At 63.4% G+C, this 113336-nt stretch carries 114 protein-coding genes and 1 tRNA gene (2 of these 115 cut by a window edge); 57 read left to right on the top strand and 58 right to left on the bottom strand.

Annotated features, from left to right (window positions below):
• The 6 genes from CATRI_RS04000 to CATRI_RS03975 all read left to right on the top strand — a co-directional run.
• Window positions 1-592 carry the 3' portion of a ribose-phosphate diphosphokinase gene (locus CATRI_RS04000; protein ID WP_290219970.1) on the top strand. 386 nt of this gene lie to the left of the window's left edge, so the window shows 592 of its 978 coding nt (coding positions 387-978); the start codon falls outside the window, past its left edge; its stop codon occupies window positions 590-592.
• 2 nt (window positions 593-594) lie between these two features.
• Window positions 595-1212 carry a DNA alkylation repair protein gene (locus CATRI_RS03995; RefSeq protein WP_353959741.1) on the top strand — a complete coding sequence of 206 codons (618 nt, stop codon included), beginning with the start codon at window positions 595-597 and terminating at the stop codon, window positions 1210-1212.
• 5 nt (window positions 1213-1217) lie between these two features.
• Entirely contained in the window at window positions 1218-1598 is a 381-nt protein-coding gene (locus CATRI_RS03990) for a hypothetical protein (protein WP_290219967.1), read from the top strand.
• A 171-nt stretch (window positions 1599-1769) separates the two neighbouring features.
• Window positions 1770-2414 carry a 50S ribosomal protein L25/general stress protein Ctc gene (locus CATRI_RS03985; RefSeq protein WP_290219965.1) on the top strand — a complete coding sequence of 215 codons (645 nt, stop codon included), beginning with the start codon at window positions 1770-1772 and terminating at the stop codon, window positions 2412-2414.
• A 73-nt stretch (window positions 2415-2487) separates the two neighbouring features.
• On the top strand, window positions 2488-3033 hold the full coding sequence (gene pth, locus CATRI_RS03980; RefSeq protein WP_290219963.1) for an aminoacyl-tRNA hydrolase: 546 nt from the start codon (window positions 2488-2490) through the stop codon (window positions 3031-3033).
• Between the two features lie 9 nt (window positions 3034-3042).
• A complete protein-coding gene (locus CATRI_RS03975) occupies window positions 3043-3870 on the top strand; it encodes a fumarylacetoacetate hydrolase family protein (RefSeq protein WP_290219962.1) in 828 nt (275 codons plus the stop codon).
• A gap of 2 nt (window positions 3871-3872) precedes the next feature.
• Here CATRI_RS03975 and CATRI_RS03970 read toward each other — a convergent pair whose 3' ends face one another.
• From CATRI_RS03970 to CATRI_RS03960, 3 genes are read right to left on the bottom strand one after another with little or no spacing between them, the layout of a single operon-like run.
• Window positions 3873-4043, bottom strand: coding sequence for a hypothetical protein (locus CATRI_RS03970; protein WP_290219960.1), 171 nt, complete (start codon window positions 4041-4043; stop codon window positions 3873-3875).
• 14 nt (window positions 4044-4057) lie between these two features.
• Window positions 4058-5515, bottom strand: coding sequence for a glyceraldehyde-3-phosphate dehydrogenase (locus tag CATRI_RS03965; RefSeq protein ID WP_290219958.1), 1458 nt, complete (start codon window positions 5513-5515; stop codon window positions 4058-4060).
• Between the two features lie 40 nt (window positions 5516-5555).
• A complete protein-coding gene (locus CATRI_RS03960) occupies window positions 5556-6530 on the bottom strand; it encodes a nitronate monooxygenase (protein ID WP_290219956.1) in 975 nt (324 codons plus the stop codon).
• Window positions 6531-6629: 99 nt separating this feature from the next.
• Here CATRI_RS03960 and pth (CATRI_RS03955) point away from each other — a divergent pair, with 99 nt between their 5' ends.
• Genes pth (CATRI_RS03955) through CATRI_RS03945 form a run of 3 tightly spaced genes read left to right on the top strand, consistent with a single transcriptional unit; the run spans window position 6630 to window position 8026 of the window.
• Window positions 6630-7184, top strand: coding sequence for an aminoacyl-tRNA hydrolase (gene pth, locus CATRI_RS03955; protein WP_290220941.1), 555 nt, complete (start codon window positions 6630-6632; stop codon window positions 7182-7184).
• Window positions 7185-7236: 52 nt separating this feature from the next.
• Window positions 7237-7506 (top strand): helix-turn-helix transcriptional regulator, encoded by a 270-nt coding sequence (locus CATRI_RS03950; RefSeq protein ID WP_290219954.1) that lies wholly within the window; start codon window positions 7237-7239, stop codon window positions 7504-7506.
• Between the two features lie 10 nt (window positions 7507-7516).
• Window positions 7517-8026, top strand: a complete 510-nt coding sequence (locus CATRI_RS03945) for a hypothetical protein (RefSeq protein WP_290219952.1) — start codon at window positions 7517-7519, stop codon at window positions 8024-8026.
• 110 nt (window positions 8027-8136) lie between these two features.
• Here the strand turns inward: CATRI_RS03945 and CATRI_RS03940 are convergent, their stop codons facing one another.
• Window positions 8137-8682 carry an NADPH-dependent FMN reductase gene (locus CATRI_RS03940; RefSeq protein ID WP_290219950.1) on the bottom strand — a complete coding sequence of 182 codons (546 nt, stop codon included), beginning with the start codon at window positions 8680-8682 and terminating at the stop codon, window positions 8137-8139.
• 41 nt (window positions 8683-8723) lie between these two features.
• Here CATRI_RS03940 and CATRI_RS03935 point away from each other — a divergent pair, with 41 nt between their 5' ends.
• Together CATRI_RS03935 and CATRI_RS03930 are read left to right on the top strand one after the other, a co-directional pair.
• The gene (locus CATRI_RS03935; protein ID WP_290219947.1) at window positions 8724-10358 is read left to right on the top strand and encodes a peptide chain release factor 3; all 1635 of its coding nucleotides are present in this window, start codon (window positions 8724-8726) and stop codon (window positions 10356-10358) included.
• A gap of 1 nt (window position 10359) precedes the next feature.
• Window positions 10360-10737 (top strand): hypothetical protein, encoded by a 378-nt coding sequence (locus CATRI_RS03930; RefSeq protein WP_290219945.1) that lies wholly within the window; start codon window positions 10360-10362, stop codon window positions 10735-10737.
• On the opposite strand, the gene CATRI_RS03925 is transcribed toward CATRI_RS03930, so the two are convergent.
• The 5 genes from CATRI_RS03925 to CATRI_RS03905 all read right to left on the bottom strand — a co-directional run bounded on the left by CATRI_RS03925 (window position 10693) and on the right by CATRI_RS03905 (window position 16785).
• Window positions 10693-11838 (bottom strand): Glu/Leu/Phe/Val family dehydrogenase, encoded by a 1146-nt coding sequence (locus CATRI_RS03925; protein ID WP_290220939.1) that lies wholly within the window; start codon window positions 11836-11838, stop codon window positions 10693-10695. The two genes, CATRI_RS03930 and CATRI_RS03925, sit on opposite strands and share 45 nt — an antisense overlap.
• Window positions 11839-11846: 8 nt before the next feature.
• Window positions 11847-13361: an L-piperidine-6-carboxylate dehydrogenase gene (gene amaB / locus CATRI_RS03920; protein WP_290219943.1), complete on the bottom strand. Its 1515-nt coding sequence runs from the start codon at window positions 13359-13361 to the stop codon at window positions 11847-11849.
• 23 nt (window positions 13362-13384) lie between these two features.
• A complete protein-coding gene (gene hglS / locus CATRI_RS03915) occupies window positions 13385-14758 on the bottom strand; it encodes a 2-oxoadipate dioxygenase/decarboxylase (protein ID WP_290219941.1) in 1374 nt (457 codons plus the stop codon).
• Window positions 14759-14771: 13 nt separating this feature from the next.
• Entirely contained in the window at window positions 14772-15962 is a 1191-nt protein-coding gene (locus tag CATRI_RS03910; RefSeq protein WP_290219939.1) for an NAD(P)/FAD-dependent oxidoreductase, read from the bottom strand.
• 127 nt (window positions 15963-16089) lie between these two features.
• Window positions 16090-16785, bottom strand: coding sequence for a GntR family transcriptional regulator (locus CATRI_RS03905; RefSeq protein ID WP_290219937.1), 696 nt, complete (start codon window positions 16783-16785; stop codon window positions 16090-16092).
• Between the two features lie 225 nt (window positions 16786-17010).
• Between CATRI_RS03905 and CATRI_RS03900 the strand changes: the two genes are divergently transcribed.
• A complete protein-coding gene (locus tag CATRI_RS03900; RefSeq protein WP_290219935.1) occupies window positions 17011-18540 on the top strand; it encodes an alanine/glycine:cation symporter family protein in 1530 nt (509 codons plus the stop codon).
• Entirely contained in the window at window positions 18537-21347 is a 2811-nt protein-coding gene (locus CATRI_RS03895) for an FAD-binding and (Fe-S)-binding domain-containing protein (RefSeq protein ID WP_290219933.1), read from the top strand. Before CATRI_RS03900 ends, CATRI_RS03895 begins: the two co-directional genes overlap by 4 nt.
• Here CATRI_RS03895 and CATRI_RS03890 read toward each other — a convergent pair.
• Window positions 21327-21923, bottom strand: a complete 597-nt coding sequence (locus tag CATRI_RS03890; RefSeq protein ID WP_290219931.1) for a hypothetical protein — start codon at window positions 21921-21923, stop codon at window positions 21327-21329. The genes CATRI_RS03895 and CATRI_RS03890 overlap by 21 nt on opposite strands.
• 252 nt (window positions 21924-22175) lie before the next feature.
• Between CATRI_RS03890 and CATRI_RS03885 the strand changes: the two genes are divergently transcribed.
• Window positions 22176-22466 carry a hypothetical protein gene (locus CATRI_RS03885; protein WP_290219929.1) on the top strand — a complete coding sequence of 97 codons (291 nt, stop codon included), beginning with the start codon at window positions 22176-22178 and terminating at the stop codon, window positions 22464-22466.
• A gap of 184 nt (window positions 22467-22650) precedes the next feature.
• Here the strand turns inward: CATRI_RS03885 and rraA are convergent, their stop codons facing one another.
• On the bottom strand, window positions 22651-23151 hold the full coding sequence (rraA, locus tag CATRI_RS03880; protein WP_290219927.1) for a ribonuclease E activity regulator RraA: 501 nt from the start codon (window positions 23149-23151) through the stop codon (window positions 22651-22653).
• A gap of 95 nt (window positions 23152-23246) precedes the next feature.
• On the bottom strand, window positions 23247-24542 hold the full coding sequence (gene aceA, locus CATRI_RS03875) for an isocitrate lyase (protein WP_290219925.1): 1296 nt from the start codon (window positions 24540-24542) through the stop codon (window positions 23247-23249).
• Between the two features lie 459 nt (window positions 24543-25001).
• On the opposite strand from aceA, the gene glcB reads away from it, so the two are divergent.
• Both glcB and CATRI_RS03865 read left to right on the top strand, forming a co-directional pair.
• A complete protein-coding gene (gene glcB, locus CATRI_RS03870; protein ID WP_290219923.1) occupies window positions 25002-27197 on the top strand; it encodes a malate synthase G in 2196 nt (731 codons plus the stop codon).
• 28 nt (window positions 27198-27225) lie between these two features.
• On the top strand, window positions 27226-28329 hold the full coding sequence (locus CATRI_RS03865; RefSeq protein WP_290219921.1) for a DUF6882 domain-containing protein: 1104 nt from the start codon (window positions 27226-27228) through the stop codon (window positions 28327-28329).
• On the opposite strand, the gene CATRI_RS03860 is transcribed toward CATRI_RS03865, so the two are convergent.
• Window positions 28322-29341 carry a 3-hydroxyisobutyryl-CoA hydrolase gene (locus CATRI_RS03860; protein ID WP_290219919.1) on the bottom strand — a complete coding sequence of 340 codons (1020 nt, stop codon included), beginning with the start codon at window positions 29339-29341 and terminating at the stop codon, window positions 28322-28324. The genes CATRI_RS03865 and CATRI_RS03860 overlap by 8 nt on opposite strands.
• A gap of 32 nt (window positions 29342-29373) precedes the next feature.
• Here CATRI_RS03860 and CATRI_RS03855 point away from each other — a divergent pair, with 32 nt between their 5' ends.
• Window positions 29374-30159, top strand: coding sequence for an HAD family hydrolase (locus CATRI_RS03855; protein WP_290219917.1), 786 nt, complete (start codon window positions 29374-29376; stop codon window positions 30157-30159).
• A 1-nt stretch (window position 30160) separates the two neighbouring features.
• Here CATRI_RS03855 and CATRI_RS03850 read toward each other — a convergent pair whose 3' ends face one another.
• The 4 genes from CATRI_RS03850 to CATRI_RS03835 are packed head-to-tail and all read right to left on the bottom strand — an operon-like array spanning window position 30161 to window position 33631.
• On the bottom strand, window positions 30161-30883 hold the full coding sequence (locus CATRI_RS03850) for a DUF1648 domain-containing protein (protein WP_290219915.1): 723 nt from the start codon (window positions 30881-30883) through the stop codon (window positions 30161-30163).
• A gap of 9 nt (window positions 30884-30892) precedes the next feature.
• Entirely contained in the window at window positions 30893-31768 is an 876-nt protein-coding gene (gene ppk2, locus CATRI_RS03845; protein ID WP_290219913.1) for a polyphosphate kinase 2, read from the bottom strand.
• A 44-nt stretch (window positions 31769-31812) separates the two neighbouring features.
• The gene (locus CATRI_RS03840) at window positions 31813-32136 is read right to left on the bottom strand and encodes a putative quinol monooxygenase (protein WP_290219911.1); all 324 of its coding nucleotides are present in this window, start codon (window positions 32134-32136) and stop codon (window positions 31813-31815) included.
• Between the two features lie 10 nt (window positions 32137-32146).
• Window positions 32147-33631 carry a PucR family transcriptional regulator gene (locus CATRI_RS03835; protein WP_290219909.1) on the bottom strand — a complete coding sequence of 495 codons (1485 nt, stop codon included), beginning with the start codon at window positions 33629-33631 and terminating at the stop codon, window positions 32147-32149.
• A gap of 114 nt (window positions 33632-33745) precedes the next feature.
• Between CATRI_RS03835 and gabT the strand changes: the two genes are divergently transcribed.
• The 3 genes from gabT to CATRI_RS03820 are packed head-to-tail and all read left to right on the top strand — an operon-like array spanning window position 33746 to window position 37789.
• Window positions 33746-35074 (top strand): 4-aminobutyrate--2-oxoglutarate transaminase, encoded by a 1329-nt coding sequence (gabT, locus tag CATRI_RS03830; protein WP_290219908.1) that lies wholly within the window; start codon window positions 33746-33748, stop codon window positions 35072-35074.
• Window positions 35067-36578 (top strand): NAD-dependent succinate-semialdehyde dehydrogenase, encoded by a 1512-nt coding sequence (locus CATRI_RS03825; RefSeq protein ID WP_290219906.1) that lies wholly within the window; start codon window positions 35067-35069, stop codon window positions 36576-36578. Before gabT ends, CATRI_RS03825 begins: the two co-directional genes overlap by 8 nt.
• Complete coding sequence (locus CATRI_RS03820; protein WP_290219904.1) at window positions 36575-37789, top strand: aromatic amino acid transport family protein; 1215 nt, start codon at window positions 36575-36577, stop codon at window positions 37787-37789. The genes CATRI_RS03825 and CATRI_RS03820 overlap by 4 nt, the downstream gene beginning before the upstream one ends.
• A gap of 42 nt (window positions 37790-37831) precedes the next feature.
• Here the strand turns inward: CATRI_RS03820 and CATRI_RS03815 are convergent, their stop codons facing one another.
• The 5 genes from CATRI_RS03815 to CATRI_RS03795 all read right to left on the bottom strand — a co-directional run bounded on the left by CATRI_RS03815 (window position 37832) and on the right by CATRI_RS03795 (window position 44688).
• Window positions 37832-39193, bottom strand: a complete 1362-nt coding sequence (locus tag CATRI_RS03815) for an HNH endonuclease signature motif containing protein (RefSeq protein WP_290219902.1) — start codon at window positions 39191-39193, stop codon at window positions 37832-37834.
• A 230-nt stretch (window positions 39194-39423) separates the two neighbouring features.
• Window positions 39424-40806, bottom strand: a complete 1383-nt coding sequence (locus tag CATRI_RS03810; protein ID WP_290219900.1) for an NAD-dependent succinate-semialdehyde dehydrogenase — start codon at window positions 40804-40806, stop codon at window positions 39424-39426.
• A gap of 26 nt (window positions 40807-40832) precedes the next feature.
• The gene (locus CATRI_RS03805; protein WP_290219898.1) at window positions 40833-42353 is read right to left on the bottom strand and encodes an APC family permease; all 1521 of its coding nucleotides are present in this window, start codon (window positions 42351-42353) and stop codon (window positions 40833-40835) included.
• Window positions 42350-43225 (bottom strand): universal stress protein, encoded by an 876-nt coding sequence (locus CATRI_RS03800; protein ID WP_290219897.1) that lies wholly within the window; start codon window positions 43223-43225, stop codon window positions 42350-42352. The genes CATRI_RS03805 and CATRI_RS03800 overlap by 4 nt, the downstream gene beginning before the upstream one ends.
• Window positions 43226-43230: 5 nt before the next feature.
• On the bottom strand, window positions 43231-44688 hold the full coding sequence (locus CATRI_RS03795) for a flavin monoamine oxidase family protein (RefSeq protein ID WP_353959740.1): 1458 nt from the start codon (window positions 44686-44688) through the stop codon (window positions 43231-43233).
• Window positions 44689-44846: 158 nt separating this feature from the next.
• Here CATRI_RS03795 and CATRI_RS03790 point away from each other — a divergent pair, with 158 nt between their 5' ends.
• The 6 genes from CATRI_RS03790 (at window position 44847) to CATRI_RS03765 (ending at window position 49145) form a co-directional block, all read left to right on the top strand.
• The gene (locus CATRI_RS03790; RefSeq protein ID WP_290219893.1) at window positions 44847-45518 is read left to right on the top strand and encodes a TetR/AcrR family transcriptional regulator; all 672 of its coding nucleotides are present in this window, start codon (window positions 44847-44849) and stop codon (window positions 45516-45518) included.
• A 64-nt stretch (window positions 45519-45582) separates the two neighbouring features.
• Entirely contained in the window at window positions 45583-46086 is a 504-nt protein-coding gene (locus CATRI_RS03785) for a methylated-DNA--[protein]-cysteine S-methyltransferase (protein WP_290219891.1), read from the top strand.
• Window positions 46087-46100: 14 nt separating this feature from the next.
• Window positions 46101-46574: an RNA polymerase sigma factor gene (locus CATRI_RS03780; protein ID WP_290219889.1), complete on the top strand. Its 474-nt coding sequence runs from the start codon at window positions 46101-46103 to the stop codon at window positions 46572-46574.
• Entirely contained in the window at window positions 46571-47179 is a 609-nt protein-coding gene (locus CATRI_RS03775; RefSeq protein WP_290219887.1) for a methylated-DNA--[protein]-cysteine S-methyltransferase, read from the top strand. Before CATRI_RS03780 ends, CATRI_RS03775 begins: the two co-directional genes overlap by 4 nt.
• Window positions 47160-47831 (top strand): alpha-ketoglutarate-dependent dioxygenase AlkB family protein, encoded by a 672-nt coding sequence (locus CATRI_RS03770; RefSeq protein ID WP_290219885.1) that lies wholly within the window; start codon window positions 47160-47162, stop codon window positions 47829-47831. The genes CATRI_RS03775 and CATRI_RS03770 overlap by 20 nt, the downstream gene beginning before the upstream one ends.
• 84 nt (window positions 47832-47915) lie before the next feature.
• On the top strand, window positions 47916-49145 hold the full coding sequence (locus CATRI_RS03765) for a TIGR04053 family radical SAM/SPASM domain-containing protein (protein ID WP_290219883.1): 1230 nt from the start codon (window positions 47916-47918) through the stop codon (window positions 49143-49145).
• 33 nt (window positions 49146-49178) lie between these two features.
• On the opposite strand, the gene CATRI_RS03760 is transcribed toward CATRI_RS03765, so the two are convergent.
• The 6 genes from CATRI_RS03760 to CATRI_RS03735 form a co-directional block, all read right to left on the bottom strand.
• The gene (locus CATRI_RS03760) at window positions 49179-49577 is read right to left on the bottom strand and encodes an META domain-containing protein (RefSeq protein WP_290219881.1); all 399 of its coding nucleotides are present in this window, start codon (window positions 49575-49577) and stop codon (window positions 49179-49181) included.
• 89 nt (window positions 49578-49666) lie between these two features.
• Window positions 49667-51478: an ABC-F family ATP-binding cassette domain-containing protein gene (locus CATRI_RS03755; protein ID WP_290219879.1), complete on the bottom strand. Its 1812-nt coding sequence runs from the start codon at window positions 51476-51478 to the stop codon at window positions 49667-49669.
• 22 nt (window positions 51479-51500) lie between these two features.
• Window positions 51501-52451 carry a 4-(cytidine 5'-diphospho)-2-C-methyl-D-erythritol kinase gene (locus CATRI_RS03750; RefSeq protein WP_290219877.1) on the bottom strand — a complete coding sequence of 317 codons (951 nt, stop codon included), beginning with the start codon at window positions 52449-52451 and terminating at the stop codon, window positions 51501-51503.
• A gap of 2 nt (window positions 52452-52453) precedes the next feature.
• Entirely contained in the window at window positions 52454-53320 is an 867-nt protein-coding gene (gene rsmA, locus CATRI_RS03745) for a 16S rRNA (adenine(1518)-N(6)/adenine(1519)-N(6))-dimethyltransferase RsmA (protein WP_290219876.1), read from the bottom strand.
• Window positions 53321-53351: 31 nt separating this feature from the next.
• Complete coding sequence (locus CATRI_RS03740; RefSeq protein WP_290219874.1) at window positions 53352-54482, bottom strand: resuscitation-promoting factor; 1131 nt, start codon at window positions 54480-54482, stop codon at window positions 53352-53354.
• Between the two features lie 142 nt (window positions 54483-54624).
• Window positions 54625-55458: a TatD family hydrolase gene (locus CATRI_RS03735; protein WP_290219871.1), complete on the bottom strand. Its 834-nt coding sequence runs from the start codon at window positions 55456-55458 to the stop codon at window positions 54625-54627.
• A 31-nt stretch (window positions 55459-55489) separates the two neighbouring features.
• Here CATRI_RS03735 and CATRI_RS03730 point away from each other — a divergent pair, with 31 nt between their 5' ends.
• Window positions 55490-56107 (top strand): cyclase family protein, encoded by a 618-nt coding sequence (locus tag CATRI_RS03730; RefSeq protein ID WP_290219869.1) that lies wholly within the window; start codon window positions 55490-55492, stop codon window positions 56105-56107.
• On the opposite strand, the gene CATRI_RS03725 is transcribed toward CATRI_RS03730, so the two are convergent.
• From CATRI_RS03725 to rsmI, 5 genes are all read right to left on the bottom strand, one after another.
• The gene (locus CATRI_RS03725; RefSeq protein WP_290219867.1) at window positions 56078-58144 is read right to left on the bottom strand and encodes a RecQ family ATP-dependent DNA helicase; all 2067 of its coding nucleotides are present in this window, start codon (window positions 58142-58144) and stop codon (window positions 56078-56080) included. The genes CATRI_RS03730 and CATRI_RS03725 overlap by 30 nt on opposite strands.
• A gap of 29 nt (window positions 58145-58173) precedes the next feature.
• On the bottom strand, window positions 58174-59376 hold the full coding sequence (locus tag CATRI_RS03720; protein WP_290219865.1) for an MFS transporter: 1203 nt from the start codon (window positions 59374-59376) through the stop codon (window positions 58174-58176).
• A 9-nt stretch (window positions 59377-59385) separates the two neighbouring features.
• Window positions 59386-61224 carry a methionine--tRNA ligase gene (metG, locus tag CATRI_RS03715; RefSeq protein WP_290219863.1) on the bottom strand — a complete coding sequence of 613 codons (1839 nt, stop codon included), beginning with the start codon at window positions 61222-61224 and terminating at the stop codon, window positions 59386-59388.
• 10 nt (window positions 61225-61234) lie between these two features.
• Window positions 61235-62995 (bottom strand): BCCT family transporter, encoded by a 1761-nt coding sequence (locus CATRI_RS03710; protein ID WP_290219862.1) that lies wholly within the window; start codon window positions 62993-62995, stop codon window positions 61235-61237.
• A gap of 175 nt (window positions 62996-63170) precedes the next feature.
• Window positions 63171-64013, bottom strand: a complete 843-nt coding sequence (rsmI, locus tag CATRI_RS03705) for a 16S rRNA (cytidine(1402)-2'-O)-methyltransferase (protein ID WP_290219859.1) — start codon at window positions 64011-64013, stop codon at window positions 63171-63173.
• A gap of 24 nt (window positions 64014-64037) precedes the next feature.
• Here rsmI and pmt point away from each other — a divergent pair, with 24 nt between their 5' ends.
• The gene (gene pmt, locus CATRI_RS03700; RefSeq protein WP_435384182.1) at window positions 64038-65591 is read left to right on the top strand and encodes a protein O-mannosyltransferase; all 1554 of its coding nucleotides are present in this window, start codon (window positions 64038-64040) and stop codon (window positions 65589-65591) included.
• On the opposite strand, the gene CATRI_RS03695 is transcribed toward pmt, so the two are convergent.
• Window positions 65588-66289 (bottom strand): zf-HC2 domain-containing protein, encoded by a 702-nt coding sequence (locus CATRI_RS03695; protein ID WP_290219858.1) that lies wholly within the window; start codon window positions 66287-66289, stop codon window positions 65588-65590. The genes pmt and CATRI_RS03695 overlap by 4 nt on opposite strands.
• On the bottom strand, window positions 66282-66689 hold the full coding sequence (locus CATRI_RS03690; protein WP_290219855.1) for a DoxX family protein: 408 nt from the start codon (window positions 66687-66689) through the stop codon (window positions 66282-66284). The genes CATRI_RS03695 and CATRI_RS03690 overlap by 8 nt, the downstream gene beginning before the upstream one ends.
• Before the next feature lie 95 nt (window positions 66690-66784).
• On the opposite strand from CATRI_RS03690, the gene CATRI_RS03685 reads away from it, so the two are divergent.
• A complete protein-coding gene (locus CATRI_RS03685; protein WP_290219853.1) occupies window positions 66785-67396 on the top strand; it encodes a DNA-3-methyladenine glycosylase I in 612 nt (203 codons plus the stop codon).
• Here the strand turns inward: CATRI_RS03685 and sepX are convergent.
• From sepX to CATRI_RS03665, 4 genes are all read right to left on the bottom strand, one after another.
• Window positions 67393-68433 (bottom strand): divisome protein SepX/GlpR, encoded by a 1041-nt coding sequence (sepX, locus tag CATRI_RS03680; RefSeq protein ID WP_290219851.1) that lies wholly within the window; start codon window positions 68431-68433, stop codon window positions 67393-67395. The two genes, CATRI_RS03685 and sepX, sit on opposite strands and share 4 nt — an antisense overlap.
• A gap of 106 nt (window positions 68434-68539) precedes the next feature.
• Complete coding sequence (locus tag CATRI_RS03675) at window positions 68540-69232, bottom strand: GNAT family N-acetyltransferase (protein WP_290219849.1); 693 nt, start codon at window positions 69230-69232, stop codon at window positions 68540-68542.
• Window positions 69232-70506 carry a molybdotransferase-like divisome protein Glp gene (gene glp / locus CATRI_RS03670; protein ID WP_290219847.1) on the bottom strand — a complete coding sequence of 425 codons (1275 nt, stop codon included), beginning with the start codon at window positions 70504-70506 and terminating at the stop codon, window positions 69232-69234. The genes CATRI_RS03675 and glp overlap by 1 nt, the downstream gene beginning before the upstream one ends.
• A gap of 16 nt (window positions 70507-70522) precedes the next feature.
• Window positions 70523-71476: a UTP--glucose-1-phosphate uridylyltransferase gene (locus CATRI_RS03665; RefSeq protein ID WP_290219844.1), complete on the bottom strand. Its 954-nt coding sequence runs from the start codon at window positions 71474-71476 to the stop codon at window positions 70523-70525.
• Between the two features lie 66 nt (window positions 71477-71542).
• Here CATRI_RS03665 and CATRI_RS03660 point away from each other — a divergent pair, with 66 nt between their 5' ends.
• From CATRI_RS03660 to mscL, 3 genes are read left to right on the top strand one after another with little or no spacing between them, the layout of a single operon-like run.
• The gene (locus CATRI_RS03660; RefSeq protein ID WP_290219842.1) at window positions 71543-72136 is read left to right on the top strand and encodes a 5-formyltetrahydrofolate cyclo-ligase; all 594 of its coding nucleotides are present in this window, start codon (window positions 71543-71545) and stop codon (window positions 72134-72136) included.
• A gap of 47 nt (window positions 72137-72183) precedes the next feature.
• Window positions 72184-72816 (top strand): SAF domain-containing protein, encoded by a 633-nt coding sequence (locus CATRI_RS03655; RefSeq protein ID WP_290219840.1) that lies wholly within the window; start codon window positions 72184-72186, stop codon window positions 72814-72816.
• A gap of 43 nt (window positions 72817-72859) precedes the next feature.
• Window positions 72860-73258, top strand: a complete 399-nt coding sequence (gene mscL, locus CATRI_RS03650) for a large conductance mechanosensitive channel protein MscL (RefSeq protein WP_290219838.1) — start codon at window positions 72860-72862, stop codon at window positions 73256-73258.
• Window positions 73259-73261: 3 nt separating this feature from the next.
• On the opposite strand, the gene CATRI_RS03645 is transcribed toward mscL, so the two are convergent.
• The 8 genes from CATRI_RS03645 to CATRI_RS03610 form a co-directional block, all read right to left on the bottom strand.
• Window positions 73262-73459 carry a hypothetical protein gene (locus tag CATRI_RS03645; protein WP_290219837.1) on the bottom strand — a complete coding sequence of 66 codons (198 nt, stop codon included), beginning with the start codon at window positions 73457-73459 and terminating at the stop codon, window positions 73262-73264.
• Window positions 73452-74033 carry a MogA/MoaB family molybdenum cofactor biosynthesis protein gene (locus tag CATRI_RS03640; protein WP_290219835.1) on the bottom strand — a complete coding sequence of 194 codons (582 nt, stop codon included), beginning with the start codon at window positions 74031-74033 and terminating at the stop codon, window positions 73452-73454. The genes CATRI_RS03645 and CATRI_RS03640 overlap by 8 nt, the downstream gene beginning before the upstream one ends.
• A 62-nt stretch (window positions 74034-74095) precedes the next feature.
• A complete protein-coding gene (locus tag CATRI_RS03635; RefSeq protein WP_290219833.1) occupies window positions 74096-75289 on the bottom strand; it encodes a S1C family serine protease in 1194 nt (397 codons plus the stop codon).
• A gap of 53 nt (window positions 75290-75342) precedes the next feature.
• Window positions 75343-76830, bottom strand: a complete 1488-nt coding sequence (locus CATRI_RS03630) for a sensor histidine kinase (protein WP_290219831.1) — start codon at window positions 76828-76830, stop codon at window positions 75343-75345.
• Window positions 76827-77522, bottom strand: coding sequence for a response regulator transcription factor (locus tag CATRI_RS03625; RefSeq protein WP_290219829.1), 696 nt, complete (start codon window positions 77520-77522; stop codon window positions 76827-76829). The genes CATRI_RS03630 and CATRI_RS03625 overlap by 4 nt, the downstream gene beginning before the upstream one ends.
• Before the next feature lie 99 nt (window positions 77523-77621).
• Window positions 77622-77795, bottom strand: coding sequence for a 50S ribosomal protein L32 (gene rpmF / locus CATRI_RS03620; RefSeq protein WP_047252599.1), 174 nt, complete (start codon window positions 77793-77795; stop codon window positions 77622-77624).
• A gap of 15 nt (window positions 77796-77810) precedes the next feature.
• Entirely contained in the window at window positions 77811-78077 is a 267-nt protein-coding gene (locus CATRI_RS03615) for a type B 50S ribosomal protein L31 (protein WP_047252598.1), read from the bottom strand.
• A gap of 136 nt (window positions 78078-78213) precedes the next feature.
• Window positions 78214-79098, bottom strand: a complete 885-nt coding sequence (locus tag CATRI_RS03610; protein WP_290219826.1) for a CPBP family intramembrane glutamic endopeptidase — start codon at window positions 79096-79098, stop codon at window positions 78214-78216.
• A gap of 111 nt (window positions 79099-79209) precedes the next feature.
• Here CATRI_RS03610 and CATRI_RS03605 point away from each other — a divergent pair, with 111 nt between their 5' ends.
• The 8 genes from CATRI_RS03605 (at window position 79210) to CATRI_RS03570 (ending at window position 83828) form a co-directional block, all read left to right on the top strand.
• Window positions 79210-80298, top strand: a complete 1089-nt coding sequence (locus CATRI_RS03605; protein WP_290219824.1) for a sensor histidine kinase — start codon at window positions 79210-79212, stop codon at window positions 80296-80298.
• Window positions 80295-80918, top strand: coding sequence for a response regulator (locus CATRI_RS03600; RefSeq protein WP_290219822.1), 624 nt, complete (start codon window positions 80295-80297; stop codon window positions 80916-80918). The genes CATRI_RS03605 and CATRI_RS03600 overlap by 4 nt, the downstream gene beginning before the upstream one ends.
• Window positions 80919-81087: 169 nt before the next feature.
• Window positions 81088-81324 (top strand): 50S ribosomal protein L28, encoded by a 237-nt coding sequence (rpmB, locus tag CATRI_RS03595; protein ID WP_047252595.1) that lies wholly within the window; start codon window positions 81088-81090, stop codon window positions 81322-81324.
• Window positions 81325-81327: 3 nt separating this feature from the next.
• Window positions 81328-81492 carry a 50S ribosomal protein L33 gene (gene rpmG / locus CATRI_RS03590; protein ID WP_006822996.1) on the top strand — a complete coding sequence of 55 codons (165 nt, stop codon included), beginning with the start codon at window positions 81328-81330 and terminating at the stop codon, window positions 81490-81492.
• A 3-nt stretch (window positions 81493-81495) separates the two neighbouring features.
• Window positions 81496-81801 carry a 30S ribosomal protein S14 gene (gene rpsN, locus CATRI_RS03585; RefSeq protein WP_290219812.1) on the top strand — a complete coding sequence of 102 codons (306 nt, stop codon included), beginning with the start codon at window positions 81496-81498 and terminating at the stop codon, window positions 81799-81801.
• 15 nt (window positions 81802-81816) lie between these two features.
• Entirely contained in the window at window positions 81817-82068 is a 252-nt protein-coding gene (gene rpsR / locus CATRI_RS03580; protein WP_047252593.1) for a 30S ribosomal protein S18, read from the top strand.
• Between the two features lie 173 nt (window positions 82069-82241).
• Window positions 82242-83078 (top strand): putative nucleotidyltransferase substrate binding domain-containing protein, encoded by an 837-nt coding sequence (locus tag CATRI_RS03575; protein ID WP_290219807.1) that lies wholly within the window; start codon window positions 82242-82244, stop codon window positions 83076-83078.
• A 69-nt stretch (window positions 83079-83147) separates the two neighbouring features.
• On the top strand, window positions 83148-83828 hold the full coding sequence (locus tag CATRI_RS03570) for a TetR/AcrR family transcriptional regulator (protein WP_290219805.1): 681 nt from the start codon (window positions 83148-83150) through the stop codon (window positions 83826-83828).
• Window positions 83829-83991: 163 nt separating this feature from the next.
• Here the strand turns inward: CATRI_RS03570 and purH are convergent, their stop codons facing one another.
• Genes purH through CATRI_RS03555 form a run of 3 tightly spaced genes read right to left on the bottom strand, consistent with a single transcriptional unit; the run spans window position 83992 to window position 87545 of the window.
• A complete protein-coding gene (purH, locus tag CATRI_RS03565) occupies window positions 83992-85563 on the bottom strand; it encodes a bifunctional phosphoribosylaminoimidazolecarboxamide formyltransferase/IMP cyclohydrolase (protein WP_290219803.1) in 1572 nt (523 codons plus the stop codon).
• Window positions 85556-86161 (bottom strand): phosphoribosylglycinamide formyltransferase, encoded by a 606-nt coding sequence (gene purN, locus CATRI_RS03560; RefSeq protein ID WP_290219801.1) that lies wholly within the window; start codon window positions 86159-86161, stop codon window positions 85556-85558. The genes purH and purN overlap by 8 nt, the downstream gene beginning before the upstream one ends.
• A 10-nt stretch (window positions 86162-86171) precedes the next feature.
• On the bottom strand, window positions 86172-87545 hold the full coding sequence (locus tag CATRI_RS03555) for a cell division protein PerM (RefSeq protein ID WP_290219800.1): 1374 nt from the start codon (window positions 87543-87545) through the stop codon (window positions 86172-86174).
• Between the two features lie 275 nt (window positions 87546-87820).
• Here CATRI_RS03555 and CATRI_RS03550 point away from each other — a divergent pair, with 275 nt between their 5' ends.
• The 5 genes from CATRI_RS03550 to CATRI_RS03530 all read left to right on the top strand — a co-directional run bounded on the left by CATRI_RS03550 (window position 87821) and on the right by CATRI_RS03530 (window position 93935).
• Window positions 87821-88552: a M23 family metallopeptidase gene (locus CATRI_RS03550; protein ID WP_290219797.1), complete on the top strand. Its 732-nt coding sequence runs from the start codon at window positions 87821-87823 to the stop codon at window positions 88550-88552.
• A 417-nt stretch (window positions 88553-88969) separates the two neighbouring features.
• Window positions 88970-89515, top strand: coding sequence for a PadR family transcriptional regulator (locus CATRI_RS03545; protein ID WP_290219795.1), 546 nt, complete (start codon window positions 88970-88972; stop codon window positions 89513-89515).
• 3 nt (window positions 89516-89518) lie between these two features.
• On the top strand, window positions 89519-90217 hold the full coding sequence (locus tag CATRI_RS03540) for an ABC transporter ATP-binding protein (RefSeq protein ID WP_221710151.1): 699 nt from the start codon (window positions 89519-89521) through the stop codon (window positions 90215-90217).
• Entirely contained in the window at window positions 90214-92883 is a 2670-nt protein-coding gene (locus tag CATRI_RS03535; RefSeq protein ID WP_290219790.1) for an ABC transporter permease, read from the top strand. The genes CATRI_RS03540 and CATRI_RS03535 overlap by 4 nt, the downstream gene beginning before the upstream one ends.
• A 266-nt stretch (window positions 92884-93149) precedes the next feature.
• Window positions 93150-93935, top strand: a complete 786-nt coding sequence (locus CATRI_RS03530) for a M23 family metallopeptidase (protein ID WP_290219788.1) — start codon at window positions 93150-93152, stop codon at window positions 93933-93935.
• Here the strand turns inward: CATRI_RS03530 and pcrA are convergent.
• Window positions 93932-96295, bottom strand: coding sequence for a DNA helicase PcrA (gene pcrA, locus CATRI_RS03525; protein WP_290219786.1), 2364 nt, complete (start codon window positions 96293-96295; stop codon window positions 93932-93934). The genes CATRI_RS03530 and pcrA overlap by 4 nt on opposite strands.
• A gap of 57 nt (window positions 96296-96352) precedes the next feature.
• Here pcrA and CATRI_RS03520 point away from each other — a divergent pair, with 57 nt between their 5' ends.
• Complete coding sequence (locus tag CATRI_RS03520) at window positions 96353-96661, top strand: chorismate mutase (RefSeq protein ID WP_290219784.1); 309 nt, start codon at window positions 96353-96355, stop codon at window positions 96659-96661.
• Between the two features lie 24 nt (window positions 96662-96685).
• Here CATRI_RS03520 and CATRI_RS03515 read toward each other — a convergent pair whose 3' ends face one another.
• Window positions 96686-96988, bottom strand: a complete 303-nt coding sequence (locus CATRI_RS03515; RefSeq protein WP_290219782.1) for an antibiotic biosynthesis monooxygenase family protein — start codon at window positions 96986-96988, stop codon at window positions 96686-96688.
• Window positions 96989-97091: 103 nt separating this feature from the next.
• Here CATRI_RS03515 and pgi point away from each other — a divergent pair, with 103 nt between their 5' ends.
• Window positions 97092-98729, top strand: a complete 1638-nt coding sequence (pgi, locus tag CATRI_RS03510) for a glucose-6-phosphate isomerase (protein WP_290219780.1) — start codon at window positions 97092-97094, stop codon at window positions 98727-98729.
• Window positions 98730-98891: 162 nt separating this feature from the next.
• Window positions 98892-100376 (top strand): glutamate-cysteine ligase family protein, encoded by a 1485-nt coding sequence (locus tag CATRI_RS03505; RefSeq protein ID WP_290219778.1) that lies wholly within the window; start codon window positions 98892-98894, stop codon window positions 100374-100376.
• Here the strand turns inward: CATRI_RS03505 and CATRI_RS03500 are convergent.
• Window positions 100373-100786, bottom strand: coding sequence for a YccF domain-containing protein (locus CATRI_RS03500; protein WP_290219776.1), 414 nt, complete (start codon window positions 100784-100786; stop codon window positions 100373-100375). The genes CATRI_RS03505 and CATRI_RS03500 overlap by 4 nt on opposite strands.
• Before the next feature lie 35 nt (window positions 100787-100821).
• On the opposite strand from CATRI_RS03500, the gene CATRI_RS03495 reads away from it, so the two are divergent.
• Together CATRI_RS03495 and CATRI_RS03490 are read left to right on the top strand one after the other, a co-directional pair.
• On the top strand, window positions 100822-101346 hold the full coding sequence (locus CATRI_RS03495; protein ID WP_290219775.1) for a DUF1707 SHOCT-like domain-containing protein: 525 nt from the start codon (window positions 100822-100824) through the stop codon (window positions 101344-101346).
• A gap of 37 nt (window positions 101347-101383) precedes the next feature.
• The gene (locus tag CATRI_RS03490) at window positions 101384-102037 is read left to right on the top strand and encodes a DedA family protein (RefSeq protein WP_290219773.1); all 654 of its coding nucleotides are present in this window, start codon (window positions 101384-101386) and stop codon (window positions 102035-102037) included.
• Here CATRI_RS03490 and CATRI_RS03485 read toward each other — a convergent pair.
• On the bottom strand, window positions 102000-102800 hold the full coding sequence (locus CATRI_RS03485) for a DNA-formamidopyrimidine glycosylase family protein (RefSeq protein ID WP_290219771.1): 801 nt from the start codon (window positions 102798-102800) through the stop codon (window positions 102000-102002). The genes CATRI_RS03490 and CATRI_RS03485 overlap by 38 nt on opposite strands.
• 169 nt (window positions 102801-102969) lie before the next feature.
• Window positions 102970-107547 carry an ATP-dependent helicase gene (locus CATRI_RS03480; RefSeq protein ID WP_290220936.1) on the bottom strand — a complete coding sequence of 1526 codons (4578 nt, stop codon included), beginning with the start codon at window positions 107545-107547 and terminating at the stop codon, window positions 102970-102972.
• A gap of 34 nt (window positions 107548-107581) precedes the next feature.
• Here CATRI_RS03480 and CATRI_RS03475 point away from each other — a divergent pair, with 34 nt between their 5' ends.
• From CATRI_RS03475 to CATRI_RS03460, 4 genes are read left to right on the top strand one after another with little or no spacing between them, the layout of a single operon-like run.
• A complete protein-coding gene (locus CATRI_RS03475; protein ID WP_290219769.1) occupies window positions 107582-108340 on the top strand; it encodes a 3'(2'),5'-bisphosphate nucleotidase CysQ in 759 nt (252 codons plus the stop codon).
• Window positions 108341-108372: 32 nt separating this feature from the next.
• Window positions 108373-109182, top strand: coding sequence for a thymidylate synthase (locus CATRI_RS03470; RefSeq protein ID WP_290219767.1), 810 nt, complete (start codon window positions 108373-108375; stop codon window positions 109180-109182).
• Entirely contained in the window at window positions 109182-109718 is a 537-nt protein-coding gene (locus CATRI_RS03465; protein WP_290219766.1) for a dihydrofolate reductase, read from the top strand. Before CATRI_RS03470 ends, CATRI_RS03465 begins: the two co-directional genes overlap by 1 nt.
• Window positions 109715-109975: a mycoredoxin gene (locus CATRI_RS03460; RefSeq protein ID WP_290219764.1), complete on the top strand. Its 261-nt coding sequence runs from the start codon at window positions 109715-109717 to the stop codon at window positions 109973-109975. The genes CATRI_RS03465 and CATRI_RS03460 overlap by 4 nt, the downstream gene beginning before the upstream one ends.
• Before the next feature lie 14 nt (window positions 109976-109989).
• Here CATRI_RS03460 and CATRI_RS03455 read toward each other — a convergent pair whose 3' ends face one another.
• Window positions 109990-110268 (bottom strand): cg0963 family protein, encoded by a 279-nt coding sequence (locus CATRI_RS03455; protein WP_290219762.1) that lies wholly within the window; start codon window positions 110266-110268, stop codon window positions 109990-109992.
• Window positions 110269-110387: 119 nt separating this feature from the next.
• On the opposite strand from CATRI_RS03455, the gene CATRI_RS03450 reads away from it, so the two are divergent.
• Window positions 110388-110460 (top strand) — tRNA-Arg (locus CATRI_RS03450).
• Between the two features lie 238 nt (window positions 110461-110698).
• Window positions 110699-110827, top strand: a complete 129-nt coding sequence (locus CATRI_RS03445) for a ClbS/DfsB family four-helix bundle protein (protein WP_353959734.1) — start codon at window positions 110699-110701, stop codon at window positions 110825-110827.
• 53 nt (window positions 110828-110880) lie between these two features.
• Here CATRI_RS03445 and CATRI_RS03440 read toward each other — a convergent pair whose 3' ends face one another.
• Window positions 110881-112119, bottom strand: a complete 1239-nt coding sequence (locus tag CATRI_RS03440; RefSeq protein ID WP_290218607.1) for an IS256 family transposase — start codon at window positions 112117-112119, stop codon at window positions 110881-110883.
• Between the two features lie 338 nt (window positions 112120-112457).
• On the opposite strand from CATRI_RS03440, the gene CATRI_RS03435 reads away from it, so the two are divergent.
• A complete protein-coding gene (locus CATRI_RS03435) occupies window positions 112458-113300 on the top strand; it encodes a DUF1906 domain-containing protein (protein ID WP_290220934.1) in 843 nt (280 codons plus the stop codon).
• A gap of 3 nt (window positions 113301-113303) precedes the next feature.
• Here the strand turns inward: CATRI_RS03435 and CATRI_RS03430 are convergent, their stop codons facing one another.
• Window positions 113304-113336 carry the 3' end of a hypothetical protein gene (locus tag CATRI_RS03430; RefSeq protein ID WP_290219760.1) on the bottom strand. 780 nt of this gene lie beyond the right edge of the window, so 33 of the gene's 813 nt are visible here — the last part of the coding sequence; its start codon lies beyond the right edge, outside the window; its stop codon occupies window positions 113304-113306.

Here is a 113336-nt window from a genome sequence, read left to right as displayed (position 1 = left end):
GGATCGCATCGTCTCCGTCGACCTGCACACCGATCAGATCCAGGGCTTCTTCGATGGCCCCGTCGATCACATGCACGCAATGCCGATCCTCACGGATTACATCAGCAGCAAGTACTCCCTGGATAACTTGTGCGTGGTCTCCCCCGATGCCGGCCGCGTCAAGGTCGCCGAAAAGTGGGCCAACACCCTAGGGGCTGCCCCGCTGGCGTTCGTTCACAAGACCCGCAGCGTCGACGTGGCCAACGAGGTCGTGTCCAACCGCGTCGTCGGTGATGTTGAGGGCAAGGACTGCATCCTCCTCGATGACATGATTGATACCGGCGGCACCATCGCCGGCGCCGTCCGCGTGCTCAAGGAGGCCGGCGCGAAGTCGGTCGTCATCGCCTGCACTCACGGCGTGTTCTCCGACCCGGCCCGCGAGCGCCTCTCCGAGTGCGGCGCGGAGGAAGTCATCACCACCGACACCCTCCCGCAGTCCACCGAAGGCTGGAAGAACCTCACCGTGCTGTCCATCGCCCCGTTGCTGGCCAAGACGATCCATGAGATCTTCGAAAACGGCTCCGTGACCACCCTCTTCGAGGGAGAAGCCTAGCCATTTCGCTTATCGACGCCGCCCTGCGCCCCCTCGCCGACTCCACACGTGCGGCCGCGATGTCGGCATACATGCGGGAACGCTTCGCGTTCCTCGGTGTGCCCGCGCCCGCCCGACGGGCGGCGGTGAAGGAGGTGCTACGGGGGCGTCGGCAAGCAGTTGACTGGGAGCTGGTCGATGACTGCTGGGCGCGGCCCGAGCGCGAATTCCAATACGTGGCGTGCGATCACCTCAAGCAGGTTCCCCTCGGGCCAGATGACGTCGAGCGCCTCAAGGGCCTGGTTACGACTAAATCTTGGTGGGACACCGTCGACGCTTTAGCCACCACGGTCGGGCGGGCGGCGACGGCGGACCAGATGCTGGAGTGGGCCCGCGACGAGGACTTCTGGGTCCGGCGCGCGGCGATCCAGCACCAACTGGGCCGGCGGGAGGCCACCGACACTGCACTGCTGGACGAGATCCTCACCGCGAACCTGGGCTCGCAGGAGTTCTTCATCAACAAATCCCTGGGCTGGGCCCTGCGCGATTATTCCAAGACCAACCCGGAATGGGTGCGCGGCTTCCTGGCCAGGCATGAGGTTTCGGCGCTCACGCGGAGGGAAGCGGCGAAGTACCTTTAGTAGGTATGCCGCGCATCTACTCCCCGCTGGATATCTACCTTGACACCGAAGCTGACCGGCAAGACGTGTTCACCATGGTCTTTACCTTCAGCTTCTCCGGGAACACGCCCCCACGGTCACTGCTGCTCAGCCGTGGGCCGATGGATCCGCCCGGCGAGGTGTGGATCCAACCCGATGACGAGGAGCACGGCTTCCGGGCGAAGAACGTCCAATGGGAAACGCGCGGGCTGCTGCTGACCATCACTTTGTCGGAAGAAGACCGCTTCTACTGGGACAACTCGCGCTCCATGACCATTGAGCTGTTTGAGACCCGAGTCGACGGCATCAACAGCTGCCTGACCTCTATCTTTGAGCCGCCAGTTTTGGAGCCTCCGACGCAGCCGTGATAAAGTAGCCGCGTCTCGGCGAGGGCCCACTTCTGGGCCGTTATCGACGCGATCATGTGGTCTTTCATAGGCCTGCGATGACTCGACGAGGACACGTACCTCAGACCAGAGTCGGTCGCGGGCCCTCGGGCAGCGGTCGGCCTCAAATACCACGAAGGAGCTTGAAGCCTCATGGCTCAGTACCCCACTTTGACCGCCGCCAACCGCGAAGAGTTCGGCAAGGGCTTCGCCCGTCGTCTCCGCCGCGCAGGCCAGATCCCCGGCGTCATCTACTCCGGCCACTCCGAAAACGTTCACTTCGCTGTGGACCGCCTGGAGTTCACCGCTGTTGTTCGTAACCATGGCTCCAACGCCATCGTCGAGTTCGACATCGATGGCGAGAAGCACCTCACCATGGTCAAGCACATCGACCAGAACGTGCTGACCTTCGACATCGACCACGTCGACATGCTGGCCATCAACCGTGACGAGCGCGTCGAGGTTGAGGTTCCGATCGTCGCCGAGGGCGAGGTCTTCGCCGGCGCCATGCTCATCCAGGAAGCCGACACCCTGCTCGTCGAGGCCGACGTTCTCTCCATTCCGGAAGAGCTCGTTGTCTCCGTCGAGGGCATCGAGGCTGGCAACGTCGTCACCGCTGGCGACATTGCTCTGCCGGAGGGCGTCACCCTGGCCAACGATCCCGAGATGCTCGTCTTCAACATCACCTTCGAAGAGGTTGCTGAAGTTCCCGAAGAGGGCGAAGAGGGCACCGAGGACGCTGTCGGCGAGGCCGGCAAGGACGAGGGCACCGAAGAGGGCTCCGAGAACGACAACTAGTTTCGGTTTGATTACCCCCGCTCAGGCGGGGGTTTTCCCGATTCTAGGGACCGGTTGTGGTTTGCTGTAGGGCGTGACTGATTCCCCGCTCCTCATCGTCGGCCTGGGCAACCCGGGCGCGCAATACGCCCCCACCCGCCACAATGTCGGCGTCATGCTTATCGACGAACTCACCTCCCGCACCTCCCCCATGCCCGCCACATTGGCGGTGCACAAGCGCACCAACACGGAGATCGCCGAGACGCGGCTGGGTGGGCGTCGCGTGATTCTCGCCCGAATGCGTTCCTTCATGAACGTCTCGGGCGGGCCGGTAAAGGCCCTAGCGAACTTTTTCAAGGTAGAGCCAGCCAACCTCGTCGTGGTGCACGATGAGTTGGAGTTGGATTTCGGCCAGGTACGTCTCAAGTTGGGCGGCGGGGATCACGGCCACAATGGGTTGAAGTCAGTATCGAAGTCGTTGGGCACCAAGGAGTACCAGCGCCTGGCCATTGGTATCGGCCGCCCGCCGGGGCGAATGGATCCCGCTAGCTTCGTCCTCAAGCCCTTTAGCAGCAAGGAGGCGGCCGAGCTGCCCTTCGTGCTCGGTGATGCTGCGGACGAATTGGAACGAAGCTTGTAGAAAGGTAACATGCGCCTCGCCACTCTTCGTTCCGATCACGGAACCTTCGCCGCCCGAATCGAGTCCCCCACATCGGCCGTCCCCATCGCCGACTATTCCGATGTGGGCTCGCTCCTCCAGGAGGCCGAGTGGCGGGAGATCGCTGGACGCGATGCCGCCCCGGTCACCTTCGCTGAACGGGACCTGGCCCCCGTCATCCCCCATCCCCGCAAGATCATCTGCGTCGGCGTTAACTACGCCGACCACATCAAGGAGATGGGCCGCGAAACCCCGCAGGTTCCCACCCTCTTTATCAAGTTCGCCGACGCCCTGACCGGGCCTTTCGACGATGTTCACGTCCCCGACTACGCCAGGAACGCCCTGGATTGGGAGGGTGAGCTGGCGGTCATCATCGGTCGGCGCGCCCGCCGAGTGGCGGCAGCCGACGCTGCAGACTACATCGCCGGATACGCCGTGATGGATGACTACACCATGCGGGACTACCAGTACCAGACCTTGCAGTGGCACCAGGGCAAATCCCTTGAAGGCTCCGCCGGGTTCGGCCCGTGGATGACCACGGCCGACGACTTCGACTTCGGAGACAACCGGCTCACCACTCACCTCAACGACGAGTTGATGCAGGACGCCCGAATCGACGACTTGGTGTTCGAGCCAGCTACGCTCATCGAGCACATCTCGCACATCTACCCGCTGGATCCCGGCGACGTCATCGTCACCGGCACCCCGGGCGGCGTGGGCCACGCCCGGGATCCGAAGCGCTATATCGGCGACGGCGACGTGGTCACGATCGCGATCGACGGGCTAGGCCGGATCGCCAACAAGACGGTGTTTGACTAGCGTCAGCGATCCAGGGGCGTAAACAGCCACCAGCGGTAGAGCTCCACGGTGTCGTCCCAGAGGTAGCGCACATAGTCCGGGAGCCACGTCATGGTCGACGACGCTCGGTCGGACGTACCGAAGTAGGTGTCAAACATGTCCCACAGCGTGGCGATGGTGTCTGGATCAGGCATAGCGTTCATTTCCTCTAGCTCAGCTCAGCCGCTTCGATGCGGCGGGGGTAGATCTGCGGGCGGGCTCCGGCGACCTCTTCGACGATGCGCACGACCTGATTGGAGTAGCCGAACTCGTTGTCGTACCAGACGTAAACCACGAGGTGCTTGCCGGAGGCGATGGTGGCCAGGCCGTCGACAATGCCCGCGTAGGTGGTGCCCACGAAGTCGGTGGAGACGACCTCCGGGGAGTGGATGTAGCTGATCTGCTGGCGCAGGTCGGAGTGCAGGGAGACCTTGCGCAGGAAGTTGTTCACCTCGTCGCGGTCTACTACCTTCTCCAGCGTCAGGTTGAGCACTGCCATGGAGACGTCCGGCGTGGGGACGCGGATGGCGTTGCCGGTGAGCTTGCCTTCGAACTCGGGCAGCGCCTTGGACACGGCCTTGGCGGCGCCGGTCTCGGTGATGACCATGTTGAGGGTCGCGGCGCGTCCGCGGCGGGTGCCCTTGTGGAAGTTGTCGATGAGGTTCTGGTCGTTGGTGAACGAGTGCACCGTCTCGACGTGCCCGTGCTCCACCCCGTAGCGATCATTGAGCACCTTGAGCACCGGCGTGATGCCGTTGGTGGTGCAAGAGGCGGCGGTGATGATCTTGTCTTCGTCGGTGATCTTGTCGTGGTTGATGCCGTAGACGACGTTGAGCAGGTCGCCCTTGCCCGGCGCGGTGAGCACGACGCGGCCCACGCCCTTGGACTCGAGGTGCTGAGACAGCCCTTCCCGATCGCGCCAGCGGCCCGTGTTGTCGACGACGATCGCGTTGTCGATACCGTAGGCCGTGTAGTCCACTTCGGCCGGCGAGTTGGAGTAGATGACCTGAATCTTGGTGCCGTTGGCCCAGATGACGTCGTTTTCCTCATCGACGGTGATGGTGCCGTCGAAAGCCCCGTGGACCGAGTCGCGGCGCAGGAGGGAGGCCCGCTTGACCAAGTCGTCGTCGCTGTTCTTGCGCACGACGATGGCACGGAGGCGGCAGCCGCCGTAGGTGGCTTCGCGGGAAATGAGGATGCGGGCCAGCAGGCGACCGATGCGGCCGAAGCCGTAGAGGACGACGTCAGTGGACTCGTTGCTGGATCGGGTACCCACAATCTCCGCGAGTTCCTCATCGAGGTAAGCGCGCAGGTCGGTGCCACCGGACTTGGCAAAACCGGTCGCCAGGCGTCCGATGTCGATGGACGCGGTGCCCAGATCCATGTCGGCGAGTTCGCGCAGAACCGGAATCGTCTGCGACAACGGCATCTCGTTGTCCGCGACGCGGCGGGCGTAGCGGTGCGCCTTGATGATGTCGATGTCGGTGGCCCCGACGAGCAGACGTCCGAAAATGGAAACGACGACGTCATGGTTGCGGTGGAGCTGGCCGATCAGCGGCAGCATCTCCTGGGCCAGGGCGATCTTTTCGTTCCAGTTGTTCTGTTCAGTTTGCGCGTTCGCGGTCACTGCGATCCTTCCAAGATGGGGCGGGTGTGCCCGTCCAACCTTAGTAAACTACCCCCTGCTGGGGGCACAATCGGCTCAGAATCTCGGCCACGGAACCCCCACTGAGCTTTGCGACGTCCGTTCCCACCAGGCAGTAGGCATTTCCCACCGGATCCGCCTTCCGCAGGCCCGAAACCAGGGGTGAAAGAAAGGGGTAGATCGCAGGCATATCTTCGTGTGTCCGAGAGAAATCGGTAGCCAATCCGCGCGCCACGCGGCCCGAGAACGCCCGGCTGGCCACGGACTGCCCGCCTGCGGCGAGCAGTTCCCGGTTCGCGGGTGAGGTGCCGGCTTCGTCGGCAAGCAAAAACGCCGAGCCACAGGACACCGCGACAACGTGTGGCAGCTGCAGAAGCTTATCGACGTCCCCCTTCTCCCGCACTCCGCCCGCCGCCACGATCGGCAGGTCGGTGCGCTCGGCCACCGTGCGGATGAGCTCCTCGAGGGACCTGCCGTCGGGTTCTTCCTCAACGGTCCAGGTCGAACGGTGTCCGCCAGCATCCGGCCCCTGCACGACCAGCGCATCCGCTCCCACCTCTGCCGCCGTGACAGCATCGTCGGGAGTGGTGACCGTGATCCAAGCCGCGATGTCCCGTTCACGCAGCGCGTCGATCTCCTCCGCCGTAAACGGCCCGAACGTCGAGGACACCACCACCGGCGGATGCTCCGCGGCGAGGATCGCGGTGAACTTGGCGTCCCAATCGTTGGAGTAGTCCACCTCCGGGAGGGGCTCGCCGGGGGCGAGCTCGGCGGCGACCCGGCGGACGTCGATAAGCGAATCAAAGGGCTCCTGCTTAGCGAACAGGTTCACCCCATAATCCCCCTCTACCTGCTCCATCCACTCAACGAGCGTGCTGGCAGGTCCGCCGCCGGGAGCGAGGAAACCCAGCGACCCGGCGCGCGCAGCAGCGCTAACTAAACGAGGACTGGACGGGCCGCCGGCCATGGGTGCGACGAGCACTGTGGGGATCTTCATGGCTACAGGCTATGTGAGACACTAGCTTCCGTGTTCAACCTCTTTCGCCGCTTCCGCCGCCCCGCCGCTGCTCCCCCAGTTGATCTCACTGCCGATTGGATCGTCGTGGGATTGGGAAACCCAGGGCCCAAATACGCTGCGACCCGGCACAACGTCGGTTACATGGCGCTCGACGACCTCCTCGCCCCCGGCGGCGATCTCCTCTCACCACTGCCCGGGACGCCCGCTGAGGTCGCTTCCTTGGAGATCGACGGCCACTCCGTCCTCGCCGTCCGCCCAACGACTTTCATGAACCTCTCCGGCGAAACCATCGCCCCCCTTGCCGAACATCTTGGTGTCGCGGCCGACCACATCATCGTCATCCACGACGAACTCGATCTCCCCGCCGGAAAAGTCCGCCTCAAGCTCGGCGGCAACGAAAACGGCCACAACGGCCTGAAATCCACCACCGAGCACCTGGGCACCCGCGATTACCTGCGCGTACGCATCGGCATCTCCCGCCCGCCCGCAGGAATGGCCGTCCCCGACTACGTGCTCGGCACCGTGGACAGCGGCCCCGAACTGGACTCCTCGATCGCCTCCGCCGCTGACGCAGTGCGGCTCATCATCACAGAAGGCGTGGCGAAAGCTCAGAATGTGATTCACTCGCGCTAACGAACTGTCGGTACTCTTGACAAACTGTTGGGTTTTTACAACACTTGATGGCATGAGCCCAATCAGACGAGGTGAAAAACTACCGATCCACAACCGAATCGGAGTGTTAAGGGCCGAACATGGCCTCAGTCGCGCGGAGCTCGCCAAGCGCATCGACGTCAACCGACAGACGATCGGAGCCCTGGAGCGAGGAGACCACTACCCTAGCCTCGACCTCGCGTTCCGTATCTGCGAAGAATTCGGCGTGCCGGTGGAGGCCGTCTTCTCCCGAACCCCGTTCACGCCCATGTCCGCGGAGATCTACCGCAGTTCGCACAGCTAAGGAAAATGCCATGACCACGACAACTCACCTCACCCCCGCCGAAGAGAAATTCCAACGGCGCGTCGATCAGCTTTCTGGCTCGCTGCCCGCGTGGCGGACTCCCCAACACCGTCAACTCCTCGTCCGAGGCCTCTGGGCGACGATTATCGCCATGGCCATCACTTCCCTCATCAGCTACTTCTGGTTTCCCATCGCCCTCGCCTGGGTACCACTCGGACTGTTGGGAATGGTCCTGTGGACCATGCTGCGCACGGTAATCGACTGCAAGGACACGGCTCCGCTCCGTTTCCTCGACGAGTTCGAAGCCGAAGAATTGCTCAAAGCCAGGTCCCGGGCGTTCAACTTCGTGTCGGGTGCGCTGCTCGCCATGGCGTTCGTCTTGATCTTCGGAGCGGCCTTCACCTTTGGCGACGGTCATCGCCTCGCCTACGCGGTCGGCGGCTTCGGCATCTTCACGTTCTTGGCTGGCGGCGTGATCCCGGCGGCTCGAATGGCTCGCCTCATGGACGACGAGGACTAACCGCGTACCAAGAGGGCAATTCGAGAACCCTCATTAATCGAGTAGCTTCTTCCGCCCACTCGATTAATGGGTCAAGTCAAATCGCAGTTTTGGGTGGACCACCCCCAGCCCTACTTAGCCAGCTGCGCAATCAACCCTTCGAGGTCCTCCAGCACTCGGGCTACTTCCCCGGCGCGGCGTTCCTGCGGCGCGAAGCCATTGTTGTCGACGTCGGCGAAGAGGGAGAGGGAGACTTGGTTGCGGACGTCGTACTGCTGGAAGTTGGCGACGATTTGGCGCCATTGTTCGACGGCGCGGACGCCACCGTCGGCTCCATAAGAGACGAAGGCGACGGGCTTGCCGCGCCATTCGGCTCCGAGGCTGTCGTAGGCATTTTTCATGGGGCCGGGGACGCCGTGGTTGTACTCCGGGGTGATGAAGACAAAGCCGTCGCAGGCGTCGACGGCCTGGGACCAAGCGGTGACGGCCGGGTCGTCGTACTGTTTGTTTGCTGCGCCGGGGACAGTCGCGGAGGTGAGGAGGGGGACGCCGAAGGCCTTGAGATCGAGGAGCTCGTAGGTGGCTGGGCGGGCGTCGGAAAGCTCTTTGACCCAGTGGCCGACGGATTCGCCGAAGCGGCCTTCGCGGATGGACCCTATGACAATGCCTATATTCATGGAGTTCATCGTATCGAGTTCACCGGCTACGCTGTTCAGTCATGAGCACCACCACTGCCGAGGCGTCACGCCGCCGCACCTTCGCCGTCATTGCCCACCCCGACGCTGGTAAGTCAACGTTGACGGAAGCGTTGGCGTTGCACGCGCACATTATTAATGAGGCGGGAGCCGTCCACGGCAAGGGCGGGCGCAAGTCGACTGTCTCTGACTGGATGGAGATGGAGAAGGATCGCGGCATTTCCATTGCGTCGTCGGCACTGCAGTTTGAGTATGCGCCCGAGGGACATGTGGGCGAGCCGTACATGATCAACCTGGTGGATACGCCTGGTCACGCGGACTTTTCGGAGGATACCTACCGGGTGCTCACGGCCGTCGATGCGGCCGTCATGCTTATTGATGCCGCGAAGGGTCTCGAGCCGCAGACCCTCAAGCTGTTTCGGGTGTGCAAGGCGCGCGGGTTACCGATTGTCACGGTGATTAACAAATGGGACCGGGCGGGCCGGGAGCCGCTGGAGTTGGTCGATGAGATCGTCCAGGAGATCGGTTTGCAGCCGACGCCGCTGTACTGGCCCGTCGGCATTGCCGGTGATTTCCGGGGCCTGGCTCGCGTCGGGGATGAGGGCGAGGTGGAGCAATATATCCACTTCATCCGCACCGCCGGCGGTTCCACGATCGCCCCGGAGGAGCTCTACTCCCCTGACGAGGCGTTGGAGAAGGAAGAGGAGTACTGGGAGACGGCGGTCGAGGAGACCGAGCTGCTCACGGCCGATGGCGCCGTGCATGACCAGGAGCTGTTCGAGCAGTGCATCACCTCGCCCCTCATTTTTGCTTCCGCGATGCTCAACTTCGGTGTCCACCAGATCCTAGATACGCTGTGCGCGATTGCGCCCGCTCCGCGGGAGCGGACGGGTGATGCGGCGGCGGTGGCGGCGTCGGCAAGCGCTATCGATGAGGTGCGCAAGGTCGACGATCCTTTCTCCGGCGTGGTGTTTAAGGTGCAGGCGGGCATGGATAAGAACCACCGCGACACCCTCGCTTTCATGCGCATTGTCTCCGGCGAATTCGATCGTGGCATGCAGGTCACGCACGCGCAGTCGGGGCGCAGCTTCTCAACGAAGTACGCACTGACGGTGTTCGGCCGCACCCGTGAGACGGTCGAGTCGGCCTTCCCCGGCGACATCGTTGGCCTGGTCAACGCCGGTTCCCTGGCCCCGGGCGACACCATTTTCGCTGGCCGGAAAGTGCAGTATCCGCCGATGCCGCAATTCGCTCCGGAGCATTTCCGGACGCTGCGGGCGAAGTCGCTGGGCAAGTACAAGCAGTTCCGCAAAGCGCTGGAGCAGCTCGATTCCGAGGGCGTGGTGCAGATCCTGCGCAATGATGCCCGCGGCGATGCGAACCCGGTCATGGCGGCCGTCGGTCCCATGCAGTTCGAAGTCATGCAGGCGCGGATGGAAAACGAGTACAACGTGGAAACCCTCGCCGAGCCGATCCCGTACACCGTTGCCCGCCGCACCGATGCGGCCTCCGCAGCGGAGCTCGGCCGCCAGCGCGGAGTGGAGATTTTCACCCGCACGGATGGCGAGCTCATCGCCCTGTTCGGCGACAAGTGGAAGCTCGCCTTCGTGGAGAAGGAGCACCCCGAGCTGACCATGGAACCGATGGTGGCGGACTAGCGTGGCCCTGTTTCGGCGTTCCACGCTTGTCGACGTCCCCGCGGACATCGACCGAATCCCCGTCCCGGGGATCACGGTGCACACTGCCGAAACAATGGTGGTGCTCACCGTTGCTTCGACCGCTTCCACCCTGCTTATCGACGCCGCCGCCTCCCGCCGCCCGGTAGCCCTCACCGGGGAGAACGTGGTGGTCAATCTCGTTCCGGTCAAAGACCGTCGGCTCGTTCCCGCCTTCGACCCGGACCTTGGCTGGATCATCCCGCTCACATCTGCGGTGGCAGAAGATCTCGCCCGGCAGGTCGCGGGCGGGCCGGGCGGCTACGAGATCGAGGGGCTAAACCTTGGCGTAGTTGTCGCCGACGGGGATTCCGCCGCGTAGCTCCATCGCCGCCCGAACCCGGCGCTGGGCCAGAGTGCGGGCAGCCTCGTGGGTGGTGGCCCCCGATTCGCTCGCTTCCGCCAGGACGTCGTGGGCGTTGGACCGCAACTTCTCCGACACCATGGTGAAGATCTGGTCCGTGGGTGGCCGGAACGGGGAGAAGCGGTGCTCCATGGCGAAGGCGGCGCTGACCACTCCCCCGGCGTTGGCGATGAAATCGGGGACCACGGTCACGCCCTGGTCGTGGAGGTAGCGCTGCGCCTCGGGGCTGGTCGGTAGGTTGGCGCCCTCGACGATCAATTGGGCCCGCATGTTCCGCGCCACGTCCACGTCGATGACGTCCTGTAGTGCCGCCGGGACGACGATCTCCGCGTCTGCCATCAGCTCCGCACCGGGGTCGATTCTTCTGCCATCGCAATGCTCGACCAGGTCGTCGCCAAACTCTTCCCGTAGACGGAGGAGCTCGGGGATGTCGAGGCCGCTGTCGTCGGCCACCGCGCCCCGGGCGGTGGAGATCGCCACCACCCGGTAGCCGAGGTCGTGCAGGCGCGCGGCCCCGGCATGGCCGACGGCCCCGAATCCCTGCACCGCGACCCGTGCCCCGGCCAGCCCCTGGAGGGCGGCCATCTCGTCAACAACTTCGGCGACGCCGTAGCCGGTGATCCCGAGCTTGTCGTAGGGCACGCCGTTGAGTTCATAGGGCGTTCCCACTGCGCTACCGCGACCGAGCTCGTCGTTGATGATCGCTGAGTCCCGCTCCGTCAGCCCCATGTCCAGGCCGAACACGTACTCCTCGGGGACCTCGTTGCGCAGGCGGCGCACGAAGGATCGCAGAATGGCTTCCTTGTGGGGCGAGTTCGGGTCAGCCTGGATTCCGGCCTTGGCTCCTCCGTAGAAGAGGTCGACGGCGGCCCACTTCCACGTCATTACCCGGGCGAGGCGGGCGATCTCTGGGACGGAGACAGTGGGTTGCATCCGAGTCCCGCCCTTGCCCATGCCCCGGGCGGTGTTGTCGATGACCAGCACGCCCTTCATCCCGAGCTTCGGGTCGCTGACCGCGACGATCTTCTCCGGACCCCACTGGTCCATGAGGCTGAACATATCTGCGGTCACAGGAATTTCACTCCCTGCGCCAGCGGCAGCTCACCGGAGTAGTTGATGGTGTTGGTGGCGCGACGCATGTAGGCCTTCCAGGAGTCGGAGCCGGATTCGCGGCCGCCGCCGGTCTCCTTCTCGCCGCCGAAGGCGCCGCCGATTTCCGCGCCCGAGGTGCCGATATTGACGTTGGCGATACCGCAGTCCGAACCCGACGCGGAGATAAACACCTCGGCTTCCGCCTGGTCGGTGGTGAAGATCGCCGAGGACAAGCCCTGGGGTACGGCGTTGTGGAGTTCGATGGCCTGGTCGAGGTCGGAGTACGTCATCACGTAGAGAATCGGGGCGAAGGTTTCCTCGCGGACGACCTCGGTCTGGGAGGGCATCCGGATGACGGTCGGCTCAACGTAGAAGGCTTCCGGCGCGTCATCCTCGAGGACGCGCTGGCCACCCACGAGCACCTCGCCCCCTTGCTCCACTGCCTTCGCGATGGAGTGCTGCATGCTATCAAATGAGGCCCGGTTGATCAGGGGCCCGACGAGGACTGACTCGTCGCGGGGATCGCCGATGGTCAGGGTGCGGTAGGCCTCGACGATGCGGGGCATCAGCTCATCAACAACCGTCTCATGGACAAACAACCGCCGCATCGTGGTGCATCGCTGCCCCGCCGTGCCCGCCGCGGCGAAGACGATGCCGCGCAAGGCCAGGTCCAGGTCGGCGCTGGGAGCGACGATGGCCGCGTTGTTTCCGCCGAGTTCGAGGAGGCAGCGGCCGAAGCGCTCAGCCACGCGAGGCCCGACCTCGCGGCCCATGCGGGTGGAACCGGTTGCCGAGACGAGCGCTACTCGCGGATCCTCGACCAGGACGTTGCCGACGTCGCGCCCGGCGACGACGAGTTGGTGGATGTCCGCCGGCGCCCCGGTGTCCGCCACTGCCCGGGCGAGAAGCTCGTGGGCGCCCATCGCGCTCAGCGCACACAGTTCGGAGGGCTTCCACACCACGGTGTCGCCGCACACGAGGGCAAGCGCAGTGTTCCAGGAGTAGACCGCGACCGGGAAGTTGAATGCGGAGATGATCCCGACCACGCCCATGGGGTGCCAGGTCTCCATGAGTCGGTGCCCCGGGCGCTCGGAGGGCATGGTCTTGCCATAGAGCATCCGCGACTGCCCGACGGCGAAGTCGCAGATATCGATCATTTCCTGGACTTCGCCCTCGGCCTCCGACATAGACTTCCCGGCTTCCGCCTGCACCAAAATGGCAAGGTCGCGCTTGTGCTCGGTGAGCAGTTCGCCCCATCGCTTGACGACGCCGCCGCGGACCGGCGCCGGCACGTCCCGCCAGATCCGGAACGCTTCCTGGGCCTGCTCGATCGCCGCGCTCGCCTGCTCCACGGAGGTTTCTTCCACGAGGATGAGGTTCTCGCCGGTGAGCGGCGAGCGGGTCTGGAGCCCGGTGCCTACTTCGGGGGATTCGACCCCACACGCCTTAAGGGCGGAAAGGACTTGGTCGCGCAGGTCAGAGTTAGTCATGGTGATCTCCTAGGTGTGATGGTTTAGACGAGTTGGTTACGAAGGTTGCGCAGTGACTGCTCTTGTTGCTGCTCATAGAGCTCATAAGGGTCCGCGATCCGGGTGCCGATGATCTCTGAGAGGGACTCCGGCCCGTAGCTGCTTCCCTGTTGTTCGTTGTCCCTGGTGCCCGCGTCGGTGAGGTTTGATTGGAAGATTCCTGCCGCGGAACGCGGGAGGAAGTCCTCGTAGACGATGGGGACGGCGCGGACGACGCGGGCGTCGATAAGCTCATCGAGGGAGCGGTGGTCGGCGGGCAGGGGGTCGCCGACCAGCTCGTAGGTGAAAAAGGCCAGGCCTTGGGTGCGTAGCTCCTCCTCGGTGCGCGGCAGATTTTCCCGCCACACGTCGACGGCGATGTCCACGCGCGTCGTGCCCTCCCCCGCTTCGGCGAGGCGACGATCGGTCTCCGCGAGCATCGCGTCGTAGAGGTCACGGCCTTTGCGGGTGAGCGCGATCCCGCGCTGCTCCACCTCGCCGAAGCGCACCCGCAGCGAGCCTTCGCCAACGCTGCCATCGGCGAAACGGAAGACGCGTTTTTCTTCGAGGGCGCGGAAAGAGGTCTGCCGGAGAAGGACGTCGGGGCCTTCCCACGCTGGCGGGCCCTGGACCTCATCGATCATCGTGATCCCCATGTCGCTCATGCGGCGATAGAGATCATCGATATCGAGGACCCGCGGGGTGAGGTGATTGATGTGGGTGGAGCTAATGCCCCCGATGTCGGCGGCGACCGCGGAGATTTTCTCCAGCTTGCGGTACCAGCCCTCGTCGACGGGATCGGTGGACAGCTCATAGGCTCCGGCGGCCAGCTCGACGAGTCGGTCGGCCTCGGTATCCTCCAGCCCGCCTTCCGCCGCAGCTTTGTCGGCCAGGGTTAGGAGTTCGTCGCTGAACAGGGTCCGGGCGGCGAGGAACTCTCGCAATTCCTGCTGAAGCTCCGCGTTGAAGAAACGGGGGTCGTCGACAGTGAGCATCGAAGTAAACACCCGGAAGGGGTTGCGGGCCAACTCCTCGGGATCGATGGGCCGAAACGCCGTGGACACGACGGGGACCGAGGAACTAGAAGCCTCCCGCAGATCGTAGAACCCGACCGGGACCATCCCGAAGGCGGCGAACACCCGCGCGGCCTGAGCCAACTCCTCCGGGGTGCCCACCCGAATCGCCCCGTGGCGTTCGGCCGTGACCCGGTCAATGGACCCGAGGCGCTCGGCAGATTCCCCGTGGGCGGCGACGAAGTCCTCGTTCACCGCAGTGGAGACCTCGACGAGGGTGTCATAGGCGGGGACTTCCGTGCCGTACATCTGGGACAGAGCGACGGCGAAGCGGCTTCTTAGCTCCCACGTGTCGATAAAACCCATGCTTTCTTCCTTCCTAAATAATGTTGACTTCACGCAGACCGGAGTCGGCGCAGTTGAAACGGTCGGCCGAGAACGGCTTCGGATCCATGAAGGACGACTTCCCCTCATATAGGTCCGCCACTAGCTCGCCTGCCGCGGGGGCTTGGAGGAAACCGTGGCCCGAGAACCCGGTGATGTAGAAGAACCCCGGAAGATCGCTGGCCTCGCCGATCAAGGCGTTATGGTCCGGGGTGTTTTCGTAGTAGCCGGACCACCCGGCCTCCAGGTCAGGGTTTTCCAGGGCGGGCGCGCAGATGGAGGCTGCGGCGTCGAACTCTTTGAGCCATTCGTAGGAGTACTCGCGGCAGAAAGCGCTCTTTTCCAGGTGGGAGATGCCCAGCAGGAGCCCGTTGTAGAAGTTGTGGAAGTACATGGTGGTGGACAGATCCAGGGTGAAGGGAATCTGTGGGTAGGGCGTGGGTTGCTGCCGGGTGAGGCCGATCATTCGGCGGACGGGTTCGACGGGCAGGTCGACGCCCACCATCTCGCCGATCGCCGCGCTCCAGGCCCCCGCCGCACAAATGACCGACGAGGTCCGGATCTGGCCCCGGTTGGTGATGACGGCGTCCAAGCTGTCACCGGTGCGTTGTATGTCGAGGACCTGGGTGCGATCAAGGATGGTCACGCCCAGCGCCAGGCACGCGCGGGTGTAGCCCTCGACGACCTTGGCGGGGGCGGCATACCCATCATTGGGTGTGAAGGATGCGCCGGTGAGAGCATTGGCGTTGAGGAATGGATTAATCTTTGCGGCTTCGCCGGGGCTGACCACGTGGGTCTCGGTGCCCAGGTTCGCCTGGGTCACCGCTGAGGATTCCAGCTGTTCTAGTTCTGCGCCGGTCCGCGCGAGGAAAAGGTACCCCACCCGGCTGAGTTCGATATCCACGCCGAAATCATCCTCGAAACGGTAGTAAGCCTCGAGTGATCGCTTCCCCAGCAGCACGTTGCTCGGGTCTGAAAAATTAGCCCTAATCCCGCCGAGCGGTTTCGCCGATGAGCCGCTGCCCAAGGTAGATTGTTCGATGACGACGATGTTTTTGATGCCTCGCGCCGCCAGCTGCCACGCGGTGCTCATGCCCATGACCCCGCCGCCGATGATGACGACGTCTGCGGAATCAGGTTGACGGGCGGTGTAGGTCAAGTCCAGAGGAACCATGATTTGTGCCAAGGTCTCCCTCCCTTCACTGGGTTCAAGAAAGGATTCGTATCTCACCGCTTAGCGGTTATCGATAACCATACGTGATGCGGGACACTTTGTCTCTAGCAATGTGAAAGATTGTAACTCCGGAAGGAGCCTAAGAAGCGACGGACGGCTTCGCGTAGGCCAGGTGACCGGCCATGATCTCCGTCGCGCGTTGCACATCACGGGACACAATGGCGTCAGCCAGATCCACATGCTCCTGCGCGGTTCGGCGCACCATTCCCGCCTCGCGCAAGTGCATGTAGAAGCCATTTATGCGGGACTGATCCCTCAGCCTCTCCACCATGTCCACCCACCGGTGATTCCCCAACAGGCGCACGACATACATGTGGAATTGATGGTCTGCTTCCAGGTACTCCGACATCGAGCCGCGCTCGTCTTCCCGGATAGCATCGACCGTGGCCTGGGCGAGATCGCGCAGGCGGGTAGCGGCGGCGCTAGAAAGCTGCATACCAGCCACCCGCCGCACTGCTTCCACCTCGATCAATCGGCGCAGCTCATAGACTTCCAGTCGGTCTTCCACGCTGAGCTCGACGACCCGAAATCCCCGGTTGCGCACCAACTCAAGCAGCCCCCGCTCCGACAGCGTCATCATGGCTTCCCGCACGGGACTGTTGGAAATCTCGAGGCTGCGGGCGAGGGCATTGGCGGAGTAGACCTCCCCCGGAGCCATGGCTCCGTCCAGGAGGGCGCGGCGAATGAGCATCTCAGCGGAATCTTTAAGGGTCATCTTCGACAGACGAATGTCCTCCATGCCACGCATGACACCCTCGCCAACGTCCACCTTCACCACTCCCCTATCCTGCCCAGCACTTTCTGGAGCTTTCCTGGGACTATACCGTGGGCGACGGGGCGCTCCCGCCAGGCCCGGAAAACTTTTCCCATAACCCTACCCTTAGCGGTTATATATAACCTACAATAGGATTCACATCACATACGGTTAGAACTTATGAGACCCCTCACGAGTATCCGCTAAAGATTGCACCCCGTTGGTGCACCGAAGGGAGCTATCCCCTTGAATACTGCCATCACCCTCGCCCAAGAAGGCGCCAAACAAGGAACCATCGACCAAACCCTGCAGAACATCTTCGGCCCCATTGTCGACGCCCTCGAGGCCTTCGTCTTCTTCGCCATCCCGATCGGGGATGCGAACGTCCCCATCGTTGTCATCTGGCTCCTCGCCGCCGGCGTGTTCCTCACCGTCTACCTGCGAGTACGCCCCTTCGGCGATGCCGTACAAACCGGCCGGGTAATCAAAGGGCAGCTGACCAGGCGCTCCGACCCAGGTGAGGTGTCGTCCTTCCAGGCGCTGGCCACGGAACTCTCGGGAACCATCGGCCTCGGCAATATCGCCGGTGTGGCCGTCGCCATCACCATCGGCGGGCCCGGTGCGGCATTGTGGATCATCATTGCCGGGCTGCTGGGCATGGCCGTCAAGCTCGCCGAGGCCACCCTGTCGCAAATGTTCCGCCGAGTAGATGACAACGGCAAGGTGTCTGGCGGCCCGATGTATTACCTCAAGGACGGACTCGCCTCCATCGGCCGGCCCAAGCTCGGTTCCGCTCTGGCCTTCGTCTACGCCTTCTGCTTCATGTTCGCCGCGCTCGGCGCCGGCAACATCTTCCAGTCCAACCAGCTAGCTGCCCACATCGTCGATACCACCGGCGGCGAGGCGAGCATCTTCGCCGGTCGCACGTGGATCATTGGTGTCGCACTCGCTGTAGTCACCGGCTTTGTCATCATCGGTGGCATCAAGTCCATCGCTAAATGGACCAGCCGCCTCGTGCCCTGCATGTCCGCCATCTACGCCGTCTCCGTCATCATCATCCTCGGCGTCAACGTGACAGCCATCCCCGACGCCTTCCGCCTCATCTTCACCGGTGCATTCAACCCGGAGGGCGTGGCCGGCGGCATCATCGGCGTGGCCATCATCGGCATCCAGCGAGCACTGTTCTCCAACGTGGCCGGCGTCGGTACGGCGGGTCTCGCGCACTCCGTGAGTAAGAACCGCCGCCCCACCGAAGAGGGCCTCGTCGCCGCCTGGGAGCCCTTCGTCGACTCTGTTGTCGTCTGTACGATGACTGCCTTGGCCATCATCGTCACCGGTCAGTACCTCAATACTGATGCCGACGGCGTCGTCCTCACCACCAACGCCTTTGCCACGGTGCATGAGTACTTCCCGCTCCTGCTGTCCGTCTGTATCGTCCTCTTCGCCTTCTCCACGATCCTCAGCTACTCCTACTACGGGCAAAAGGCTGCCGGTTACCTGTTCAAGGGCAACGCTAAGGCAGAGTGGGGCTACAACCTCCTCTACCTCGTCATGATCATCATCGGTTCTGCTGTCTCCCTCGATACCGTCGTTCGCTTCTCCGATGCGATGTTCTTCCTCGTCGCCATCCCCAACCTGCTCGGCATTTATCTCCTCGCCGGTCCGCTCAAGCGAGAGATCGAGGGCTACCGTGAAGATGCACGCTGCGGCCGCATCAAGATCGTCGAAAAGGAGGACCGAGCTCCCCTGCTCGGGGGGTCTTCGGCAACATCATGACACCACCGCTCCCCCGCCACCTGCGGCGCGACATGCCCACCCGCGCCGCGTACAGCTCCGACGCTTCGATCTACCGCCGCGTTCCCGCTGCCATCGCAGAGCCCGAGTCCGTCGAAGATATTCGGACGGCGGTGGCCTATGCCCAGGCGCGCGGCTGGCCGATCGTCGCCCGCGGGGGAGGGTCGTCGGTGGCGGGCAATGCCATTGGGGACGGGCTGATCATTGATACCTCACGGCACTTCAACCGGATTATTTCCATCGATCCGGAGGCACGCACCGCCACCGTGGAGCCAGGCGTCGTCTGCGACCAGCTTCGCGACGCCGCCGCAACATTCGGCCTCACCTACGGCCCGGACCCGTCCACGCATTCGCGCTGCACCATCGGTGGCATGGTGGCCAACAACGCCTGCGGCTCCCATTCGGTCGCCTACGGCACCTCTGCCGACAATCTCGTCTCCGTCACCCTCCTGCTTGCCGACGGCCGCGAAGTCCAGGTCACAGCCAAAGGCTGCGACGACCCAGCCATCGATGCGCAGTTGCGGGAGCTTGCTGGTGACAACCGTGACCTCATTGCCGCGGAACTGGGGCGCTTCCCCCGGCAGGTGTCCGGGTACGGCCTGCACTACCTCGCCACCGATATGGCGAAGGCCATCGCCGGAAGCGAAGGCACCCTCGGCATCATCACTCAGCTCACGGTCTCCTTGGTGGAAAAACCCCACCACACTGCCTTGGCGGTCCTGGCCTTTGGCACCGTGTTCGACGCCGCCGGCGCCGCCGTCCGAGCGCTCCTCCCCGGCGTCGCCACCGTGGAAGGAATGGGCGGCGACCTCCTTGCGGCGTTGCGCTCGAAGAACGGCCAAGAACACGCCGGTTCGATGCTGCCCGGCGGCGAAAAGGCAGGCGGTTGGTTGTTTTGCGAGACCTCCGGCGCCACCCTGGCAGAGGCGCTTGCCCTGGCCCAGACCGTCGCAGACGAATGCGCGCCGACCGGTTCCCTCATCGTCTCGGACCCTCAGCAGATGCGGGAACTCTGGTGGATCCGCGAGGCCTCCGCAGGCCTGGTCACCCGCCTACCCGACGGCGGCGAAGCGTGGCCCAGCTGGGAGGACTCTGCCGTTCCCCCGGAGCATTTGGCTGACTACTTGCGTGACTTGTACGCGCTCATGGCTCGCCACGGGCTCCGAGGCATCCCCTTCGGGCACTTCGGTGAGGGCTGCGTCCACGTCCGCATCAGCTTTGACTTCTCCACCGACGAAGGAGTCCGAGTCTTCCGCCAATTCATGGAGGACGCCGCCGTTCTGGTCACCTCCTACGGCGGATCACTCTCCGGAGAACACGGGGACGGTCGCGCCCGATCCGAACTTCTCGGCCACATGTACTCCCCCGAGATGCTGGCACTGTTTCAACAGTTCAAAGCCATCTTCGACCCCACTGGCGTGTTCAACCCCGGAGTGCTCGTCGCCCCGGAGGCCGTCACCCAAGGAATTCGCCTGGACCAGGGGCAGCGCTCCTTGGAGATCACCCCCATCCACGCCTTGAGCCACGACCAGGGCAGTCTCATCAACGCCGTTAACCGCTGCGTCGGGGTCTCCGCGTGCCGCTCGGCGAGTGACGCGATGTGCCCCACCTTCCAGCTCACCGGCGATGAACTGGACTCCACCCGAGGCCGAGCCCGCGTGCTGTCCGAAGTCTTCCGCGGCGAAAGCGTCGACGTCGACGATGCCGTCGAGGCCCTCGACCTCTGCCTTTCGTGCAAAGCGTGCGCCTCCGAATGCCCGGTCAATGTCGACATGGCCACGTACAAAGCAGAGCTGCTTCACCATCGCTACGACAAACGCCGCCGCCCCATGGCCCACTACGTCATGGGCTGGTTGCCCATCTCCGCCTTCCTCATGCAGAAGATTCCGGGAGCGGCCCGCCTGGTCAATGCTGTGTTCGGCGTACCTCGCCTCGCCCGCGCCATCGCCACCGTCGCCGGATTGGATGCGGGCCGACCCCTCATCCGCTTTGCGAATACTCCACTGCGCCGGTGGGCAAAGAAGCGAGCACAGACCAGCAATGGCTCCCGGGTGGTGCTGTGGCCGGACACCTTCAATTCTTCCCTTGACACTGGTGCCTCGACCGCTGCAGTTGAGGTGCTTGAACGCCTGGGATTCGACGTCATCATTCCGCCGGAGTTCGTCTGCTGCGGCCTCACCTGGCACTCCACCGGACAACTGACCACCGCCCGAAAGGTTCTGCGCCATTCCGCACAGGTCATGCGCCCCTACCTGGACGAGGGGTTGCCAGTCATTGGGCTGGAACCCTCCTGCACCGTCATGCTGCAGCGCGAAGCGACCGAACTCAGCGATGATGTCGACGTCGCCCGATTGTCAGCCGCGGTCATCCCCTTCGCGGACGTGATCGCCCCGAGGATCACTGAACTAGTCGAAGAGGGATTGCTCGAAGCGGGAGACCTTTCGGTACTCACTCAGGTCCACTGCCACGAAAGGTCCCTGGGCACTCCCGAGAACACCTCTGCGTTGCTTGACGCACTAGGGATCGACGAAGAACAAATCCAAACCGGCTGTTGCGGGCTGGCAGGAAACTGGGGATTTGAAAAAGGCCACGCGGAGATGTCCTTCCAGCTCGGCGAGCGGGAACTATTCCCACGCGTCCGCGTCACAGAGGGCCAAGTCCACGCCGACGGCTTCTCCTGCCGCACCCACATCGAGCAAGGAACAGGAACCCAGGCGAAGCACACAGCCGAGCTCGTGCGGGATGTCTTGGTGCGCGCGGGCATAGACTCATTTACCGGATCGGCTTAGAAAATCTGCCCGTCCATTCAGCGTCTTTCTATGGGCTAGAACACCCACAGTCGCAATGTCAGCGTAATTCTGTCTCCCATAGTCAGTTGAGCTGGCCAGCGGGAGGGTCATAGTATTTCTCACGTTCAGCACGCCAGTCGAGGTCACCGGTACCATGAAAACCTTGTGCGGCTGCTCTCTGGTCACTTCAAAAGTGACAAATACTTCTCGACCATCCTCACATCGCAGAGGGACATCCACCAGGTAACCTCTACCACCCTCCCTACTTTCAATTTCTGCTCGGCGATTAAGAGAGCAACCTTCAGGAATAACCATGTCGCTGCGCAAACCTCGTATCTCCTCATCCCATCCCAAATCTCGCACGGGCCATTCGTTAAGTTTTGGCACCGGCGCATTCGCATCCCTAGTGGTTTTCACATTAAAGCCCTCGTCGTGGCCGTGGTCCAGGTCTTTCACGACTTCTCTAGCAACGACTTCAGGAGGAGCATCTACGTCTAGCTGGGCGGTACGATACACGCAGCTTGAAATCGAAAGAGATGCGATCATCACCAGGCAGATTCTGATGGAAACCTTCATTTAAACCTCCTTGTGGGCCGTCAGACACTTGGCTAGGGCTACGAGGGTTTTGCACCCCACCGCAATACTTCCAGGGATTTTGTGTCATGCGATTCGGACGGAAATATGAAGTCCATATATTCCCGAGCGTATCTCGCCCGACCAACACTGGGGTGAAAGGCCAAGACTCCAAGCTGGGAACTGTTGCTTACACTAGTGGCCAGGACCTTACCCCGGAAGAATATGACTCCACTTCCGCTCGAAGGGACGCCAGTGACTCAAAATCGTATCCTGAAAGACGGGGAGAGCGCCCCCAAGCTCGTCGATGTCCCGTTCTACGGCATCCCGATTCCGGAGATCATCACCTTTGTCGCGGGGATTATCCTCGTTGTGGCAAACCCCAGTGAAGATTCCGAAAACAACACTCTGGGCACTGTTCTGGTAATCGGTGCGATGCTGGGGTTATCCTGTGCTCCCCGCTGTCGTTTACTCGGGTCACTAGTTTCGTCCCTGACCTCAATCTACCTGGCCATCGGTTCGGGGTGGACGCTGTATGGGCTCTAGGTGATGGACGGACCCAATATCGGCGGAGGAGCGCTCGTTGTCGCAACCATCGGAGTGCCACCGAGTTCTGCTTCTCACCTCATTAGGCGTCTGTTAGCACTGAGAAAAGTTCATTCCTGAGTCCTTGTCCATCCTGTTCACGCCGTCACACTCCGGGTAAACAAGCCCTCAAACTCTCCTGCGACTACTCCGCGGGTACCTCCGCCGGAGCCTCGGTGACCACGATGCCGTCCGCATCGGCATAGAGGATGTGGCCGGGGATGAAGTCGACGCCGCCGAACGAAACGGTAACGTTTTTGTCTCCGACCCCGTCCTTGGCGGATTTGCGGGGGTTGGTGCCCAGAGCCTTGGTGCCAAAGTTCATGGTGCCGATGACGGCTGAGTCGCGGATGGCTCCCAGGATCACGACACCGGCCCAGCCGTTGTCCACTCCTGCGGCGGCGATCATGTCGCCCATGAGGGCTGTGTGCACGGATTCCGAGCCATCGACGACGAGCACGCCGCCTTCACCAGGGCTGTTGAGGGTCTGCTTCACCAGACCGTTGTCCTGGAAGCACTTGATGGTGGTGATGGGCCCGCAGAAGTCGGTCACTCCGCCGAAGTCGCCGAATTGGGTGTCGCAGGAGCGGACGTCGTCTCCAATGATGTCAACAAGGTCGGCGGTGGGAATGAAGGTGATGGTCATGGTGGGTCTACCTTTCAGCATGAGTAAGGGAAAGCGGAAAGCGGCGTGCGCCGTGATTTCTCACGATGCACGCCGCTGTCATATCAAGCTAGTTCTTAGTGGAACTGGCCTTCCTCGGTGGAGCCCTTGAGGGCGGTGGTGGAGGATTCCGGGTCAACGGTGGTGGCGATGGTGTCGAAGTAGCCGGCACCGACCTCGCGCTGGTGCTTGACGGCGGTGAAGCCGCGCTCCTCGGCTGCCTGGAACTCGCGGTTCTGCAGGTCAACGAAGGCGGGCATGCCTTCGCGGGCGTAGCCGTAGGCCAGGTCGAACATACCGTAGTTGAGGGAGTGGAAGCCTGCGAGGGTGATGAACTGGAAGGTGAAGCCCATCTTGCCCAGTTCCTTCTGGAACTTGGCGATCTCGTCTGCATCAAGGTGTGCGGACCAGTTGAAGGACGGGGAGCAGTTGTAGGACAGCAGCTGGTCCGGGAACTCCTCGTGGACGCCGTCGGCGAAGCGCTTGGCCAGCTCGAGGTCCGGGGTGCCGGTCTCCATCCAGATCATGTCGGCGTAGGGAGCGTAGGACTTTGCGCGGGCGATGCAGGGCTCGAGGCCGTTCTGGATCTTGTAGAAGCCCTCGGCGGTGCGCTCACCGGTGATGAACGGGCGGTCGCGCTCGTCAACGTCGGAGGTGATGAGGGTGGCGGCCTCGGCGTCGGTGCGGGCGATGACGACGGTCGGGGTGTTGGCGACGTCGGCAGCCAGGCGAGCAGAGGTCAGGGTGCGGATGTGCTGCTGGGTCGGGATGAGGACCTTGCCGCCGAGGTGGCCACACTTCTTCTCCGAGGCGAGCTGGTCTTCCCAGTGGGTACCAGCGGCGCCAGCGGCAATCATGGCCTTCTGGAGCTCGTAGACGTTGAGGGCGCCACCGAAGCCGGCCTCGCCGTCGGCGACGATCGGAAGCAGCCAGTTGTCAACGGAGGTGTCGCCTTCGACGCGGGCGATTTCGTCGGCACGCAGGAGGGCGTTGTTGATGCGGCGGACAACGTTGGGGACGGAGTTGGCCGGGTAGAGGGACTGGTCGGGGTAGGTGTGGCCGGAGAGGTTGGCGTCACCTGCGACCTGCCAGCCGGAGAGGTAGACGGCCTGCAGGCCGGCGCGGGCCTGCTGGACGGCCATGTTGCCGGTGAGGGCACCGAGGGAGTTGATGTAGGAACCGTCACGCTTGGAGACCTTGTCCCAGAGGATTTCGGCGCCGCGACGTGCGAGGGTGTGCTCCTCGACGACGGTGCCCTGGAGCTTCTCCACCTGCTCTGCGGTGTAGTCGCGGGTGATGCCTTCCCAGCGGGGGTTCTCGTCCCAGTCCTTCTGGATCTCAGCTGCGGTACGTGCCTGGCCGGTAGTGGTCATGGAAGTGGACTCACTTTCCTGTGTTGAGAGCGCCGGAGCCTTATGTGCTGTCCGGCTTGGGATGGAGGATCCACCTGCGGTCGATGTCGTCCGTATTCGGTGGCGTGACTCACAGAGTGCTGCATTGAGTGCCCCGCGTCAACGACTTTCCGCGTCCAAATTGTGTGCGGGGGTAGCGGGGGTTTTTGCTAATGTTGCAAATCTCACACCTCGCGACGCTCCCATGTCCGGTTGCTTAAGTTTGTCCCGGCCTGCGGAAATGAAACCAAAAGAAAACTGCTGGTACGGGCCACAACCCCACAAAAAGCCACATGCGAAGGAAGTGAGACCCTAGACACAGCAGGGGTAGCAAATGGCTAAATTGGCGAAAGCATTTACGCCGTGACGGCAATCACTTAGTGTGGAGTCATCGCACAGACGCGATCCACCCGCATTTTCGTATTTCCCAAGGAGCGACAGATGACTCAGACCGAGCTGAAAGACACCACAGAGCGCATCGAGGTTGCCGGCCTGCAGGTGGACAAAGTTCTCCACGATTTCCTTACCGGTACCGTGCTTCCCGCCGTGGGCATCGACGCGGAAGAGTTCTTCACTGGTTTCGCCGAGATCGTCAAGGATTTCACCCCGCGCAACAAGGCACTGCTGGCTCGCCGCGATGAGCTGCAGGCCCAGCTCGATGAGCACTTCCGCGCCAACCCAGGTCAGCCCGATCCGGCCGAGCATGAGGCCTTCCTGCGTGAGATCGGCTACCTGGTCGACACCCCGGAGGAGGGAGAAATCCGCACCCGCGGCATCGACGATGAGATCGCTACTATGGCTGGGCCGCAGCTGGTCGTCCCGATTCTCAACGCTCGCTTCGCCCTCAACGCCGCTAATGCCCGCTGGGGCTCCCTGTACGACGCGCTGTATGGCACCAACGCCATCTCCGAAGAAGATGGGGCAGACAAGGGCAAGGGGTACAACCCGGTCCGCGGCCAGAAGGTCATCGCCTGGGGCCGGGATTTCCTGGATAAGGCCGTCCCGCTGGAGGGTGCTTCCCATGCTGACGTGGACCGCTACGCCGTCATTGATGGCTACCTTGCTGCTCACGTTGGCGACCAGGAACACCGCCTGCTGGATAAGGCCGCCTACCGTGGTTTCTCCGGCAACCTAGAGGATCCGGCTTCGATCCTGCTGCGCCACAACGGGCTGCACATCGAGATTCAGATCGATCCTTCCCACGTGGTCGGCAAGGATGACAAGGCCGGGGTCAAGGACATTGTTCTCGAGGCCGCCGTCTCCACCATCATGGACTTCGAGGATTCGGTCGCTGCCGTCGATGGAGCGGACAAGGTCGTCGGCTATCGGAACTGGTTCGGGCTCAACACCGGAGACTTGCAAGAGAAGGTGGCAAAGGGCGATAAGACGATCACCCGCGTTCTTAATCCCGACCGCGAGTTCATCGGACGCAACGGCACCGATATCCGCCTGCACGGTCGTTCCCTGCTTTTCGTCCGCAATGTCGGTCACCTCATGCAGAACCCCGCCGTTCTCGTTGAGGGGGAGGAGATCTTCGAGGGTCTGCTCGACGCCGTCGTCACCGTCGTCTGCGCCATCCCCGGCTTGGACGTCCGCAACCCGCTGCGTAACTCCCGCTCCGGCTCCATTTACATCGTCAAGCCAAAGCAGCACGGCCCCGAAGAGGTCACCTTCACCAACGATCTCTTCGCCCGCGTCGAGGACCTGCTGGGCCTGCCGCGCTACACCCTCAAGGTCGGCGTCATGGACGAGGAACGGCGCACCTCCGTCAACCTTGATGCCTGCATCATGGCCGTCGCCGATCGCCTGGCGTTCATCAACACCGGCTTCCTCGACCGCACCGGCGATGAGATCCACACCTCCATGCAGGCGGGTCCGATGGTCCGCAAAGCTGATATGCAAAAGGCCATCTGGAAGCAGTCCTACGAGGATTCCAACGTCGACGCGGGCCTGGCTCGCGGCTTGTCCGGCAAGTCGCAGATCGGCAAGGGCATGTGGGCGATGACCGAGCTCATGGGCGAAATGCTGGAGACCAAGATCGGCCAGCCGCGAGAAGGCGCCAACACCGCGTGGGTCCCCTCCCCGACCGGTGCCGTCCTCCACGCCACCCATTACCACGAGGTCGATGTCTTTGCGGTTCAGGAGGAGCTCAAGTCTGCTGGCCGCCGCGACACTTTCACCGGCCTGCTAACGGTCCCGGTCTCTCCCACCACCGATTGGTCCGCAGAGGAGATCAAGGAGGAGTTGGATAACAACTGCCAGTCAATCCTCGGCTACGTCGTCCGCTGGGTTGAACAGGGTGTCGGGTGTTCCAAGGTCCCGGATATCCACGATATTGATCTCATGGAGGACCGCGCCACCCTGCGCATCTCCTCCCAGCTGCTCTGTAACTGGCTGGTCCACGGGGTCGTCACCCAGGAGCAGATCGTCGAAGCTCTGGAGCGCATGGCAGTCGTCGTCGACCGGCAGAACGAGGGCGATCCGAACTACCTGCCGATGTCGCAGAACTACGACTACTCCATCGCGTTCCAGGCCGCCAAAGATCTCATCCTCAAGGGCACGCAGTCCCCCTCGGGCTACACCGAGCCGATCCTGCATGCCAAGCGCCGCGAGTTCAAACAGCGCGAAGGGATCTAAACCTCGGCGGGGCGATTAGTATTGCCTCATGGTCATGACAGCCCCCACCACCCTCGCCGATGTAGTCTCCGACGGTGCCCTGCTTCAGCCCAACATCGATGCCGCCTGGCGCGCGCAGTTTGGGCAGGTCACCGACGGAGTTGAGTTTTCCGGGTCGCAGGTTCGCCTGCACCGGCACTCCGGCGGGCCGGTGGACCTGGAGGCCATCCCGGTCGCAACCATCCAGGGCGAGGAATGGACGTGGATCTCTCCCCTCGGCGAGGAGCTCGGCATCCCGGAGCTCCACGGCACGGTGCCGGCCAGCGATCAACTCATCGCCGCTGCCCGCACGTTGCACGCCAACGTTCCGGTTCTCCTCGCCCCCACCTCCGCGGAGACGCACGTCGTCGCCGTCCGCTTCACCCCCACACTGGCCCCCGTCCTGCCGGCGCTGTCCCTCGGAGTGGCGGAGATGCCGGAGGGCACGGATGTCCGCCGCGCGTTGCGGGGGTTTGCCACTGCTTATGGCCTCGATGCCACTGAGGCAGACGATGCGGTCACCCTCTCCGATGGCACGACCGTCACGCTGGTCGATGGCCGCGTCACCGCCATCTCCGGCGGCATGTCTTTGGAGCAGGTCCGCGCCGATGCGCACTATTTGGCCGCCGAACACCAACTGCTTGTCGACGGCCGCTTCCCCGAAGGCTTGCACGTCGAGCCCAACATCGCGCACTCCACCGCCCTCATCAACGGGTCCATCCCGGCGCGCGCGGTCGTCGTCGCCACGGTCACCGATGACGTCTGGACCTGGGGGTGGGCCGATCCAAATCTCCCTCCGACCTCGGCGGCCAACCTGCGCCGCTTTGGTATCGACAATGGCATTCCCGAGCTCTTCCGCGCGCAGATGCCTGCGCCAGAAGCGCATCGCTTGGGGCTCGTGGACGCAATCAAGCCGATCCTGGGATGGTGGACTCACTCCATCGTCCGTCTCACTGACCACACCGTGGGGATCGTGCTTATCGACGCCCCCGAGCTCCATCTTCCCGCCCCCTCCGACGCCGCTGTCGCGGCGACGTTGCAGGCTCCCCTGCCTGAGGGGATCGATGCAGCGCGCGCCGAGGCTGCCTACCGGCAGCGACGCGGCCTTAGCTAAGCCGCTTCCGGTAGCTCTCCGCGGAATGGACGGGGGTGAACTGCGCGTCCTGAGTTTTGTCCACCAACACCGCGCGGACACCCTCGACGAAGTCCGGTTCCCGGCGGATGACCTCGCCGAGGACCTGCTCATTGTCCAGCCCATCGCGCAGGGTGGGGGCGGTGCGGTTGGCATCAAACAGCTCCGCCGCGGCGACGACTGCCGAGGGCGAAGCCTTGGCCATGAGACTCCGCACCAACTGGACGTAGTCGTGGTTGGGGTGGGAGGACAGGGCGGCGTCGATAAGCATCCACGAACCTTCGCCGAAGGTGGCATCGATGTCGGGGACCATCCGGGCGAGGGCGGATTCGCCCTTATGGGCGGCGGCATGTTGGGCAATGGCGACGTCGATACCCTCCTCGACCACTGCTTCCGCGAACGCGTCGGGGTTGTGCACGAAGTGAGTTGCCAGACCCAGGTACAACATGTCCGCCGGGGTGAGGCGGTAACCGGTGAGGCCGATGAACGCGCCGATGGCTGGGGAGGAATCCGGCCACGCATGCTGGGACGACCAGGAAATTCCAACGTCAGTGACGTAGCCGATCGCCATTTCCGGCATCGACGCCCAGGCGCGCTCGGTGATAATCCGGTGGGAACCGTGAGCGCTCACGCCGAAGCCACCGCCCATGACAATGCCGTCCATGACTGCGATATACGGCTTGGGGTACGTGCCGATGAGGTTGTTCATCGCGTACTCCCGTCGGAAGAACTCATCCACGGGGGCGTGCTCGCCCTGGAGGATGAGCTCGCGGGCGTGCCGCACGTCCCCGCCCGCGCAGAATGCCTTCGGCGAGCGGGAGGTGATGAGGACCTGGGAGACACGGTCGTCGTCACGCCAGCTTTCCAGAGCCTCCGCGATAATGTCGATCATCTCCGGATTGAGGCTATTGAGTGCCTTGGGGCGGTTGAGCTCCAGAACGCCGGTACTGTGGCGAATGGACGCAAGGACGGGAACATCGTTCTGTGTGGTCATAGTCACAAAGTACACGGATGGATGACATAGCAATGGAATATCAGTTGATCGCGCTGGACATGGACGGAACCCTGCTCGACGGCGACGGCCACATCCCCGACGGCTTCTGGCCCGTCCTCCGCGAGCTGAAAACCCGCGGCGTCGCCGTCGCCCCCGCGTCGGGACGCCAACTGGCCACCCTCCGGGACATGTTCGCCGGTGAGGACGATCCCGGCACCTACATCGCGGAAAACGGAACCTGCGTCTTCCACGACGGCCGCGTCGTCTCCACCACGGAGCTGGACGAGGCTCACGTGCATGCGATTGTCGACGCCGCCAGGGACTTCGACATCGTCGTCTGCACCCCCACCGTCGCCTACATCTCCCCGAACCTGTCCGCACCGTCGTTTACCGAGATCGTCAAGTATTACCACTCCCAGGAGGTCGTCGAGGACTTGCACGAAATCGTTGATCGAGGCGTGATCAAGGTGGCCGTGTATACCGACGCCGATGCCGAAACGGTTGCCTTCCCCGTGGTCCGCGATGCCGCCCCCGAGGCCAACGTCGTCGTCTCCGGGGCTCATTGGATCGACGTCATGCACCCCTCCGCCGGAAAAGGCCGAGCGCTGAGCGCCCTAGCCGACACTCTCGATATCCCCATCGCCCGCACCCTCGCGTTCGGCGACTACCTCAACGACTACGAACTCCTCGAAGCCGCCGGTACCGCCTACGCCATGGACAACGCCCACCCGGACATCAAAGCCCTCGCCGACCACATCGCCCCGCCCAACACCGAGGCCGGCGTGGTGACGGTGCTGGAGGGCATGCTGGGGCCCTAGACTATCCCGCCACCGACACCAGCACCGCAATGAGTATCCCCGGCAACAGCAATGCGGCCAGAACGACCCAGGCCATCGGCCGAGCGAAGTTGAGGGTCAAGTTCGTTCCACCGAGCTGGTCAATGAATACCCGCTCATCATTGCGGTTGAAGTAGATCACTCCCCCATAAAACTTCTCCTCCGTGGGAGGGTCAGGGTGCTCGTCATAGACCCGGCGATTGACTCGGCTGCCGGTCCACATCAGCCAGCCGGTCGCGAGGAAAATGGCGGCGAGGGTCCACCAGACGCTCAGCTGGAAATCTCCAAATAGCCCGAAAGATTGGTTCAGGGTGAGGGCAATGATGGCCGTGATGAGGAGCATAAAGATTGCCAGCGGCTTTTGCATCGCCGCCAACCTGCGGGACGCGACTTCCCGTTCGGCGGTACTGCGCCGCGGGTACTTGTCCTGGAGAACGGAGTTCGCTTGGGCGCGGATCATCGCGGCGCTGGCAACGCCCGACAATAAAATGATGGCCAGGGGCATTACCTGGATCCCGAGGTAAGCCGGGAGGCTTTTGTCGACGAACCCGTCGGCTTCGCCGCTGGCGTTGAAGTGGATCGGCATCGGGTCCGGCAGCGAATCGTAGGACAACCAGGCCGCCACGAAGGACACCGCTGCCATAACGAGTCCCAGGGCGTACAGGGCCCAAGGGATGGGGGCGATGTCTCGGGAGGCCGTGGTCATCGAGGCGTCCTACTTCTTTTTCTTCTTTTTCTTGTTCTTCACCCGCTCCGCTTCCAACTTGGAGGCCACATCAGGGACGTAGCGGAACTCCGCACGCGGGGGGCGCTCGTAGTTGTCGGAAGAACCCGGGCGCTCAGGGATCTCGGGCAGGGGGCGTTCGATCTTCTCATACGGGATCGTCGACAGCAGGTGGGAGATGACATTGATGCGCGAACGCTTCTTATCCTCCGACTCCACGGTGTACCAGGGCGCGGAGGGGATGTCGGTGTGGATGAACATCTCATCCTTCGCGCGGGAATAGTCCTCCCAGCGGGTGATGGACTGCAGGTCCATGGGCGACAGTTTCCAGCGGCGCAACGGATCTTCCAGGCGCGACTGGAATCGTGCGAGCTGCTCCTCATCAGAGACGGAGAACCAGTACTTGCGCAGCAAGATGCCGTCCTCCACGAGCAGGCGCTCGAAGATTGGGGCCTGGTGGAGGAAGCGACGATAGTCCTGTGAGGTGGTGAAACCCATGACGCGCTCAACTCCCGCGCGGTTGTACCAGGATCGGTCGAAAATGACGATCTCACCGGCCGTGGGCAGTTTCTCCACGTAGCGCTGGAAGTACCACTGACCCGACTCCCGAGAGCTCGGGGCCGGTAGGGCCTCGATACGCGCGGTGCGCGGGTTAAGGTACTGGGTGATGCGCTTGATCGCGGAACCTTTACCGGCAGCATCGCGGCCTTCCATGATGATGACCACGCGGGCTCCGGTCTCAACGACCCACTGCTGCATATCTACCAGCTCGGCCTGGAGTCGTTTCAACTCCTTTTCATAGGCCTGCTTGGACAGCTTGGAGGGTGTGACGTCGTGCTCGTCGGTGGATTTGTCCTTCTTTCCCATGTGTTTGACAGTACCTTGCAGCTGATCCCACCCGGGGCTGATTGTCACTTCACCTGGAATTCGGCCATCCGGTCCCATTCGGTCTTGCCCTCGATGAGGGTGTTGATGATCTCCGGGGTCTCGGCGAGCACTGTTGGGAACAGCTCCGTTGCGGCGCGGAAGTGCTCAGAGTTGACGTGGGCTTCGGCAGCGTCGTCGTGGAAGGCCTCGAGGAGGATGTACTCGCCGGGGTCATCGGTGTTGCGGGACCAGTCGAAGAAGATGCAGCCGGGCTCTTGGCGGGTGGCTTCGGTGAACTCGGCGACGACCTCACGGAAATTGTCGACGTACTCGGGCAGCGGGCGGAATTTCACATTGATAAGGATCATGGCAGCCATCCTAACGGCGCTTATGCCCTGCCAAGGACAGCACCAACAATTCCGCACATACCGCCGGATCGCTCAACACCACCTCCGCTACCCTCTCGACCGCCTCCAAGCGGGTACGCACGGTGTGGCGGTGGACGCCGAGGGTCTCGGCGGTCACGGCCACGCGGTTCCCGGAACGCAGATAGGCATCGAGGGTATCCACGAGGTGCCCGTTGTGCTCCGCGTCATGGTCGATGAGCTGCTGATAGGTCTCGGCGAAGCGGGTAGCCAAAGCGTCGTGGACGGCCGGATCATCCACCCAGCGCAGGGTTCGGGTTTCGGGACCGGCATGGTGGCCGATGCGCAGCGAGGCGGCTACCGCCGCGAGCTCTTCGACCGTGCGCATGCTCAGCTCCTGCCAGTGCACCGGGTTGCCCAGGGCCAGGCGCAAGTGCGAGGCCCCTACGCCAAACAGCGAGATAATCTCCGTGACCGAGCGCGAACCACGGAACAGAACCAAGGCGGTCGTCTCACCTAGGTGGAAAAGGAACATTTGGCGCCCGTCGTGCATGAGCCGCTGGTCGAGGCGGTTGAGGTCGCGACGAAATCGCTTCGGATCATCGCCGTCGACGACGACGGGGCGGACCCTGCCCGCGGAATCGCTCGCGATGGAGAAGACCCCGACCATCGCCTGTTGGCTTTGCTCCACTCCGAGCAGCAAGGACATGGCCAGGGTGTTGAGCTCGCTGGAGGCTTGCCGCAGCCCCGCAGGTCGCTGGAGGATGATGTCGGCCAAACCTGCGCAGTGTTTAATCAAGCTGCGTTCCTGGGCGCTGAACGGAGTAACAGACTGCGCAACCAACAGGTAGTAGCGCTCCCCTTCTCCGCTCATGCGATGGATGAGCACGTAATCATCGCCGCGGCGATACGCCGCGCTGCGCCCACCGTTGGATAGGGCGGCGTCGATAAGCGGGCTGAGGTCCGCCGTGTGGGCAATGATGCGACCATCATTGTCCGCAATGGCAATGGCGGCGTCGAGGCGTTCGGCGGTGGCGGCGACGAGTTCGCTGACGCCGGAGCCGATGGCAATGTCGTTGAGTACCTCCTGGGCATCGAGTAGTTGTTGTTGCGCACGCAGCCGGCGGCGCGCAAATTCCTCTTGCACCGTGGAGAGGATGGCGGCAAAAGGGGTGCCGCGGGGAACCTCGAAGATGCTGATGGCGTTGTTACGGGCGGCGTCGATAAGCGCAGGCGGGACGGTCGGGCTGATGAGGCCTGTACCGAATCCGATCGCGACGGCACCAGCGTCTTTGAGGCGGCGGACATAGGCATCATAGGAATCGGGGATGACCACACCGACGGTGAGGATGACCGATCCGGGCTGGACGAATTCGGCCGTATCGACCAGTTCACTCGGCTGGATAATGCGGAAACTGTCGACGCTGAGGTGCCATGACCGCAGGTCAAGGTCTTTTTGGCGGTAAAGCCAGGTCAAGGAAAGTCCAGTAGCCGCCACAGCTTGTCCATTCGGGATAGTTCACGCATAATTTTTCGCCCCATCGTACATGGTCAGGGTCTCACTGACACCGCATACTCAGGGCAATCACAAATCACTCTCCAGGAGGACACCATGCAGGACTTCACCTACCGGCTGCCGCAGAAGCGGGAACTGATCACGGAGCTGCCCGGCCCGATCAGCGCAGCCCTGGCACAGCGCTGCGAGGCCGCCGTCACCGGCGCAATCAAGCCCAGCCTCCCCGGCTACATCGTCGACGCCGACGGCGGTGTGCTTATCGACGCCGACGGTAACTCCTTCATCGACTTCGCCTCCGGCATCGCTGTGACCAGCGTCGGCGCCTCCAACTCCCGGGTCGTCGAGGCCGTCCGCGAGGCAGTCGGCCACTTCACCCACACTTCCTTCCCCATCTCCCCCTACGAGTCTTACGTAGCCGTGGCCGAGAAGCTCAACGAGATCACCCCCGGCACCCACGAGAAGAAGTCCGTGCTGTTCAACTCCGGCGCCGAGGCCGTGGAAAACGCCGTGAAGATCGCCCGCGCCTACACCGGCCGCCGCGCCGTCGTCGTCTTCGACAACGCCTACCACGGTCGCACCAACCTCACCATGGCCATGACCGCGAAGAACAAGCCCTACAAGAACGGTTTCGGCCCCTTCGCCAGCGATGTCATCCGTGTACCCATGTCCTACCCCCTGCGCGATCAGCTCTCCGGCGCCGACGCCGCCGCCGAGGCCATCCGCACCATTGAGCTCGAGGTCGGCGCTGAGAACCTGGCCTGCGTGGTAATCGAGCCGATCCAGGGCGAGGGCGGCTTCATCGTTCCCGCCGAGGGCTTCCTGCCTGCCATCAGCCAGTGGTGCACCGACAACAACGTCGTCTTCATCGCCGATGAGATCCAGGCCGGCATGTGCCGCACAGGTGCCTGGTTCGCCGTCGACCACGAGGGCGTCGTACCGGACCTCATCACCACCGCCAAGGGCATCGCCGCGGGCATGCCACTGTCCGCCGTCACCGGCCGCGCCGAGATCATGGATGCTCCCGTCGTCGGCGGCCTGGGCGGCACCTACACCGGCAACCCCGTCGCCTGCGCCGCAGCCCTCGCCTCCCTGGCAGAGATGGAAGAGCACGACCTCTCCGGACGCGCCCGCGAGATCGAGGCCATCATCCGGGAGGTCCTCGAGCCCCTGACCAGCGAAGGCACCGTCGCCGAGGTCCGTGGCCGCGGCGGCATGGTCGCCCTCGAGCTTATCGACGCCGCCGGCAAGCCCGCCGCCGCCCTCACCGCCGCCGTCGCCGCAGAACTGAAGTCCCAGGGCATCCTCATCCTCACCTGCGGCATGGACGGCAACGTCATCCGCCTCCTCCCCTCGCTGGTCATCAGCGAAGACCTCCTGCGTGAGGGCCTCGACGCCCTCGCCGCTTCGATCCGCGCCAATGCCTAAGCGAGACACCTACATGATCTACCCCGATTCCCTCCCCCAAGACCTGCCCACCGGCGTATGGCTTGGCCTGGATAACCGCCCGGCAGCCTCCGGCGAGACCTTCCCCGTCGAAGATCCCGCCACCGGCTCTGTCATCGCCGACGTCGCCAACGCGGACTCTGCCGAATGGAACACAGCCCTCGATGCCGCAGTCGCCGCCCAGGATGAGTGGGCCGCATGGGCCCCGCGCCGCCGCGCCGACGTGCTCTCCGCCATCTTCGCCGAAATCACCCGCCGCGCAGAAGATTTCGCCACCGTCATGACCTTGGAAATGGGCAAACCCCTCGCCGAGTCCCGCGGCGAGGTCGCCTACGGCGCCGAGTACTTCCGCTGGTTCGCTGAGGAGGCCGTCCGCCTCCCCGGCCGCGTCAACCAATCCCCCGGCGGCCTCGGCTACATGAGCGTCACCCGCACCCCCGTCGGCCCCGTCCTGGCGATCACTCCGTGGAACTTCCCGCTGGCCATGGCCACCCGCAAGATCGCCCCAGCCCTGGCTGCTGGCTGCCCCGTCTTGGTCAAGCCCGCCATGGAAACCCCCCTGACGTTGCTGCTGCTCGGACAGGTCTTCGCCGAAGTCTTCGCGCGTTTCGACGTCCCCGCCGGCCTCGTCTCCATCATCCCCACCACCCGCGCCGCCGAAATGTCCGCCGAGCTCATGGCCGACCCCCGTCTGCGCAAGGTCACCTTCACTGGCTCCACTCCGGTCGGCCGCCAACTGGTCCGCCAGTCCGCCGACAACCTGCTACACACCTCCATGGAGCTGGGCGGCAATGCTCCCTTCGTCGTCGCCGCCGATGCCGATCTGGACCAGGCCGTCGAGGGTGCCATCATGGCGAAAATGCGCAACGGCGGCGAAGCCTGCACCGCCGCCAACCGCATCTACGTCGACGCTTCCGTTGCGGCTGAGTTCACCGAGCGCTTCGCCGCCCGCATGGCCAGCTACCGCACCGGTCACGGCCTCGAAGAAGGTTCCACGCTCGGCCCCATCATCACCGCCAAACAACGAGATCGAATCGCCTCGCTTGTCGACGCCGCCGTCACCGACGGCGCCACCATCGTCACCGGTGGACACGCCGTCGACGGCCCCGGCTACTTCTTCGAACCCACCGTCCTCACCGACGTCCCGGCCGGCGCCGACATCCTCACCCAGGAAATCTTCGGCCCCGTCATCACCGTGACCACCTTCTCCGGGTTGGAAGAAGGCGTGCGCCTGGCTAACGACACCGAGTTCGGCCTCGCTGCTTATGCCTTCAGCGGTTCCTTCGAAGGCGCCGCTTACCTAGCCGCCAACCTCCAAGCCGGCATGGTCGGCATCAACCGCTTCGCCATTTCCGATCCCGGCGCCCCTTTCGGCGGCATCGGCCAATCCGGCTTCGGCCGCGAGGGTGGAGTGGAAGGCATCGAGGAGTACCTCGACGTCAAGTACATCGCCACCCCCAACATTGAGAAAGGCCCCGGGCTATGACCGCACCTTCCAATCCAATAGCTAAGGCCACGCACTCCGCTGGCCTGACCTTCTGGCAGGGCGTCGCCCTCATCTTCGGCACCAACATCGGTGCCGGTATCTTGAGCTTGCCGTACGCAGGCCGCAACGGAGGCTTCCTCGCCCTCATCGTCGCCCTGCTCATCGCCGGCACCTTGACGACGATCTCCATGCTCTACGTCGCCGAAGTCTCCCTCCGCACCCGCGAACCCTTCCAGCTTTCCGGACTCGCCGAGAAGTACCTAGGACAAGTGGGCCGCTGGCTCGTCTTTGCCGCCATCGTGGTCAACGGCGTCGGCGCCTTGATCGCCTACGCCGCCGGCTCGGGCATGCTGCTCAACAACATCTTCGGACTCAACCCCGTGATCGGCACCCTGATCTTCTACGCCATCGGCTCCCTCATCATGTGGAAGGGCCTGCACGCCACTGGCGTCGTCGAAGCCATCATCACCATCGGAATGGCCGCGATCATCATCGTGTTGGTCGGCTGGACCGTCCTCGGCCCTGGCATTAGCTTCACCAACCTGGCGGTGTTCCACCCATACTTCATCATCCCCATCATGAACCTGGCGGTGTTCACCTTCCTGGCTCAGTACGTCGTTCCCGAGCTGGCCCGCGGAATGGAGCACTCTCCGGAGACCCTCCCCCGTGCCATCATCGTCGGAATGCTCGCCACCGGCTTCACCCTCGCCCTGGTGCCGTTTGCGGCCCTCGGCCTCATGGGCACCTCCGTTACCGAAGTGGTCACCATCGCCTGGGGCGAACGACTCGGCCCGGTCGCTTACTACCTGGCCAATATCTTCGCGCTCGCCGCCATGTTGACCTCGTTCCTCGCCATTGGCTTCACGATGATGCGCAACGTCATGAACATGTTCCACTGGGAGGAATTCGGCTGGAAGCGCATCGCCGCCCTCGCCCTCACCGTCATTCCCCCAGTTGCGATCGTCTTCGCCGGGATGGGTGGCTTCGTCGCCGCACTGACCTACGCCGGTGGCTTCGCCGGAGCAGTCATGTCCGTCATCCCTGTCCTGCTCTTGCGCGTCTCCCGCAAGCATGGCGACCGCATCCCTGTTTGGACCGCCGGCTGGGTAGCCAACCCCGCGATCCAATGGACGATCATCGTCGTCTACGTCGCGGCCTTCATCTACTCAATCCTCTCCCTCACCGGCGTCGTCCCGGAGGGTTGGGCTTAAAAACGCATCGCTTTAGAAAAGGTCAGGCTGCGGCCTGGCCTTTTAGGTCTCCTTGCTATCGAGGGGGCGTCCCCACTCGGCGCAGTCAGAACGCTCACGGGGCGGTGGTGGCCCTTCCCGCTCGATCTGCTCTGTCTTCTGGGCTTGGGACTCCGAGCGGATCCTCGCCCTGCGCTTGGCTATCCGTTGGGACACCGTTTGCAGCCACCGCCGCTCACTAGCAGCTAACGGCCCATCCCCCTCGGATTCTGCCCAGGACCCGTCATCAAACAAGAAGTACTTCCGCCTCGTCAGCGGGTCCATCACGTAGGTCACCCGACGATCAGTCTTGACCGCATGGTGCTTGACACACAATGGGGCGAGGTTGGCTGCTGTGGTGGGCCCGCCATCGGCGTGATTGATCCGGTGATCCATCTGTGCTCGATGAGCAGGGGCATCACACCCACCGACTGCACACGTCCCATCAAGGCCGATGACGAGGGAGCGGATATTCGCGGGGGTGGCATACGCCGACGAGACTTTCTGAGCAATCGCATCGAGATCAATCTCCACATCAACCCGGTTAAGCAGATCTTCGGTCTGCTTTGCGGTGAGGTACCCGACCCCGGAGACCCATGCTGGAGCATTCGGGATATCGGATGCTCGGTAGATGTTGAGGGTGACATTCGTTGACCCCTCACCCCTCATCAAGGCCACGAAGGCGTCTGCCTGACTGATCCCATGGGCGATGGCGTGCTTGCGGATACGAAGGTCGATTTCTTGGGCGACGACCCCATCAAGATCAGCATGCAGGAAGCCCCGGCCGTCGTCGAAGGAGATCGAGACACTATCAACCGGTTGTGGGGCGGGATCCTCGGAGGAGATCGACTCATCGAGCATGGTGATGATCGCATTCAGTCGGTTTTTGATCTTGCCTGGGGTGGGCAGGATCTGATTCGTCCGAGTAGGCGTGAGGAATTCTGCTAGTTCGGTATCGATGAGGTCGAGGTGTTCGGTGATGGTGGTGTCTGCTTTACACAACACACCGTCAATCGTCTTCAAGCGGACAAGGTCGAGGTGGAAGTACTCCTCCTGAATCTCCTTCAACTTCGGCAGCTCGTTAAGCCGTTGGTGGGCGCTGATCGCGGACATGAGGTAGTGATCCCCACGCCCCAGAGAACGCCGTAGCTTAGCGAGGACGATGTCAATGTCCTCATCACCATTGGGGAGGACTGATTGCCAGAGTTTGTGGTCTTCTTGGCGTATCTGTGTTCCCCGCCGGGCTACTGGGTCATGAGGTGAGCTGACCGCGAAGTAGTGCTGGGGGCCGGCGGCTGCCTCTTTCAGGTGCGCCTCCACCATGGAAAAGCCAATCTCAAGCGTGAGTGGTAGCGCTTTGCCTGGGTAGAAAATGTCACTGCTCATGTTCACTCACCCCCTTGCCCCTTCGATTAGGTGTTCTAACTCCAATAGTAGAACACAGAATCGAAGTACGCAAGGGGTAGGGCAATGTTTTTGTCCAGGTGGCGCATGTTCAGTGCTGGCAGACTGGCCGCGTTGGCGCTAGTCAGAGGGCTGTGGTGTGCGCAGCTGCGCACACCACTTCACCTGGAAGTCGTAAGTATTAATCTCGCAACTCCCAGGTGATCTCCTCCCTACTTCTGGACGTAGTACAGCTGCTTGTTCACGAACTCATCCATGCCGAGTGGGCCGAGCTCGCGGCCGTAGCCGGAGCGTTTGACGCCACCGAAGGGCAGTTCGGCGCCTTCACCGGCGGGGGTGTTGACGTTGGCCATGCCTACTTCAAGTTCGCGGGCGATCTTCTCGGCGCGCAGCTGGTCGCGGGAGAAGACGGCGCCGCCGAGGCCGAAGGGGCTGTCGTTGGCCACGGCGAGTGCCTCGTCGTCGGAACTGACGCGGTAGACGACGGCGACGGGACCGAAGAATTCGACGTGGTGGGATTCCATATCGGGGGTGATGTCGGTGATGACGGCCGGGGAGAAGAAGGCGGCGTCGCCAAGCACTCCCCCGGCGCGCAGTGTGGCACCTTCCTCGACGGCCTTTTGTACCTGCGCATTGAGGCCTTCAGCGGCGGAGCGGGAGGACAGCGGCATGTAGACGCTGGGACCCGCGGTGTCGGGGGAACCCGGCTCCATTGCTTCGGCGAGGCGGACGAGTTCGGCGACGAAGTCGTCGTAGATGTCATCCATGACGATGAGGCGCTTGTTGGAGTTGCAGGCTTGGCCAGTGTTGTACATGCGGGTGGACCAAGCGAGCTGGGCGGCGGCGGTTACGTCGTCGGTGTCAAGTACGACGTAGGGGTCGGAGCCGCCGAGTTCGAGGACGGCCTTCTTGAGGTGCTTGCCGGCGAGGGAGGCAATGATGGACCCGGCGCGCTCGGAGCCTGTTAGGGAGACGCCTTGGATGCGGGGGTCGGCGATGATGGTGGCGATCTGATCATGGCTGGCGAAGACATTGACGTAGCCTCCGACCGGCACACCGGCATCGCGGAAGATGTCATCGACGGCTTGGGCTGAGGTCGGGCAGATTTCAGCGTGCTTGAGCACAATCGTGTTGCCAAGCATGAGGTTCGGTCCGGCGAATCGGGCGATCTGATAGTAGGGGAAGTTCCAAGGCATGATGCCCAAGAGGGCGCCGATGGGGCGGCGCTTGATCATGGCTGTAGCGCCGTCGGCGGTGCTGATGGCCTGGTCGGCCGTGAACTGGGCGCCGTTGTCTGCGTAGTAGCGCAGGATAGCGGCGGAGAACTCGGCTTCCTCGATGCCTTCGGAAATCGGCTTGCCCATTTCTCGCGAGATGATTTCGGCAAGCTCCTGCTTGCGGGATTCGAAGAGGTCAGCGGCACGGTGTACCGCGGAAGCACGCTCGGAAATATCGAGGGCTGACCAGTCCCGATAGGCCGAATGAGCGGATTCAACGGCCGCAGCCACCTCGGCATCGGTCGCGGTTGGGAAGCGTTCCAGCACCTCCCCGGTAGCGGGGCTTTCGACACGGTAGCCGGTTTCCTTGGTGGACATGTTGTGAACTCCTAGAGGTGGTGTGATTAGACGAGGACGGGTGTTTCAGGTTCCAGGTCAGAGCGTTCCTTCCGGAGCGTCTCGCCGCAGAAGAAGGCCGGGTGCCGGAAGCGGGTGAATACCATGAGGACGACGCCAAGCAGTAGGACTCCCATTCCGAGGACGAAGACGGTGCCTACGCCAGCGATGGAAGATCCCGAGCCGTAGGAAGGATCGATGGAGTCGATGGCGGTGATAAAGAACATCACCAGCAAGAACATGCCACCGAGTCCCGGGCAGACCAGCTTGAACAGGATGTTGCGGGGCGAGCTCAGCAGCTCGTGGCGGAAGTACCACACGCAGGCGAGGGCGGTAACGCCATAGTAGAAGCAGATCATCAGGCCGAGGGCGGTGATGGTGTCCCACAGGGCGTTTTCGGAGAGCAACCGGGTGACGGTGTAGAAGATGGTGGCGCCGGCGGCAGACGCGACCGTCGCCACGCTGGGTGAGCGGAAGCGGGGGCTGATCTTGGAGAATACTGGCGGGAGGGCCCGGTAATAGCCCATGGCCAGGAGGGTGCGGGCCGGAGAGACCATGGTGGATTGCAGGGAGGCAAACGAGCTTGACACGACGGCGACCGACATGAGGATGGCCATCGGGCCGAGCACTGGGTTGGCCAGGGCAGCGAAGATGGATTCCTGATTGTCGGGGTTTCCAGCGCCAAGTCCCTCGGTTCCCGTTCCAGCCCAGGCGATGATGGCGACGGCGGTGAGGATGTAGAAGGTAATGATGATGAGGATGGTAAAGGTGGCGGCGCGGCCGGGGGTCTTCTCCGGATCCTTGGTTTCCTCATTCATGGTGAGGGTGACGTCCCACCCCCAGAACATGAAGATCGAGAGGGAAATACCGGCGGCAATAAGGGAGAAGTTGCCGATGTTCAGCGGGTTGAACCAGGAGGCATGAACCGGAGTGAAGTCGAAACCTCCGTTGTTGTATGCCTGCCAGAGAGCCGAGACATCGAATACCGCCAGGGCGAGCAGCTGCGCGCCAACAAGGATGTACTGGACTTTCTGCGTGGATTCCAGGCCGCGATAGGAAATGTAGGCGGCGAAGGAAATAAGCACGATGGTCGTGGGGATGTTCACCCAGAGGTTGTGGGTGAGGTCGGCGATCTCCGGACGACCGGTGATCTGGGCGATGAGGAGGTAGAGAAAGTCGACGGCCACGGCCGCAAGGTTGGACAGCACGATGACGGTGGCGGTGATGAGCCCCCAGCCGCCCATCCATCCGACCCACGGGCCAAACGCCTTGGTAGCCCACGTGAAGGACGTGCCCGAATCGGGCAGACGGTTGTTGAGCTCACGGTAAGCGAAGGCCACCAGCAGCATAGGGATGAAGCCCAGCAGGAGGATCGCTGGGACATATTCGCCGACGGCCGCGATCGTGGGACCTAGGCCTGAGGTCAGCGTGTAGGTCGGGGCAATACAGCTGACACCGATGACGACGGCGCCGATAAGCCCTACTCGGCCCGTGGCTAACCCCTTTGCCGAGGTATTTTGCTCGCTCATAATGACCCGCCTCCTTCTTCGTAGATGTAGCCAGCTGGCACGACGAGCATGGGCACCGGGATGGTGCGCAGGATTTTGGCCGCCGTGGTGCCAATGAAGATGCGGCCGTTGACCGCCATGCGTGAGGAACCAACCACGACGACGTCGCCCTTTTGCCAGTCGAGCTGCTGCATCGCCTGCTCGATGGAGTCGCCGGCGGCGATGATCGTCGTGGCAGCGCCCGATTCGACCATCTCCCCCGCCAACTCGGTGAGGCGTGCATCGCCGAGTGCGCGGACGTCGTCAAGCACTGTCGCATCGCTGAGCACCAGCGAGGCCAGGCGCAACGGCACTCCGCGACGGCGGGCGCGGTCGACGGCGAGACCGACGACGTCGGGCGCGCCGGGTCGGGAGCCGAACATGGCAGTGAAACGAGTGGTGGGGCCGGTGTAATCGAAGCCTGCCGGGGCGAGCGCCACCGGCACACTGGAGGAATGCAGGAGGGCATTGGCTACCGAACCGACGCGGAACCGGCTGAGGATGGCTCCGTCGCGGGCACCGACCACGATGAGGTCGGCGCCTAGTTCGAGCGCGGTTCGGTGGAGGGTCTCGGCCTCCGATTCGCCCGCCACGATGCGTCCGGTGGCTGAGATGCCCTCCGGCACGCGGTCGAGGGCATCCTGCAGCCATTGCGCCATCTGCTCCTCGACGATCGACGAGTAGCCACGATCGTGCGGGTACGTGCCCGAATAGGGGTTGTCAACGGGGACAACCATGACAATATCGATGTGGACATCGCGGCCCTGCGCCAGCGATATAGCCAGGTTGAGCGCGTCGCGTCCGAAATGGGTTGCCACGTAGCCGACGAGGAATCGTCCCTTGGGGGTGCGCATCGCACTCACTCCTGGTCCAGGATGTGCTTTGCGACGGCCTCGCCCATGCGGATGGCACCATCCACATGCTGGTAGCCTTCCCCAGCGATGTCCGAGCAGGCGTAATGGATGGGGCCGGTGGGCTGGTTCTGCAGGTGACCCCAGCGCGAGAGTCCTCCCAGGTCATAGCTGGTGGCGTAGGCACCGCGGGTCCATTCCTCGGCGGCCATGTCAGAGAGGTAGAAGGCGATGGGGTTCTTTGTCTCCTCGCCCAGGTAGAGCGACATCGCCTCGAGGATGGCGGCCTTGCGCTCCTCGGCGGGCAGATGCCACATTTGCTCGGCATAAACATCCGATACGAAACCGACGAGCGTGCCGTAGGGGTCTTCCTGATCGCCGGAGTAGTTGGTGTTGTCGTAGACCTCCTGGACCAGGCGCCCGCCGCCGAAGCCGGTGCCGGACAGGCCCTTTTCGCGCCAGAAGGGGGTGTCATACACGGCGTGAACCTTGATGACGAGGCCCATGGAAATGTGCTGATGAGCGATGTGCTGATCGCGGGGCAGCGGCGGGGTGTAGCTGATGCGGCTGTAGAGGTTCGGCGGAATGGCGAGCACGACGTAGCGAGCGTTAACAATGGCCTTGTCTGAGTAGGCGGTGACGTTGCCAGGACCGCCATTGTTGTCGACGCCGTTGCGAACATCGGCTTTGACCTTGTTCAGCGGGTCAGCGGTGGTGGCATCGGGGGTCGCCCAGGTAAGCGATCGCACCGGGGAGCCAAGGATGACGTCGTCGCCCAGTTCCTGTGCCATGGTCAGGGAGACGGACTGCATGCCGCCATCGACGCGGGCATCAAGGATGAAATCTTCATCCACCAGGTTGGAGAAAGAGCCTGCCGACGCCGCCATCAGCGCCGCCTGCAAGGCGGAAAAGGTCCGCGAGGGCTTGGTCAACATTCCGGAGGCCACGTAGATGGAGACGTTGTCGATCGCCTCTTCGTCGTCGCACCGCTCGGCGAGCCAGTCCCGGAAGGAAATGGCATCAAGCTCGGCGGCGCGGGGATGCTCCCACGGCTTAGCCGGATCGATCTCGGCGACGAGTGCGTCGAGGTCAGCGATGAGCTTGTCGGCGGCCTCCCGGGTGGTGCCGGAAGTGGGAAGAACGTCGCCCTCGTACTCGTGGCGGGTGCCATCTGGGGAGACGTAGATGGACTTGCCTTCGCGGTAGCGCTGGAAGGTGCTCAAGCCCAGCTCGTCGACCAGCTCAATGAGCCGGGTTTGGTCGGGGGAAATCCACTGGCCACCGAGTTCGATGAAGTGCTCGTTGCCCTGGGCGTCGGCGACGACGCCGTTCCATGTCCGACCGCCGACGCGCTCGCGAGCTTCGAGGACGGCCACGGACAGGCCGTTTTTCTTGAGGGTGCGGGCGGCCATGAGTCCGGCGGGACCGGCTCCGATGACGACGACATCTCGGTCGAGAGTCTGAATATCGTTGGCGTTCACGATGTCTCCTGTCATTCCCGCGTCTGGCGGGGTAGTGATATACGACAATGGGGTCTGAACCCTAGAACATAATGAACGGCATTCATTATGTGTTGCCCGTCACTGTATATGATCCACGTCACGAAGGGAAGAGTCTGTCCCCAATGAATAAATCCCGGCGACCCCGCGGCCGAGGACGCCCAGCTCAGCCCGCCATTACCCGCGACGCTATCGCTGCGGCAGCCTTGAAGCTCACCCTCGAGACTGGCTACGACAAACTCACCATGTCTGCGTTGGCCCGCCACCTGGGAGTAGCCCCCAGTGCCCTCTACAACCACATCACCAACAAAGCCGAGCTCCTGGTTCTCTTGCAGGACGCCGTCATGGGGCTGGTCGATACCGAGCCCCTGTTGCGCGCCACGCGCGGCGAAATTGGTGTCGCCGATGCACTGCGCGCCTGGGCCCGCTCCTATCGCGATGTCTTCGCCGAACACACCCCCTTGGTCCAAGTCATCGCAACCCTTCCCGTCGCTGGCGCACCACGGACACAGGAAATGTACGATGCCGTCGCCGCCGCGCTGTTCTACGCCGGTGTTCCCGCCCATCAGGTCATGCCAAGGGTCGTAGCAATGGAATCCTTCATCTACGGATCCGCCTTTGATACCCAAGCCCCCGCGCACATCTTTGAAGTCCCCGCCGACGGGGGCCAGCCATTGCTTGAGTTGCGGCGGGCGACGGAGGCCTTTAAGCCAGCGCCAGCGGGCTTAGCTGGGTCAAACCCCTACTCCGAAGAGCCCTTCACCGTGGGGCTGGATTTACTGCTGGCGGACCTATAGACCTCACGTTTGACCGAGCTGCGGCGTTTACTAGGTGAGAGCTATTGATGGAAAGGTGATCACGATGGCAACGAGACACGCGTTCGTGCAGACGGTCCTGGGTGAACTGACCCTCGTCGCGGAGGATTCGGGGGTGAGTGGGATCTTCTTCCCCGGACACCGGTACCTGCCGGAAGCATCCTCGTTTGGGGCAATGGTGATCGCCGACGATGACGAGGTGTTGTCTCAGGCAGCCGAGCAGCTCTCCGAGTATTTCGCCGGTGCACGCCAGACCTTCGACGTGCCCCTGGCGGCCCACGGCGATGAGTTCTCCGAACGAGTGTGGGCGCTACTGCGCGAGATCCCCTACGGCGAAACGACCACCTACGGCGCCCTGGCTGTGCAGCTGGGCAACCGACACTTGGCTCAGCGGGTGGGCCAAGCCGTGGGACACAATCCCATCTCCATCATCATCCCCTGCCATCGCGTCATCGGTGCGGACGGCTCCCTAACCGGATTCGCCGGCGGACTAGAGCGCAAGCGGTGGCTGCTGGAGCTCGAAGAGCCCGCCGGGCAGCGCTTGTTCTAAGTAGGCTGCGAAAGATGAAAGGTCCATTCGAGCAGGCAGTGCACCAGCACGGGGCCACGATCCTTCGGGTTTGCCGCACCGTCCTGGGCTACGGCGCCGACGCCGACGATGCCTGGTCAGAGACCTTTCTCGCCGCCTTGCGCTCGTGGCCGGAACTGCCCGGCGACGCGAACGTGGAGGCGTGGCTCGTGCGAGTCGCCCAGCGCAAGTCCATCGACATCACCCGTGCCCGGCGCGCCATCCCGACTCCTGAAGTGCCGGAGCATCCCTCTTCAAGGGGCAATCCCGGCGCGGACGAGGGCATCTGGCAGGACGTGGCGCAGCTGCCAGATCGGCAGCGCCTCGCCATCGCCTACCACTATCTGGGCGGGCTGCCGCACACCGAGACTGCCCGGTTGATCGGCGGGACGGCGGAGGCCGTGCGGCGGGCGTCGGCAGATGGCATCAAGAACTTGCGCAGGACCTACTCGACGGAGGAGCCCTCATGAACCTTGCCTCTTTCCCCATTTCCCGCGCGGACCTCGACCAACTCCACGTTGAACTAGGACGACGCGCCGCGGCGGAAGGGAACCTCGACGTCGCTTATCGCATCGTGGATTCCCCGCTCGGCCCGCTGTTGTTGGCCGCGACGGAGAAAGGCCTCGTGCGTGTGGCCTTCGAGGTCGAGGGTTTCGACGCCGTCCTGACGACCATCGCCGCCAAGGTCAGTCCGCGAGTGCTGGAGGCTCCCGCGCGGCTGGACACGGTCGCCGGAGAATTAGAGGAGTACTTCTCTGGTCGCCGCCAGGTCTTCGATCTGCCCCTGGATTTCGCCCTCTCCGCGGGATTTCGCCGCGAGGTGCACAGCTTTCTCCCCCGCATCACCTACGGAAACACCCGGTCCTACAAAGAGGTCGCAGCGTTGGTGGGCAAGCCGACGGCCATTCGCGCCGTGGGAACCGCCTGCGCCACCAATCCCCTGCCGGTGATCATTCCGTGCCACCGCGTGCTGCGTTCCGATGGAACCCTGGGCGGGTACCTCGGCGGACTGGAGGCAAAATCGATCTTGCTGGACCTCGAGAAGGGAGACTCCCATGGAGCCGCTCTTCGGTGATGACCTACTTGGGCCTCCTGCGGTCGAGCTCCCGGCGGATGCACACCATGTGCCGGGCTGGCTCACCTTGGAGCAACAACGGTGGATCGTCGCCCGCTTCCACGAATGGATCCAAGGCCCGGTCCCCCTCCACTCCCCAAAGATCCGCGGGCATGACATGAGCGTACAAACGGTGTGCCTTGGCTGGCATTGGCGCCCCTACGAATACACCCGCAACGCCGTCGATGTGAACGGACATCGAGTCCTCGACTTCCCCGAATGGATGGTACGGCTGGGCCGCCAGGCCCTCATTGCCGCCACTGGCGACCACGACGCTGGGGCCACCTACACCCCAGACACCGCGCTGGTGAATTACTACGCCGACACCGCCAAGATGGGGATGCACCAAGACCGGGAGGAACGCTCCCCCGCCCCGGTCATTTCCCTCTCCATCGGAGATTCCTGCAAGTTTCGCTTCGGCAACACCAACAACCGTAGTAAGCCCTATCACGACATCGATCTCGCCTCCGGCGATCTCTTCGTTTTCGGTGGCCCAGCCCGGCTGGCTTATCACGGCGTGCCAAAGATCTATCCGCATACTGCGCCGCCCGACTGCGGGCTGGCGTCAGGCAGGCTCAACATCACCCTGCGGGAAACAGGGTTGACTGACTGACGACGCCGCCGTGGGCTCGAGGCACGGGGGTAAAGTAGCTGGGGAACAGAATCTTTTCCACTCTTGGCAACCCGAGGAAGTCCCGTGCATCGGCCCCCAGCAGTCCGCACCGTCCGCCACGACATCAACACGAAGCCGTTCATCGTGATTTGGGAGGTGACGCGAGCCTGTGGCTTGGTGTGCAAGCACTGCCGAGCCGACGCCCAGCATGAACCACACCCCGATCAGCTGTCGACGGACGAGGGTAAGCGACTACTCGACGCGCTGTCGTCTTATGAGAAGCCCCTTCCCCTGGTTGTGCTCACGGGTGGCGATCCTTTCGAGCGGGAAGACCTCGAAGAACTTACGGCTTACGGCACGTCCAAGGGACTCAACGTGTCGCTCTCCCCGTCAGTCACCCCCAAGCTCACCCCGGAGCGCATTCGATCACTGCGGGAAGCTGGCGGCAAAGCCATGTCCATGTCACTGGACGGGGCCACCGCGCAGACCCACGATGCGTTCCGCGGATTCTCCGGCACCTTCGAGCAGACCATCGAGATGGCTCCGGTGATCAACGAGGCCGGCTATCGCCTGCAGATCAACTCCACCCTGACGCGTGACAACATTCACGAGGCCCCAGCGCTACTGAAGAAGGTCATCGAGATGGGCGCGAAGATGTGGTACGTCTTCTTCCTCGTACCCACTGGCCGAGGAGCAGCACTCAATTGTTTGTCACCGGAAGAGCGTGAAGACGTCCTCAACTGGCTAGTTGATATCTCGGACCGCATCGCCATCAAAACGACCGAGGCCCCGCAGTACCGCCGGGTGGTTCTGCAACGCCGCGAGGCCGAGGAGTCCGGAGCACCGAAGTATGCGGGCGGGCCGCTTTACGAGAACCTCACCCAACAGACCACCGCCCTGCTTGGCGAACACGCGGCGAAGCCACGTCCGCCGCGCTCCCCCATGGCAGTGAACTCGGGCTCTGGTTTCGCCTTCATCGACCACGTCGGCGACGTTTACCCCAACGGTTTCCTCCCCCTGCACTGCGGAAACGTCAAAGATACCGATTTTCCAGAGATCTACACCGAATCACCGGTGTTCAAAGAGCTCCGTGACCCCGACAATTGGCACGGAAAGTGCAGCGTGTGCGGATTCCACACCGTCTGCGGAGGTTCACGTTCGACAGCGTTCGCACTGACCGGTGACTACCGAGCTTCCGACCCAACCTGCGTCTACGTCCCACCCGGGTGGGAAGCCGACTCAACAGCTAAGGAGTCGGGGGTGCGCACCCCGCCGTTGAAACTCACTGTCGTGGAAGGTCCGACGTCGATTTAGGATCGGGTGTCCTGCTCTACTTCATGCGTGCCCCTATTGAACGAACCGCCATCGCTCGTTGGTCTCCGCATCCACTAGCACCAGAGTCGAAGGGTCGGGCTGCTCGACGAGACGTTGCCCGCTCAACGCATTCCGCATGTCTTCCTGCGCGTTGGTTGTATCGGGGCAGGCCATACGGGTCGATCCTAAAAGGCCGAAATCGATGGTCTTTGGTTCACCAGTTGAAATGACAGCCTCACCGAAAATCCGGTTGCACGAATCCGTGCCGCTCAGCTTGTCTCCCTCGATTCGGAAGTTGGCGGTGCGGTCGGTCTCTAGGTGCCAGTCAATGTCTGAGATCGGTGCTGGTCCGCGACATGCCGACAACACCGCTGTCATAGCGACCGCCAGCCCGACCACGGTAGCGCCCATAATCAATTGTCGTCTTTTCATTACTTAACCTGCCTTTCTATGGGAGTCTTCTACTGGTGGAAACAATGCCCACCATGTTGTCCCCGACGGCTCATCGATTCTCGAGGTGCCTAGCCCTCCAGCTTCTCCCCCACTTCGAGCCATTCCATCTCGAGGGCTTCCCGCTCGGCGTGGGCTTCTTGGAGTGCAGCATTGGCGGAGGAGATGAGGGAGTAGTCCGGGTCGGCGGCGGAGGAGGCGACGGCCATGTCTTGCTCGAAGGTGGCGATGCGTTCGTCGAGCTTGCTCATTTTGCGTTCGAGGCCGTTGAGCTGCTTTTTTAGCTCGCGTTGCTCTTGGGAACTCAGGCCGGAGGACTTCTCCGGTGCTGCGGGCGCCATCTTGTCGCCGAAGTCCAGGGGGCCGGAGCCAGCGGCGGCGGCCATGGCTCGGCGTTGCTCTAGGTACTGTTCGATGCCGCCGGGCAGGTTGGTGAGGGTGCCGTCGCCGAACAGCGCCCAGGTGTTGTCGGCGATGCGCTCGATGAGGTAGCGGTCGTGGGAGATGACGACGAGGGTGCCCGGCCAAGAGTCCAGGAGGGACTCAAGTTCCTGGAGGGTGTCGATGTCGAGGTCATTGGTGGGTTCGTCGAGGAGCAGGACGTTGGGTTCGGCCATGAGGACGCGGGTGAGTTGGAGGCGTCGGCGTTCGCCTCCGGAGAGGTCGCCGACGGGGGTGCGTTGGCGTTTGGCGGAAAACCCCAGGCGTTCGGCGAGTTGGGAGGCGGAGATTTCTTTATTGCCTAGCTGGACGTAGCTGGCGACGTCCTCGACGGCGTCGAGAAGCCGCATGGCAGGGTCGAGGTCGTCGAGTTCCTGGCGCAGCCACCCGAGTCGCACGGTCCGGCCTTCGATGCGTTTGCCGGCGCTGAGCTGGTGTTCACCGGCGAGGGTGCGCAGCAACGTTGTTTTTCCGGAGCCATTGACGCCGACGAGGCCGATTCTTTCGCCGGGGGCGAGGCGCCACGTGAGGTCGTCGACAAGCAGACGCCCATCGGGCGTTTCCACCCGGGCGTCTTCCAGCTCGATGACGACTTTTCCTTGGCGTTGGCGGGAGAATGCGGTGAGTTCGACGCTGTCCCGTGGGTCGGGCACGTTGGCGATGAGGGCCTCGGCGGCTTCGATGCGGTAGCGGGGTTTGGAGGTGCGGGCCGGGGCGCCGCGGCGCAGCCAGGCCAATTCCTTGCGGGCGAGGTTCTGGCGGCGCTGCTCGATGGCGTCGGCCTGGCGGGCCCGCTCGGCGCGGGCGAAGGTCCAATCGTTGTAGCCGCCCTCGTAGGCGTCGACCTGGCCATCGTGGACTTCCCAGGTGAGGGTGGCAATCGTGTCGAGGAACCAGCGGTCGTGGGTGACCACGACGACGGTGAGTTTGCGGCTGATGAGGTGGTCGGCCAGCCATTGCACACCTTCGACGTCGAGGTGGTTGGTGGGCTCGTCGAGGACGATGAGGTCGAGGTCGCGGACGAGCGCGGCGGCGAGGCTGACGCGGCGGCGCTCACCTCCGGAGAGTCCACCAACCGCGGTGTCCAGGCCGAGCTCTGCCACGCCGAGGCCGCCGAGGACTTCGCGGACGCGGGCGTCGGAGGCCCATTCGAAGGTCTGCAGGCCGAGTGGTTTAAGCACGACGTCGGCGATGGTGTCGGTGTCGACGAGCTCGGATCGCTGGGTGACCACGGCCATCCGCAGCTCGGAGTTGTGGGAGACGCGTCCCTCATCGGGTGGCTCGATGCCCGTGAGCACCTCCAGCAGCGTCGTCTTGCCGCCGCCGTTGAGCCCCACGACCCCGATGCGATCGCCAGTTTGCACGCCGAGGCTGACGCCGTCGAGCAGGGTTTTTAGGCCCCACGTTTTGGAAACGTTCTCGAGGTTGATGAGGTTGACCATGCCGGTGAGCCTAGTCGAATGGTTAGTCGAGGACGTACGCGCCCTTGGTGGGGCCGTGTGCGACGGCTCCGGAGTAGAGTCCCTCGGCCAAGAGGTCGTCGAGGAGGTCGCGGGCGTGCAGCTCAGAGGAGCAGAGGAAGGCGCAGGTGGGGCCCGATCCCGACACGATCGCGGCCAGTGCCCCGGCCTGTTGGCCCAGCTTCAGGGTGCGGGCAATGTCACTGCGTAGGCTCACGGCCGCAGCCTGCAGGTCGTTGACCAACCAGGGTGCGAGTTGTTCCGGCGAACCACTCATCAGCGCCTTCGACAGTTCCGTCGTGTCCAGGGAAGGCGACAGGTCACGGCCCTGCGCGCGTAGTTCGTCGAGGTGGCTGAACACCCGCGGGGTGGACAGACCCTTCTTAGAAAAAACCAGCGCCCAGTGGTAATTACCGCGCGAGAGCATGTGGGTGAGCTGCTCGCCGCGCCCGGTGCCCAGCATCGTCCCGCCGCGCAGGGTAAAGGGCACATCGGAGCCGAGTTCGCCGGCGAGGGCGTCCAGGTCCGCCGGGTCGAGGGGCGGGAGGTAGTCGCTGAGCAGGGCTTGGGTGGCCACCAGCGCGGCCGCCGCGTCGGCCGATCCGCCGGCCATGCCGCCGGCCGTCGGGATGCCTTTGCGGATGTGGATGCGCACCGAGGGAGCGGATTCGAGCCCCCGGGCCCGGTAGGCGTCCACGAGCTTATCGACGCCCCGCCACGCCAGGTTCGTCGGATTGCACGGCACGTACCTCGCGTCGAGGCCAGTCACCGTCAGGTCGGAGACGATGCTGCCCTCGCGCACCTCAACGTCCTCGTCGATGAGCAATGAAAGGGTGTCGTGGAGGTCGAGGGACTGGAAGACGGTGACCAGTTCGTGGAATCCATCCTCGCGCGCGTCCCCCACCCCGAGGTGGAGGTTGACCTTGCCGTGGGCGCGGGCAGCGATCTCACGCATCGCTACAGCCCAGCCAGCCGGACGAAGTCGGCGACGGAGAGCTTCTCCCCGCGCAGCTGCGGGTCGATCCCGGCGGCGTGCAGCGCCGCTTCGGCGGCGGCCCCGCCGCCGTAGTGGCCGGACAGTGCGGCACGGAGGGTTTTGCGGCGCTGGGCAAAGGCGGCGTCGATAAGCGGCCACACGCGGGCCCGGGATTCTTCCGTGATCGGCCACGGCGGATTGACGTAGCGATCGATGCGGACCAGTCCCGATTCGATCTTTGGGGCGGGCCAGAAGACGCTTTTGCCGATGGCCCCGGCGCGCTTGACATCGCCATAGAAGGCGGCTTTGACGCTGGGCACGCCGTAGATTTTGGAACCTGGGGTGGCCGCGAGGCGATCGGCGACCTCGGCCTGGACCATGACGAGGACGCGGCGGATCGACGGAAAAGTCGCCAGAAGGTGCAGCAACACCGGGACCGAGACGTTGTACGGGAGGTTGGCCACCAGGGCGGTCGGTTCCTGCAGGTCATCGGCGGTGATTTTGAGGGCATCCCGGCCGACGATGGTCAGGCGTGAGGCGTAGGGGGCCGCGCGCCAGGCCACGGTGTGTGGGAGCTCGGCGGCGAGGCGATCGTCGATCTCCACGGCGGTGACCCTGTCCGCGGTATCCAGCAACGCCAGGGTCAGTGATCCCAGGCCGGGGCCAACCTCGACGACGTGATCGCTGGGGTCCAGGTCCGCGGCCGCGACGATGCGGCGCACCGTATTCGGATCGTGCACGAAGTTCTGGCCGAGCTTCTTCGTCGGGGTGACGTTGAGCTTCTCCGCCAGAGTGCGGATCTCCACGGGGCCGAGGAGGTCGGCGGGCTGCGCGCTGCTGGAGGTCATAGAGACCAATCTAGTGCACGCCTTAGGCGGCTTAACGCAGGCCCATGCGGGACGTACACGCGGGCCACGCGCCCCAACCCTGGGAGGCCTGCACCTTCGAGGCGATCTCGATCTGCTGCTCGCGGGTGGCCTGGTCGGCCGTCGCCGCATACTGGCCGCCGCCGTGGGCAGTCCAGGTGGAGGCGGAGAACTGCAGGCCGCCGTAGTAGCCATTGCCGGTGTTGATGGACCAGTTGCCGCCGGCCTCGCACTGCGCGAGGGTGTCCCACACGGAGCCGGACGCCACCGACGGAGCGGCCTTGGTGCCACGGGAGATGGTCGCCGGGGTCGACGGGGTGATGTCGACCTCCTTGATGATGTCCCGGGCGGTCTCCACGCCATTGACCGTGGTGATGCGGTGGGTGGTCTCCCGCACGCCCGGCACGGCCGGGGTGATGACGGTTTCCTTACCTTCCGCGGTCTGCGGATCATCGATGTAATGCGGCTCGGCTTCGTAATCGCCGGTCTCCGTGGATTCGGTGATATCGATCCGCTGGACATCCACCTTGAGGTTATTACTCACCGGGGTATCCAGTGCCGGGCTTACCTGATCGTGCTTACCCAGGGTGATGCCGCGGGCCGCGAGCAAATCCTTGACGGTAGCGGCTGCCACCTCGGTGTAGACGGTCTGGCCGCCATCAGTGACCGAGACAATCTTCGGGGTGGTGACCTCGACGCGCATCTGATCGGTCAGCCGGGCATCAGCATTGTCCACGTGAGCGGCCGGGGTGACCCCGTCGAGCTCGCCAATGAGGTCCTGCACCGTCAGCGCGGTGGAGGTGACCTCGGTTTGCTTGCCATCGATGACCACGGCGACGGGCTTCGCGGTACGAACAGTGATGGTTTCCCCCTTGGCCAGCGATTCGCTGGGGGCAGGGTAAACAAGATCCTGACCATTGATGGTGACCCCGGCAGCATCCAGAGCGCCGGCCACGTCGCGGGACAAGGTGGTCAGCTCGGTGCGGTCACCGTTGACATCCACCACGACGTCCTTGGCCATCGCGGCGGTGGTGATGCCACCGACGGCCAGCACGCCGACAACGCCGCCGGCTGCAATGCGAGCGGGCAGAGAGATGGTCAAGGGGTTGAGGCGCTTGATCTGGTTGTTGTTATGAAGACCCATGGGGAAAATTCAGTCTCGTTTTCTCAGTCGTGTTTTCTCACTGTGGAAAATCGGCCAATGGTCACAGTACGGTAACATTCGCCGATCGTCCAGTATCATTTCCCGCGCGATACCTCTTGCAACACTCAAGCCACATGCGCACCTAGAGATACACGGTGTCGAAAGTCTCGCTCAGTTCTACCGCTAGTTCCTCCGGCTCCATCCCCCGTGCCTTCGCCACACACAACGCCGTGTGCCCAATGATCGCCGGCTCATTCCGGCCACCCCGGAAGGGCTCCGGCGTCATGTACGGCGCATCCGTCTCGATGAGCAGCTGGCCCCGCGGAGCCAGCCTGGCCGCCTCCCGCAGCTCCTCGTTGCGCTTGAACGTCACGTTGCCCGCGAAACTCAGCACGTAACCACGCGCCAATGCCTCCTCAGCCATGTCCAGTGGCGAAGAAAAGCAATGCAAGATCGTGTGATTGGGCTGCGGGGCATCGGCGAGGACCCGCATGAGCTCCTCATCGGCTTCCCGATTGTGAATCATCAGCGCCTTCCCCGACTCCACCGCCAAGTCAATGTGCCAGCGCAGCGCCTCCTCCTGCACATCGAGCGGCGCCGTCGACTCCGGCTCGTGGCGGATCCAATAGGTATCCAACCCCGTCTCCCCCACCGCCACGCATCGCGGGTCCGCGGCCATGTCCCGCAAGCGCGCCCGAGCTGCCTCGTCGAGTTCCAGTGCCCTCGTCGGATGAATCGCGCACGCGGCAAACACCCGCTCGTTGTGCTGGGCGGCGGCCAGCGCCAACTCGGCCTCCGCCAATCCGTCGCCGACGGTACACAGCTTCTCGACGCCCGCCCCTACCGCCCGCGCCACCATCGCATCCACCTCGTCGGGGGTCCGGGCCCCCGCCGAGGCGAGGTGCGTGTGCGCGTCAACGATCCCCGGGATCGTTTCTGCGGGGATCGGTACTGGACGGGGCTTCTTCTTCGACATGGCTGTCATTGTAGGGATTAGCGTGGGAGCCATGTTCACTGCCAGCGACTGGGTGTTCCACGACCTCACCCGCCCCCTGCACCCAGACCAGGAGCGTTTCCCCACCGACCCGCCAATGACCGTTCGCCCCCTGAGCACCGCCGCTGACGATGGTTTCGAGGTGACGTCCTACCAGGTGGTCGGGCCCACCGGCACGCACGTGGATGCCCCAGCCCACGTCGTCCCGGGCGGACGCACACTCGAAGGCATTCCCGCATCTCAATCGCTCCTGCCGTTGATCGTCCTCGATTCCCCCGATATCGCGGGTTGGGAGGAACGCCACGGTCGGGTTCCCGCCGGGTGTTTCGCTGCGCTTCGCGGCGGAGGCTGGACCGTGCCCGCGCTGGAAGTCATCCACTCACGCGGCGTCATCGCCATCGGCCACGACACTCTCAACACTGATTCGGCGGATGTCGTCGCCTCAGGCTCTTTCCCTGCCCAACGCTGGTGGCTGGAGCATGACCATTGGCAGATCGAGAACCTCCGCCCCCTCACGGGCTTGCCCACCATCGGCGCCTGGATCATGGTCACCTGGCCCTTGCCCGCCGGTGGTTCCGCCTTCCCGGCGCGCGTCATCGCCCTAACCCCGGCTGGCCAGGGCGAGAGGTAGCACCACCTGCCCGGTGATTCTGGCGAGGGCTTCGCCCGCCACCGTCACGGACCACCCGGTGTCCACCAGGTCCGTGACCAGCAGGATCGGGCCATCCACGGTGGGTAGGCCCGTGAAGTCCCAGTGCTCCAGGAGGCCTTTCACCCGATAGGCAGAGTTCTGCGCGGTGACTTCTCCCGTGCCGGGGCGCACGGGCAGCGTACCCACGAAGGCCATCCGGCCCACCCCGGCGACCGCTTCCGCCAGAGCCGTCACCTGAGCTGTGGCCTCCGGATCGACTGTGCCAAGCGCAATGACGCTGGTGGGCCGTTGATTCCAATCCCATTCAGCCAACACAGCAACGATTCGGGGCAACCACGTGTCTTCTTGCCACGGTGACGTCGGCCGCCACGCTTTGTCGCCGAGCAACTCTCTCAATGCCGGGCCACGAGCGATGTCATTGAGGCGACCGAGTGCTCGACCGGGCTCGACGCCGTGAATCTTGCCCTTGACGCTGATGCCGGTCGGCCATTGTTTGCGCTGGGTCAGTCGCACTCCCGGCGCGGTGAGTCGGGTGGACACCCGGCTAGCCACGGAGGCATCGACGCCCGTGTCCCAGGCCTGGCCCGTGCAGTTGTCACAGCGGCCGCAGTTACTAGTCGCAGTGACGTCATCCAGTTGGCGGCGCAGGAAGAGCAAGCGACAGCCAGAAGTGCGCTGGTATTCCATCATGGCGTTTTGCTCGGCAGTGCGGGCGGCAGCCAGACCTTGGTAGCGTGCGGCATCGTAGGTCCACGGTTGGCCGGTGGACACCCAACCGCCCCGGACCCGGTTGACCGCGCCATCGACGTCGAGGACCTTTAGCACTTGGTCGAGGCGAGAACGACTGAGATCTACCTGGCTTTCCAGTCGGATCGTCGACTGCGGCTCATCCCCTAGTACCGAGAGGAGCTGCTGAACCGTCTGCTCTTCGGGGAATGACACGGAGGCAAAGTAGCGCCAGATGTCGCGGTCTTCCGCACCGGGGAGGAGGATGACGTCGGCTCGGTCCGTGCCTCGGCCGGCGCGGCCAATCTGCTGGTAGTAGGACACCGGGGAGCTCGGTGCCCCGACGTGGACGACGAATCCCAGATCCGGTTTATCAAACCCCATGCCCAGCGCCGACGTGGCCACCAACGCCTTGAGCTCATTGGCTATCAGCGCCTGCTCCAAGCGCTCCCGCTCCCCCGCCTCTGTTCGGCCGGTGTACGCGGCGACGTTCCAGCCAGCGGCGTCGAGAGCTTCCGCCAGGTCTTCAGCCGCGGCGACCGTCAGGCAATAGATGACGCCGGAGCCTTCGAGTTCGCTCAGGTGCGTGGCCAGCCAGGCCGGGCGTTGGGTCGAATCATCCAGCTGGACCACAGATAAGTGCAGCGACTCTCTGTCCAACCCGCCCCGCAGCAGACCGGTCTCCGCTCCCAGCTGGGCCTGGACATCGGCGACCACGCGGTCGTTGGCCGTCGCCGTCGTGGCTAACACCGGCACTCCTTCCGGGAGCTCGGTCAAGAGCGTGCGGATGCGCCGATAATCCGGGCGGAAATCATGCCCCCAGTCCGAGATACAGTGCGCCTCATCCACGACTACCATGCCCACGGTGTGGGCGATGTGGGGCAGAACCTCCTCGCGGAAGCCGGGGTTGTTCAGCCGCTCCGGCGAGATAAGCAGGACATCGACCTCACCCGACACCACCTGGGCTTGGATCTCCTCCCATTCAGTCATGTTCGCGCTGTTGAGGGTGGCGGCGACGATCCCCGCTTTTCCTGCCGCCTCCACCTGGTTGCGCATGAGCGCCAACAGCGGGGAGATGATGAGCGTTGGACCCCTCCCCGCCTCCCGCAGCAATTTCGCCGCGATGAAGTACACCGCCGACTTGCCCCAGCCCGTTCGTTGCACCACGAGCATCCGCCGCCGCTGCTCGACGAGTGCTTGGATGGCCGTCCACTGATCATCGCGCAAGTGGGCGCCCTGCCCCGCGATGCCGACGAGCAGTTCGTTTGCTGTACCCCGAGTAAGCTCCATGGACTACACGCTAGACGATGCCCCCGACATTAGCCCTGAGCTGCTAATTCATCATCGATGAACCCACGCCGCGCGGCCCGGAAACCAGCCGCACCCATGAGCGCACACAAGGCCGCGAGCACAGGGAGAATGAGGTCCCAGCCGCCCAGCGCCTCACGCGCCATGCCCACTGCGAAGGGGCCGACGGCAGCGATGAGATAGCCGACTGGTTGGACAAATCCGGAGAGCCGGGCCGTGACCATGGGGACCCGACTGCGGGCGGGGATGAGCGCGATGGCCATCGGGAAGGAGAAGCCACCTACGCCGAGGAGCACTGACCAAACCAAGGGGGCAGCCGTGGCATCCCACCACAGTCCGAGGTATCCCAAGGCCATGAGGACGGCGAAGAGGATCGGTAGCCACTGAATGTTGCGCCACCGGTCAATCACCACGGGCATGACCAGCCCGCCGAGGATCCCGCAGCCAGCGGTGATGGCGAGGGCCACGCTCGCTGCGTTCGTGCTTGCCCCACTATCGACGAGGATTTTGGGCAGCCACCCCATCTGGATGTAGGCATTCATCGACTGCAGCCCGAAAAAGAACATGAGGTAGACGGCCGTGGGAGCGCGCCAGAGGGAGATTGGTTTCGCCCGTCCAGCCTCCGACAGATCCACCGCACCTGAGCGGGGTACGTCGCGCCCCACCTTCGGCAGGAAGACCAGCCACACCAACAGCTGCACTGCGGCGGGAATGACCCAGAGGACCAGGGCCCAGCGGAAGTCGAAACCCCACAGCGCGGTCAGCGGCCCCAGGGCACCGGACAAGCCGAGAACCGAGCCGTAGATCGTCATGAGCGCCACGATGTGCCGGCCACCGTGGTTTTTGATCCAGGCTGGCAGCAACACGTTGCCCAGCGCGATGCCCACGCCAACGCAAGCGGTGAGCAGGATGAACAGGGAAATGGTGCCAATCCACGGGCGCAGGGCCAGGCCCAGCAGCGTGAGGGCCATGCCCAAGCACAGGGTCCGGGTCAAACCCAGCCGCGTGGCCACCGGGACCGCCACGAGCCCGAAGAGGGCAAAGAGGAGGCCGGGGATGGCGGTGATGATGCCGGCGATGGTGCCTCCCGCATGGAAGGCCAGGAGGACGTCGGCAAGCACTGCTCCAAGCGAGGTGATGCCGGCGCGGAGGTTGACTGCCGCGATGAATACCGCGACGAAAAGGAGCGCGGCGGGAAGTGCTTTACGGCTCACCCAAATCAGCTAGCTTTCGCCAAGGATCGGTGCCCACTCCGGGCCGGTCTCGGCGAGCTCGGGATCAAGTTTTTGGATGAGCGGCTTAGGCTTGTCCAGCGGAGTGCCGGCGACGACGTCGATACGCTTCCACACTGCCTGCTGGGCGGTGTAGTCGCCGGTGATGACGGGGTAGGACTGTCCGGCCTCGGGCAGGTCGACGCCGACGAGCTCGACCGGCATGTCATCGGTGACTTCCTCGATCACCGGGGAGGCAGCCCACACGCCATCGCCGCCAAGGGTCTCGTGGACCTGCTGGGCGATGTGCGGCAGGTAGGGGGTGAGCAGGACGTTGCAATCGGAGACGACTTGCAGGGCTGTCCACAAGACGGTGGCCAGGCGCTCGCGCTGGGTCTCGTCCTTGGCCAGCTTCCAGGGCTCTTGCTCAGCGATGTAAGCGTTAGCCTCACCGACGACGTGCATGGCGGCGGTGATTCCGGCTTTGAATTTGGAGGCGGCCAACGCCTCGCCGACGACGTCGAAAGTCGAGGCCGCCAGGTCGAGGATCCTCTGATCCGACTCAGTCAAAGCCCCCGGCGCAGGCACCTCACCGAAATTCTTGTTCGCCATGGCGACGGTGCGGTTAACCAGGTTGCCCCAACCATTGGCCAGCTCGTTGTTCACCCGACGGACGAACTCGTCCCAGGTGAAATCGGTGTCGGTGTTTTCCGGACCGGCGACGGCGATGAAGTAACGCAAGGGGTCGGGCCCGAACTCGGCGAGGAAGTCCTTGACGTAGATAACCACGCCCTTGGAGGAAGAAAACTTCGAGCCGGACATGGTCAGGTACTCGGAGGAGACGACCTCGGTGGGGAGGTTGATTTCGCCGTACTCGTGGAGGGTACCGCCCTTCGATCCCTTGCCGGCGTAACCGAGCAGCTCGGCGGGCCAGATCTGGGAGTGGAAGGTGATGTTGTCCTTGCCCATGAAGTAGTAGCCGGTGGCCTCGGGGTTTTGCCACCACTGCTTCCACGCATCCGGTTGGCCCGTGCGCCACGCCCATTCGATGGAGGCAGACAAGTAGCCGACGACGGCGTCGAACCACACGTAGAGCTTCTTGGCGTTGTTGTCCTGCCAGCCCTCGACCGGGATCGGCACACCCCAGTCAATGTCGCGGGTCATGGCGCGGGGGCGGAGGTCATCGAGGAGGTTGAGGGAGAACTTCAGCACGTTGGGGCGCCAGTCCTCGCGCCCCCGCAGCCACTCGCCCAGCGCCTCCGCCAAGGACGGCAGGTCGAGGAGGAAGTGCTCAGTTTCGACGAACTCCGGGGTCTCACCGTTGATCTTAGACACCGGATTGATCAAGTCGGAGGGGTCGAGCTGGTTGCCGCAGTTGTCGCACTGGTCGCCGCGGGCTTCGGGGTAGTCACAGATCGGGCAAGTGCCCTCGATGTAGCGGTCGGGCAGGGTTCGCCCGGTCGACGGGGAGACCGCACCCTGGGTCGTCTCCTTGATCATGTAACCGTTGTCGTAAAGGCCCTTGAATAGTTCCTGCACCACCGCGTAGTGGTTACGGGTGGTGGTGCGGGTAAACAGATCGTAAGTCAGGCCCAGACCGGCGAGGTCCTCGACGATCTGGCGGTTGTAGCGATCGGCGAGTTCCTTGACGGTCACGCCTTCCTTGTCGGCCTGGACCAACAAGGGGGTGCCGTGCTCGTCCGTGCCGGAGATCATGAGGACCTCGTTGCCCACCATCCGCTGGTAGCGGGCGAAGACATCGGAGGGGACGCCGAAACCGGCGACATGTCCGATGTGGCGGGGGCCGTTTGCATACGGCCAGGCGACGGAGACAAGCACAGATTGGGTCATGTCCTACACCCTATTTCATCGGTTCCCTTTTGTTGATTTTGGCCAGACGCTGCTGACGGCGGGCCTTATTCGCCGCGGCCCGCTGGTGCTCCTGGTGGACCCGGCGCTCGCGCGCGAGGCGGGCCGCAAACTCCTGCTGGGAACGGTAGTCGAGGTAGATGACGTCGTTACGCAGGTCCTTCACCAGCGCCACCATCAAGCCGATGATGACTAGCAGGAAGGGGCTGGCCGCGATGATCGTGATGGACTGCAGGTTGCCCAGGGAATCTTCCGAGGAGGTGAGCATCACCATGCCGATTGCGGCGGTGAGCACGCCCCACAGCGCGGAGACCCAGGGGGTGGCGTTGCTGCGGCCATGCTGGGACAGGGTGCCCATGACGGTCGAGGCGGAGTCTGCGGAGGTGACGAAGAAGGTGCCCAGCAAGATCATGGCCACCACGCCCATGATGGTGCCGCCCGGCAGCTCGTGCAGCAGGTTGAACAGCTGGGAGGGGGCGGAGCCGTCGCCCCAGATGGAGCGACCTTCTTGCTCAAAGGTAATGGCGGTGCCGCCGAGGATGGAGAACCACACGACGGAGACCAGCGAGGGCACGACGAGGACACCGATGGTGAATTCACGGATGGTGCGCCCACGGGAGATGCGTGCCAGGAACATGCCGACGAAGGGCGACCAGGAGATCCACCAGGCCCAGTAGAAGATGGTCCAGGAGTTCAGCCATTCGCCGGCGGTGCCGTCGGCAGATACTCCGGTGCGGCCGGCCATCTCGAAGAATTGCGAGAAGTAGCTGGCCATAGAGGTCGGCATGAGGTTGAGCACGGCGACGGTCGGGCCCATGATGAAGATGAAGATGGCCAGGATGGCCGCGATGACCATGTTGGTGTTGGACAGGTACTGGATGCCCTTGCCCACGCCGGAGAGCGCGGAGACAATGAACGCCAAGGTGAGCACAAGAATGATGCCAATGATCGTCGCGTTGCCCGGATTATCAATGATCCCGGAGGCCGAGAGCCCGGCGCGGATCTGGAGGGCTCCCACGCCCAGGGAGGTGGCGGTACCGAAGACGGTGGCGATGATCGCCAGGATGTCGATGAGCTTGCCCCAGAATCCGCGGGCACCTTTCTCGCCCAACAGCGGGATGAAGGCCGAGGAAATCAGCTGCGGGCGGCCGAGGCGGAAGGTGGAGTACGCGATGGCCAGGCCGACGACCGCGTAAATCGCCCAGGGGTGGAGAGTCCAGTGGAACAGCGAGGTGGCCATGGCGGCACCCACCTCGTGCTCTGATCGTCCTGGCACGCCATCGCGGTAGAAGGTCAGCGGTTCGGTGGCACCATAAAACATCAGGCCGATGCCCATGCCTGCGGCGAACATCATCGCGATCCAAGAGACGGTGCGGAACTCCGGGGCCTCGTCGTTGCCGCCTAGTTTGATCTGCCCGAACTTACTCGCGGCGATGATGATCATAAAGGCCACGAATACGGTGCCGAAGAGCACGAAAGCCCACCCGAGGTTGTTCACCACCAGGCTCAGGGCAGAGGACGCGACGGTGGCGAAGCTATCTGGCCGGAGAAGACCCCACAACACCACCGCGACGATGACGCCCGCAGTGGGAAGAATGATTGCCCAGTCGAAGCTGGGGTTGTCGTCTTCTACTGGCCGATCGACGGCGTCAGAGGTTTCATCCATGCGGTCGCCGATGAGCTCGGCATCCGACATCATCGATGCCAGCTGTTCAGTGGCGGTACTGGGCTCCGCCTGCTCAGGAGTGGTCATGCCTATAACTGTTGAGCATTCGAGGGCATGTCACCAACTAGGCGGACACCTCCACCAACCCTCAAAACAGCGTATCGACGCCGCCGTTACCTCCCCGTGACACGGATCACCACAGGTGAGGCGCGGATTGGCGTCAGGGAAGTCACAAAAGCATAACCATTTCCTTTCGTATGACCTATCGTGCGCTCAGCACAGCCTCATACAGGTCACGGTTGGACACCCCGCGACCGGCCGCCACCTGGCGACACGCCTCCTTCAAGCGCACGCCGTCCGCCACCATCGCTTCCACGACGGGGACGAGCTCCTCCACGCTGACGTCTGCCGCGCTTCCGCCCTCGATGACGACGGTGATCTCACCCTTGACGCCCTCGGCAGCCCACGCCGCCAGCTCCGGGAGGCTACCGCGGCGGACCTCCTCGTAGGTTTTGGTCAGTTCGCGGCATACCGCCACGCGGCGTTGCTCCCCCAAGACATCCGCCGCGAGTTCAAGTGTCTCCGCCAGGCGATGCGGGGATTCGAAGAAGCACACGGCTCTTTCCTCTGTGCGCAGCGATTCCAGCCAGGCCCGGCGCGGGCCACCCTTGCGCGGGGCGAAGCCGTCGAAGATGAATCGTCCCACCGGCAGGCCCGACAGGGCCAGGGCGGTGGGCACGGCCGAAGGGCCGGGCAGGCAGGTGACAGGAACGCCGGCGTTGTGCGCGGCGTCGACAAGCGAGAACCCCGGGTCAGACACCAGGGGCATGCCCGCATCGGTGACGACGAGGACGGTGCCGGTTCGGGCGGCGTCGAGAAGCTGGCGGGCGCGACCGACCTCATTGTGATCGAAGTTGGACACCACCTTGCCCGAGATCTCCACCCCGAGCGCGGCGGCCAGGTTGCGCACGCGGCGGGTGTCCTCCGCGGCAATGACGTCCGCGGTGGCCAGGGCGTGGGTCAGCCGGGGTGAAGCATCGCCAACATTTCCGAGCGGAGTCGCGGCTAGAACCACACCGTGGGGAAGAGATTCGACCTGAGACATGCCTTGTACCTTAGACTCTGTGCCGTGAGCTCCGCCATCGCCGACAGGTACCCCGGCCCCCGGTTTGCGCCTTCGGTGCGCCCCCTTTCGCCCCGCCCACTGGCGTGGACTCGCGAGGACACTTGGTCGGTCCTTTTCATCGGGATTCTCGCCCTGTTTACCCGGTTCGTCGGCTTGACCAGTGCGGTCGCCTCCGGCACTCCCGTCTTCGACGAGAAGCACTACGTCCCGCAGGCGTGGGACATGGTGCGTTCGCAGGTCAACCCGCTCATTGGCGGCATCGAATCCAACCCCGGCTACGGCCTCGTGGTCCACCCCCCGCTGGCCAAGCAGATCATTGCCCTCGGCGAGTGGGTCTTCGGATACACCCCGCTGGGCTGGCGTTTCATGGTCGCACTCTTCGGCGCTGGCACCGTCGTGATGACGATGCTGCTGGTCCGCCCCCTCGCCGGCACCTGGCAGGTTGCCTTCTTCGCTGGCTTGCTCGCTGTGGTGGATGGGGTGTTGCTGGTCAGCTCCCGCTTCGGCATGCTCGACATTTTTCAGGTCTTTTTCATCGTCTCCGCCGCGTGGGCCCTGGCTTGCGACCGGGAGCAAATGCGCGCCCGGATGCACGATGCTTGGAGCCGCGGGATGCTCGGCACCTCGCCCTGGGGGCCGCGCTTGGGCTTTCGCTGGTGGCGTTTTAGCGCCGGAGTTTTCCTCGGGCTCGCCCTCGGGGTGAAATGGTCAGGGCTGTACTACATGGCTTTTTTTGGAATCATGAGCGTCGCCCTCGACTGGGCCCTGCGCCGCCGCTACGGCGTGCGTCGCCCCTTGCGGGGCATGCTGCTTCGCGACGCCCTCCCGGCTTTCGCCTCCCTCGTCATCGTCCCCGTCCTGGCATACTTCTGGTCGTGGCGAGCCTGGTTCGCCTCAGAGACCTCCGTCTACCGCCATGCAGAAAAAGACGGCATCCTGCCTGATTCCCTGGAGTCTTTCCTCTACTACCACCGGACCGTGCTCGAGTTCCATGCCTCCCTGACCACCTCCGGCGGGCATTCCCACCCCTGGGATTCCAAACCGTGGTCCTGGCTCGCAGGCACCCGACCCGTGCTGTACTTCTCCTCCACCGACATTTCCTGCCTGGGCGGCACCTGCCGACGCATGATCTACCTGTTCGGGACGCCCGCCATCTGGTGGCTGACCGTCCCGATCCTGTTGTGGGGCCTATGGAGTCTCGTCATCCGCCGCGACGACCGCTTCCTCATCCCCTTGGTCGCTTTCGCCGCCGGATTTTTTCCCTGGTTAGTGGGTTATGACCGGCAAATGTACTTCTTCTACGCCACCGCCCTGGTGCCCTTCACCATTGCGCTTATTGCCTTAACCCTGGGGCAGCTCCACGGACGGGGCAAGCAGGTGGAATGGCGCTGGCTAAAGATCCTCGCCGGAGGTAGCCTCCAAACTGGCACACTGGCCGTCATCGTCTACCTCGCCACGGCGGTGGCGATGTTCCTCTACTTCTCCCCGATCCTCTACGGCTACCTCATCCCCGACACCTGGTATCACCAGCTCATGTGGCTGCCCAGCTGGAGCTAAATCGGGCGAGCACCCAATTCTCGCCACCCGGTGCGCAGCAACAGGAAGCCGTGGTGCGTTAGCCAGGCCCACATCACAGCCACGAGGGTGAACAGCAACAACACCAAGCCAAGAACCTGGCCCTCGCCGACCGTCCCCAGCACCATGTCACGCACCAAGAAACCGAACTTGAACATCCACAGCGCTGCCATGATCGGCCACACGCCGGAAGCCAGGCGGGGTTTCCACGCCACAGCGAACAACCCGAAGGCAAAAGCAAAGCGCTGAGCAGCCGCATCCACGAGCAAATCCGCGGTCCGTGGATCCGCGCCCACACTCAAGGTAGACCCGTCGGCGGAAACCTGGGTGAGCCCGCCGGCATCGCCGAGCAATTGCACACCCCACACCACCCACGCGACGCCCGCGAGGATAAGCAACGTGCGGGCGACGACGAGTCCCACCGCCCGGGCATTGGCAGTACGACGCCACTCGGGTTCCACCCCCGCGATGATCACCGCCGAAAGATCTGGCGGCGACATACCCCCATCCGCAGGCTCGGCGAAGTTGAGCTGGCGGCTCAACACCAAAGAGTTCTCCCAAAATTCCCGGCACTGCTGGCACCCGGCCACATGCGCATCGACAACATCGTCGCTCAAGGGCGCCGGTTCCCCGTCGATGCGGGCAGACAACGCGGCCTGCACCTGGTCATGGCTAATCACGAACCAACACCCGGTCTAAGCTCGCCCGCCCCGCACCGAACACCACGACCATGCACAGCGCGGCGATGATCACCACGGGGTACTCCACTCCCCCGTCGGCAACGAAAAAGCCTTGGGGCACGTGCACAAACCACAAGGCGGCCGCCATGAGCAGCGCGAGAATGCCAGCCACGAGGGTGGTCAACAACCCCACCACCAGCATCGCCCCACCAAGCAGTTCCACCACCATGACCACGTAGGCCGACAACTTCGGTTGCGGTATCCCCCAGGCACTGAATTGGCCCGTAGTCTCCGTGAGGCCAGTGATGAGCAGCTTGTCCCACCCGTGCGCCACAAACACGGTGCCCAGGACTACGCGCAGCAACAGCAGCGCTGCATCCCTCACAGCCGGTTTATCCATGTGCATAGACTACCCCTAAGCAATCGAAGGAGGACCTCATGGTGGCGTCGACGAACGTGGGGAACCGGGACACCACCGGTGGAGTCCAATAGACCATGACTCACTCACCTGATCTCATCATCGGCCCCGACGGCCTCGCCCGTCCGACGTGGGCGTCCGGCTCCTCCCTTCTCCGCAACTATTACGACACCGAATGGGGCATGCCCGTCCGCTCAGAACAGGGCGTATTCGAACGCCTCTGCCTCGAAGGATTTCAAGCCGGGTTGTCCTGGGAGCTCATCCTGCGTCGACGCGAGAACTTCCGCGCGGCCTTCCACGGATTCGACGTTGACGCGGTGGCGGGTTTTGATAGCACCGAGGTGGACCGTCTCATGGCGGACGCCGGGATCATCCGCAACCGCCGCAAGATCGAGGCCACCGTCCGCAATGCTCAAGCAACGATTGGGCTGCGGGACCGGGAGGGGTTGGCGGAGTTCGTGTGGTCCTATCAACCAGCCAAGACCCCCGCACCCGTCACTGCGGCGGAGGTCCCTTCGCAATCGGCCGAGTCGGTCGCGCTGGCGAAGGCGCTGAAGAAAGAGGGCTTCTCTTTTGTCGGGCCGACGACCATCTACGCGCTCATGGAAGCGATCGGGATCGTGGATACCCACCTGGTGGGATCGTGGAGGCGCGGTTCCTCCGGGGTCTGGGGAGCCCGCGCTAGTTAACCCACGCGGCGGAAGGGACGGCGTCGCGCCGGGGTGACATCGATGTCTTCTTCGAAGTGCGCCTCGGCCACTGGCAGGTACTCGAAATCCGGTGATTCATCATCGAGTTCGAGCACGACAGCACCTGGACGGCGGAGGTTGCGCGGGATGGAAAGCTCTTCGTCGGCGACGTTTCGCACGCCGAGACGGGCGCGGCGCAACTGCTGGATACGGCGGCGACGCAACGCTTCCTCCTGCCGGGTCTGCGTGCGCAGGGCGACCAGGTACACCGCGGTGACCAGGGCGGCAGCGCTCGGGAGGGCCCAGGCCCACCCACCGAGGAAGAACCCGAGAACCAGGGTGACCACGACCGCGGCGATCAAGCCAATGAGGGTGCGCTGGCGGCGCTGGTAACGGGTGGTGGAGTGCTCGGCATCGGCGACGGGATCATAGCCACCACGCCCGCGTCGGCTCTCGGCGAACTCGATTTCTTCGTCGGTGAGGTCGTTCTCTTCGGCCCCCACCTCAAACTCCGCGTCTTCGTCGACCGGCTCTTCGTCGAGTACCTCGACCACCGTGTCATCCGGGTACATCAGGTCAGCCGGCGCGGTGTAGGAATCGTCGTAGGCGTAGGTGGTGTCGTCCTCGTCGTAGTAGAACTCATCCTCCTCCACCGGCTCCTCGACCGAGTCGGGGACGGCTTCCAATTCGTGGACGACGGCGCCGTCGATGATGCCCGGCTCCTCGTCGGCCGAGTCACGGCGGGTGAACATGCCGAGGAAGGGGCGGGAGGGACGGGCATCGTCAAGCAATACGTCTTCGGCGGGGACCTCTTCGTAATCCTCGGAGGACTCCCCCGTGTGCTCGCTGACCTGCGGCAGCTTAGGCCGACGGCGAATGCTGCCGAGGAGCCGACCGGAGCCGCCCTCGTAGAGCACCCGGGTGTCGTCGAAGGCCTCGCCCGCTTTGCGGATGGGCTTTTGACCACGCAAAAGCAGCGGTGCCAGCACAAAGAGCCACACCACGATGATCAGGACAATGATCAGGCTTCCGGACACGCGTCGTGCCACCTTCCTGGGGACGGGGACGTCGAATGTGTCCAGACTAATCCCGCGAACTGCTCTCCCAGCCCTGCCACGCCGCCGTGTCGACCGGCAACTTGGCTTAGAGCAAGCGACCCTGTTCGCGCAGGCGAGAGACGCACGTGCCGCGGTAGTCCTCCCGGTTTTGGGCGACGAGGTGATGGTCTTGCCAACGACCGTCAATGTGCAGGTTGCCGTGGAGGAAACCCGCCTGGCGGAAGCCATTGAGGGCCAGGACTCGGCCGGAAGCGGGATTATCAGGCAAATAGGTCGCCGTCACCCGGTGCAGGCCGATGCGAAGAAAAGCGTGGTCGGTGCCCAAAGCGCAGGCGGCGGTGGCTACCCCGCGGCCCATGAAGGCGGAGTGGACCCAGTAGCCGATCCAACAGTCCGAGATGCTGCCATGCTGAATGCTGCCGAGGGTGACCTGCCCGGCGAACTTTCCCTCCAGCTCGATGGCGAAGGGGACGACCTGGCCACGCTGGGCCGCTGAACGCAGGCCGGTGAGGAAACGCCAGAATGCAGACCGCGAGTGGGCGTCCTCCCAATCCTCGGGCATGGTTGGTTCCACTGGCTTGAGAAAGGCCTCGTCGAGGGTGCGGTACTCGGACCAATCGAGGCCATCTCGACGCATGAGGGGCCGGAGGCGGAGGCGGGAGCCATCCGTCAGCTGCACCAGCGGGGTGGATTCGGGCCAACCGGGGTGGACGAGGTCTCGCGGGCCGGAGCCGGGACGGCTGACGCGGCGATAGGACAAGCCGAGCGGGTCGAGCACTAGCTGCCCTGCGACAAGAACATGACGTCGACGACGTCTCCGGGCCGGATTTCCGTGACCTCTTCCGGCACGCGGATCATGGCGTTGGCCTCAGCGAGGCCGGCGAGCAGATGAGCGGGTGCACCGGTGGCGCCTCCAAGGCCCTCCACCAAATAGTCGTGGGTGTCAGCATCGCGCATGAGCCGGGCCCGGACGAACCCACGTCGGCCTTCCCGGGAGGCGACGTGGTTGACGGCGCGCGCCCGCACGACCCGGCGCTGGGCATTGCGCTTGCCCAGCGACATCCGGATGAGCGGGCGGATGAAGACCTCGAAGGTGACCAGCGCCGAGACCGGGTTCGAGGGCAGCAGGAAGACGGGGATCTGTTCCTCACCGAGCAGTCCAAAGCCTTGGACCGAACCAGGGTGCATGGCCACGCGGGAGGTATCTATGGTCCCGAGCTCCTCGATCACGTGACGGAACATCTCCGAGCCCTGCCCGCCGACCGCCCCGGTGATAACGATGACCTCGCTGCGCAAAATCTGCGCCTCGATGATCTCCTTCAGCCGCCGCGGCTCGCCGATGGCGATACCAACTCGGAAGACGTCGGCGCCCGCCTCTTTGCCTGCTGCGGCGAGAGAATAGGAGTTAACGTCGAAAATCTGGCCCAGGCCCGGGTCTCGGTCAATGTCCACCAGCTCGCGGCCCACCGAAATGACCGACAGGCGCGGACGGGGGTACACCAACACCTTTGAGCGACCCACCGCGGCGAGCAGGCCGATTTGGGCGGGACCAAGCACGGATCCGGCGGTCACCGCCACATCACCGGGCTGGATATCGTCGCCAGCGCGGCGGACAAAATCCCCGGATCGGACCACCCGGTGGGCAGTCACCCGCCTACGTCCGCGGTCGGTCCATTCGAGGGGAAGGACGGCGTCGGCAAGCGTGGGCAAAGGCGCGCCCGTGTGGACGCGCACGGCCTGCTTCGGCTGCAGACGTAGGGGCTGCTGGGAACCGGCCGCGACCTCCCCGACGACGGGGAGGGAACGTTCGATGGGCTCGATGGGTGCCTCGGGATCGGGTTCAGGCACCCCCAGGCCCCGTTCACCCCCGATGTCGACGGCGCGAACGGCATAGCCATCAATGGCCGCCTGCGGGAAACCCGGCAGAGAGCGGGTGGCCTGGACCTCTTCGGCGCACATGAGGCCGAGGGCATCGGCGATCGCAATGCGGACCGGCTCAGGGGAAACCGTGGCCTCGGTGACCAGGGCAAGCTGTTGCTCCACGGAACGCATGGCGAACTCCTTTCAATCAGTCTTGGGCGGTGAGTGCCTCGCCGGCATCATGCTCGGCGAGGATCTGCGTGATAGCGCGACGCAGGGCCGGGCCATACGTCGGGTTACCAAGGCCAAAGTCCACGCACGCCGGGATGTATCCGGCGGGATTGCCGAGGTCGTGGCGCTTGCCTTCATGAATGACAATGTGGACCGGGTGGCCCTCCTGGATCATCAATTCAATGGCATCGGTGAGTTGGATCTCCCCGCCCATACCGGGGGCGATGCGGCGCAAAGCATCAAATACCGCACGATCCAGCAAGTAGCGGCCGGTAGCCACCAAGGTGGAGGGGGCATCTTCGACGGATGGCTTTTCCACCATGCCCACCACGCGCTTCACCTCACCCGCGGACAGGGAGCAATCCGCCGGAATCTCCTCAATGTCGAAGACTCCGTAGTTGACCACCTCGCTGCGGGAGACGTTGAAGGCGCACAACACGGTGCCGCCCAATTCAGCGCGCACCGCCGCCATCTTCTCCAAAGCGCCGACGGGGAGGACTAGGTCATCGGGCAACATGACAGCCACCACGTCCTCATCCTCGTCGAGCACGGACTCCGCCAAACCAACGGCATGGCCCAGGCCCAACGGCTTGACCTGTTCCACTGCCACCGGGGAGATCAGCTGCCCGGCCCGCTGCACCTTGGCCACCTGCTCGTCCTTGCCCCGCTCGCTCAACGTCTCCACCAACGACGGAAACTCCCCGAAATGGCGCATGACATCTTGCTTGTCGGGAGCCACGATGATGGCCATCCGCGTGGCCCCCAGCGCGGAGGCTTCTTCCGCGATCAGCTCGATGCCCGGGGTATCGACGACCGGGAGCAGCTCCTTCGGGACAGTTTTGGTCGCCGGTAGGAATCGAGTACCCATGCCCGCGGCGGGAACAATAACCGTCTTCACCCCATGGGGGTGTTCGTGAGATGACAAGCTCATAACAGCTCATCCTACCTGCCACCTCAGGGTGGTTGAGCGACCCCCGCCGCGGTTAGGCTGGTGCCCATGGACACCCGGGAGCGGAAGACACAGTTGCGCGAACTCCTCCAGCAGGCCCGCCGCGCCATGTCGATGGAGGATACCCACCGCGAAAACTCCGCACTCATCGCCCACGCCGCCTCGTTGCTGCGATCCCTATCCCCCGCCGATACGGCGGTCGCCGCCTACGCACCTCTCGTCGGTGAGCCCGGCGGAAAACTGCTTCTCGACGCCCTGCATGGCGAGGCTTCCGCACTCCTCCTACCCGTCTCCCTCCCGGGCGGAAAGCTCGATTGGGCCCGCTACGAAGGCCGCCTCGCCTTGAGCCCCGGCGCGTTGGGCATCGCCGAGCCAACGGGCACGCGCCTAGGCCCCGACGCCTTGCAGTCCTGCAGCCTTGTGTTCGTCCCTGCTTTGGCGGTCAGCCCCACCGGCATTCGCCTGGGAAAGGGTGGTGGATTCTACGACCGCGCGCTATCGGCCTTAAGTAATCTCCCCCACCCGCCACGCACCGCGATGCTGTTATATAACGGCGAGATTCGCGATGACATACCGGCCGAAGCCCACGACATGCCCGTCGACCTTGCAATTACTCCCACGGGGATACGAACCTTTAGTTAGCGAGGTAGCCGGGGAACCTTAGGCCGATGTGGGCAGTCCAATAGGACATGGTGCCCTTTCGCCAGATAGTGCAAACCCCTGGCTGGCGCCGCAGCCTGCTTGTGCGCCGCGCTGCGGCCGCCGCTCTACTCCTGGCCGCCTTGGTGGTCTCAGTCATGGAGGTCGCCCACCGCGACCCGCCCGCCGTCGTCTTCGCCCGCGACGTCGAGGCGGGTACGGCGCTCTCGCTTGATGACGTCGCGGTGGCCCGCGTCCCCGCCCATCTCCTACCCCGCACGGCACTGAACTCCCTGTCCGATATCGAGGGTCAGGTGATCGTTGCCGCGGCCGAAGCCGGTGAAGTGGCAACTACGTCAAAATTCGTCGATGTGGCCTTTTCGGGCGGCTCTGTGGGTGAAATCACCAACATAGTCCCAGTGCGGCTGGCAGAACCCGAAATTGTTCCGCTTTCACGCCACGGAGACACCGTCACCATCGTGACCCATCGCGGCGAAGAACTGTCCCCGGAAATTGTTGCCGCAGGTGGCAGGGTGCTTCTAGCGACCACTGAGGGTACCCCCCACACCCTCCTCGTCGCATTACCCCATGATGCCGCCCGTGCCGTCGCCGCGGCTTCTCTGTCTACACCTTTAGCGGTTGTGCTGACTGGGGACCGCGCAAACTTGAGCAATATGGACTAAAGTTCACGTGTCCTCATTTTCAAGCAATCAAGGAGAACTCACCATGCTGCAAGGCTTCAAGGACTTCATCATGCGCGGTAACGTCGTTGACCTGGCCGTTGCCGTGGTCATCGGCGGCGCATTCACCGCCATCGTCACCGCCTTCTCTGATAACCTGATCAACCCCCTCATCGCCGCCCTCGGCGGCTCCGACGTGAGCGGCCTCGGCTTCCACGTCATCTCCGGCAACCCCGCCACCTTCCTTGACTTCGGCGCCGTCATCACTGCTGCCATCAACTTCCTGATGATCGCTGCTGTCGTCTACTTCGTCATCGTCATGCCGATGAACAAGATGAAGGAGCTCCAGGAGCGTCGCCGCGGCATCACCAACGAGGAAGAGGCTCCGGCCCCGACCGACGTCGAGCTGCTCACCGAGATCCGCGACCTGCTGCAGAAGTCCTAAATCTCACTCGTAGTGGGGAGGGCGCTGCTCGCGCCAGAAATCCTCTCCCACTAACTGGTCCTCGGCCTCTGGGTCGAGGATCACCACCCGCTGATCATCAGCGGGTTTTTCTTTGTCTAAAAAGGCACTCGGAGTATCCGCCGTGCGGTCATAGTCCACGGCGTCGGAACGCCGCTCCACCCGCCGCCGCTTTCTACTCAACGCTGTACTTTTGCAGCTGATCAATCAGATGATGAACCAGTGGCGTCAACGTCGCCATCCCGTCACGCACCGCTGAGCGGGAAGCGGCGAGGTTAACGATCACCGTCGAGCCCGACACCCCAGCGATTCCCCGCGAGGTACAGGCATCCACCGCGCCGCACGCCAACCCTGAGGAACGCAGCGCCTGAGCAATGCCCGGGACCATCTGATCCAGCAAGACCCGCGTGGCCTCCGGAGTCTTGTCTCGCGGGCCTACCCCCGTACCACCAATGGTGAGCACGAGATCAACGCCGCCGACCACCCCAGTCTCAATCGCTTGCCGAATCTGGGACTTCTTCGACTTCACCGACACCACAGCGTCCACCGCGAAGTCGGCCTCGACTAAGAGCTCGGCGACGACCCGGTCCGTGTCCTCTCCTGATCCGATAGCGTGATCTGAGATGAGGACAACGAGGGCTCGACGCTGGGCTTGGCGCCTTTCCTCCTGTTCAGAGGCGAAAAGGAACTCCTCATCCGGCTCTCCGACATCGAGCAACGCCGAGGAACGCGACACATCCGGGGATGAAATCATCATCTTCTATCCATCCTGCAATTCATAAGTCGTGGGGCCTGAGTGGAGGGCTGTTGGAGCTAAATCTACTCCGAGGTCAGCGTAACCTCTACCGTTCGAGTCTGACCCGTATCAGTCTGCACTACCTCAAGGCTGACCGTGTCCCCGAAGCCCTGGGAACGTACCGCCGCGATCAGCGAGTCGGGGTCATCGATCTTGCGATCATTGAGGCGGGTGACCACGTCACCAGTGGCGAGCCCCGCCTGCGCAGCCGGCCCATTGGGCTCCACAGAAGCGATGAGCGCCCCTTCCACATCAGTCCGGGCTGCAACCTGCACGCCAAGCATGGGCTGAGTCGCCTTGCCTGTCGTCATCAACTGATCCGCCACTCGCTTGGCAAAATTCGAAGGAATAGCAAAGCCCAGACCGATAGAACCAGCCTCTCCTCCACTACTCATGGAGGCAATCACAGAGTTCATACCGATCAAGTGGCCTTCCATGTCGACGAGAGGCCCGCCCGAGTTGCCGGGGTTGATAGCGGCGTCTGTCTGGATGGCGTCGATAAGAGAGGACTCCCCACCACTGTCCGAGGCACGCACGGGGCGGTTCATCGAGGAAACAATGCCCGAAGTCACGGTCGAGCTCAGACCCAGCGGCGAACCAATCGCCACGACTTCTTGCCCCACGCTGAGCGAGTTAGAGTCGCCGAACGTGATGGTCGGCAGCCCGGACACATCCCGCATCTTGATGACGGCGATGTCCGTGTCCGCGTCGGAGGCGACGTAGTCGGCGGGGACGACGCGGCCGTCGTTTAGCGTGACCTGTATCTGACCGCCAACATCGGCGCCGGACACGACGTGGTGATTGGTCAGCACATAGCCGTCGGAGGAGATGATCGACCCGGAACCTTCGCTGCCGCTGGTACGGGTGGCTACTTGAATAGACACCACCGTCGGCAGGACGTTAGCCGCAACCCGTTCGACGCCACCGGCGGGTGCAGAGGCGGCGGGCTGGCTCGGTTCCCGCAAGGAGTTGACAACCTCCGCGGACTCGTTCCCCGCCATGTTGGACGCTACAACTCCGGTGATGCTGCCTGCTGCCACCGAGCCGACCAGCATGAGCGCCAGTGCGGTGCCCAAACCGACGGTGCGCTTGGGCGACTGTTGGGATTCGGGGGCGGGAGCTTCGTTTACACTTTGGGGCTGTTCTTCCTGTTGGCCCCACGAAGAATAAGGTGAGCGAGCCGTCGGCTCATTGGTGGGATTGGTCTCGTCGTTCATGGATCCTCATTGTTCTCTTGTCCACTGAGGTAGCGCTGGACTCAATCTGTACGTTACCTGGGTGAGTCTACATTTAGGTGGGCCATTCGCCCCGGCGACCCGTTGCTGAGACCGGGGAGGACCAAGCGCATGTCGGTACCGCTGTCATCGGAAGACTCGACGCGAATGCTGCCACCATGCCGCTCACTGACTTGCTTGACAATGGCCAGGCCCAAACCCGAACCCGGCAAAGCCCGAGCCTCGGGGGCGCGATAGAAGCGCTCAAACACTCGCTCATGGTTTTCTTCCTTAATACCCGGGCCGGAATCGACAAAGGATATCTCGACATTGTCCCCCACCTGGCGCATGGTGATGACCACGGTGCCATCCGGCGGAGACCACTTAGCCGCGTTATCCATGAGATTGACCACGGAACGCCCCAACGCGAAGGGATCCCCGTACAGCATCCACGGCATGGTGTGCAGCTCAAAAGTGACATCGGGGCGACGGCGCTTGACCCTCTCCAGGGAGGAACCAATGATCTCTTCCACATCAACCTCTTCGGTCACAGCGCTGGGGGCATCCTCGCGGGCCAAGTCAACCAAATCGCCAATGAGGGTAGAAAGCTCCTCCATCTGCGCAAGAACATCTCTTTCCAAATCCTGCCGGTCCTGCTCGCTGAGGCGGTTGGGCTCCCCAGGCCGATTGAGCATCATGAGGAACTCAATATTGGTCCGCATCGACGTCAACGGGGTTTTGAGTTCATGCCCGGCGTCTGCCACCAGCTGGGCCTGCCGCACTCGCGATTCCTGGAGTGTGGCCAGCATGGCATTGAAGGAGCGGGTGAGGTGAGCAAGCTCGTCATTTCCGACGACCGCGATCGGACGCAGATCGTCCGTCCGGGTCACGTAGTCCACCGCCCTTTGCAAGCGCCACAACGGAGTCAACCCCGCGGTGGAGATAACAACGCCTGCGGTAATAGCCACCAACACGCCGATGAAGGAAATGACCAACAACACAATGCCCAAAGACGTGATGAGTTGGTGAGTCGGGTCCATGTTTTGAGCAACGACGACAGTGGTGCCCAGCGTGTCGTAACGAGCCAAAATCCGCTCACCAGCGACAGTACGGATGGACTGGATGGACGAATCCCCCATCACCTTAAAGTCCCCGCCGATGGGGATAGTATCGCCCGTGCTAAAAGTCCACCCCGGCGGCGAGACAGACACGCGAGTATTGGGGTTGAACTGCTTAAACTGCTCCAAATCTGACTTCAAATACGGCAGGCGCAGCGGATCGATCGCTTGGCGCATGAGGATGCCAGCCTTCGCCTCGAGCTCCCGATCGACGGAAGCAGTCAAGGCGGACGACACCGTCCAATAGGCAATGATCGAGATCGTGCCCACGGCTATAGTCACCATGGCGGCCGTGAATACCGCCAAGCGCATCTTAAGCGTGGCTCGCTGAGACCAGGAACCACGCGGGCCGGCGGCCGCCGACGCTGGAGTCTCCTTCTCAGGAGCAGCGGTCTCAGCGTTGATAGCCAGACGGCGCAAAATCACGGAGCGGTTTCCCGCAGGACGTAACCTACACCGCGAACAGTGTGGATTAAGCGGATCTCGCCGTCAGCCTCGGTCTTGCGACGAAGATAGCCAATGTAGACCTCGAGTGCATTGCCAGAAGTGGGGAAGTCATAACCCCAGACCTCTTCGAGGATGGTGTTCCGGGAGAGCACGCGCCGCGGGTTCTGCATTAGCAGGCGTAGAAGGGAAAACTCCGTACGGGTCAGGCTGATCCCCCGCTTCCCGCGCATCACGTCCCGAGTTTCGGGGTCCAAGGTCAAATCCTCGAACTCGAGCTTCTTCGTGTCCTCAATCTGCGGAGCAGCTTCCACGGCGGCGCGCCGCAAAAGGGAACGTACACGGGCCAAGAGCTCCTCCAGTGCAAAGGGCTTAGGCAAGTAATCATCCGCGCCCGCGTCCAGGCCAGCCACCCGATCGGAAACTCCATCACGCGCGGTGAGCACGAGGATCGGTCGGTCATACCCGGAACTGCGCAAGTTGCGACATACTTCCAGACCATCCATCCGCGGCATCATGACGTCGACGATGATCAGATCTGGCTGAACGCGCGGGATCTCCTCGAGGGCCTCAACGCCATCTTCGGCCAGCACAACATCATATCCGTTGAACGCCAGGGACCGCCTCAGAGACTCGCGGACGGCCTGTTCGTCATCGACTACAAGAATCTTCATAGAAGCCATTATGTATCACGCGGAAACAAAAACACCGGTTGCCCTCCGCTTTAATACGGGAACAACCGGTGCAATCGCTTGCATAGCTACAGGTAAAGGCTAGAACTGCTCAACCTCAACCAGGCCAAGCTGTGCAGCCTTGACCAGACGACGCGGAACGCGAACAGTCTGACCATCGATCTTCACCTCTTGGAGGGCGACGTTGTCGGCCTTCCACTGGGAGCGACGCATGCGCGTGTTAGCGCGGGACTTTTTAAACTTCGGAACTGCCATGGTTCTTTACCCTCCTTAAGCCTTCTTCTTGCGACGGGCCATGCCGCCGAAACGCTTCTCGAACTTCTCGACGCGACCAGCGGTGTCCATGACACGCTGCGCACCGGTCCAGAACGGGTGGGACTCGCTGGTGACGTCAACGACGATCAACGGGTACTCGTTCCCGTCTTCCCAGGTCACAGAGCGCTCGCTCTTGACGGTAGAACGGGTCAGGAACTGGAAACCAGTGCCGGCGTCCTGGAAGACCACCGGGTGGTAGTCGGGGTGGATATCCTTCTTCATAAATTCTCGATTCCCTCAGGATGGAACATCAGGTCGGTTCACAGCGTGCCGAATACATGCTCAGCAGAGGCCACGATCGTGCCTGAGTTGGGTTGGAGATTGACAACTCGGAACATACTACCCGTGAGCATCGGATTTATGAAATTACCTGCTGTGACGCCTTCGCTCCCGCCTCCGCTGCTGTGCGGGCACGTAACCACCACCAGACGATTCCCGCACCAACGAGGGCTTGCGATACTCCCAACGTCACCCAAGCTATACGGCCTAACTCCAGGGGATAGATGGCGGAGGCGATTTCCAATGACACGTGAAAGCCGCCGTGGGTGCCCACGGCCCACCACAGTCCCTTCCACAACACCACGGATCCAGCCAGCAATCCCATGCCGAACGGGACCATGAGGTAGAAGAGGCGATCACCAAAGTTCTGTTGCCCGCCGGAGGAAGTGAGGTGGATGACGGTAAACGCCACGGTAGTCCACGCAACGGTAAGGAGGGGACGGTGCCGCGTGAGGTGAAAGAGCCAACCGCGGAAGATGAGTTCTTCGGGCAACCCCTGCAGGAGGAAGGCACGGGTAGTCATGAAAAGCAGTATGAGAGCTAGGTTCGATGCTGCGAGATCGTCCAGAGGCGGGTTTGAGGTGCTGGCAGCGTCGACGAGGACGAGGATCGCCCACCCCGCGGCCACCGCCACAGCCGCCAGCGCTATGCCGCCTGCCATGCCAGGGATGATCTTGCGAACTCGCAGGAGGCCCGTGACACCGATCGGGGCCTTCTCTACCCAGCGCATCCATGCCGCCACCGCTGGAATGACCACCGCCGGGGTGAGCAGAAAGATGACGGTCGTCGCGGCGAGATTGGCATTAGGGCTTGGGAAGGCGGCCTCCGCCCAATGATGGAAAGGCAAGCGAACGAGGTTGGCCACGACAATGAGCAGGGTTCCGAGTACCGCCCGAAGTGCCAGCCCCCACCAGTTAGCTGGTAGCAGTGGCTGAACGGGCTCGAAGGTGTTGTTTCGGGTCATGAGTTCGACGCTATGACCCCACCACTCATTGCAGAACCCCCGTGGGTCACGAGTTTTTAGGCCCCAAAGTCATGACCCGAGTCATGGTCTCCCGCCGGTAGCGTGGGAGGTATGGACCGAAGGCTCCTTAGCTTCTTTTTCGGCACTGCCATGTTCTTATTCCTCAGCGCCGTCCTCTCCGAAGACCGTCCACCGAAGTGGCAGCTGGCCGGAATAGCCAGCGCCGTCCTCCTCTTGGTCGCCTGGGTCATATGGATCAGGCTCACGCGCCCCAGCACCGCTGTCGTCTTCTCTGTGATTTCCTTCGCCTCCTTCATCATCGCGGATTCGATGGTGAGCATCGGTATTCAATGGATCACACTCGTTGTTCTGCTCATCAGTCTGGGAAGAGTCGCAGCTGCGTGTTATGCGTTAGTTGTGGTGCTCACTACCATGACAGCCCACATCGGCATTGGCAGCCCTATCGAACGCATTCTCCTCGAAACGACCGCCGCTGTCCTCGTCGCCGCCGCCGGTCTCGCTCTCGCCGAGCTTTTTCAACGCAATCAACGCATGCTCGAGGAGCTGCGGGAAAACTTGCGGCATTCCACGGAACTGGCCTACGCCCACGAACGCGAGAGAATTGCGGCCTCGCTGCACGACGGGCTGGGGCATCGGCTCACCACGATTGGGCTCGGCCTCGATTTCTCCTCCCGCATGATCGACCGAGATCCCCAGCGCGCGCGGGAGGAAGTCCAGCGGGCACGGCATTCCACCACCGAAGCGCTGGATCTCATGCGCGCGACTGTGCGGGCCATGCGACCTGTCGCCGTCGACCACGCCAACGATGCACCCGAGCTGGCGCAGACCCTGCGGGAGTTTGCCGCCACGTTTGACACCACGAGCCTGTCAGTCACCGTGGTCGATGAGCAGTCCCAGCCTGAGACCGATCCCGGTTGCGTCGCCTTCAAAGTCCGCTTTGTCCAGGAAGCACTCACCAACGTTCTTCGGCACTCGGGCGCCGATCACGCGCACATCATTGTGTCGGACGGGAGCATCTCAGTGTCCGACAACGGCCGCGGCAACGACGCGGAACCCAGCTTCGGCCTGCGTCATCTCCAACAATCCGCCGCAACCCACGGCTATCGGTTGGATATCCACCCCCACGGCGGCCTCGGTGGCGGCAGCCGCCTTAGCCTCGTCATCTCGGAGGCACCATGACCTCCATCAAAGCATTGCTTATCGACGACCACCTCATGCTGCTCCGCGGCCTGTCTCTGTTATTCGACACTATCGATGGCATCGACATCGTCGCCACCACCACCGACGGCTCCCAGGCGTTGACCCTGGCTCGGGAGCACCGCGTGGACATCGTCATCACCGACGCCGCCATGCCCGACACCGACGGCCTCGCTGTGGTCACCCTATGCGCCCCTCACATCCCGACCCTCGTGCTCACCACCTTCGACGACGCCTCCCTCGTCGACCGGCTCCTCACAGCCGGCGCCGCGGGTTACCTTCTCAAAGACGTCTCCCCCGACGACCTGGCAGAAGCAATCCGGGCCGCCGTGGACGGCGGCCTGGTCCTGGACCCCCGCATTGCGCGACACGCTTGGGCGTCGAAAAGCAACGACCGGGAGGGAGAGCTGGCGGTGCTGACCCGGACCGAACGCGTCGTCGCCAAGCTGGTGTCACAGGGGCTCAACAACCAGGAAATTGCCGCCAACCTCCACCTCGCGGAGGGGACGGTGAAAAACCATGTCTCGGCGCTATTACGCAAGCTTCATGCCCGAGATCGGACGATGCTGGCGCTGCGGCTATCCAAGGCTTTCGGGCAGTGAACGCGGGATTAGGATTTCGGGCCGAAATTCTGTAGGGTTGTCCCTTGCTGTTGTCGAAAGTATACGTCTACGCCCCGTCAGCTGGCTGTTCGATGGCGCCCCAACCTTTATCAGTTGGTGCGGCGCAATCAGATTGCTGTGATGTGGGCGGCTAGGAGAAAGAAAGTCCATGTCGGCTATTTGCCAGGTCACGGGACGCAAGCCGCAGTTCGGTAAGTCCGTCTCGCACTCGCACCGCCGCACTTCGCGCCGTTGGAACCCCAACGTGCAGCGTCGTCGGTATTTTGTGCCCTCTTTGGGCCGTACCATCACCCTGACTGTTTCCACCAAGGGAATCAAGATCATCGATCGCGATGGCATTGAGTCCGTTGTCGCCAAGATTCGCGCACGTGGGGAGAAGATCTAAGTAATGGCACGTAATGACATTCGTCCGATCATCAAGCTGAAGTCTACGGCTGGCACGGGTTACACCTACGTCACTCGTAAGAACAAGCGCAACAACCCCGATCGTATCTCGCTGATGAAGTTTGATCCGGTCGTCCGCAAGCACGTCGAATTCCGCGAGGAGCGATAATCTATGGCTAAGAAGTCCAAGATCGCCAAGAACGAGCAGCGCAAGGAAATCGTCGCCCGCTACGCGGAGCGTCGCGCTGAGCTCAAGGCCATCATCAGCAACCCGAACACCAACGACGAGGACCGCCTGGAGGCTCAGTTCGAGCTGAACCGCCAGCCCCGCGACGCCTCGCCGGTGCGCGTCCGCAACCGCGACGCTCACGATGGTCGCCCCCGCGGCTTCCTCCGCAAGTTCGGTCTTTCCCGTGTCCGCATGCGCGAGATGGCTCACCGCGGTGAGCTCCCGGGCGTCCGTAAGTCCAGCTGGTAAGAGAGGGTGGCAAACATGAAGCAGCGCACCAACCACAAGAAGGCGCGGATCGAGCAGTCCCGTCGCCCCAAGAAGAATCCCCTCAAGGCTGAGGGCATTGAGAAGGTGGACTACAAGGACGTCAAGACCCTTCGTCTGTTCATCTCCGATCGCCACAAGATCCGTTCCCGCCGCGTCACCGGCCTGACCCCGCAGCAGCAGCGTCAGGTCGCCACCGCCGTGAAGAACGCACGCGAAATGGCACTCCTGCCGTTCACCAGCCGCTAAACCGGCTGCAGGGCACAACAGCGCACTTTTGCCGCTGCCCCTTAGTGTGACACGGTAAAAGACACTCAACCCGCTTCTCCCAATTACGGGAGGGGCGGGTTGTTGCATTCACAGGGTCCGGGCGCTGGTAATTTCACTGCTACACCAGATTCACTCCCGCCAGGAGGCTGCCCATGCTCCACCCATCCCTCATCGACCTCACCGAGCAAGCCCGCACCAGCCGCTCCCCCGCCATGGTTCGCGGCGTCCTCGCCGAGTCCCACGACCTCCTGCGCAACGCTATCTCCCACCAGGAGCCCGTCGGTGAGCTCACCGCCTGGTACTCGCGAACCATCCTCGAAACACTGGCCAGCCCCGCCGTGGAATCTTTCCTGGCCGGGGAGACGGTCCGCCCCATCGGCGCCCTCGCTCGCCTCGAGGCACTCCCCACCGATCCAATTGGCTGGATCCCCCTCGACTCCTCCTCCGCCAACTCGGCCCTCACCGAGTTGTTCCTCGACGCCGGCCTGCCTGTCGACGGCCCCCAGGACGCCGCATCCGTCACCGATGCCGATGGCATGCTTATCGACGCCCACCTCCTGCCCACCCTCCTGGAGCGGGCCATCGCGCGCCGTCCCCCGGCGCTGCGACTTACCGAGGGCCGCCCCGACTACGACGCGCACGTCAACATCCAAGCCACCCTCATGTCCCCGGCCGTCGACGTCGCCCGCTGGGCGGGCCTACTCGCCTCCTCCACCGAGTCAACCACCCGCGCCCGGCTCGGCGACGCCCACCGCCTAGACATCCTTACCGCCGACGAAGCCGACTCCCTCACCCAGGCCTGGACCACCGGCGCCGCCCTAGAAATGGGTCGCTGGTACGAACACCTCTCTGGGCCCACCACCGCCCTCGCCCACCTCTCCGCCGTCGACCGCAGCGCCTACTCCGCCGCCGCCCGTCTCCTCGCTGGAGCACTCCGCTCCCTCGCCGCACGACACGACATCCCGCTCACCGACAGCCAGGGACAGTGACACTGCCGCCTGTGGTTATAATTCATGGATTAATCGCCTTTTGGTCAATAGAAAGGAGTTGAGTGAATCTTGGCAGGAGCAGTCGGCCGTCCCCGCAAAAACAGCCCCCGACGCCGCGGTTCAACCGCCCGGGAAGAGATCCTCGACGCCTCCGCGGAACTATTCACCACCAAAGGCTTCGCCACCACTTCCACCCACCAAATCGCCGACGCCGTGGGAATCAGACAAGCCTCCCTCTACTATCACTTCCCCTCCAAGACGGAAATCTTCCTCACCCTGCTGAAGTCCACCATCGAGCCCTCCTTCCAGCTGGCCGTCTCGCTTGGCGAATCCGACGCCTCCCCCACCCTCCGACTCTGGGCCCTTGTCGCCGCCGAAGCACGCTTGTTATTGTCTAGCCGCTGGAACGTCGGCCGCCTTTACCAGCTCCCGGTCGCCGCCTCGGAAGAATTCTCTGATTACCACGCTCAGCGCACTGAGCTCCACGACATCTTCCGCTCACTCGCCTCTGACATCGTCGGCGCCGACGACCCCCGCATCGACCTCCCCTTCCACATCGCCCTCTCCGCGATCGAGATGCGGCCCAACGACGGCACCGTCCCCGAGCCCCTTTCGGAGTCATCGTTGCCGTCAACGGCAGTCATGCTTGCCGACGCCGCCCTCGACGTCCTCCACACCACCCTTCCGGACGACCGCGAGGCTCGCACCTTAGAGCTCATTGCTCAGGTCAGCACCCCGGAAGACGCCTAGTACCTCTCGAGCTCAGCTTTCCGGTCGGAAGGACTCTGCTGGGTGCCAAAATTCTCTCGAATGCGCGCGAGCGTTGCCCGTTTTCCCAGGTCGCGGCTCGGGTGGATTTACATTCTAGAGAATTTTGGCACTCGCTCCCTCACGGGAGGGCAGGAAGAGCCAACTAGTGCGCGAAGTGACGTGCCCCGGTGAAGTACATCGTCACTCCGGCTTTTTCGGCAGCAGCGATGACTTCATCATCGCGGATGGAGCCGCCGGGCTGAACGACGGCGGTGACGCCGGCGTCGGAAAGCACTTCGAAGCCATCAGCGAAGGGGAAGAAGGCGTCGGAGGCTGCGACGGAGCCCTTGGTTCGGTTGACGTCGCCGGCGAGAGTGTTGGCGCGTTCGACAGCGAGTTTGGCGGAGTCGACGCGGTTGACCTGCCCCATGCCAACGCCGACGGTGGCGCCGTCGCGGGAGATGAGGATGGCGTTAGATTTGACGGCGCGAACAGCTGCCCAGGCGAATTGCAGGTCGGCGAGGACCTGGTCGGAGACGGCCGGACCGGCAGCCAGCGTCCAGTTTGCGGCATCGTCACCCTCGGCGTGCAGGGCGTCGCGCTCTTGGACGAGGACGCCGCCTGAGATCTCGCGGCGCTCAAGGCCGGAGCGGGAAAGAGGCTCGGCTTGAAGGACGCGGATGTTCTTTTTGCGGGCGAGGACGTCGACGGCGCCGGCGGCATAAGACGGTGCGATGATGACTTCGGTGAAGATATCGGCGACTTGCTCGGCCATGGCGACGGTGACTTCGCGGTTGGCTGCGATGACGCCGCCGAAGGCGGACATGGGGTCGCAGGCGTGGGCGCGGCGATGGGCGTCGGCGATGGAGGTATCGGAGACGGCGATGCCGCAGGGGTTGGCGTGCTTGATGATGGCGACGCAGGCACGATCATGGTCCCAGGCGGCGCGCCAGGCGGCGTCGGCGTCCTGGTAGTTGTTGTAGCTCATTTCCTTGCCGTGGAGTTGGGTGGCGTTGGCCAATCCTCCGGCACCCTTGTCGGCGTAGAGGGCTGCCGCTTGGTGGGGGTTTTCACCGTAACGAAGGGTGTGGGACAGCTCGTGGGAGGAACCGATCCAGGCGGGGAAGGTCTCGTCCCGGTCGGCCTGTTCGCCGAGCCAGGTGGCGACGGCGACGTCGTAGGCTGCGGTGTGGCGGAAGGCGTCGAGGGCGAGGTGGGTGCGCTGGGCGCGGGTGAAGCCGCCGTCGGAAAGCGCGGCAGCAACGTCGTCGTAGCGGGACGGTGAGACGACGACGGCCACTGATGGGTGGTTTTTCGCGGCGGCGCGGACCATCGAGGGACCGCCGATGTCGATTTGCTCGACGCATTCGTCGAAGGAGGCGCCGGAGGCGACCGTCTCGGAGAAGGGGTAGAGGTTGACCACGACGAGCTGGAAGGGCTCAACTCCGAGGTCCGCGAGCTGGGCCAGGTGGTCGTCTTTGCGAGTGTCGGCGAGGATTCCGGCATGCACCTTCGGGTGCAAAGTCTTGACGCGGCCTTCGAGGCACTCGGGGAATCCGGTCAGTTGTTCCACGGGGGTGACGGGGATGCCTTGCTCGGCAATTTTCGCCGCGGTGGAGCCGGTGGAGACGATTTCCACGCCGGCGCGGTGAAGCGAGGTAGCTAGCTGCTCGAGGCCTGTCTTGTCGTAGACGCTGATCAGTGCGCGCTTAATTGCCTTGCGATCATCACTCATGGATGAACTCAACCTTCCTGGTGGTGTGGTCAATGGTTGCCGCCTTCAGCACCGAAACGATGAGCTGGCGTTCGATCTGCTTAATCCGTTCATGGAGGGAATCTTCATCTTCCCCTGGTTTTATGCTCACCGCTTGCTGCGCGATGATCGGCCCCGTATCCACTCCCGCGTCGATGAAGTGGACGGTCGAGCCGGTGACTTTCACCCCGTGGGCCAGCGCGTCGCGGACGGCATGGGCCCCCGGAAATGAGGGGAGCAGAGCCGGGTGGGTGTTGATGATGCGCCCACCGAAGCGGTCGAGCACGCCAGCACCGAGGATTTTCATGAATCCGGCGGAGACGATGAGGTCGGGGTGCCCCTCCGCTATCGCGTCGGCGAGTGTGATGTTCCAGGCGGCACGGTCGCCGTCGAGTTCGACGACTCGCGTATCGACGCCCGCCCCTTCCGCACGGTCCAGCGCCGGACACTGGACGTCGGCGATGACGAGGGAGACCCGATAGGAATCGTCCTGGTTATCTAGAAGCGACTGCAATAGAGTGCCGCTTCCGGATACCAGGACGACAACGTTGAGTCGGGTATGCGCGGGAGGAAAAGTCACGCGTCTGATACTAGCCCGTGGGCGGGTCTTTCTCGTCGTCTTCTCCCCCATCTTCGGTGACTGAAGTGTCCTCTGTTATTACAGTGTCTTTTGGTTCTTCTGAGACTTCTTCCGGAGCTTCCTCGGAGACGATCTCACCCTCGAGAATCTCTTCCTCTTCTTCTTCCCGCTCCGGCTCAGCTTCTGGCTCTGGCTCCGGCTCCGGCTCCGGCTCGATGACTTCCACCGCCGGGGCACGGCGATCAGCGATCAACCCGACGGCCGCCGCGACGAGTCCAACTCCCGCCACCCAGACGAAAGCCAGCCCCACCGTCATCCACAGCATCGGCCCGACCTTGCCGAAGTAGCCAACACCCCCGGACGTGAGATAGCAGGCGACGAGTGCTACCAGAGCTGCGATAGCCCCCGAGGCAAGTGCCTGCCGGAAACCTGGGCGCATGCGCCCGTGCACGTAGGCGCACACCGCCGCAACGACAGCCAAGAGTCCAATGGCCCATTGCTGAACTGCGCCCGGAATGAGCGCGAGGAGAGGCAGCGGAGGCAGGGACACCAAGTTGATGGCGTAGAGGGAAATGGAGGCGGCGCCGAAGTGAAACTCAGAGCCCAACAACACAGCGATTGACCAGATGAGCGCGTTGGGCAAATAGAGCAGGGAGACAATGATGGCGCCGACGACGCCGCCCGCACTCGAGTAGGCCTGGGCCATCTCGACCTGGCGGGACCACCCGGTCGCCAGCAAAATGGCGAAGAGGACCAGTGAGGCGAGAGCCAGCCAGGTGAAAATGCGGACGGCGACGACGGCGGCGTCGACAAGCCATTCCGGAGCCCCATAGCGGCTGAGCAACGCTCGCCACAGCCGACCGCCCATGCCAATGACCAGCGCAATGGCATGGACGAGCAGAGTTCGGCCGATGGCGTGACCGAGCGGAGGGGCGCCGACGTCAAAGACGCGGCCTGCATCCCACATCATGCCGGAGGCAATGAGAGTGAGGACGATCGGAATGAACAACGTGGCCGCCGCCAAGACAAGCAGGTCGGCGACGCTCACCCGATCACGGACCGCCCGATGGATGCGGCGAGCCAAGAAAGCGATCAAAGCGATGGTGGGCAAGAGCGGCAAGACACCAATGGAGATATCAGCCGCGTTGACGGGCACCAAGTTGAGCACCAACCACAATTGCGCAACAGTGGCCGAAAAGGCAGTGAGCGTTAGCCCAGTGACCATGAGGCCAGCCAGAGAAACAACGATGAGGCCGAGCACAACAATGCCGAGGGGAATGGCAACCACCGGGACATAACGGCGGAGACGACCCGCGATCGTCAGGGGTGCCTCCGGGGCGACATCCGGGGTGCGGCTCGAGCTAGCCGATGATTTTCCGCCCACCCGAAGATTACGAAGGCGCCTGCTGGGGCGCGACTGGGGACTCGTCTTTTTGCTCATCACTGCCTACTGTGCCACGATGGCCCATCGGAAAACGGTTGGCGCGTCCGATGCCCGCGCGGGTTGTAACACTGGTGACAACTTTTACGAATACTTAAGGTTTTTTCTCGATCCAGTTGCCTTGGGGCAATCGAGACGCTATCGTTACCATCCGTAGATAACAAGATTGTCACAATCCCATAACCCAATTGGGACGTGGCGAAATGGAAGAGGGCTTCATGCGACAGACGACTCAGCGGTCAGCTCGAGGTAGGCACCGCAAGATCTCCACCTCGCAGACGACCAAAGGTCGCATCGCGCTCGTGGCAGTAGCCACTGGCGCTGTATCCACCGCAGGTATCGGCGGCGCCGCAGCCGCGACCCTTCACAATCAGGATGCACCGGCCGACAACGGAATTGCGCTCGCCGCCAACGCAGGCGACCTGGCGGGCGCTCTCAACGCTTCCCCGCAGATCCTGGCCATCGCAGAATTCAAGCCGGTCGTCAACATTCAGGACCAGCTGAACAAGGCCATCGAGTACAACGTTAGCCGCGTCCAGGCTGACCTCGCACAGCGCGGACCGGCCGTGGTCAAGCCCGCCGAGGGTGCTTTCACCTCCGGCTACGGCATGCGCTGGGGTGCTCTCCACGCTGGCATCGATATTGCCAACGCCATTAATACCCCGATCCTCGCCGTCATGGACGGCACCGTCATCGACTCCGGCCCGGCCTCCGGCTACGGCAACTGGATCCGCATCCAGCACGCTGACGGCTCCATCTCCGTGTATGGCCACATGGAGACCCTCAACGTCTCCGTCGGCGAGACCGTTCACGCCGGTCAGCAGATCGCCGGCATGGGTAGCCGCGGCTTCTCCACCGGCTCACACCTGCACTTTGAGATCCACCCCGCCGGTGGCGGAGCGGTCGATCCTGTTCCGTGGTTTGCAGAGCGCGGCATCGTCATCGCCTAAATCTTGTTAGTTATCTTCGAGAAGGACTCGACCAGGGTGGTCGGGTCCTTTTCTCATGCCCGGCGCGTGATCCCGACCCCCTGATCGCGACCGGAACGCTTCCGCGGTCGATTAAGGGCCAGCCCACAACACATAGTGCGCTAAAAGTCGGAGTCAGCCCGTCGCGATGACTATCCAGCCGAGCCTGCCGGGTCCTTTTCTCATGCCCGGCGCGTGATCCCGACCCCCTGATCGCGACCGGAACGCTTCCGCGGGCGATTAAGGGCCGGCACACAACACATAGTGCGCTAAAAGTCGGGGTCAGCCCGTCGCGATGACGATAACAGCACCCGACCCCATTGACGCCCCGCAGATTACCCAGTAACCTGAACGTCGAAGGTTACTCAGTAACCTCCGTCTCCCGTAAAGGACGTCACGATGTCAATCAAATACTCGATACTCGCCCTGCTGGCCAAGAGCCCCTGCTCCGCCAGTCAGCTGCAAAACCAGTTTCGCCAGCTTACTGATGAATTCTGGCCACTGAATATCGGCCAAGTCACGCAGACGATCTCCCGCCTCGAACGCGACGGCCTCCTTGAATCAGCCGAGCAGACCATCGGCGCCAACGGGCACCCCACGGATACCTACCAGCTCACTGACGCCGGCCGGGCTCTCCTCGCCTCGTGGTGGACCGAGCCGGTCGTCCGCCCGAAGGCTGAACGCGATGAGTTGGTGATAAAAGTAGCCTTGGCCTCGCAATTCGACGAGATCGACCTCATTGCCCTCCTCGATAGGCAGCGCCGCGCTGCGATAGCTGATCTGCGCGCGCTCACCATTACTTCCCGCGATTTGCCCGATACGCGCACCGCCGAGCGCCTCCAGGTTGAGCGCCGGATTCACGATTTGGAGTCCGAGGTTCGCTGGCTCGACCGCGTTGAGGCCCTTTCCCGTCCAGGCACCCACCCCGCAACCAAGGAGGCATGACCCATGTCACCCACGTCCCCTTACCCCATCGAGCTCCAGAACGTCTCCTGCGTGTACGGGCAGGGTCCCCGTCAGGTCGTCGCCCTCGATGATGTGTCGCTGGCGGTCTCCCCTGGCGAGCTCGTGGCTGTCATGGGCCCGTCCGGCTCCGGCAAGTCGACCCTGCTCAATGTTGCGGGGCTCCTCCAAACGCCGACCTCCGGTCGAGTGCTTATCGACGGCGCCGATGCCGCCGATCTCTCCCCATCCCGGTCCGCACAGCTGCGGCGAAGCCGCATCGGATTGGTCTTCCAGCATTACAACCTCGTTCCGACCCTCACCATCGGCGAGAACGTGACGCTTCCCCTCGAACTCGACGGGGTCTCCCCCACCCAGTGCCGGGACGCTGCGGAGATCGCTTTGGCCGAGGTCGGACTCGAGGGCCTGGCGGCGCGCTTCCCCGATGAGATCTCTGGCGGGCAGGCCCAGCGCGCGGCTATCGCCCGGGCACTCATCGGTGAGCGGCGCGTGCTCCTTGCCGATGAGCCCACCGGCGCCCTCGACACCACCACTGGCGACGCCGTCCTGCGCATCCTGCGCGAGCGCGTCGACTCCGGAGCCGCTGGCCTTCTGGTGACCCACGAGCCGCGCCTCGCCGGCTGGGCTGACCGAGTCGTCATGGTGCGCGACGGTCGGATCTTTGATGAGGATGATCAGCGATGAGCACGCTCCTAGCCGCCACTCGGCCGACCCGGCGCGACATGGTGAAACACCCCTGGCGTTTGTTCGCGGCGATGTTGCTCGTCGCCCTGCCGGTGTTTCTCATCGTCTCCATGGGTACGTCCGAGACCTCGACAAACAATGCCCTGCGCACCGCGGAGGTTCACACCACGGCGTGGAAGGGCGGGGGCGCGTCGTGCGTCCAGACGGTTTCCGGATCGAACTCCGAGTGCACCGGCACCTCCAGCACTGGGAACGAGCGCGAGGAACTGGAGCGGGCCCTGCCTTCCGGCTTTCACACCGAGCTGAGCGTCCTCCTCCCAGGTGAACTTCGGGCCGACAATAATCGGACCGTCTATTCCTCAATTCAGCAGCTTCCGGCTGAGTCACTACCGCATAACCTGCAGCCGCGCACCGGCACCCTGCCTGGCTCCGGCGAGATCATGATTTCGCCGAGTATCGCGGACCAACTACAAGTCTCCGTAGGGGACTCCATCACCTTCACTGCCCCCGATCACGAGGCAGCCTCTGGTCCGCTGCGCATTTCTGGCACGATGCCGGGCGCTTGGCCGCTGACCATCCAACCCACCTTGCTCTCCCCGGAATCGGTCTCCACGGAGTCTGAAGGCTTCGGCTCGGGTATTTCGTGGGTGATATCCGGCGACCGGAAGTTCACTTGGGAGGATGTGCAGACCCTCAACTCCGCGGGCTTCGTGGTCAACTCCATGGATGTCAAGGCCAATCCGCCTGCGGAGGAGGACATCGATCCGGCGATGCGCGGATTGGATCCCATCTATCCCGACCAGTCGTGGAGTTTCTTCCTCTCCTTCATCATTCCGAGCATCGTATTGATCGGGATGCTCATCCTTCTTCTAATCTCGCCTGTGTTCACCATCGCAGTCTCTCGCCGGACGAAGGTATTCGCCCTGATGAGTTCCCAGGGGGCGACTCCGCGTCAGATCCGCTGGGCAGTGCTCGCCTATGGCCTTGGCGCAGGCTTGGTTGGTGCGACCCTCGGCGGGGTTATCGGCCTCGCCACAGCCACCGGTTGGTGGATGTATCGCTATCCCGGATGGCCGATGGATATCCCGTGGCAGATTGTCGGTGCCGCCTGGGCGGCGGCGGTGATTGGCTCGGTCGTGGCGGCATTCTTGCCGGCGGTGCTGGCATCGCGGGCGTCGATAAGCGCCGGCATCGCCGGGGCAACACCGGACCGCATGATGCGCTGGCGACCGTGGATGGCGGTCGGCCCTGTCGTTCTTGTGCTGACCTTCGCGGTTTTGGCAGTGATGCGGAAAGCCATCCCGGTTTGGTACATGTTTTATGATTCTTTCGGCAAGCTGGTTGTCGTCGCCGCATTGGCCGCTTCGGCGCCGGCCTTGGGGTGGATTATTGCCCGGCTCGGCCGATCCGCGCCGCTCATCATGCGTCTTGCCGCCCGTGATGCCGGACGGCAGATGATGAAGACGGCTCCGGCACTCGCCGCGATCATGTCCGTGTCGTTCGTGGCTGTCAACGTGTGGACGAGCGCGGAGACATCGAACAATCGGCAGCTCACGGAGACCGCAGCGGTGTACCAGTATGACACTGCAACTATCGCGTCGTCTCGCTACTTGTCCCAGGAAGTGAAGAAGGAGGAGCTGCAAAGCACCCTCGACAGCGTCAAGGTGATTACTGGTCCGGCCAAGGAGGTAGACCTGTACGGCACACGCATGTCCTATTCCACCGGGCTGCCCAACGCGACCCTCGCCATCAAGTTCCCGGACTGCAATTCGCCTGAGGAACTGGCGATAGAAACATGCTCGGAGCTGTACGACACTTCCTGGGTATCTGGCCCATTCAGCTTGGGATTTATGAACACCTTCATCGGGGGATCTGACTTGCTGGAGATGTTCACCCTTAGCGACGCAGAGCGCCAGGAGGCTACAGCCGCACTGGAACGGGGCGTGATTCTCATCCCCACAGCCCAGGCACCCCTCATCGAGGCTGATGGAACGGCGCTGTTTGAGATCCAGACGGGAGACACCTCCGAGCCCATCCAACTCCCGGCGAAGGCGATCCTGCCCGCCGGTGCAGGCGGCTCGATCGTTCCGCCCGCAACCGCCGAGGAGATTAAGCTCCCTTACGAGTACCTGGGCACCACTCTGCTGCCCTTGAACAAGTTGACCTACGAGCAGCGCTCCGAGATCACGAAATCGCTCCAAGAATCGACTATCGGTCTTAACGTGAACTTCACTCCCTCCTATGGCGTCAGCTGGAAGTACACTGCGCCACTGGTGGCCGCGATTCTGGCGCTCGGGGTGGTTGTGGTGGTCGCCCTGGTCCTGGCCCTGTCGATGCAAACATCGCGTCGCCACTTCGCGCTTATCGACGCCCTCGGAGCCTCACCGTCACTCCCCTCCCGGGCCACAGCCCTGTTTGCGGGCGGCTTGACCCTCGCCGGCACCCTCACGGGCACCGCCACCGGGCTGTTGTTTACCTGGCTGACATTGCAAACCGACTTCATCGATTCCTCCACCGGCCAGGTGATCGGCAATGGAGATCTGCGCTTCTTCCAGATCAGCTGGTACCCCGTCATCGCGTTGGTGGTGGTTGCCCCGCTCCTAGCCGCTGGGGTGGGCTCCTTGTTCCATCGCCGCCGTAGAGAATTGGAGTATCGGGAGACCTAAGGTTCTTCCTCCGCGAACCCCACCTAGGTTTTGTCGGGTGGGGTTTTCTCACGCCTTTGCGGGCCGACTAGTCCATATTTTCACCCCCAACTCGATGCAACACAAGTTAATTTTAGTCACATTAGTAACATAGAAAACATAGCCCTGACCTGCCATTTTCCTGGACGTTGAAGAGCGAAAACCTCTCTACCTGCACATTTATCCGTTGATCCTGCGGAGGATTACAGGTAGCTTTAACTCGTTCCCAATCACGAGAAGGTTGACGCATGTTCACACGCTTCGGAGGCAAGGCTTTTCTTGCTGCCACCGCCATCGCCACCATCGGAATCACTTCCACCCTGGTTGCCCCTTCCGCCTCCGCCCAGGAGGCTTCTTTTACGGTCAATCAGAACGGAGTGAGCGGCTTCGACGCCGATGACGCTAGCACCGCCCTCAAGGCGATCATTCGACTCGCAGAGGCCGCCAACGAGGGCAAGGTCGCCGCCGCGGTCGACCCCAAGGCAGATGCCGGAGATGCGGGCAGCTCGGACGCTAATGTCATCATCGACCCCCTCATGCTCCTCCTCGGCAGCTCCGGTCCTGACATCCTGCCGAAGGATCTCAGTGACCTCCTCGGGGTCACCACCACCATGCGACCCGTCCGCGGTCAAACCGCCGACGGACGCACCGTCGTGTTCCCCACCAGCGGCACCTACACGTCGGGATACGGCTCCCGCTGGGGCGCGACCCACGAGGGCATTGACATCGGCAACTCGGTCGGCACACCCGTTCTCGCCGTCATGGACGGAACGGTCATCGATTCCGGACCCGCGCAGGGCTTCGGCAACTGGATCCGCATCCGCCACGACGATGGCTCCATTTCCGTCTACGGCCACATGTCCACCCTGGACGTCAACGTCGGCGAGCGAGTCACTGCCGGTCAGCGCATCGCCGGCATGGGCAACGAGGGCCAGTCCACCGGCCCCCACCTCCACTTCGAGATCCGCCCCGACGGCGCAAGCCCGACCGACCCCACCGCTTGGTTCGCGCGGAACGGGATTACCGTTCGTTAGAGCTTTTCCATGGGCACGCCGCCGATGAGCATGAGGCGCACCTTGCCGGATGACCCGAAATCGATGGTCACCGTGGCACGGGCACCCGAGCCGTCGGCGGCGATGACCGTTCCCAGGCCATATTTATCGTGGTTAACGCGATCCCCCACTGCCAGTTGCAGGTTGTTATTGCGCGAGGCCTTGGGCAGGCTCGGTTTCTTTTTCGGCACGCTCGGCCGCTGATAGCCGGAGCTCATCCCCCACGCATCGGAGAAGGAATGCTCCGGTTCCTCCCGGCGCCAATCAATGAGCTCCAGCGGAATCTCTGCCAGGAAGCGACTCGGTGGGTTGGTCACCGAGTTGCCCCAGGAAGATCGCAGCATGGCTCGGGTGAGGTAGAGCTGCTCCCGGGCGCGGGTAATGCCCACGTAGGCCAGGCGCCGTTCTTCTGCCAGCTCCTTGGGATCTCCCAGGGCACGCAGGTGCGGGAATTGGCCGTCCTCCCAGCCAGTGAGGAACACGACGGGGAACTCCAGGCCCTTGGCAGTGTGCAGGGTCATGAGCGTGACCACGCCCTGCTCATTGTCGGGGATCTGGTCGGCATCGGCGACCAACGAGACCTTTTCCAGGAAGGCTTGGAGTGAGCCCGGCTGCGCCTCACCTTCCTCCAGCTCGAATTCATCCCCATCCATTTCGGCGTAGGCAACTTGGTTCGCCGCCTCTGAGGAAAACTCCCGAGCCACGGACACGAGCTCGTTGAGGTTATCCAAACGAGCCCCATCTTGCGGGTCGTTGCTCGCTTCCAGTTCACCGCGATAGCCCGTGATGTCGAGAACTCGGCTGATCAACTCGCCGAGGTCCGGCATCCCCGTCACCTCGTTGGTCATCGACGGCATCTCTGCGCGCACGGCGTCCATCATCTCGTTGAACTTTGCTACCGCATTGCGTCCGCGCGCGCCGAGGAAGTCCACCTTGTCCCCCGCGGCGTCGATAAGCGCCTGTCCGAAGGACTGATTGTTGTTCTCCGCGTGCAACGCGATGAAGGCCTGCGCCCGGTCGCCGATGCCACGGCGGGGGGTATTGATGATGCGCCGCAGGCTCACCGTGTCATCCGGATTGTCCAGGACCCGCAGGTAGGCGACCAGATCACGGATCTCACGGCGCTCATAAAAGCGCGTGCCGCCGACCACCTTGTATGGAATGCCGGAGCGGATAAAAATGTCCTCCAGTGCGCGGGAAGCATTGTTCGTGCGGTACATCACCGCCACATCGGCATAGGTCTTTCCCTTATCGACGATCGCGTCAATCTCCCCAGCAACAAACCGCGCCTCGTCGTGTTCGTTGTCCGCCACGTAGCCGATGATCTCCTGGCCGGTCCCCAGCGCCGTCCACAGCTTCTTCTCCCGGCGGCCATCATTGCGGGAAATGACCGAGTTCGCGGCATTGAGAATCGTCTGAGTCGAGCGGTAGTTCTGCTCCAACAGAATCGTGCGTGCCTGCGGATAGTCTCGCTCGAACTCCTCGATATTGCGGATCGTGGCCCCACGGAAAGCGTAGATCGACTGATCCGAATCACCCACGACACACAATTCCGGGGCATCCGGCCCATCCCCGACCAAACGGGCGATGAGCATGTACTGCGCGTGGTTGGTGTCCTGGTACTCATCGATGAGGACGTGGCGGAAGCGACGCCGGTAGTAATCCGTCACCGCCGGATGCTCGGTGAAGATCCGCACGACCTCACCGATCAGGTCATCGAAGTCCACGGCATTGGCCGACCGCAGCCGCCGCTGATAATCCTTGTACACCTGCGCGACGGTGATCTCGAAAGGATTGCGAGTCGCCTCCGCATCCGCGATGGCTTCCTCCGGCCCAATCAGCTCATTCTTCAAATTGGAAATAGCGCTCGCCAGAACTCGCGCCGTAAACCGCTTGAGGTCCAGCGAATGATCCTTAGCGATCATGCTGAGCAGCCGGCGCGAATCATCCGAATCATAGATGGTGAAGTTGGTGTTCAACCCCGGCACCAGCTGCGCTTGCTGCCGCAAAATACGCACGCACACCGAGTGGAACGTGGACACCCACATCCGCTCCGCGACTGGGCCCACGAGGGCGGCGACGCGCTCCTTCATCTCCGCCGCAGCCTTGTTGGTGAAGGTAATAGCCAAGATATCGAAGGGAGACACCCCTCGCTGGCTCATCAAATAGGCGATTCGCCGAGTAAGGACGGCGGTCTTCCCAGAACCAGCACCGGCGACGATGAGAAGCGGGGAGCCCGCGTGCTCAACGGCAGCGCGCTGCTGCTCATTGAGACCGAGGGTGAGATCCTGGGAAGAAGGCTGAGGGCTGGGAGCAGGGCTGGGAGTAAACGGCGATTCCATGATGTCTAACAACCTACTCGTAGGACCCGACACAACCCCCGTGGCACAATGTGGGGCATGAACGATGCTGCTGAGAACCAGTTTGAAATCCGGATGCCCTCCGGCACCGAAGACCCACTGTCAGATGCGGAAATTCAGCAGTACCGCCAGGAAATCGACCGACTCGACCGGGTGATCCTCGACGCGGTCAAGCGCCGCACCCAAGTATCCAAGGCGATCGGCAAGACGCGGATGGGCTCCGGGGGCACCCGGCTGGTGCACACCCGCGAACTAGCCATCATCAATCAGTTCCGCGAGGAACTGGGCCCGGAGGGCCCGGAGATTGCCTCCGCACTGCTGAAGATGGGGCGGGGACGATTGGGGTAAACGCGGACGTCGATAAGCGTCTTGCTAGTCCGTCGAATCGAAGACGACCTCAAACTCGAGAAGTTCCGCACCACTGGCAACGGGCTTGCGGGCCTCGCCGCTGTGGGCTGCGCGGGCGTCACCGTCGCGCCAGGCAGCATAGGATTCTTCGTCGGCCCAGCGGGTGACCACGAAGTAGCGGTCCTCGCCGGCGACGGGGCGCAGGAGCTGGAACCCCTCGAAACCAGGGGAGGAATCGACGGCGTGCTTTCGGGCGGCGAAGCGGGCTTCCAGCTCCGGTCCGGCGTTCTCGGGGACAGTGATGGCGTTGATCTTAACGATGCTCATGTGATCATCATGCCTTTTATTTACCTCTGGCGGCGGGATGGTCGGTTCTTCACTAGATTCGGGGTAGGTACGCATATTGTCCATCGATTTAGGAGCCCACACCATGGCTGACATCACCCTCTCCGCCGAATGGAAGAACCTGGAGGCCGTGTACGAGCGGACTCAGGCCACCACGCTGCGGGAGTTGTTCGCCGCTGATCCGGAACGCGCACACAACCTCACCTTCGACGCTGCGGGTCTGCACGTGGATCTTTCCAAAAACCTCATCGATGAGGAGACGGTGGAGGCGCTCATCGCCTTGGCCAAGGAAGCCGAGCTGACGGACACGATTGAGCAGATGTTCACTGGCGCTCACCTCAACAACACTGAGGATCGCGCAGTGCTCCACACGGCGCTGCGTCTGCCGGTGGAACAGGACCTGGAGGTCGACGGCCAGGACGTTGCGGCCGATGTCCACGAGGTCCTGGGTCGTATGCGCGACTTCGTCTCCGCCCTGCGTTCCGGCAAGTGGCAGGGTCATACTGGCCACACGATCAAGAAGATCGTCAACATCGGCATTGGTGGCTCTGACCTCGGGCCCGCCATGGCTACCCTCGCGCTGCGGCCCTACGCCACGGCGGGTATCACCGCCGAGTTCGTGTCCAACGTCGACCCGGCTGACATGACGGCTGTGTTGGATAGTCTCGATGCAAATTCGACGCTGTTCATCGTCGCGTCGAAGACCTTCACCACCCAGGAGACGTTGGCCAATGCCCACGCCGCTAAGCGTTGGTTGCTGGAGAAGTTTGATGGCGATGAGTCGGCAGTGGCCAAGCACTTCGTCGCTGTGTCCACCAACGCTGAGAAGGTCGCGGAGTTCGGCATCGACACGGCAAACATGTTCGGTTTCTGGGATTGGGTGGGCGGCCGCTACTCCGTCGATTCAGCCATCGGCCTGTCGCTCATGGCGGTCATCGGCCCACATGACTTCGTCCGTTTCCTTGAGGGTTTCCGCGCGATGGATGAGCACTTCCGCTCGACTCCTTTTGAGAAGAACGTTCCGGTCCTCATGGCCCTGCTGGGTGTGTGGTACTCGAACTTCCATGGCTGCGACACCCACGCGGTGCTCCCCTACTCCCAGGATTTGGCCCGCTTCCCCGCTTACCTGCAGCAGCTGACCATGGAGTCCAACGGCAAGTCCGTGCGTCGCGACGGCGCGCGCGTGTCCTACTCCACGGGTGAGATCTACTGGGGCGAGCCGGGCACCAACGGCCAGCACGCCTTCTACCAGCTCATGCACCAGGGCACCCGCGTCATCCCCGCCGATTTCATCGGCTTTGCCCGCCCCAAGGATGACCTGCCCACTGCCTCGGGCGAAGGCTCCATGCACGACCTGCTCATGGGCAACCTCTTCGCTCAGTCCAAGGTCCTGGCGTTTGGCAAGAACTCCGAGGAAATCGCCGCGGAAGGCGTTCCAGCTGAGTTGGTTGAGCACAAGGTCATGCCAGGTAACCGCCCTTCCACCACGATTCTCGCGGAGGAGCTGACCCCGGCGGTGTTGGGTGCGCTCATCGCCCTTTACGAGCACATCACCTTCGTCCAGGGTGCAATCTGGGGCATCAATTCCTTCGACCAGTGGGGCGTGGAGCTGGGTAAGGCGCAGGCCAACCAGCTGGCTGCCGCCGTGTCCGGTGAGGAAGAGGTTAACTCCGGCGACTCCTCCACCGACTCATTGATCCGTTGGTACCGGTCGAAGCGGTAGGTAGATCCACTTACCGCACGACAACGTCCGCCCCGAGCCCAGCCGGTTCGGGGCGTACGTTTTTTCTTCCTCGCTCCAGCGGTTGGCCAAGCGTGGGAAACACTCAGAAATTTTGGTGCGAAACTATATGCCAGCAGCGAAAAGTATGGTTATCTCAACGTCATGGGCGAAGCCATTTCTTCCGAGAACTACACCCCGAGCCAGCGGACTAGGTACCGCCAACGCCTCGGAGCTGACTTGGAAATTTTCGATGCCCACCTTCAGTCGGCGGAGTTCGAGAACAAGGGCACTATCGGGCTGGAGCTGGAGCTAAATCTCGTCGATGAGAATATGCAACCGGCGCTGGTTAATCGCCAGGTCCTGGAGGGCCTGGATGAGGAGTACCAGTCGGAGATCGGCGCCTTCAACGTCGAGATGAACCATCCGCCGCTGTCAGTCGAGGGTGACGGCCTGCAGAAGATGCATGACGGCATCGCCTCGAGGCTCGATCAAGTCCGCGAGGCGGCGAAGGCGGCAGACGCCCAGGTGGCGATGATTGGCACGCTTCCGACCGTGACCAGGGAGCTGCTTGAGGGCCCGGAGTGGATGACTCCGGAAAACCGCTATCGGGCCTTGAGCAACACCATCATGGAGACCCGCGGCGAACTCATCCACATCGATGCCTCCGATCGGGAATATTGCCGGCACGACTTCATCAATATCGCGCCGGAAGCTACGTGCACGTCGATGCAACTGCACCTCCAGGTAGCCCCCGAGCGTTTCCCGGCGGCGTGGAATGCCTCGCAGGCTATCGCGGGCATCCAAGTGGCCTTGGCTGCCAATTCCCCATTGTTCCTCGGTAGGAAGGTGTGGCACGAGTCCCGCATCCCGGTGTTCACCCAATCCATTGATACGCGGACCCCGGAGTTGGTGAACCAGGGGGTGCGCCCCAGGGTGTGGTTCGGCGAGCGGTGGATTACCAGCGTGTTCGACCTCTTTGAGGAGAACGTGCGGTATTTCTCCCCGCTCATCGCCGAGCACAAAGAGGCAACCGACGCCCCCGCCTCCCAGGGCAGCCCGACGCTGCACTACCTCAACCTCCACAACGGAACTGTATGGCGCTGGAATCGACCAATTTATGCCCCCGGCAAGGAGAGGCCCCACCTGCGGGTGGAAAACCGACTTCTTCCGGCGGGCCCCACGGTGTCCGACATCATCGCCGATTCCGCTTTCTACTATGGAATGGCCAAGTACCTCGCGATGGAAACTCGTCCCGTATGGTCGCGGCTGACATTCGCGGATGCGGAAGCCAACTTCCAGGTGGGGGCGCGGGCGGGCATGTTTGCCCGGATGACGTGGCCGACGCTGGGGAAGATCGACGTCGCGACGCTGGTGAGTGAGCACTTGCTACCGCAGGCGAGGCTCGGGCTGGAGGCCCTCGACGTCGATAAGCATGTCATCGACCACTACTTGGGCATCATCAGGGAGCGGGCTCGGACGCGCCAGAATGGCGCGATGTGGCAGTTGCGTACGCTCGACGCCATTCATCCCGGCGGCACGGTCCCGGATTCACCGGCCCGGCGCGAGGCGCTGGCGAGCATGTTGCGGCTCTACCTGCAGCATCAGGCGACGGATGAGCCCGTGCATACGTGGACCATCGGAGCTTAAAGCTTGACCATCGGTTCGTAGCCAAAGGGGATGCGGTCCGAGGGGACGATCTCCTTGCCGAAGGGGAAGCAGGTCACGGGGATCATCTTGACGTTGGCGATGGCCAGCGGGATGCCGATGATGGTGATGGCCTGCGCGGCGGCGGTGGTGATGTGCCCGATGGCCAGCCACAGGCCCGCGATGAGGAACCAGATGACGTTGGTGATGGCGGAGAGGCCGCTGCCGCCGCCCTTTTTCTGCACCACGGTGCGACCGAACGGGGCGAGGGCGTAGTTGGCCATGCGGAAGGAGGCGACCCCGGCGGGGATGGTGACCACGAGCAAGCAAGCGAGGATGCCGAAGAGGAAGTAGCCGGCCGCGAGGAAGAATCCGCCGAAGATAAACCAGGCGATGTTGAGGAGGAGGTTCATAGCCCCAATTTAGCGCCTTCACTACGATAAATGGCATGGACGAGAACCTGCGGCTGTCAGACAACGATCGCATCAACGCGCTGCAAGCGCTCGCGTCGCATTACGCCGAGGGTCGCTTGGAGTACCAGGAGTTCGATGAGCGCACGGCGGTCGCGAGCACTGCCCGCATCAATGCTGATTTGCTGCCCTTATTCGCGGACTTGCCGGGCGGGATCGAAGAGGCGTTGACACCGACGCGCACCACGGCGGTTCCTGCCATACCGGACAGCGAGCTGCAGGAGCTAGCCACCATCAAGGAGAAGGGCAAGCGCGTCGAGATGCTCGATGGGGCGATTTTCTCCGTGACCCTGGCGTCGTTTTTCATCCTCATGTTTGTCTTCAACGTCTCCATGGCCTGGGTGGTGTGGCCCGTGATGGCCGGCGTCATGGTTATCCCCCGCCTGCTCAGCGGATTCTCGGATGCGGATGAGAAAGCCTACGAGGACTTGAAGAAGATCGAGGAAAAGGAGCGAAAGCTGCGGCTCGAGCAGGCAACCGACCGGTTGCGCGAATTGGAATAGCAGCTCCCCAGCGACCCACTCGGGGTAGTCTTCCGACATGCTGAATTCGATCGTCGATTGGGTGGTCTCCCTCATGGAGTCGCTCGGCGCCCCGGGCGTGGGTATCGCCATCCTGTTGGAAAGCGTCTTCCCGCCGATCCCCTCCGAGGTGGTGTTGCCGCTCGCTGGCTTCACGTCGACACAGGGAACACTCAACGTCTACGCAGCATTCCTCTTCGCCACGCTGGGCTCCGTGCTTGGCGCGTATCTACTTTATTGGTTGGGGGCGGCGGTCGGTGCGGATCGCCTGCGCCGGATCGCCGGTCGCCTGTGGCTGGTGGACCCGTCGGACGTGGATAGGTCGCTGGCGTTTTTCGATCGCTACGGCAAGGTGTCCATCTTCTTCGGGCGACTCATTCCCGGTATCCGCTCGCTCATCTCCATTCCGGCGGGTATCGACCGCATGAGTCTGCTCACTTTCGGCGCGCTCACAGCCACCGGGTCGGCGATCTGGAATGCCTTTCTCATCTGGCTCGGCGTGCTGCTCGGTGAGCGTTATCAGCTCGTGGAGGTCTACATCGGCAAGTACGCCACGGTCATCTACGCCCTCGTGGCCCTCGCTCTGGCCGGGGCTCTCATCTATCTCATCCGCCGGGATCGCGTGCACAAGCGGGCTACTCCGCCGGTTGGCAGCGAGGACACCACCAAATAACCCGTTCCAGCTCTTCGCGGCCATTGCCCAGCATCGCCTTTTCGATCGGCGTGCCGCAGCGACGGCAGGGCTTGCCGTTGCGGCCAAACACGTAGGAGGTCTCACCTGCGCGTTTGATCCCGGTGGTCACCCGCACGGGTGAGGTGCGGTTGGCCCACATGATCCGCCGCGTCACGTCGAGCACCTTCCCCACGTCCACCTGGCTGACCGGGGTGGCGGGATGAATCCCGCACAGGAAACACGCCTCGGCGCGATACTCGTTGCCCACTCCGGCCAAGTTGTGCTGGTCCAGCAAAGCTGTCCCAATGCTTCTCGACGCCCGCCCCCTCACCCTGCGGCACGCCTCCTCGCGGTCCCAGTCGTCCGCCAGGATGTCCGGCCCGAGGTAGCCCATCCGTTCGTGATAGTCGACGGTGCGAAACACCTCGACTAGGCCCAGTGAGTGACCCACGATCTCGATCGGACGGGGGTGCGGGGTACCGGCTAGCTGGAGCACAACCCGCGCCGTGTGCCCCGGTTTACGCCAGCGGTCTCCCGAGAGGTGAATTGCCCAAGTCCCCTCCATTTTCAGGTGCGTGTGCAAGATCCGCTCGCCGAACTGCATGAACAGGTGCTTGCCGTAGGGCCACACCCGGTCGACCGTTTCCCCGCTGAAATCTACGAGCGCCACCGAAGGCACGCGCAGCGAACACGCCACCACCTCCCGGCCGGCCATGAATTGCAGGCGCTGGGACAATTGGAGGACGGAATCACCTTCGGGCACGGGCCTTAATCTACTCCCGCTGCACGGGGCGCGTTTCCCGCCGCCACCAACCCCCCGATTGTGTATCCCAGTGCGACGGCTGTGGGTGTGCCTCGCGCCCCGTGCCGGTGCCGATTATGCCCATACCTTTGCCACCACCACCGAGCAGCCGTGCCCATCATGGTGGGAATTAAAGATCGTCCAGGGCTTGGGTCATGGTCCTCCCCCTAACAGGGGTGCGAGGGGCCGCACTGCGTCCCCCGATGCGTGCCCCCTTCGGGCCTATCGACGCCCCCGCCTCCCGCAATGCCTCCAGCATTGGCGAACTGAACACCGGTTCACCATTGAGCTTTTCCACCGTCAATGGCTGAGCCGTCGCCTGCGCCAGGGCGTGGACGATGATGCCGATGTGCTGCTCGTCGAAGACGGTGAGGGTCCGCCCACCCCGGGTGAGGTGGGCCAGCAGCACGCCGTCGGCGATGACGACCATCGCGCCCGCCGCCCGGCTCGGTCCGGTCTCCGGCCACGGCAGCGCTGCACCATAGGGGTTGGCGGGATCTGCGGCGGCGAGGACATACACATCGGGGTCAGTGGTTCCCGACGGCCACCCTTCGATGTCGGTGGAATCATCGCAACCACGCAGCCGGTCGATGACCGCCGGGGTGGAGAACTGCGACGCCCCCAGTCCTTCGACGAGATAGCCGCGCATCGCCTTGCCGGACTCCTCAAAACTGCTGAGCACTTTGTAGGCCAACGCGAACCCGCCCAGGACATCTTCGGCGACGATGCTGCCGCGCGTGACCACCCCGTAGCGGTCCAGCCACGTCTCCCCCAGCGCCACCGAGCGGGTCGTCGCATTGTGATCCGCCCGGGTGCTCAGCGCCCACCGCCCAGCCATGTCCAGGGGCGGTCCCAGTCGACGACGCGTGCGGTTGGGGCGACGACGGGCGCGATGAGCCGTGGTTCCTCCCGTCGACGCCAACCGCGCCCGCAGGGGGCCAAAGCCATCCGGGCTCACCAGTCCGGCATCCACCAGTCCCCACAGGGCTTCGCGCAATTGCTCCGCCGTCACTAGGTCGGTCAGTTCCGCCGCCAGGCCACTGAAGAGGAAACCACCGCCGCGGCGCAGGATCTCCATGACCTGTTCCTGGATGAACGTCAGGCCCTCCGGCTCGATGTCGGCGACGATTTCTGGCGCAATGTCCGTTGGCAGCAGCATAATCCACGGGTCCCGGGCGGCCGCGGTACCGGCCCCCTGGATGACCACCTCGCCATTCGCGGTCAGCTCATCGAGCATGCTGGGCTGGTAGTCGCCCACGCGTCCCGGCAGTACTAAGGATTCCCAGGCGCTCGCGGGCAGTCGAACGCCGGCGAGCCGCTCGATGACCGCGTACACCCCATCGGCGCCTCGCAAGGCTGGACGTTTACCCACGGGAGCGACCTGCTGCCAGTCCGCCAAGAAGCGTGCAAAGGCAGTCTGCGATACGGGTTGGGTAGCCGCGCGGGCGGCGGCGAGCGAACGCCGCCGCAAGATCGTCAGCACGTCCGCCGAGCAGTACTCCTGCTCGTCGATGCCCTGTCGGAAGCGACCGTCGATGACGCGGCCGTCGGCAAGCAACGCCTGCAGGGCGGAGTGGGCGGCGCTGGCCCCCAGGCCGAAGGCCTCAGCCAGATCCCGCAGGACGAACGGGCCGCGCGTGCGGGCCCAGCGGGAGACCAGCTGATCGAGCGCGTCGAGGATGGTGCCCTGCTGGGCGGCGACGCCCGGAGGGACGGGGACCCCGAGGGCGTCGCGAAGCAGCGGCGCGTCGAGGGACTGCGCGACATGCGGCACTCCCCCAATCCGGACCTCCATGGCGCGATCGTCGAGCGGCGCGGGCCAGGAGAACGTGATCTTTTCCGGCACGGTCTCGACGGGGATGGGGCCGAGCAGGCGGAGGATGTCATAGAACTCTTCGGGGCTGCGCGCCCGCCGATCAGCCGCGGTGCGCTGCAACTGGGCATGCACCTCGGCGATGATCTCCGGGTCTAGCAACTCACGAAGCTCCACCGTGCCGAGCAACTTAGCCAGCAACCCCGGATCCAACGCCAGGGCGGCAGCGCGCTTTTCGGCGAGGGGGCTATCTCCCTCGTACATAAACGCGCCGGTGTAGTTGAACAGCAACGATGAAGCGAAGGGACTGGGTTGCTCCGTGGTCACCTCCGCAATGCGGATGCGCCGGCTCCCCAGATCGGCACACACCTGCGTCAAGGCGGGCAGGTCATAGACATCCTGGAGGCACTCGCGGACCGTCTCCAAGATGATGGGGAAGCTGGGGTATTTCCGGGCGACGTCGAGAAGCTGGGAGGCGCGCTGCCGCTGCTGCCACAACGGCGCCCGCTTGCCAGGATTGCGGCGCGGCAGGAGGAGCGCCCGGGCGGCGCACTCCCGGAAACGGGAGGCGAACAGGGCCGAATTGCCCACCTGATCGGAGACGATGTCGCCAATGTCCTCGGCGTCGATAAGAAAGATCGACGCGTCTGGTTCGGTCTCCCCCTCCGGCAGGCGCAGGACAATGCCGTCGTCGCCGGCGACGGCCTGAACATCCATGTCGAAGCGCGAGCCAACAGCCAGCGCCCACGCCGCATTGACGGGGCGGCCGAAGGGGGTGTGCAGCACGACCCGCCAATCCCCCAACTCATCCTTGAACCGCTCCAAGACCAGCGTTTTCTCATCCGGGATAATGCCCGTGGCCTCGTGTTGCTCTTCGAGGAAGGCGAGGAGGTTGCTGCGGGCATGAACGTCGAGATCTCGAGTCTCGGCGATCGTAGGATCGGTGTGGACCTCGCGGCGGAACCGGCCCAGGGCCACCCCTAATTCGAAGGGGCGGCCCGCGGCATCACCCGTCCAGAAAGGCAGCCGACCGGTGTGACCCGGCGCGGGGCTGACCAGGACCTGATCGCGGGTGATGTCCTCGATGCGCCAGCTCGACGCCCCCAGGGTGAACACGTCGCCCACCCGGGACTCGTAGACCATCTCCTCATCCAGCTCCCCAACCCGGCGCGGGGCACCCTCCCCACCGAGGAGGAACACGCCGAACATGCCACGATCAGGGATGGTGCCACCGGAGGTCACCGCGACTCGCTGGGCCCCGGGGCGCGCCTGCAGCTGGCCGGTGATGCGATCGAAATGGACCTTGGGGCGCAGCTCCGCGAAGTCCGTCGAAGGGTAGACGCCGCTCACCAGGTCGATGACCGCGTCAAACACATCCCGAGAGAGGTCGCGGTACGGCCAGGACCGCCGCACCATGGCGTACCACTCCTCCACATCCCAATCACTAACCGAGACCGCCGCGATGGTTTGCTGGGCCAGCACGTCCAAAGGAGAGTTCGGCACGTGGAGTTCCTCGATGAGGCCCGCGCGCATCCGCTGCACCGTGACGGCCGATTGCAGCAGGTCCGAACGGTGCTTGGGGTAGAAAGAGCCGTGGCTGACCTCGCCGACGGAGTGCCCGGCGCGGCCCACCCGCTGCAAGCCAGAGGCGACACTCGGCGGTGACTCCACTTGAATGACCAACTCCACCGCACCCATGTCGATGCCCAACTCGAGGGAGCTGGTGGACACCACGGCTTTGAGCGCCCCCTCTTTGAGCAGGCGCTCCGTGGTGGCCCGCTCGTCCTTGGACACCGAACCGTGGTGGGCCCGGGCGATCACCGGAGGCGCTTTCCCCGCCTGGAGCGAGGGAACCATGATCTGAGCGGGCGGGCGCCGCAGCTCCGGGGAGAGCGAGTCTGGATCGTGGATCTCGGCGTAGATCTCATTGAGCCGACTGGTCAGGCGCTCGGCGGAGCGACGGGAGTTGACAAAGACCAGCGTGGAGCGGTGCGCCATCACCTCGTCGTAAACGTCCTGCTCGATGAAGGGCCAGATGGAACGCTGCTGCCCGATCACCGGCTCGCCGCTGAGCCCCAGCGGATCATCGATGGTGGCCTCACCGATCGTCGATGCAATCTCGGGCACCGGCAGGTCCGACATGTCCTCGACACCGACGTGGACGTTGAGCTCCCACTCCTTGTCCGCTGGCGGAGCGATGATCTCCACGGGCCGGTCCCCGCCGAGGAAGTTGGCGACAGTCTCCAGGGGCCGGACGGTGGCCGATAGCCCAATGCGCTGGAACCCACCCGTCAGCCGGGCCAGGCGCTCCAAGGTCAATGAGAGGTGGACGCCCCGCTTGGTGCCCGCCAACGCGTGGATCTCATCGATGATGACCGTGTCCACCGTCTTCAAGATGCCCGCTGCTTTGGAGGTGAGCATGAGGTACGCCGATTCGGGCGTAGTGATGAGAATGTCCGGCGGCTTGCGCACCTGCCTCGCCCGCTCCGCCGCCGGGGTATCACCGGAACGCACACCAACGGAGATGTCCGGCAGATCAAGTCCGAGGCGATCAGCAACGCGGCTGATTCCCGTTAGCGGAGCGCGCAAATTGTTCTCTACATCCACTCCCAGCGCCTTCAACGGTGAGATGTAGAGCACGCGTACACCATCGTGACTGGCCTTCGGATCAGCCACCGGGAGGGCTGTTTGGCCGGGCCTTTCGACTAGGGAATTTAGCGCCCACAGAAAAGCCGCCAGCGTCTTTCCTGAGCCAGTTGGGGCCACTACCAGGGCATTGTCGCCATCGGCGATGGCTTGCCATGCTCGCTCCTGCACCGGGGTGGGCGCAGCGAATACCTCCGTGAACCAGGTGGCCACTTGGGGGCGGAAACGCTGGAGGATGTCCTTGGCCATGCCCAACTTTAACCCGCGCGGTAATGTCGGTTGCATGACAGCTCAGCTTGACGACGCCCGCCTCACCCGCCTCCTCGCACAAGGCACGGGTGAGATCCTCAAGGGAGTCCGCAACGTCGGCGCGCTGCGCGGCCGCAACCTCGGTGATGCAGGCGATGACCTCGCCCAGAACTGGATTGCCCGCGTCCTAGAGCAGCACCGCCCCGACGACGGCTTCCTCTCCGAGGAAGCGGCCGATAACCCTGAACGCCTGGATAAGGAACGCGTCTGGATTATCGATCCGCTCGACGGCACCAAAGAATTCGCCACCGGCCGCTCCGATTGGGCCGTGCACATCGCCCTCGTGGAAAACGGCATCCCCACCCACGCCGCCGTCGGCCTGCCCGACCTCGGCGTGGTCTTCCACTCCGATGAGGCCCGCGCGGTCGGAGGCCCCTACGCCAAGAAGATCGCCATCTCCCACAACCGACCCCCGAAAGTCGCCCTGCACATCGCAGAGAAGCTGGGCTTCCAGACGGCGGCGATCGGCTCCGCCGGTGCCAAGGCCATGCACGTCTTGCTCGGTGATTACGACGCCTACGTCCACGCCGGCGGCCAGTACGAGTGGGATTCGGCTGCTCCGGTGGGTGTGGCCAAGGCTGCTGGCCTGCACTGCTCCCGCCTCGACGGCTCGGAGTTGACCTACAACCACAAGGACACCTTCCTCCCGGACGTGCTCATCTGCCGCCCGGAGATGGCGGAGGAAATCTTAGGCATTGCCGCGGACTTCCTGGCTGAAAACGGCCGCTACTAGTCCCTGTTCATCCCAGCGGTATGGTGGAGCGCATGACCGACTCCGCCATTGACACGCCCTACGAAGATCTCCTCCAGGAAATCTTGGACCAGGGTGCCCAGAAAGGTGATCGCACCGGCACGGGCACCCTCAGTGTGTTCGGCAGGCAACTACGCTACAACCTCGCCGAGTCCTTTCCCCTGCTCACCACTAAGAAGGTGCACCTGCACTCCGTCGTTGGCGAACTGCTGTGGTTCCTGCGCGGGGAATCCAACATCAGCTGGCTGCAGGACAACAGCATCCGGATTTGGAACGAATGGGCCTCCGAGGACGGCGAGCTGGGCCCGGTGTATGGCGTGCAGTGGCGCTCCTGGCCGACTCCCAACGGCACCCACATCGACCAGATCGCCGGGGCTTTGGAGTTGCTCCAGTCAGATCCCGATTCGCGCCGCAACATCGTCTCCGCGTGGAACGTCAGCGAACTAGACAAGATGGCACTTCTCCCCTGCCATCTGCTCTTCCAGCTTTACGTCGTCGACGGCACTCTGTCCATGCAGGTTTACCAGCGCTCCGCAGACATGTTCCTCGGCGTTCCCTTCAACATCGCCTCTTATGCCCTGCTCACGCACATGTTCGCGCAGCAGGCCGGCCTCAAGGTAGGCGAGCTCATCTGGACCGGCGGCGACTGCCACATTTACGACGACCACCTGGCCCAGGTCCGCGAGCAACTCTCCCGCGATGCGCGCCCCTACCCGCAGCTAAAGCTGCGGAAAGCCCCCTCGCTGTTTGATTACACCTTCGATGACATCGTCGTCGAAGGCTACGACCCGCACCCGACCATCAAAGCCAAGGTGTCCGTTTAATGTCACTTCTCGGGGCCATCTGGGCGCAATCCCTCGACGGGATCATAGGCGACGGCCAGTCCATGCCCTGGCACCTGCCCGAAGACTTAGCCCACTTCCGCGAGGTCACCACCGGCCATCCCGTCATCATGGGCCGCCACACGTGGCTGAGCCTGCCGCCAGCCTTTCGCCCCTTGCCGGGCCGCGACAACTACATCCTCTGCTCCAGGGAACCCGGTCAGTGGTCAGCCGGCGGGCACGTCATTTCTTCCCTGACCTATCCCGACCAAGAATCCTGGGTCATGGGCGGCGGACAAGTCTACGCCGCGACCATCGACGACGTCGACGTCCTCGAAATCACCCTCATAGGTGCCCACCTGGGAGATGCTCTCGGCGACCGCGCCGTTTTCGCCCCCGACATCCCCGCCAGCTTCGGGTTAGTTTCCGACACCGACTGGCTGATCTCCGACAAAGGCCGGCTTACCCTCGACGGTCACCGCAGCGATCTCCCCTTGCGGTACCGTTTCTTGCGTTACCAACGAAAGGAAGCCGCATGACCGCCAACCCCGCGCACGTCACCATCTACGCCACCGACTGGTGCCCCTACTGCCGAAACCTCATCAGCCGCCTTAACCGGACGGAAACCCCCTACGAGCTTATCGACGTCGACGCCGACACCGATGCCGCCGCCTGGGTCGAATCGGTCAACAACGGCAACCGCGTCGTCCCCACCGTCAAATACTCCGACGGCACCCACGCCACCAACCCCGAGGCCTCGGCAGTGCGCCGCAAGCTGGAAGAACTCAGCGCTTAGGAGTTTTGGGGGCGTTAGTCCTCGTCGTCCTCGCCGAAAAGCTCCACCATATCCGCCGGAGACAACGACGAATTCAGACCCGACAGCTCCAGCGAATACACCTGCTTCAGGTAATTATCCAGCACCTTCGACAGCTGCTTGGCGTCAATCTTGTTGAGCAACAAAATGCGTTTCGACGACCCACCCGGCACCTGCTTCTCGATCGACAACACCGGCACACCGTCCTTGGTCACAATTTCGACGACAATGTCCCGGCGCTGGACATCAGTAAAGGTGGGCTCGTTCTGGGCCACGGCTGTGGTCCTTTCTCACATCAATGTAGTGGGGGTGCTTTAAGGTCCTCCCTACAGACTAGTTGGCGCCCCATGAGTTTCCGACTCCTCCCCCATATGCGCTAACCTAGTCACGTCCAGCCCTAGTAGCTCAGTGGATAGAGCACCGCTCTCCTAAAGCGGGTGTCGGAGGTTCGATTCCTCTCTAGGGCGCTTTTTCATGTCTCGAGACATCGTTCCACTCAGAACCACGGGCGCCGGGAGCCACTAGTTGGGCTCCCGGCGCATCTTTATGTGGCACGTTCGAGCGGTGCGATCTGGCGGGTGCCAAAATTCTCTAGAATGAATGGTATTACTTTCCGTTTCCGCAGGTCGCAGGGAATCGGGTTTTACATTCTAGAGAATTTTGGCCATCGCGACTTCCTGATCGCGACCCCAGACCCGAGCCGGCGTGCAAAATGCTCAGCCCTGGTACGGAAAATGGACGATGGGTCGCATGATCTCGTTTAACACGTCCTCTCCATATGCCGATGCGCGCCGCGGTCAAGTCCGCGGGAGTGGTGTTTCTGCCTTTCGATAAAACAGGCAGGATGACGGTGCAAGGGCCGTCCCGAGCCCGGTAGTGGTGTCGACTCATGCGACCTCCTGAGTGGATTCGCCGGCATCGATGACGGTGGCGCTCATCATGGCCTTCGTCTGCTCCAGTGCCGTGAGCGACATGTAGCGCTTCTGCTGTATCCAATCGTCATGCTGCTCGGCCAGGACCGCGCCCACCAGACGCACCACGGCGTCCCGGTTGGGGAAGATCCCGACGACGTCGGTACGCCGGCGGATCTCCCGGTTCAGCCGCTCGGTGGGGTTATTCGACCAGACTTTTTTCCACACGCTCTTCGGGGCGTGGGTGAAGGCCAACAGCTCGTCTAGGGACTCCTCCAGGTAGTCGGCTACGTGCGGGAACTTCTGCTCGCAGAAGGTCACGACTTCGCGGGTCTGGGCCCACACCGATGCTGCATCCGGTTGCTGGAAGATCGTGTGGAACATCGCCGATAATGTCGGCCACTGCGTCTTCGACACCAGCCCGGACAGGTTCTTCGCAAAATGAGTGCGGCACCGCTGCCACGACGCATTCGGCAGGACCTCGCCGATCGCGTGCTGGATACCCACGTGCGCATCACTGGTGACCAGGTACACCTCATCTAGGCCCCGGGCCTTGAGATCGCGGAAGAAGCCGGTCCATGAGGCGACTGACTCGGATGTGGCGACCTGCATGCCCAGCAATTCCCGGTAGCCTTCGGCGTTGACGCCGGTGGCCAGCAGCACGGAGGTCTTGACCACCCGTCCGCCTTCGCGGACTTTCATGGTTAGGGCGTCACACGAGACGTAGAGATACGGGCTGGTATCCAGCGGCCGGGTGCGGAAATCCTCCACCATGGAGTCAAGATCCTTGGCCATCTCGGATACCTGCGACTTCGACAGGTTGGATATCCCGAGGGTGGCGACCAGGTCGTTCATCCTGCGGGTGGACACGCCCTTCAGGTAGCAAGTGGCGATGACGGTGGTCAGGGCCCGTTCGGCTCGGGTGCGTCGTTCTAGCAGCCAGTCCGGAAAGAATGAGCCGGTGCGCAGCTTCGGCACGGCGACATCCACGGTGCCGACGCGGGTGTCGAGGTCGCGGTGGCGGTAGCCATTGCGGACGTTGACGCGAGCATCACTGGTGGTGGCGTAATCGGCGCCGCAGACCTGGTCGGCCTGGGTCGACAGAATCTGGTTGATGAAGCTTTGGAGCATCTCGCGCATCAGGTCCGGCGAGGCCTGGGAGAGTAGATCGTCGAGGTAGGTGGTCGGGTCGATAGAATGGGGGCCAGCGGCCATCGTGGGTTCCCTTTCGAGGAGAGGTAAGAGTTGATTCGAAAGGTACTGCGGTGGTCGCCCACATTTTCTCTGGGGGTCGTCACCGGCAGTTACAGATACACCACGCTAAAGGACGTAACCCGCGCCGCCGTATCCGTGCCTGGCTCCGCACCCTCTGAGCTCCTTCACCTCGGTCAGAATGATCGAGGATGCCAAAAGGGCAATTCGAGATGACCCATTAATCGAGCAGCCGATTGCCAGCACTCGATTAATGGGTGAAGTCAAATCACCCTTTTCACACCAGCACCTCCCCCTAGCCCATTGAGGCAGATGTTGCTACTGTGGCCATTGTGAAGAATGTGTCTGTTAGCCGCCGCACCTTCCTACGTACCGCCGCTGTTGCCGCCGCCGTAGGAACCGTGGGCGCCAGCGTCCCCCAAGCCCATGCCCTAGGACCCATCCTGGGCACCGTCATCGATTACGCCGCAGGTGTGCCCTCGGGCGCGTCCGTGAAGGCGGCCGGTCACCTCGGCGCCGTGCGCTACGTGTCGCAGCGTCGTCCGGACGCACAGTGGATGGTCGGCAAGCCGGTCATGCTCAATGAGACGCGTGATTTCGCCGCGAACGGCCTCTCCACTGCCTCCGTGTACCAGTTCGGCCGCGCTAATACCGCTGACTGGCTCCAGGGCGCTGCCGGGGCCGCCGTGCATGCCCCGCAGGCTATCGCGCTGCATCGCGCGGCGGGTGGCCCCAATGGCCGTCCGATCTACGTCGCTATCGATGACAATCCGACGTGGGATCAGTACAACCGCCAGATCCGCCCGTACCTGCAGGCGTTCCAGCTGGCACTGAGTGCTGCGGGCCTGCAGACGGGCGTCTACGGCAACTACAACGTCGTTGAGTGGGCGTCGCGGGACAACATCGGCACCTTCTACTGGATGCACGATTGGGGTTCCGGCGGCAAGATCCACCCGCGCACCACGATCCACCAGTTGCCGGGGTCGCAGCAGCGCAAGATCGGCAACCTCACGGTGGATATCAACAATGTCTATGCCCACGACTGGGGCCAGTGGATGCCGGGTCAGGCTCCGTCCGCCCCCGCAGCGTCGAGCCCGGGAATTCCGAGCATCCCGGGTCTGCCGAACATTGATCAGAACCAGATCAACCAGATTGTGAAGACGGTGCAGGGCCTGTCCAGCTAGGCGCTACCTCACCCTTGCGGCCTCATTGATCTCGTC

Source organism: Corynebacterium atrinae, assembly GCF_030408455.1.
GTDB lineage: Bacteria > Actinomycetota > Actinomycetes > Mycobacteriales > Mycobacteriaceae > Corynebacterium > Corynebacterium atrinae.
The sequence above is the reverse complement of the archived record's forward strand: the minus strand, read 5'-3'. Positions and strand labels throughout refer to the sequence as shown.

Bases quoted from the DNA above. Each gene is read 5' to 3' on its own strand.
- CATRI_RS03975 (WP_290219962.1), top strand. From the start codon at position 3,043: ATGCGCCTCGCCACTCTTCGTTCCGATCACGGAACCTTCGCCGCCCGA.
- CATRI_RS03760 (WP_290219881.1), bottom strand. From the start codon at position 49,577: ATGAAAAGACGACAATTGATTATGGGCGCTACCGTGGTCGGGCTGGCG.
- CATRI_RS03660 (WP_290219842.1), top strand. From the start codon at position 71,543: ATGGACACCCGGGAGCGGAAGACACAGTTGCGCGAACTCCTCCAGCAG.
- CATRI_RS03815 (WP_290219902.1), bottom strand. From the start codon at position 39,193: ATGAGCAGTGACATTTTCTACCCAGGCAAAGCGCTACCACTCACGCTT.
- CATRI_RS03950 (WP_290219954.1), top strand. From the start codon at position 7,237: ATGAGCCCAATCAGACGAGGTGAAAAACTACCGATCCACAACCGAATC.
- CATRI_RS03810 (WP_290219900.1), bottom strand. From the start codon at position 40,806: ATGTCCACCAAGGAAACCGGCTACCGTGTCGAAAGCCCCGCTACCGGG.
- pcrA (WP_290219786.1), bottom strand. From the start codon at position 96,295: ATGGAATCGCCGTTTACTCCCAGCCCTGCTCCCAGCCCTCAGCCTTCT.
- CATRI_RS03780 (WP_290219889.1), top strand. From the start codon at position 46,101: ATGAAAGGTCCATTCGAGCAGGCAGTGCACCAGCACGGGGCCACGATC.
- CATRI_RS03855 (WP_290219917.1), top strand. From the start codon at position 29,374: ATGGAATATCAGTTGATCGCGCTGGACATGGACGGAACCCTGCTCGAC.
- CATRI_RS03530 (WP_290219788.1), top strand. From the start codon at position 93,150: ATGTTCACACGCTTCGGAGGCAAGGCTTTTCTTGCTGCCACCGCCATC.
- CATRI_RS03785 (WP_290219891.1), top strand. From the start codon at position 45,583: ATGGCAACGAGACACGCGTTCGTGCAGACGGTCCTGGGTGAACTGACC.
- CATRI_RS03665 (WP_290219844.1), bottom strand. From the start codon at position 71,476: ATGAGCTTGTCATCTCACGAACACCCCCATGGGGTGAAGACGGTTATT.
- CATRI_RS03685 (WP_290219853.1), top strand. From the start codon at position 66,785: ATGACTCACTCACCTGATCTCATCATCGGCCCCGACGGCCTCGCCCGT.
- pgi (WP_290219780.1), top strand. From the start codon at position 97,092: ATGGCTGACATCACCCTCTCCGCCGAATGGAAGAACCTGGAGGCCGTG.
- CATRI_RS03775 (WP_290219887.1), top strand. From the start codon at position 46,571: ATGAACCTTGCCTCTTTCCCCATTTCCCGCGCGGACCTCGACCAACTC.
- aceA (WP_290219925.1), bottom strand. From the start codon at position 24,542: ATGACCACTACCGGCCAGGCACGTACCGCAGCTGAGATCCAGAAGGAC.
- rpmB (WP_047252595.1), top strand. From the start codon at position 81,088: ATGTCGGCTATTTGCCAGGTCACGGGACGCAAGCCGCAGTTCGGTAAG.
- CATRI_RS03825 (WP_290219906.1), top strand. From the start codon at position 35,067: ATGCCTAAGCGAGACACCTACATGATCTACCCCGATTCCCTCCCCCAA.
- CATRI_RS03520 (WP_290219784.1), top strand. From the start codon at position 96,353: ATGAACGATGCTGCTGAGAACCAGTTTGAAATCCGGATGCCCTCCGGC.
- rpmF (WP_047252599.1), bottom strand. From the start codon at position 77,795: ATGGCAGTTCCGAAGTTTAAAAAGTCCCGCGCTAACACGCGCATGCGT.
- rraA (WP_290219927.1), bottom strand. From the start codon at position 23,151: ATGACCATCACCTTCATTCCCACCGCCGACCTTGTTGACATCATTGGA.
- CATRI_RS03990 (WP_290219967.1), top strand. From the start codon at position 1,218: ATGCCGCGCATCTACTCCCCGCTGGATATCTACCTTGACACCGAAGCT.
- CATRI_RS03710 (WP_290219862.1), bottom strand. From the start codon at position 62,995: ATGACCACTCCTGAGCAGGCGGAGCCCAGTACCGCCACTGAACAGCTG.
- CATRI_RS03840 (WP_290219911.1), bottom strand. From the start codon at position 32,136: ATGATCCTTATCAATGTGAAATTCCGCCCGCTGCCCGAGTACGTCGAC.
- CATRI_RS03575 (WP_290219807.1), top strand. From the start codon at position 82,242: ATGCTCCACCCATCCCTCATCGACCTCACCGAGCAAGCCCGCACCAGC.
- CATRI_RS03800 (WP_290219897.1), bottom strand. From the start codon at position 43,225: ATGCGCACCCCCAAGGGACGATTCCTCGTCGGCTACGTGGCAACCCAT.
- CATRI_RS03605 (WP_290219824.1), top strand. From the start codon at position 79,210: ATGGACCGAAGGCTCCTTAGCTTCTTTTTCGGCACTGCCATGTTCTTA.
- CATRI_RS03945 (WP_290219952.1), top strand. From the start codon at position 7,517: ATGACCACGACAACTCACCTCACCCCCGCCGAAGAGAAATTCCAACGG.
- CATRI_RS03655 (WP_290219840.1), top strand. From the start codon at position 72,184: ATGGTGCCCTTTCGCCAGATAGTGCAAACCCCTGGCTGGCGCCGCAGC.
- CATRI_RS03635 (WP_290219833.1), bottom strand. From the start codon at position 75,289: ATGAACGACGAGACCAATCCCACCAATGAGCCGACGGCTCGCTCACCT.
- CATRI_RS03480 (WP_290220936.1), bottom strand. From the start codon at position 107,547: ATGGCCAAGGACATCCTCCAGCGTTTCCGCCCCCAAGTGGCCACCTGG.
- CATRI_RS03935 (WP_290219947.1), top strand. From the start codon at position 8,724: ATGAGCACCACCACTGCCGAGGCGTCACGCCGCCGCACCTTCGCCGTC.
- CATRI_RS03505 (WP_290219778.1), top strand. From the start codon at position 98,892: ATGGGCGAAGCCATTTCTTCCGAGAACTACACCCCGAGCCAGCGGACT.
- CATRI_RS03600 (WP_290219822.1), top strand. From the start codon at position 80,295: ATGACCTCCATCAAAGCATTGCTTATCGACGACCACCTCATGCTGCTC.
- CATRI_RS03790 (WP_290219893.1), top strand. From the start codon at position 44,847: ATGAATAAATCCCGGCGACCCCGCGGCCGAGGACGCCCAGCTCAGCCC.
- CATRI_RS03515 (WP_290219782.1), bottom strand. From the start codon at position 96,988: ATGAGCATCGTTAAGATCAACGCCATCACTGTCCCCGAGAACGCCGGA.
- hglS (WP_290219941.1), bottom strand. From the start codon at position 14,758: ATGGGTTTTATCGACACGTGGGAGCTAAGAAGCCGCTTCGCCGTCGCT.
- CATRI_RS03770 (WP_290219885.1), top strand. From the start codon at position 47,160: ATGGAGCCGCTCTTCGGTGATGACCTACTTGGGCCTCCTGCGGTCGAG.
- CATRI_RS03740 (WP_290219874.1), bottom strand. From the start codon at position 54,482: ATGGGTCTTCATAACAACAACCAGATCAAGCGCCTCAACCCCTTGACC.
- CATRI_RS03865 (WP_290219921.1), top strand. From the start codon at position 27,226: ATGGTCATGACAGCCCCCACCACCCTCGCCGATGTAGTCTCCGACGGT.
- CATRI_RS03475 (WP_290219769.1), top strand. From the start codon at position 107,582: ATGACAGCTCAGCTTGACGACGCCCGCCTCACCCGCCTCCTCGCACAA.
- CATRI_RS03750 (WP_290219877.1), bottom strand. From the start codon at position 52,451: ATGCGTGAGATCGCTGCCCGCGCCCACGGCAAGGTCAACCTCCACCTC.
- CATRI_RS03495 (WP_290219775.1), top strand. From the start codon at position 100,822: ATGGACGAGAACCTGCGGCTGTCAGACAACGATCGCATCAACGCGCTG.
- amaB (WP_290219943.1), bottom strand. From the start codon at position 13,361: ATGACTAACTCTGACCTGCGCGACCAAGTCCTTTCCGCCCTTAAGGCG.
- CATRI_RS03940 (WP_290219950.1), bottom strand. From the start codon at position 8,682: ATGAATATAGGCATTGTCATAGGGTCCATCCGCGAAGGCCGCTTCGGC.
- CATRI_RS03535 (WP_290219790.1), top strand. From the start codon at position 90,214: ATGAGCACGCTCCTAGCCGCCACTCGGCCGACCCGGCGCGACATGGTG.
- rpsR (WP_047252593.1), top strand. From the start codon at position 81,817: ATGAAGCAGCGCACCAACCACAAGAAGGCGCGGATCGAGCAGTCCCGT.
- CATRI_RS03550 (WP_290219797.1), top strand. From the start codon at position 87,821: ATGCGACAGACGACTCAGCGGTCAGCTCGAGGTAGGCACCGCAAGATC.
- CATRI_RS03755 (WP_290219879.1), bottom strand. From the start codon at position 51,478: ATGGTCAACCTCATCAACCTCGAGAACGTTTCCAAAACGTGGGGCCTA.
- CATRI_RS03545 (WP_290219795.1), top strand. From the start codon at position 88,970: ATGTCAATCAAATACTCGATACTCGCCCTGCTGGCCAAGAGCCCCTGC.
- CATRI_RS03925 (WP_290220939.1), bottom strand. From the start codon at position 11,838: ATGTTCAGCCTCATGGACCAGTGGGGTCCGGAGAAGATCGTCGCGGTC.
- CATRI_RS03735 (WP_290219871.1), bottom strand. From the start codon at position 55,458: ATGTCGAAGAAGAAGCCCCGTCCAGTACCGATCCCCGCAGAAACGATC.
- CATRI_RS03730 (WP_290219869.1), top strand. From the start codon at position 55,490: ATGTTCACTGCCAGCGACTGGGTGTTCCACGACCTCACCCGCCCCCTG.
- CATRI_RS03640 (WP_290219835.1), bottom strand. From the start codon at position 74,033: ATGATGATTTCATCCCCGGATGTGTCGCGTTCCTCGGCGTTGCTCGAT.
- glcB (WP_290219923.1), top strand. From the start codon at position 25,002: ATGACTCAGACCGAGCTGAAAGACACCACAGAGCGCATCGAGGTTGCC.
- CATRI_RS03970 (WP_290219960.1), bottom strand. From the start codon at position 4,043: ATGCCTGATCCAGACACCATCGCCACGCTGTGGGACATGTTTGACACC.
- rsmA (WP_290219876.1), bottom strand. From the start codon at position 53,320: ATGACCTCCAGCAGCGCGCAGCCCGCCGACCTCCTCGGCCCCGTGGAG.
- rpmG (WP_006822996.1), top strand. From the start codon at position 81,328: ATGGCACGTAATGACATTCGTCCGATCATCAAGCTGAAGTCTACGGCT.
- gabT (WP_290219908.1), top strand. From the start codon at position 33,746: ATGCAGGACTTCACCTACCGGCTGCCGCAGAAGCGGGAACTGATCACG.
- CATRI_RS03860 (WP_290219919.1), bottom strand. From the start codon at position 29,341: ATGACCACACAGAACGATGTTCCCGTCCTTGCGTCCATTCGCCACAGT.
- CATRI_RS03470 (WP_290219767.1), top strand. From the start codon at position 108,373: ATGACCGACTCCGCCATTGACACGCCCTACGAAGATCTCCTCCAGGAA.
- CATRI_RS03690 (WP_290219855.1), bottom strand. From the start codon at position 66,689: ATGGATAAACCGGCTGTGAGGGATGCAGCGCTGCTGTTGCTGCGCGTA.
- CATRI_RS03895 (WP_290219933.1), top strand. From the start codon at position 18,537: ATGACACCACCGCTCCCCCGCCACCTGCGGCGCGACATGCCCACCCGC.
- CATRI_RS03850 (WP_290219915.1), bottom strand. From the start codon at position 30,883: ATGACCACGGCCTCCCGAGACATCGCCCCCATCCCTTGGGCCCTGTAC.
- CATRI_RS03465 (WP_290219766.1), top strand. From the start codon at position 109,182: ATGTCACTTCTCGGGGCCATCTGGGCGCAATCCCTCGACGGGATCATA.
- glp (WP_290219847.1), bottom strand. From the start codon at position 70,506: ATGCGTTCCGTGGAGCAACAGCTTGCCCTGGTCACCGAGGCCACGGTT.
- rpsN (WP_290219812.1), top strand. From the start codon at position 81,496: ATGGCTAAGAAGTCCAAGATCGCCAAGAACGAGCAGCGCAAGGAAATC.
- CATRI_RS03625 (WP_290219829.1), bottom strand. From the start codon at position 77,522: ATGAAGATTCTTGTAGTCGATGACGAACAGGCCGTCCGCGAGTCTCTG.
- CATRI_RS03725 (WP_290219867.1), bottom strand. From the start codon at position 58,144: ATGGAGCTTACTCGGGGTACAGCAAACGAACTGCTCGTCGGCATCGCG.
- CATRI_RS03805 (WP_290219898.1), bottom strand. From the start codon at position 42,353: ATGAGCGAGCAAAATACCTCGGCAAAGGGGTTAGCCACGGGCCGAGTA.
- metG (WP_290219863.1), bottom strand. From the start codon at position 61,224: ATGACCCAATCTGTGCTTGTCTCCGTCGCCTGGCCGTATGCAAACGGC.
- purH (WP_290219803.1), bottom strand. From the start codon at position 85,563: ATGAGTGATGATCGCAAGGCAATTAAGCGCGCACTGATCAGCGTCTAC.
- CATRI_RS03985 (WP_290219965.1), top strand. From the start codon at position 1,770: ATGGCTCAGTACCCCACTTTGACCGCCGCCAACCGCGAAGAGTTCGGC.
- CATRI_RS03960 (WP_290219956.1), bottom strand. From the start codon at position 6,530: ATGAAGATCCCCACAGTGCTCGTCGCACCCATGGCCGGCGGCCCGTCC.
- CATRI_RS03820 (WP_290219904.1), top strand. From the start codon at position 36,575: ATGACCGCACCTTCCAATCCAATAGCTAAGGCCACGCACTCCGCTGGC.
- CATRI_RS03460 (WP_290219764.1), top strand. From the start codon at position 109,715: ATGACCGCCAACCCCGCGCACGTCACCATCTACGCCACCGACTGGTGC.
- CATRI_RS03500 (WP_290219776.1), bottom strand. From the start codon at position 100,786: ATGAACCTCCTCCTCAACATCGCCTGGTTTATCTTCGGCGGATTCTTC.
- CATRI_RS03615 (WP_047252598.1), bottom strand. From the start codon at position 78,077: ATGAAGAAGGATATCCACCCCGACTACCACCCGGTGGTCTTCCAGGAC.
- CATRI_RS03610 (WP_290219826.1), bottom strand. From the start codon at position 79,098: ATGACCCGAAACAACACCTTCGAGCCCGTTCAGCCACTGCTACCAGCT.
- CATRI_RS03490 (WP_290219773.1), top strand. From the start codon at position 101,384: ATGCTGAATTCGATCGTCGATTGGGTGGTCTCCCTCATGGAGTCGCTC.
- ppk2 (WP_290219913.1), bottom strand. From the start codon at position 31,768: ATGGGAAAGAAGGACAAATCCACCGACGAGCACGACGTCACACCCTCC.
- rsmI (WP_290219859.1), bottom strand. From the start codon at position 64,013: ATGTCTCAGGTCGAATCTCTTCCCCACGGTGTGGTTCTAGCCGCGACT.
- CATRI_RS03440 (WP_290218607.1), bottom strand. From the start codon at position 112,119: ATGGCCGCTGGCCCCCATTCTATCGACCCGACCACCTACCTCGACGAT.
- CATRI_RS03890 (WP_290219931.1), bottom strand. From the start codon at position 21,923: ATGAAGGTTTCCATCAGAATCTGCCTGGTGATGATCGCATCTCTTTCG.
- CATRI_RS03540 (WP_221710151.1), top strand. From the start codon at position 89,519: ATGTCACCCACGTCCCCTTACCCCATCGAGCTCCAGAACGTCTCCTGC.
- mscL (WP_290219838.1), top strand. From the start codon at position 72,860: ATGCTGCAAGGCTTCAAGGACTTCATCATGCGCGGTAACGTCGTTGAC.